This is a genomic window from Nocardia sp. Tas62D01 (assembly GCF_055232035.1).
In genome coordinates this window covers 3,763,362-3,876,308 of sequence record NZ_JBUYUZ010000001.1, presented here as the reverse complement: position 1 = coordinate 3,876,308, position 112,947 = coordinate 3,763,362, and the positions used below count along the sequence as shown (strand labels likewise).

Sequence of the window (112,947 nt, the reverse complement as noted above, 5' to 3'; positions counted from 1 at the left end):
CGGGCTTACCGAAGCCGGTGCGCGGGCCGTGGGGTGAAGTCGGCTGGGAAGAATTGACCGACGGCGCACTGGTGGCCAGCCAACCCAATGGCGCCGCGGCCTGGTTCCCCTGCGACGATCACCCGAGTTCCAAAGCGAGCTACCGGATTTCGATCACCACCGACACCCCGTACTACGCGCTGGCCAATGGAACCCTGGTGCGCAAGCAGACCAAGGCCAGCCAGACCACCTGGGTGTACGAGCAGCCCGAGCCGATGTCCAGCTACCTGGCCACCATCCAGATCGGCCCATACCAGAAGCACCGCATCGCCGCACCGCACGGTTCAGTGCCGATGCAGGCCGTCATTCCGGCCCGGCTGCGCGCCAACTTCGAACACGACTTCGCCCGCCAGCCGCGGATGATGGAGGTCTTCACTGAACGGTTCGGCCCTTATCCCTTCGAGGGCTACACCGTCGTGGTCACCGACGACGACCTCGAAATCCCTATCGAGGCACAGGGCATTTCCATCTTCGGCGCCAACCACTGCGACGGCCGCCGCGGCGCCGAACGTCTTGTCGCACACGAACTGGCACACCAGTGGTTCGGCAACAGCCTCACCATCCGTCAGTGGCGCGACATCTGGCTGCACGAGGGCTTCGCCTGCTACGCCGAATGGATCTGGTCGGAGGCCGCGGGCGGTCCGACCGCCGATCAACTGGCGCGCGCCGCCCGGCACAACCTGTCGCGGGAGCCACAGGACATCGCCGTCGGCGACCCCGGCCCGCGGCGCATGTTCGACGACCGGGTCTACAAACGCGGCGCGCTCACCCTGCACGCACTCCGCCTAGAACTCGGCGACCTGCCTTTCTTCGATCTACTCCGGGAATGGACCAGCCGCTACCGGCACGCCTCGGTCAGCACCCAGGAATTCACCGACCTGGCCGGTCATTACAGCAATGTCCCGCTGCGCCCACTGTGGGACGAGTGGCTGCGCGGCGAGCCACTGCCCCAACTACCGCCCTACGGCGGGCTCTCCACGGGCGCCTGACCATCGGCTCAGAACACGAGGTAACGCTCGGCGAGTTCTTCGACAAGGGGATGGTCCGCGGCGACGCTGTCGAGTGCTTCCAGGTCGGTCTCCACCGAGAGCTGCCGCGTATCTTCCTGCTCGGAATCCGGTGTGCCGTCTTCGCCGAGCTGGCGCAGTAGCTTCGCGCGGACGCGTTCCTTCAGTGAGTCGCTCATATTCGAAGCTTGCCCGGTCTGCGCCGGAGGAACCACACGTGCCACATCGAACCCGCCGCGAACAGCGGTGAATTCTCCTAGACGGGAGTCAGCCAGGTCCCCCACGGCGTATTGCGCACCACCGAATACACCGCGAACAGGGCGAGCACCACCCACATCGTGCTGCGTTCGATCCTGGGTAGGCGCATCCGCTGACCACGCCAGGCACGCACTGTCCAATCGCAGATCAGCAGCACGAAACCGAGGACCAGCGGCACCGCGAGCACATTGCTGTGCAGCGAATCGATGATCTGGCCATCGGTCAGATTGTGCATCGCCCGCAGTCCGCCACATCCGGGGCAGTAATACCCCGTCAGTCCGTAGACCGGGCAGATTCCGTAGGAGCCCTCGTCGTGCGGATCCCGGAAGTGCAGCAGCACCACGGCCCCGATCCCGACGCCCGCAACGAGCAGCGGTACTCCCAAAGCGCGCCACCCCGAGCGATGCGTACCTTCCGGTTCAGGGTGCGCTGCCGGACCGGATGCCGCGTGCGTGGTCTCCACAAGCAACAACGGTAACCGTGGGCCACCCGCCACCGCCACTCGCGGAATCGCGCTCCCGTCGCTGCGCGCTGTGGAGATCCGGCCGCTATCCCGCCGTCGTTGCGACGGCGACGGCCGCGCGAAACCGCACCGGATAACGGTGTCCCTCCGCACTCCGATATCCACGGTATGGCGGTCGTCGCCCGATGTTTCTTCCATCAGGACTGTTCGCCCGTCCGAATATCGGGTATCCACGTGAATAAGCCAGGTTTCCGGCACCGAGCGCTTGCACTAGCAAGCACCTTGCTTGCACGGTAGTGTGGCGGCGGACACAAAGGAGTGCTCTGATGCTGGTGAAGTCGATGAAGACGCTGGCGGAGGCGCGAAATGGCGCCCTCACCGCCGCCTACCGCGCTGGGCTGCGATCGCGCACCTATCGGACGGCATCGCTGAATACACCCACCGCCCCGCATGAGGTCATCCCCGTCACGACCGTCGACGGCGCGCGCGTGCGGGTGCATGCCTACGGCCCCGCCGACGGCGACGTGATCGTGCTGATCCACGGCTGGAGTTGCAGCATCGAGTACTGGAACCCGCAGATCAATGCTTTCGCCGACCGGTATCGCGTGGTCTGCTACGACCAGCGCGGCCACGGCGAAAGCCAGCTCGGCTCCGTCGGCCCGAGCGCGGAATCGCTCGCCGACGACCTCTCCACCGTCCTCGACGCCGCCCTGCGCCGCGACCAGTGCGCCGTATTCGTCGGACACAGCATGGGCGGAATGACGTTGCAGGCGTGGGCAGCTCGCTACCCCGAGCAGGTCCCCCGCCGCGCCGCCGCCGTAGTGCTGCTCAACACCACCTCGGGCAATGTCATGGACGACAGCGATGTGCTCCCCATGCTCAACAAGCCGCTGACGATCGCGAGCAGGCCCGTCACAGTGTTCGGCGCGGCCGTGCGCCTGCCCGCCTTCATCGCCGAAACGGTGCTGACCACACCGGTTCCGCTGCCCGGAGGCTGGCCGTCGAGCGCGATCTTCAAGGACCGCGTGATGTCCAAGGAAGCCACCGCCGACGAGGTGAACTTCGCCTTCGGCGTCGTCCGCTCCTGCCGCCCACTGACCCGCGGCCGCCACGCAGCGGCACTTGGCATGGTCCAACTCGGTGACGCCGCAAAGCATCTCACCGCGCCGACCACCGTCATCGCGGGCAGCAACGACCACCTGCTCCCCGAACGCATGTCGCGCCTGATCGTCGAAACCCTCTCCCGCACCGGCTATCTCGCCGACTACCAGGTCTGGCCCACCGGCCACCTGGGCAATATCGAAGCCGCCGACCGCTTCAATGCCGAACTGGAACAAATCATCCAGCGCACCAGCCACCGCACCACCGCCGCAGGCTGACAACTGTTCTCCTGAGCCGGTCTACGACACCCGGTCCAGGAGCAACACCCTGATGACCGCCGGTCAGGACTCGAGTTGGACCAGGTAATCCGGATCGGAAACGGGAAGTCGATCTCGACCCCGTCCGGATTTTCGTAGGGTCCATTCCCTTCGCAGACGACCAGCGCACACAGTCGGAAGCACGACCCGGCCGGCGCGGGAAGCGGGAACTCTCGCAACGGCGTGCGGTCCAAGACCGTGCTGACCGAGGTCGGTCCGGTCGAGATCGAGGTGCGCCGCGACCGCGGGACAGCTTCGAGCCGCAGATCGTCAAGAAGCGGCAGCGTCGGCTGAGCGGGGTGGACGAAATGGTGCTGCCGCTGGCTGAGTCGGCCGAGGTACTCTCGGCGGCGGCCGACGAGCTCAGCACCGCCGCGTCGGCGCACACCCGCGACGAGGTCGCCACCCCTCCGCAGGAGCCAAGGCGGCCCGTGTCCTCCAGAGATCGCAGATCCCGCCGGGGCTCTCGCGCTCACCAGGGTTCCTCGGCGAGAGCGTCGAGCTCGGAGCCGCCGCGAGTCGACCGTTACTGTGCAGGCCATCCGATCACGTTGAGGACTGCGACGGGGTCCAGGTAGTCCCGCCAGTGCGTGACTTTGCGGTCCTTGATGGTGATCACAGAGACGAAGTGGTTGTCGTAGGTCCGCCCGGTTTGGACTGCCTGCCCGTGCACCGCATACTCGAGCACGATCACCGACGCCTCATGATCCCGGTGAACGGCCAGTTCGTCTGCGCTCCGCAGGACCATGTTGCTGCCGTAGCCGCAGTAGAGCTCGGCCACGGCCCTGCGTCCCTCAACCCGTCGTGGGTATCCGGGAACGGAAATCACGTAGTCGAAGATTACGTCTTCGGCCAGGAGATCGAACAAGTGCCGTCCGTCAACGAAGCCTGCCAGTCCTTCCTCGATGATTCGCGGTCCGGCGCCGCGTAGTCGCCGAATTCGTCGATGGGCGTGGTCACTTGGCCGCCTGGAGGGGTCCATGCGTGTGCATTCCGCCGGGCGAAGTCGGGCAGCGCAGGAGTAGATCCCCGACCGCGTTGCAGCTATGTGCACACGAGGCTGTAACACAAATTGCGTTACACTGGGAGATATGGGAAGCCTGAACGTACGCACCGACGACGCGATGGAAAAAGCACTGGCCGAACTTACCGCGGCGCGTCACACCACCCGGTCCGAAGCTGTCCGCTACGCCCTGCTGCATACCTACAAGCAACTGCTGTTGCAGCAGGCCGACGCCGACGCGCAGCGACTCGCAGACGAACCCGACGACCAGGCCGAAATACTGGCGATCCAGCGGTTCATGGGCGTGGCGTGATCTTCCGGGGGGCAATCTACGAGATCAAGGCCCTCCCCGGCGCATGCGGGCACGAACAGCAGGGCCGCCGCTACGCCGTCATCATCCAATCCGACCGGTTCGCATCCAGCACCGTAATAGTCGCCATGACATCCACCAGCGCTGGACCCGCCGTCTATCGACCCGAAATCGAATTCGACGGCACCAAGACCCGCATCCTCGCCGACCAGATCTATACGGTGTCACCCGAGCGCCTCGGCGACTTCAAAGGCAGCCTCGACGGTAATGAACTAGCCGAACTAGACCGCGCCCTCATGCTGAAACTCGGTCTGCTGTAGCTCATCTGGGCTAACCGCCCCATCACTCTCGACCGAATCGGCCTCGGGTACTTGATGGCCAGGTTGATGGCCACGACACCGTCCATCGAGTTGCCCATCACCGAGGCCGAGGAGATGCCGAGGGCGTCCATGAACCGGATCACCGACGCGCTGGCGGTCAGCACCGGGTGCCCCTCGACCGGGTCACTGACGCCGAAGCCCGGGAACTCGAGCACGTAGCAGTGGAAATGTTCGGCGAAGAACCCCAGGTTGCCCCGGTAGTTGCGTCACCCGGTGACGCCCGGACCCGAGCCGTGCAGCAGGATCAGCGGCGGACCGTCCCGGCCTCGTGGTGGCGCAGCACGCCCTGGTCGGTGCTGATGTCCCTCTTGGTGCCTTCATATGTCACGTCCACCCCGTCAGGGTAGAACGTGTTTCATTCAGTTGTCATCTGCGGAGAAGGCGACACGAGTGAGGAGCACCACCGCCGTGATCGCGCCGATGAGCAAAGTGGCCGCCGCCCAGGCCCGGTCGGAGGCGCCGGGGATGGGTGAGGTGGCCTGTTGGTAGATGAAGGTGCCCAGCGATTCCTGCGGTCCACTGAACGGGTTGTGATTGATGCTGTCGGAGCTGCCTGCGGTCAGCAGCACCGGTGCGGTCTCCCCTGCGATGCGGGCGATACCCAGACCCGCGGCCGTGATGATGCCCGAGCGGGCGGTGGGGATGGTGATACGCAGCAGAATGGTCCCCGGGTTGAGCCCGAGTGCCATACCGGCTTCGGTGATTTCGGCAGAGACGCTCATCAGCGCGTTCTGCGTTCCGACCGCGATCGGAGGGACCGCGAGCAGGACCAGGGCGACGGCCGCCGCGCCACCGGACGGACCGGCTCCGGCGCCGACGACCCACAGGCTGTAGACGACGAGCCCGGCGACGATGCTGGGCACGCCGGCGAGCAGGCCGATGGCCGCGCCGACGAACCGTGTCGCCGACCGGACGGCCGGGACGCGGTGCGGATGGGTGAGGAAGACCGCCGCGCCCACGCCGATCGGTACAGCGAACAGCCCGGTGAGGAGCAGCTGTTCGGCGCTGCCCAAGATCGCGTGGGCGCCGCCCCCGACCGGTCGCAGCTGGCTGGTGCCGCGCATCGTATGCGTCAGGAACAGCCCGGTCACGTGGGGCAGCCCGAGGTAGAGCGTGTATCCCAGCAACAGCCCGAACGTGATCGTCACCACCCCGGTGCCCAGCCGGACGAGGGTACGCATGGTGCTGTCCACCGCCCGGTGGCGGTCGAGCGCGACCCAGGCCGCCACGTGCTCGGCGAGGACATGGGCGATGACCACCACCACAACGGTGGACATCACACCGCGGGTGAGGTCGACGGCATTGACCGTGACCGCGGCGCAGCAGGCCACGCCTGCCGCGATCAGGCTGCTCAGACTCGGCCTCGCGGGCCGTCCGGTTGATACGTTCACCCCTGCCTCCGAGCGGCCAGAGCCGACACCAGGCGCAGGCCGAGGTTGAGGGCGAGCAGGATCGCACCGCTTGCCAACAGGGCGTCGAGCCCGTTGGTATCGGCCTCTTGGAACTGATTCGCGATCGTATCGGCGAGGGTGCTGGCGCCGTCGCCGCGCACGATTTCGACATCGACGGTGAAACTGGCCGCGAGCACCAGGTTGACCGCGACGGTCTCGGCCAGCGCCCGAGACAGCCCCAGCAGCCGGGCCGCCCGCAATTCCGGCCGGGCGCCGGCGAGCAGGACCAGCCGTACCGCTTGCCAGGTGGTGGCGCCCAGGGTGAGCGCGCCGCCCCACAACTCGGTGTGCCGACCGAACGCCTCCCTGGCCAGGGACGCCATCAGCGGAGTGATGATGACGGCCAACACCACCGAGGCAGCGAGCACGCTGCGCCCGGTGCTGCCCGTGGGGTTGGCTAACAGCGGCACTGCGCCGAGATGACGGGACAGCCAGGTCTGCACGCCGACCGACCGCGGTACGAGGAACAGCAGGCCCCACAATCCGACAACGATGCTCGGCATGCTGGCCACCGCGTCGATCAGCCGGGCCAGCAGCCGGCCCCGCAGGCCCGGCGCGTAGACCACGCAGTACAGCGCGACGGCCAGCGACAGAGGGTAGGCGATGAGCAGCGCCAGGCCACTGGTCAGCACACTTCCCCAGACCAGGGCCACGATCCCGTACCGAGGTGGTTGTGAACTGGCGGAGAAGAACCGCGAGGTCCAGAACGGCGCCGTGTCGTGTTGCAGCGCCGGGACGAAGTGCGCGGCCAGGTACGCGCACACCACGGCGGCGGCCCCGCCGACGATGAGCGCGCTCAGCCAGGAGAACGGCATGGCCAGCCGGCTCATTTCAGCGTGGCCACAACGGCACTCGCCTGCTTGGTGATATCGGCCGGCAGTGCCGAGTACCCCAGCAGGGGAGCCTCGGCCTGCCCTGCTCCCAGCGCGTAGTTCAGGTAGGCCCGCAGCAGCGGCGCGTGCGCGTCACCGGCCGTGCAGGTGATCGCATAAGTCGCGGTGACCAACGGGTATCCACCCGACGGGGTCTTGGCCGCGGTGAGGTCCACCCGCACTCCGGTGCTGTCGTTGTTGACGGTGGCGGCCTGGACGGTCGTGTTCACCGCAGCGGCCTCCGGTGCGACGAAGGCACCGCTCGGGCCGGCCACCGATACCAGGGTGTCCTTCTTCGGGACGAAGGAGTTCTCGGTCCAGCCAATCGCCCCGGGGGTCTGGCCGACCACGGTGACGACCGTGTCGCTGCCATTGACTGCCTGCCCGGCCGGCCAGACCGGTGACTGGGTGGCCCCCATCGTCCAGTCCTGCCCAGCGAGGGAGGCGAAGTAGTCGGTGACCACCGGAGTCGTGCCGGCGCCCTCGGTGCGGTGGATCGACTGCACCGCGATGGATGGCAGGTTCGTCCCGGGGTTCTCGGCCACGATCGCCGGGTCGTTCCAACTGGTGATCTTGCCGAGGAAGATCTTGGCCAGGGTAGCGGCGCTGAGCCGCAGGTTGGTGACCCCGGGCAGGTTGTAGACAAAGACGACGGCCCCCGCGGTGACGGGAATCGAAACGGCGGTGGCGTCGGCCTTCAGCCCGGCGCAGTACTGGTCGGCTGTCTTCTGTTTGGTCCCGCTCAGTGCCACGTCCGATCCGGCGAAGTCCACCTGGCCGTTGGTGAGCGCCTGGACACCGGCGCCGGATCCGGTGCCGGTGTAGTTGACCGTCGCGCCGCCGCACGCGGCCTGAAAGTCCGAGATCCACTGCTTTTCGATGTTGAGCCCGAACGTGGACCCCTGGGCCTGCACGCTTCCGCTGGCTCCGGTGCAGGAGATCTGCGGTCCCGAACTGGCGCTTCCGCCGTTGCCATCGGTGCAACCGGCGAGCAGGACGGCGCTCGCTGCCGCCAGCACCCCGACGAACTTCATCATTACGACTCCTCATTGGCTCGACATGCGAGGTTGAGTCTGGTAGACATCTACACATCTACAAACCCTGAGGCGGTGAACAGTCCGTGAACGAACAAGGCCGTGAGGTCAGCCCGCCAGCCGGCGCTCCGCTGGCCAGGCGGGCCGGAGTCGCGCTCTATGAGGAGGTCAAAGCCGATCTCACGCGACGTCTCGTTGCCGGTGAGTTCCCACCCGGTGTCAAGCTGCCGTCCGAGACCAGTCTCGCGCAGGGGTACGGAATCAACCGGCTCACGGTCCGGCGTGCGCTGGCCGACCTGGCGCGCGCCGGCGTGGTGCGCACCGAGCACGGGGTGGGCACCTTCGTCCGGGAGCCGTCGATCCGCCATCGCATCGACGACGGCCGGGTCAGCCTGTCGGAAAGCATGGCCGAACGCGGTCTGACCGTTGTCCACCAGGTCATCGAAGTGACCGAGGAACCGTCGGCGCCGGGACTGCCCGAGTTCCCGCAGTGGCCCGGAGCCACCGTCCGGTTCCGCTACCGCCGAACCCTCGAAGACTCCCCCTGGTCATTGTCGGAGGCAGTGCTGCCCGCGGCGCTGGCCCCGCGGGACTGGGGCGGCCCCGAAAGTCCGTTCGCGCGATTGACCCGCGACACCGGCATCGTCGGCCGACGTGCACGCCGCTTATTCTCGGCCGACGCGGCCACCGCGGAGGACGCGCGGTGGCTCGAAGTCCAGACCGGCGCCCCGCTGCTGATCGTGGCCGGCGTCAACACCGATGCCGAGGGTAACGACCTCGCGCGCATCCAGCACCGCACTCGCGCCGATCGCGCCGAGTACGTCGTCAACCTGCTCTGAGAACTCACGTTAAGGAAATGATTGTGCTCGCTCACCAGCGTGTCATCGTGGCGATGATCGACGGTCTGGATCCCGCTTATCTCGACGGCGGCACCATGCCCGTGCTCAGCGGCCTCGGCGCCCAGGGTACCAGTCACATCGTGGACGCGATATCGCCCACCGTGACCAACGCCAACAATGCCGGCATCTCCTGCGCCGCCTGGCCCTCCGAACACGGGATCACCGGCAACAGCTACTTCAATCCCGCCACGGGCGAGGCTGACTACATGGAGGACTGGACCCACCTGACCCAGCCCACCCTGCTCGAGCGCGTCACCGCCGCCGGCGGCAAGGCGGCACTGCTCACCGCCAAGAAGAAGACCGTCCGACTGCTCGGCAACCGGACCACCCTCGCCGTCGCCGCCGAGGAGCCGGGCCCCGAGTTCGTCGACCGGTACGGAGCCGCGCCCGATATCTACTCCGCGGAGATCAACCACTGGCTGTGGGAGGTCGCGGTCGACCTGCTGGCCACCCAGCCCGACCTGGACTTCCTCTATGTCCACACCACCGACTACCCCATGCACGCCTGGCCCCCCGGAGACCCCCGCACCATCGCCCACCTCCGCCGGCTCGACGAGCTGATCGGCGAGGCCGTGGCCGCGGCGCCCGACGCCGCCTTCTTCGCGACCGCCGATCACGGTATGAACGGCAAGAAGCTCGTCTACGACCTGGCCCAGGCATTGGCCAACCGGCACGCACCGGTCCGCTTCACGCTCTCGGCGGAGAAGGACCGCTATGTCAAGCACCACCGCACCTTCGGCGGCACCGCGTGGATTTGGCTGAATCACCCGGCCGAGGAGTCGAACGTCGCCCAGACTCTGTCCTCGCTGCCCGGGGTCGAAACCGTGCTCCGCCGCGAGGAAGCCGCGAGCCGGTTCCACCTCAACCCCGACCGGATCGGCGACCTGGTCGCCCTCGGCGACCCCGACACCGTTTTCGGTGAACTGCCGACCGGCTCCGAGTCCGAGCAACTGCCCGCGGAATACCGCACCCACGGCAGCCTCTACGAACAGAAGGTCCCACTCTTCGCCTTCAATAACGGCGATTACCCCTATACCACTCAGCCTTCCCATAACAAGGACCTACTCGCGCCCCTGCTCGACACCTGGAGGATCGACTCCTAGTCCCAAGGCCGCGCAGTTAGGGCCTGCTAGTCCCAAGGCCGCGCAGTTAGGGCCTGCCGATCAATAACACGCAATCTAGCTGTGTTCGATTGTGCTGCTGGCGAATTCGTTGACTGCTCGGGCGTCAGCGAGGGTGATGCCGGTCGGGTGGGCGGGGTGTCCGGCCAGGTCGAGTAGGGGTCTGGTGTGTTTGATCGTTTTGTGGATGGTTTGCTGGGTGACGGCGAACAGCTCGGCGAGGGTGCGCTGGCGGGTGGCGAACCGCAGGTGCAGCAGGGTGATTGCGAGGCGGTCGTCGAGGGACAGGACGGCTTTGCGGCCGGTTCCGGGTGCTGCCTGGCGGGCGCCTCCGCGTCGCTGGTGAAGCTGGGCTTCGCGTTGGGCGTGACGGGTCACGGTCAATTTCTCGATGAGCGTGTCCCATTGCGGCGGTGTCAGCCCGGTCAATGCCGGGGCGCGGAGCCAGGTCAGGTCCGGACGCGCGGGGTGGGCTGCGGTGCCGGCGGTCGGGCTGTCGGCGACAGCGGTGTGTTCGGGTGCGGGATGGATGGTGTAGTTCCAGTCCCCGTGCCGGTCGTGGCGGGCCAGCGGCACGGCGGCGAGCTGGTCGTCGTCGATTTTGACGCCGGTCGGGTAGCGGCCGGAGTCGAGTTCGGCGTAGACGGCCAGCCCGGTGCGATCGTGTTGACCACGACTTCGTGGCTGGGCGACGCCGACACAGGAGCATCGTCTACACCACCACGCTCGCGATGCCTGAACAGCTCGCGCCACTGACCAAAAGCTGTCGTGAGCAGGCCGAATACGCTCGCAGCATCCTCCGGGTCCGCGCGGAACAGCGCAACGATCGCCGCAACCAACACCTCCGCCACCAGCATGGGAAGTTGCAGCCAGCCTCAGCACCATCGCAGCCTGGCACCCCGCGACCAGCCAATCTCACTGTCTCTACAGCGACCCACAACCCGAAGATCTGAAGCCAATGAGGAGGCGTTCTACGGGGAACTTCTCCCGAGCGTTGGCACACTGGGGGTGTCAAACAGTGGTTCCGAAACCATAAAAACCCTCTGACCTGGAGCCGCCTGGGGGAATCGAACCCCCGACCTTTCATTACGAGTGACCCCGGAGGCGAGCTGTGGCGTCCAGTTGGCATCTTCCCGTCCAGGTCAGAGGGCATTTCGCGTCCCGCTGATGTCGTCGTGTCCGGCCTGTACCTGACTGTCTTGGCACATTGGCGGCACAGTGAGAACCTATGCTGACCTGCGTTTAGCCACTACCTCGGACAGTCGGTACCGGGTCCTGCACCCAATATGGGCGGCATGAGCGATAGTTGTCACGCCAGGCCATGGCGACGAGGCAACGATGGCGTTGAGGTACCTGCAGGCCGCGGGATCGGCACAAGCTCCGTCCGTCGTTACCCCGCCGTATTCACCACCGAGCAGCCGTGACCGCGAGAACCGTAGGAGTTATCAGGCAACTACTCGCCGTCGCCTGCCTGGGAGGCGAGAAGCTTGTCGGTCAGTTCGACCGTCGAGAGATACCACCAGAAGACCCAGTCGAGGTAGGCCGAGTCATAGTCGGCGTGCTGGTCGGCGTTGCGGTGGCGGATCGCGAACTTGTTGGCGATCTGGAACAGGGCACCCTCGTCGGTGCTGAACAGCTCTTGCTTGAGCAGGGCACGCCGCTCCTCGAGCAGGCCCGCCAACACTACACAGGCACTTCGCTTGTCCTCCAATCCGGCGTTACGACTTCGAAACAAGGCCACCGCGTGAGCAGTGGCTGCTCGGCGTGCCTGATCGGGGGCGGACAGAGCAGCGTCGACCAAATCCGCACGTGCATCGTCGACCTCGTGGACCAAGCGGCCGACGTCTTCTCCACTCTTGGCCAAACGCAGGCTGATGCCGTTACGGGCCAGAAGTCGATTGACCGTCCATCGGTAGAGGATCTGTGCCGGTCGCGGGGTGAACCCGGCGTAGTGCCAACCGCAACCGTTGTATTGGTGGTGCCACCGTCGGCGCGGCCTGGATACCAGATCGTGGAAGACCTCGATGAGGTCGAAGAAGGTCGGCTCGTCCCAGGCGCTTGGGCGTGGAGACCACAGTTTCTTCCTACCGAGCCGGTCCCCGATGACTGTATCGAGGACCTCGTCCGGGTTCACGTCGAAGTCATCGTCCACGCACGGCATCGGAGCTGTCAGGTTCAGATATCCGCGTCGCTGGAGGTCGTCCACCACGGTCCACCAATCACGCTGGGCCGAGTCGAGATCTCGCTCGATGCCCCACGTGGCGGCACTGCTCGCAGCGGCAGTCCGTTGTGAGTAGTAGGGCTTCGGCGCATGCTGCTCGGCGAGCTCCGGGGCGGCAGCGACGAGGTCTTCGAGGAAATCGCGTTCCGGATTTGCTGGCGTCCGGGCTCGGAGTGTTGCGTCGAGGTCGCTCCGGGGGTCGGTCGATCCCGCCGGTGGCGACCATGCTCCGGCTTTGACGACACCTTCGAAATCGTGCTGCGGTGTCTCGGCAGCGAACGCCTCGCCAAGCAGAAGAATGACTTCATCGACCCAATCCGACCTGCTGCGGGTAGCCGTAGGGGCAGCGGCCAGGATCGACTTCGCTTCCAGAACGAATAGCTCACGCGGCCAACGCAACAGGTAGTCAGGGCCTCGGCTAGCGATGTCGAACACGGCACAGACAGTAGCGAAGTCGCAGCAGAGTTATTCGACCGTGCCGTCACGACGGACACTCGGACGAGGGGTTGGCAATCCAACAAACCTCCAGGTAGACGGAAATAGATACCGTCCACACCCAAAACTGCCTGTTCTCAATGCCATCGACCTGCTGCTATGACCGTGTGTGCCAGGCATCTAACCAAGGCAACTGTCCTGGTAGATGGGGATTGACTGATCCCCCCGCGACCGGAGATATCGGCGGGCTACTCGTTCGATCGGGCGACATCCCAACCCCGCCACCTCCACGTTGTGGGACAAGACCGTCCCCCACGCGGAGTACATCACCCGGTGACCGAGGGCGAGAAGGACGCCGACCGCGCCCATGGTGCGGGTCTGACCGCCACCTGTAATGCGATGGGCGCGGGCTCGTTTCGGCCCGAGCACGCCCACCAGCTGCGCGGCGCGGCGCGGGTGGTGATCGTGGCCGACAAGGACCAGCCCGGCTACCGGCACGCCGCCCGAGTGGCGCAGATGCTGACCGGTCGCGTGGGGGAGCTGCTGGTCGTGGAGGCCGCGACCGGCAAGGACCTGTCCGACCACATCGACGCCGGGCACGGCCTGGACCTCGGTGAGTTCGTGCGCGTCGACTCCTCGGTCTTGGCCGCTGCGCTCAATGCCCCACCCGCCGGCCATCCCCACCAGCCCCCGCCCCAGCGCTCCCACGACCCGCAGCAGCAGGCCGCTGCCCCGGCCCCGGAGCACGAGCACGAGCCGCCGCCGGACCCTGCCGACGACGACATCACCCCCTTGGAGGAGGAACCTGTGAGCGAGCACGCCGCAGACATCGACCACGCCGCCCGCGAGATGGCGGTACTCACCCGGATGCTGCTGAGCCTCATGACCCAGTGGGCGCAGGCGGCGGCCGCGCGGCGTCAGCGGAGCCTGGAGTACGCCGCCCGCCAGGCCGCCGCCTGCGCCGAGCTCGCGGAGAAGCGGCACGAGGCCGAACGCAAAGCGATGCACGCCAGCCTCGACGGTGCCGGGTCGGACAACTGGTGGAAGACCGCCAGCGCCGACGACGTCGTCGAAACCTGGTACGAAGCGAACTCGTGGAGCGTTCATGACACGAAAGCCGAACAGGTGCGCCAGAACCTGGCCGCCGGGCTGCGCGACCGCTGGAACATCGACGTCGACGAACTCTCCCGCGGCGCCGACCCCGACGCGATCGAGCGGGTGGTGCACAACGCTTACTCCGACGGCGCAAGCCTGGATCGAGCCCGGCTGGCGCAGAAGTACGCGATCAACGCCACCGCCGAAATCGGCAGCCTCAGCGACGACCAGCGCAAAGCCGTCTACGCCGCGATCGAGGAATACACGCACGCGGCGGCGAAATCCCTGGGGATGCAGCGCAGCTCGACACCACCATCGCCAGGTGTGGAAGCCACCCAGGAAGCGGCGCGGGCCCGGGTGCGGTTCCTGCTCGCCGAGGCCGACGAGCCCGCCCAGGACAAGGTGCTGTTCGCCCTGGACTACCTGACCACCGACCCGCGTGCGGCGATCAGGCAAGCCAACTGGGGTGCCGACGCCGACACCCGCGCGAAGATGGACCTCGCGCTGCTCGACTACCAGGCCCGCCTGGCGCGTGGCGCCGACACCAGCCAGATCGTCTCGCAGCTCACCCGTCTGGTCGCCGACCTGCCCGAAGCCGACCGCGACAACGCCCGCGCCCGCGGGAAGGCGATCAAAGCCGCGCCCGCCCAGGAGTTTCAGCCGTTGTGGCCGGGCGCGGTCGACAAGGACGCGCTGGGGCAGAAGATCACCGACTACGTGCGCGCGGCGCGCTCCCAGATCGAGACCGATCAGGCCAAGGCCGCGAAGCTGCGCGAGGAGATCGAGGCCGCCACCAAGGCGAAGGGCTCCGGCCTGGCCCCGATCGAACGCGACGCGATCAACCTCGCGCTGGCCGACGCCGACGCACCCGGCACCGGCCCGGAACCGAAAACCGTATGGGCAGACAAGGAATCGGCCTACCGCGCCCGCCGCAACGAGGCACACCAAGAGGCTGAGCGCCGCGCTGAGGCGACCCGCGCGGCAGTCGTGACCGTGCTCGCCGGCGGCGGGCACCAGGTGGAGGACGGCAACGCGCAGAAGTACGACCCGGTGTGGAACGCGGTCACCCGCCTGACCCGCGACACCACCGACGCGTTCGTCAACGGCGAAGTCCAGCCCGACGCCCTGGTCTCCCACCGCCGCGCCCTGTCGGATGCCCTGGACCAGGTCGGCGTCACCGATCGGGAAGCGCGCCAGCAGATCACCGCGGCCACGACCCGCCTGGAGACCGAGTCCGTCGCCGCGGCCGCGACCGTGCGGCGGCAGAAAGCCGAGCAGGCCAAAGCGCGGGCGGATGTCCCGGGGTGGGACAGCCCGTCACGCCGCGAGCAGCTCGTCGAGGAGCTGACCGCGCTCGGTGTCGACCGCGAACAGATCACCGCGCTGCTGCTCACCGACCTCGCCCAAGCCCGCCCCGGCGGCGCAGCCACCGCCCCCGGTGAGGCGCCGAAAGCCCGGCGCACCTCCCAGGGCGCGGGCGTGGAGCTGGGCCGCAAACGCGGGCGGGAAGGCCGAGCGTGATACGCCACCAGCTCATCCCGCCCGGTCTCGTCGCCGTTGCCGTCGCGCTGGTAGCCGCCGCTACCCCCGCGACGGCCAGGCAGCCGCCGATCGTGACCCACGACTTCCACCTCTACCCGGTGGGAACCCTCTGCGCGCTCGGCCCCGGCCCGCCAGGCCGGATCGCCGACGCCGACGGCGGCCACCACATCTGCGAACAGCGGATCCCCGGCACCAACAAGTACTACGCCTGACCTACCCGCACACGAGAAGGGCCCCGCCGATCGGCGGGGCCTTCTCGTGTTCAGCGCAAGTAGTGGATGCGCGGCCGCGGCCAGTGCGCCGGGCAGTAGTGCCGGTTCCCCAGGAACCAGCCCCGGCCCTTCGCGATCGTGTGCAAGGCGTGCTCGGTGGCGAGATCCCCGACTTCCTCGATCATCTCGCGGCACTCCGACTGGTCACACACCAGCCACAGCGAATTACCGATCATGCCCCGAGTATCAGGTGTCCCGACCGACACAAACCAGAGCCGCCCTGCGCCTACGGACACCCCGCCCCAGGGCGTCGCGGCAAGGGATCGGCACTTGACACGTCATGGCGGAGTGGCGGCTTCGGCCACGGGCTGGCCTCACGTCTTCGTGTTGGGACGTGAGGAGCAGTGGCGCGGAATCCGGCGGTAGCGCGAATCGACCTGGGCGTTTGCCGCCTGGCGAGCCTTCAAGGTCGTCGGTACCGCGCATAGTTTCCAGAGTCGACCCACCGTCGGCCGGTCAAAACACCAGGTCGCCATCCGAGTTATCGCCCATAGTGAGGAACTATGTGCGGTAACTGCTAAGCGCCGGATCGGGCGGGTTTGCTCCTCGACCAAAGGCCAGCTGCTCGACCGCCAGCTCGCCGCGCTCACCGCGGCCGGGTGCCAGCGGATCTTCACCGACAAGAAGTCCGGCAAGAACGCCGAGCGCGAAGAGTTGTGGGCTTGCCTGGATTACCTGCGCCCTGGCGACACCCTCGTGGTGCCGTCGCTGGATCGGCTCGGCCGCTCCCTGCAGGACCTGATCTCGATCGTCGCCGGACTTCGCAAGCGCGGCATCGGATTCCGGTCCCTGCACGAAGCCCTCGATACCACCACCCCGGGCGGCCGGTTGATGTTCCATGTCTTCGCCGCGCTGGCGGAATTCATTCGCGAACTGATCGTCGACGGCACCAACGAGGGCCTGGCCGCCGCCCGCGCCCGCGGGCAACGCCTCGGCCGGCCACCGGCCATGACCGCCGAGCAGATCCGCCAAGCCCGCGCCATCCTTACCCGCCCGGAGGAAACGGTGTCCTCGGTAGCGCGGCTGCTCGGGGTCTCGCGCGGCACCCTCTACAAGCGCATCCCCGAACTCGGCAGCGGCAGGCAGGTAGCCGTCGAAGCCTGACCACCGATAGCGGCAGAGATGTGGGTGTTAGGGGCGGTCAGGTCCGGGGATCGGCCGGGCCGGGGGCTCGGTAGGAACCCATCGTCGGACGTTCTCGTCCCATGCCAGGACTTTGCCGCGCAACGATTCGTGGGTGAGGTCTAGGTCCAGTAGGGCAAGGCGGGCGTCGTCGGTGAGGTCCGCGGTTACCAAGATGGCAGCGCTGTGGCCGTTCTCCGGTTCCAGGACGACCACGACGCGGCGTGTGCCGCGACGAAACCAGCGTTGACGGACTTTGCCCGGCCACGCCGTGATGCCGTCGGCGCTGCGTGTTGCCAGGGCCTCTACCAGGGTTTTGGCATAGATCGCGGCTAGTACTCCAGTTGTAGATCGTGACGTACCGTCAGGTCTGTTGTGATCGTCGCTGGTAGTGGCATGTTTTTGCGTGGTGTTGGTGTCGGCGTCGCCAGGTCGATCGGCGGATCCGGTAGGCGATGTCGTGGTGGGGGAAGTCGGTGGTGGTGGCGAATAAGTGTTGAAACTCGTTGCGGGTCAACGGTATTTGGTCGGCCGGGGCGGGCCGCTCGGCGTTCTCGCCGATGGCGGTGATGGTGAGGAACGCCAGAGCGAGCATGGCCAGGATCGTCCAGCGTCGCCACGAGGTCCACGAGGTGACCTGGTGTTCGTCGAGTCCGGCCAGGCCCTTTCCGGATTGGAAATCCTCCTCTACCGTCCATCGACCCCCAGCGATGGCGACCAGCTCGGCCAGGGTCACCGGCCGGGGCGAGTAGCAGCGGTAATAGGCCAGTTCCCCGCTGTCGGTGTTGCGGCGGATCAGCAGCCACCGATGCCCGTCGTCGTCGGGGCCGGCGGTGATCTCGATCCACGCCCAGTCGTAGAGGCGGGGCCCTTTCGCGCCGTCGCCAGCGGAGAGTCGCTGCCACGCCCGTGTGGGCACGGTGCGAGCAGCCTCGTCGGCGCGCACGGCTCGGGCGCCGAGATTCACGCGGCGATTGGCGCCGATCGCCAGGACGTATCCGAGACCGCGCGACTCGAGGTCGCCGCGCAGGATCGGGTCCGCGCCGTAGACCTCGTCACCGGCGACCCAGTCCAGACGCACACTCGCATCGAGGGTGCGGGTGATCATGCGTTGCGCCAGTGCGGGTTTGGTCGCGAATTCCGCGTCCTTGCCGGTGATCCCGGCCTCGGCGCACCGTTGCCGATCCCCGGTCCACGACTTCGGCAGATACAGCTCCCGGTCGATCAGGGTGTGCCCGCGCGGGGTCGAGTACGTCAGATACACTGCGACCTGCGCGTTTTCGATCCGCCCGGCCGTGCCGGTGTACTGGCGCTGGACCCCGGCGGTGGCGGTGCCCTTCTTCACGTCGCCGGTCTCGTCGATGACCGCCACGACGTCGTGGTCACCGAGGTGCTCGGCCACCTGCGCGCGCAGGTCGTCACGGACCGCGTCTTCATCCCACGAGGCCCGGGACAGCAAGTGCTGCATCGCATATGGAGATTCGTCGCCAGCATGCTCGGACAGTGTCCAGCAGTTCTTGTTCGGTATCTTCGACGCGAGCGCCACCACCATCCGCCGCGCCGTGGCGCGGGGCTCGACCCGCCGGAAACGCCCCGCGATCCGCCCCATCAACGTGTCCAGGCCCCGCGACCACCGCTGCGGGTCTATGCTGTAGTCAGCGGCCACCGCCGATTCTGTTGTATTGCACACACTTTCAACAGGAACACACGGTGGCCGCCCTCGTCTATCGCCACATTCGGCGCTCGGCCGCCCTCACACCGAACCCCACAACAGACCGATCGGCACGATCACGATCTACAACTGGAGTACTAGGTGGCTGGTGTTTTTCGTCTGGCGTTGACCGGCTGGGTGGGGCTCGAGTTGAATGACTGGGTGACGTTGGGACGGACGCCGGGGCAGGCTGATCTTTTTCGGTCGACTGTGCATTTCTGCGAGGGTCGGGTGGCGGCGGGCTCGATTTATGGTGTGTTGCATCGGGAGTGTGTCCGGTTGTTCCCGGATGAGATGTTCGCTGATCTGTTCACCGTGGTGGGGCGTCGGTCGGTGCCGCCGATGATCGTGGCGGTGGTGATGGTGTTGCAGCGGTTGGAGGGTTTGTCGGATCGGGAGGCGGCCGACCGGTTTGCGTTCGACGCGCGGTGGAAGTACGCGGCGGGGGGTTTGGATTTCGATTATCCGGGGTTCGTGCACACGGTGTTGGTGGATATGCGGGCCAGGTTGGCGTCCTCGGATCGGCCGAACCGGATCTTCGAAGCCGTGTTGGAGGTGGCGAAGGCGGCGGGGTTGGTGGGCCGCAAGCGGGTGTTGGACTCGACGCCGTTGTATGACGCGGTGGCCACGATGGACACGGTCACGTTGATTCGTTCGGCGATCCGGTCGTTGTTGCGGGTCGCGGACCTGGCGTTGGAGGCGGAGCTTCGGTCGGTGTTGCGTCGCGACGACGACTATGTGGCGGCGGGCAAACCGGTCTGTGATTACGACGACCCCGAGGCGCGGGAAGCGCTGGTCGACGCGTTGGCCACCGACGCGCGGGCGTTGTTGGCGGTGGTGGACGGGCGTGAGTTGTCGGCGGGGATCGACCAGGCCGCGAAGTTGTTGGCGACGGTGATCGGTCAGGATCTCGACGAGGACGTCGATGGGGTGTTCGGTATCGCGCGTCGGGTGGCGAAGGATCGGGTGATCTCGATCGTGGATCCGCAGGCACGGCATGGACACAAGACCGCCGCGCGGGGTTTCGACGGCTACAAGGGGCACGTCGCGGTCGATCCGGATTCGGAGATCGTCACCGCCACCACGCCTCACTCCGGGCAACACCGGTGATGTCGACGCGGCCACCGACCTGCTCGCCGAGGACCTGCCCCACCGCGCCGACACAGAGGTCGACGACGCCGACGAGATCGACGACGCCGACGAGATCGACGAGATCGACGAGATCGACGAGATCGACGAGATCGACGAGATGTGCGGTGACAGCGACGGTGGGGCACCCCGCGCCGACGGCGACGAGTGTCATACGGATGGCGTTGCCGTGCAACGGTTGTCGGTGTATGGCGACGCTGCTTATGGAGCGGGGAAGCTGCTCGAGGAGTTGGAGGACGCTGACGCGGAGATCATGACGAAGGTTCAGCCCCCCGCGTCGAGGGACGGTCGGTTCGCCAAGGATCGTTTCGTCGTCGACCTGGAACATGACACGGTCACCTGCCCCAACGGGATCACCGCGGCGATCCGCCCAGCCACCGCGGATTCCGGGAACAGGGTTGCCTCGTTCGGAAAGGCATGCGCCGGTTGCCCTTTGGCGACCCAGTGCACCAGCTCCAGCAAGGGGCGCAATGTGACCATCACCCCGTATGAGGCGCAACTCGTCCGTGCCCGCACCGCCCAGGCCGATCCCGCGTGGCGTGCCGAGTACCGGGCGACCCGCCCGAAAGTCGAACGCAAGATCGGGCATCTGATGCGACGCAAGCACGGTGGTCGCCGCGCCCGTGTCCTCGGCCGCGACAAAGTCGCAGCCGATTTCTCCCTGCTCGCCGCCGCGATCAACCTCGCCAGGCTCACGGTCCTCGGCATCGCCGGCGGCCCCGACCGAACCTGGACAACCGCGACCGCCTGACAGGCCCCGCCAAGAGCTATATCCGCAGCTGTCAAGGCCCATCAGCCGCCCGCCCCCATGAAACCACCAATCCGCCGAGCGACCAGATGATCCCGACACCGTCCCCACACATCCAGGGACCATTCCATGGCATCGCCCACGCCACGGATTTACCGGCTCTGATTCACAAGGCCTCGTTTAACACCAACCACCTAGGGGAACTACGGCGGTGAATGCCCAGTCGCCGACTTCAGGCAGACCAGTACGCGGGGGTGGCCCGGATTCATCTGTGTGCGGGCGGCGTTGCGACGTGGGTCGCCTCCGCCGACGCAGCGGGATGATCGGTCAACCATGGAGGCAGAGGTTCAGGCGTTGGAGATCCTGAGATTGCGTCATTGTCGTGCACATCCACGAAGCATCACCCACCCCGATTGTGTTTCCAAGGTCGTGACTTTACGCAACGCTTTGCACTTCCTGACAACTTGGGGAGCCATGCCGCAACCGCGTTGGGTGGCAGGCGTAGTTCGACCCAGTTGTTGTGGTCGCTGCCGTCGTCATCGTCCGGGATGACGTGGGCGCTGAGCCAGCCGGTGTCGCTGATCATTGTGATAGCCGAGACCGGGATCCCCTCGACCACATCGAGGGTGATACCGCGAAGCATTGGCGGCAGCGCTCCGAGGGCTTGCCGCGTGAGGTACAGGCGCCCAACCGATTCCGTCGTCATACCGCCCGACAGTAGGCGGCAGCTCCGACATCTCACCTTGCCGCTACATGGGAGCAGTCGTGACAATCGGCCCGATTTCGAGTCGAAAACACTCGAACGCATAGGCGATTTCTGACCGCCGATAAGTGAACCAAATCGGCGGCCGGTTGAGGAGGGAGGGCGACTAGCGGAGGTCGCGTTCCAGGTCGTCCGCGGCGCGCTTGATCTTCTTGGCCAACCTCTCGATCTCTGGATCTGTTGTCGCCGTGATGATTTCTGCGCCCACCGTCTGTATCAAAACTATGTCGCAAGTACGAGGAACTGCTGCCGTGAGTACCCCGGCCCTGGTCCCGGAATAACCCTAACTTGGCCCCGGCACGTCGATCGGGAGGTACTCGCCCCAGCGGCACTCATCAACCGACATCACCTTTGTGACGGATACGTCGAAATTGGCTGATATCAACACCTTCCGCGCCAGGGTGGTGTCAAATTCCACTGATCAACAGTGTGTGTAGATGATCGATGTAACCAGTCAGGAGTGCCCGCGTGCCACGTGAAATCGATTCGGCTGTCTTCCCGCATCTGGATGCGGACCTGGACCGCGTCCGTGAGGTTCTCGGCCCCGTGCAGTTGCGGGGCAGGCCCGAACTGACCGCACTCACAGACGAAGGACCGGACACCTCTCGTCGCCTGGTGCGTCCCACCTTGACGTTGCTGTCGTACTACCTGCTCACCGATCCCGCGACCCCGGCCGACGACCGGGTGGTGCGCGCCGCCGCCGCTGTCGAGTTGCTGCATCTGGGCTCGCTCTACCACGACGACGTCGTCGATCATGCCTACGAGCGTCGAGGCCGTCCCAGTGCCAACGTGGTGTGGGGTTCACATATGGCGGTGCTGGGTGGGGACTCGGTGACGTTCTCGGGCATGCGCATGCTGGCCGAGCTCGGCGGGCGTGAAGTTCTCGCGGCGACGATCGCGGGTGAGCAGATGTGCGCGGGCATGGTGATCGAGGCCGCCGACCAGTATGTGGCCTCCCGCAGCGAGCAGTCCTACCTGGACACGGTCGACGGCAAAACGGCGGCGCTGCTGTCGCTGGCATGCCGGGTAGGCGCGATGCAGGCCGGCCGCTCCGAGGACGAGGAAGAGGCGTTGGCGCTGTTCGGCCGACACTTCGGGGTGGCCTACCAGCTCTATGACGACATCCTCGATCTGACCTCGACCGCCGAAGAAATGGGCAAGCCCGTCAACGCGGACCTGCCCGAGGGCATCTACACACTTCCCGTGATCCGCGCTGCTGCCCGCGACCAAGGCCTTGCCCGCCTGCTGAGCCAACGAATGACGCGGGACCAAGCCGCCCGCGCCCGCGAGCTCGTCATCGCCTCCGGCGCCGTGGACGAAGCACAAGCGAGGGCCGATGAATTCATCGACCAGGCCGCCGGCCAGCTCGCCGCCCTGCCCGTTGACCCGAACGCCCGCCACGCAATGACCGCCTACGCCCATTCCATACTCGACCGGCGAACTCCTGGTCCCGCGGTCCCCCGGCAGTCGACGCAGGCCCCCGGGGCTCACAGTGATGGGCTCCCGCCGGGGGTCGCGCAATGGTTGAGGAGTTGGATGGTGGACACCGGCCTTGCCGTCACCCCTGCCGAGGCCGACTACCACCGGTGGATAGGAGCGCTCTGGAGCCCGGTACAAACCTTGGTCCCAGCAGCGGACGCGGCCCGTGAACAGACCGCCTACGCCATGGCCGTGCTGGTCCTTATGTGGGACGACCTCTTCGAGGATCCGCAGCTGAAGGACCCGGAAGCCGTGACCGCGCTGAGGCGTGGCATGGTGGCAATGCTGCGCCAGGACCCGGAGAAACCGTGGCGGCCCGGCGCGATCCCGACGGCGTGGGCGAGTTTGTGGCCGCGCCTGCGCGAGGGCCGCACCCCCCGCTGGCAGGAGCGGTTCCTCGACGGCATCGAGGAGTGGTTCGAAGCGGCCGAACGCGAAGCGCACCATCGCATCAATGGCTACATCCCGTCCACGGCCGACTACCTGCCGCTGCGGAAGTCGGTCAGTGGGATCGAAACCGCCCTCGCCACTGTGGAGGTATACCAGGACCGGGAACTGCCCCCGAAGCTGCGCAACCACCCCGTGACCCGCCGTCTCGAGGAACTCGGCTTCTGGGTGACCTTCGTGGAGAACGACCTGGTGGGGTTGGATCAGGACGAGGCCGACCACGTCCCCTACAACCTGGTGCGGGCAATCCGTCACGAGACCGGCTGCACCCGCGGTGAAGCCGTCGAGCAGGTGCAGCGCCAAGTGGCCGAGCAGCGCGCCCAGCTCGAGGCGCTGATCCGCTACGTCCCCGCGCTCTTCCGCGTGCTTCCCGGCCTGTCGGGCCGGGGGAAGGACTACGCGGAGATATACGTGAACATGGCGAACGTGGGGCTCTGGGGGCGTGAGAGCGGTCGGTACGAGCAACCCTCCGCCTCTGCAGCGCCGGACTTGGAACGCTTGCGCCGTGAGATCTACCTCCCGGCCGACGACCTGACTCCTACCGCGCCGTAAGCCCCCGCAGCCGGCGAAGCAGGGTGTCCCCCGCAATCGACCGTGGTGGTCGCGGGGGACGCTTTTGGGAAGGTCACGCCTCCAGCCGGGCTATTCGAGCAGCTCATGCCCCAACTTGACATCACGACGTCGGAATTCGTCGGCACAGCCACTCAGGTCAAAGTTGGGGTCGGGTGTTGTAGGGGTAGGGGCGCATCCGCCAGAAATCCGGCGGTAGCGCGCTATGGCAGATAGCCGCGCACTATCTGCCATAGGTCGCGGGTCGTTCTGGTCCGACGGAGCCGTCAGCCGAGGTGACTCGGGAAACTATCTGCCGTACAACGCAATCGGATCGCATCCGAAGCGGTACGAACTACCAGTTGGACGGCGCTCCATGCCGCTACCGCCGGATTTCCGGCAGATGCTCCCTATCCCTGGACCGCCCGTAACTTCTGCCTACGACATGAGCCGGTAGTCCGCGATCTCGACTCGGCGGGTGCGTCGGTCGTATTCACTGACCAGTCCGGGCCAGTTCGTCGAGATCCGGCCGGTTTCGCAGCGATACCAGCTCGCACAGGAAGCCCATACCGTCAAGGCGAGCCTGCGCTGCACCTCGGTATCGTAGTGTCGCTCGACGTCGGCGCGAACGTCGAGCGCGGTTCCCGGACGAGTGTCGAGATGCTCGATGAGTTGGCGGATGTAGCGCGCTTGGCGTTCGAGCATGTAGATGATCGACCCGGAGCCGAGATTGGTGTTCGGGCCATACATGATGAACAGATTCGGAAAACCGGGAACCGCGATGCCTAGGTAGGCCCGCGCGCCTGCGGCCCACACATCGTGCAGGTCGCGACCGTTGTGATCTCGGATCTTCATCGGCGCCAACAGTTCCTGCGCCAGGAAACCTGTCCCGTAGATAATGGCGTCGACGTCGTGCTCAACACCGTCGGCAGTCCGGATTCCTCGGGGGGTGATCTCGGTGATGGCCTCGGTCACCACGTGCACATTGGTTTCGGTGAGCGCGGCATAGAAGTTGTTGCCGAATATCACACACTTGCACCCGATCGGATAGTCCGGCGTCAGCGCCGCCCGCAGTTTCTCGTCCGGAATTTGTATGCGCAGATTCCATTTCGCGATCCAGCCGACAAAGCGTGTGATGCTTCGATTCCCCGCAAGGCCCAAGGCTGCAAGTTCCCCGCCCGACCAGCACAGCAGCCGCTCCGCGCTTTGCAGCAGTGGCCTCCGCCGAAAAGTCAACCGGTGCAGACGACCGTACGCGGTGTCCGGCTTCGGCAGGATGTAAGGAGCCGATCGCTGAAAGACCGTCAGATCGGCCACCACCGGCTGGATCCGCGGCACGAACTGGACGGCGCTCGCACCGGTTCCGATGACCGCCACCCGCTTACCGGCGAGTTCGTAGTCATGATTCCACTCCGCGGAATGGAAGCTGACACCCGCAAATGACTCCCGGCCCGAGATTGCCGGAATTGCCGGTCGGGACAGCTGGCCAGTGGCGGGCACGAACACGTCAGCATCCAAAGTCTCGCCAGTGTTCGTCTCGATTCGCCACCGTCGCGTGGCCGCATCGAAGTCCGCGCCGGCTACCTCTGTGTTGAACCGGATGTGCGGGCGCAGACCGTAGTCGTCCACCAGCCGGTTCAGGTAGTCCTTGATATCGCACTGCTCCGAATACCGTCTCGGCCAACTGGGATTCGGGGCGAATGAGAACGAGTAGTACGGCGACGGAACGTCGCATGCCGCACCCGGATAGGTGTTCTCCCGCCAGACGCCCCCTGCCTCGGATGCCTTCTCCAGGATGACGAAATCATGGTGACCGGAGCGCACGAGCTCCAACGCCATCGCCACCCCACCGAATCCTGCACCGACGATGACTACAGCCACATACTCAGCCTAGTGCCGCATCCTCTGATGCGCTGGAGCTGTGATAACCAGTCCACCAACGGGATTGGCCGACCGGTACCGAGGGGACTGGCGGCACTTCGCCCGCTGGTGCGCCGTGCATGAACCGATGTTCCCTACCGATACCACCACCGCGCACAACACCAAGTAGGAGATGAAGCACATCGTAATGATCCCGACGATCTCGACCACCGAACCTCCTGGGTTCTCCGGACACACTTCTCCCCTGAGAAGGCTAACCAACAGTCGACGAGTTCCTGAGCCGTCCTGTCTTCTCCCCCCTGCCGTTTCGTGCCTGGGCCTGGCGGTTTCCTCGTTCCCCTGCGCCATATCACTCGACTGAAGTAGCCTCGCTGCGGCCGATCAGATCACGGCTGTAGCGATAGTTCTTCACTGGGAGTGAAATCAAGGAGGCGTGGGTTGGCGCTCGCGGCGGTGCGGGATCTGCGGGAGCTGCGGGCTCCGGCGACCGAGGACGAACTCGCCGCGTTCGAGACCGACGTGCTATCTGGGTTTGTTCTGGCGCGGGCCTCCGCGGGGCTGGTGGACTCCACGATCCGTAACGACGTCAATCACCTTGAGCTGGTTCGGGATTGGTTCGGTCGGCCATTGTGGGAGATGGAGCCTTCCGACGCCGACACCTATTTTGGGAAGGTGCTGCGGGAGGCGAAGCCATCCACGCGGACCGGCCGCGCGGCCGCGCTGACGGTGTTCTTCCACTTCCTGGAGCTGCGACACAAGGTCGAGCTGCACAATCTCACCGGCCGGGTCGTGGAATGCCCACTCGACGAGATCAACCGGCCGCGGGCGTCGGTGGATCCGCAGCTACGCATCCCGCCGACGGCCGAGGAGATCGAGCAGTTGTTCGCCGGGTGGCGCGCAGAGCTGGCGACCTGCCGCAAGTTCGCCCCGATCGCCCGCAACTACGCCGTCGCCCGCCTGGCCGCCGATGTCGGCTTGCGGATCAACGAGGCCCGCATGCTCGATCTCGACGACGTGCGGTGGGAGCTGGGCCGGTTCGGAAAGCTGAATGTCCGCCATGGCAAGGGATCTCGCCGCAAGGGCCCGAAACCTCGACTGGTGCCGCTGATCAACGGCGCCGACCGGAGTCTGCGCTGGTTCATCGAGGACGTCCTCGGTCTGTTCGACATCGACCCCTCGCGCCACGGGACGCCGCTGTTTCCGTCCGAGCGTAAGAACACCGACGGCACCGCCATGCGCGCGACCGCCGACGTGTTCCGCCGTGCCCTCGCCGATGCCGCCGACCGGCATCTGCTGACCTGGTCCGGGAAACTGACACCGCATGTCCTGCGCCATTTTTGCGCTTCCCAGCTTTATCTCGCTGGGATGAACCTGTTCGCGATCCAGGAATTATGTGGTCACTCCTGGACGGCCACAACTGCCCGGTATATCCACGTCCACGCCACCCATGTCGAAGACGCGTGGGTGACCGGGCAGCGCCGGGTCGCCGACCGATGGAAAGGACTCACCCGATGAAATGGAACCTGCGCCTGGCCGCGGCCAACCGCGGCATCTGGAAGGCCAGCGAACTGCAACGCATGCTCGCCGACCGCGAGCTGGTTATCAGCGCCGGGAAGATGTCCGGGCTGTGGTCGGGCAACCCGAATGTCGTCAAACTCCGCGACCTGGACGTCATCTGCGCTGTCCTCGGCTGCGGCGTCGAGGAACTGCTCATCCCCGAACCCGAGACCGTCACCGCACCGGTTCCGGCGGCCGAGGACACGCCTGCGGCGGTCGGCGAGGTTCGGCCGGTCGTCCCACGCGCCCGGACCGGGAGGTCGCTGCCGCCTCGATGAACTGCCTGCACTGCGGCACTCCGCTGCCGGAGAAACGGCGGCGAGACAAAATCTATTGCAGCCGAACCTGTTCGGCACTTGCCTCCTACTACCGGCGAAGAAACGGTGAGCCGCTCCCGTCACGCTGGCAGCACCAAGCGCTGACCGTCAGCGATCCCGCCCTGCGGGCGGCGGCGCAGCACGCGCAGCAGCTCGCCGCGACGAGGGGCTGGAGCCCGTCGACCTTGCACTGCGTGCTCGATGGGTTGGTCACCGTGCTCGACGGGCGGACCGCCGGTGACAAGGTGCCGGTGAGCGAGATCCGTCAGCGACCTCACCGCCACGTGTCCAGGACACGGCTGATCGAGGTGCTTGCCGATCTGGATCTCCTTCACGACGATTCGACACCGCCGGTTCGTTCCTGGATCGACCGCGCGACAAGCGATCTCGCGCCCGGATTCGCCAGTCCGGTCCGATCCTGGCTGCTGGTTCTGCTCGACGGCGACGCCCGCGCCAGACCCCGCTCGCCCGCCACCTTATATGCCTATTTCGGCGACGTTCGGCCGATCCTGCGCCAATGGGCGACCCACTACGGTCACCTGCGGGAAGTCACCAAATCCGACATCTACGCCGCCCTCGAGCCGCTGCACGGCTACCAGCGCAACAACGCAGTTCAGGCGCTGCGCTCGTTGTTCCGAACCACCAAGAAACGTGGCCTCACCTTCGACAACCCGACCATCGGCGTCAAAGCACCACACATCGACCCCGCGATGGTGCCGATGACCGACGACGAGATCCGCATCATCGAGCAGTTGGCCGTCCGGCCATCCGACCGTCTCGCCCTTGCCTTGGCCGCCGAACACGCGGCCCGGACGAACACGATCAGAAACCTGATGCTCGACGACGTTGATCTGCCCAACCGCCGCATCACTCTGGCCGGCCACAACCAGAGGGTCGGCGACCTCACCTACCGGGCGATGCGAGCTTGGCTCAACCACCGCCGCACCACCTGGCCGCACAGCCCCAACTCACACCTGCTCGTCAGCCCCCGCACCGTCCACGGCACAGGACCGGTCAGCCACGAATTCGCGCGTTTCTCCCTGGGGCACAACGGATTCAGCATCGACCGAATCCGCGCCGACCGCATCCTGCACGAAGCCCTCACCGCCGGACCGGACCCACTGCACCTGTCCCTTGTCTTCAACATCCACCACGAGACCGCCCTGCGCTACTCGACCGTCGCCGAGCACCTACTCAGCGACGAAATCGAACAGCCACCTGGCCGATAGAACAGTCCGGAACGGCTAGAATCCGGCCACGAACCCACCGCATTCCAGATCTGCGAGCGCCGAAAAGCCGTGGGTTCCCGTTGAAATCGCTTCAGTCGCGATGAACCCACGGGAGAGCCCGGAATCCTGAAGCAGTCAGGAAGTGCAAAGTAGGACGCGCGGGTAACTGTTGATCCGCCTTACGGTTTCGTTTCGTGCAGTTGGAGTGGTCGCCCGAGGATCTGATCGGGTCGTGGACGCTGATCGGCAAGCACGACTGGCGGTTGGTGGGCAACAAATCGGGTGCTACCAGGCTCGGGTTCGCTGTATTGCTGAAGTTCTTCGAGATCGAGGCGAGGTTCCCTCGTGCGGCGGCGGAGGTGCCGGCTGTGGTGGTGAGCTACGTCGCCGAGCAGGTGAAGGTCGATCCGGAGCTGTTCGCCTCGTATCGGTGGTCGGGCCGGACGATCGAGTATCACCGTGCCCAGGTTCGTGCTGCTTTCGGGTTCCGGGAATTCGCTGTCAGCGACGAGGACCAGCTGATCGGCTGGTTGGCTGAGGAGATGTGCCCGGTCGAGTTGCGTGAGGACCGGCTGCGCGAGGCTGTGCTGGTGCGGTGTCGGGCCGAGAAGTTGGAGCCGCCGACACCCGGCCGGATCGATCGCCTGGTGGGTTCGGCGCGATCGACGTTCGATCAGCGATTCTGCGCTCGCACGATGTCGCGTCTGAGTGCGGCGTCGGTCCAGGCTCTGAACGAGCTGGTCGCCGAGACCGCCACTCCGTTGGCGAGTGGCCGGAATCTGTTGGCGGAGTTGAAGTCCGACCCCGGCAAGGTCAGCCTGGAGACGCTGCTGCGGGAGATCGAGAAGCTCACTGCGGTCCGTTCGCTGAAGCTTTCGGCGGAGCTGTTCGCCGATGCCAGCGAGAAACTTGTCGACGCCTGGCGGGCCCGTGCGGCGCGGATGTTCCCGTCAGACCTGCGCGACGCCCCGGAGCCGGTGCGGCTGACGCTGCTGGCGGTGCTGGCGGTGCTGGGGGTCGAGGAGTAAATCCGCCCGATCCGGCGCTTAAGGAGTTACCGCACATAGCAGCGCACTATCGACTCTGGAAACTATGCGCGGTACGGGCCACGCCGGGGGGCGGCCCGATAGCAAACGCCCAGTTCGATTCGCGCTACCGCCGGATTCCGCGCGGCTGCTCCTCGACCCCCTGGACCTCGTGGACGGGCAGTTCGGGCGGCGGGGTGCGTCGCCGGGCGCTGACCCGGACGGACCTTGAACGCATGCAGTCCGCCGGCCGGACCGTGCCGGGTCAACGGCCAGTACGTGACGCCGTGGTGGGTCTGCGCACCGCCCCGCACCCGCGGATCGGCGCGCGCAGGAGTTCGTCCGTGCTGACCGACAGGGCCGCCGCGAGCCGGGGGAGATGGTCGAGAGCGAGGCGGCGTTTGCCCGACTCAAGACGACTCAGCGTGGACAGGTCGATTCTGGCGCGGCCTTGCTTTCCTGACGAGCGACTCGGCGCTGAGGGATAATCGCTGCTGGTGGCGCTGCGTCGCCCACTGGTTGGGCTCCAGGCTGCGCCTCACCGGATCGTGGCTACGGCGGGGACTCACTAGGTAGCGGGCGGTACCGCCCGACGCGACTGCCGTCAGCGTGTGATGGTGATGTTGAACCGCATCGTCTGCAAGGCCGTGTAGGTCGCGAAGAACAACGGTGCGGCGTGTTCGGTGGCTGTCGCGCTGGCCACGCCCCCGAGGTCGAGGATGCTTTCCGGGGTCCACCCCAGGTCGGCCAGCAATTCCTTGACGGCCGCCTTGGCGTCCTGGTTGTCACCGCTGACGAACACCGTTGCCTGCGAGAGCGAGGCCAGCGGGTCGACCATGATCGAGACGTTCATGGTGTTCAGAGACTTGACGACCCGGGCCCGGGGGAAGCGCGCCTGCACCCGCCGGGCGACGCTGTCGTTGGGGTAGGCCAGCGCCATGTCCGGCGTGAAGGCGGCCGAGATGTCCAGCATGATCCGATCGGCGAGGACATCCTCCCCGATCTCCTCCAACGTAGAGAGCACAGCAGTGCCGGGGATGGCGATGATGACCAGCTCGGCGCCCTGGACGGCATCCGTCTGACTGACCGACCCGGTGTGGTCCTCGGGGGTACGTGAGCCGTAAGCCACCTCGTGGCCGGCGGACGCGAGCCGTGCTCCCAGGGCAGAGCCCACTTTCCCCTTGCCGATGATCGCGATGTGCACAACAGTCTCCTGACAGTTTGGGCTCAAATAACATGAGCGATAGATGTATTAATTCGATGCCGAACCGCACTGACCGACTGGGCACCACTACCGGACGATGCCCGGGGCGGCGTCCGCACGGGTGCTGCTCGCGTCAGCCACGTTCAACCAGCAGGTCGTCAACAGAAACCTGCGCGCCCGCGTGGGACTGACCCACCCGCATTCCGGGGGCCTCCGCCTACCTGGGCCAGGTCTTGGCAGGACTGTTCATGAGCATGCTCGCTGGAGGACTCGTGTTGAGCCGCGGCGTCTTTACCTGCCATGCCCAGCAGCTCAAGACGGCCCGCGCGATGACCATTTCGGGGAAGAGCACCGATTTCATGCTGCTGGTCCGACGGACGGATGGGTTTCGTGGGGCCTACTTGGATTCGACCCGGCCGAGTGAGTTGTCTGCGGCGGTCAGCGCGTCACACGCTGCACGCCAGGAGGAATCTGCGGGATAGAGCTCGGTGCGCAGGTAGGACCAGGTCAGCTGCTGGATTGCGGTCACCCGCTCGGGGTTCTCGTCCGTGGTCTCGGCGGCGTCATATCCGGAGATCCCGCCGAGCATGTGCCCTGCGTCGAACAGGGTGAGCAGGGACTTGGGGCCGGGAGCGAGATGGAACGGGTCGGCGTGCCATTCCCAGCCTTGAACCGTCAGGTGAGGCGAGACGTCCTGGTCGCCGGCGACCACGAGCGCAGGCGCGGCCATCCTGGAGAAGTCCATGGTCGAGAAGAACGGAAAGTTCTTGGCCGCGGCCTCGCTGAGGGCATCGCCGCCTCGGCCGGGCGCGGCGAGCAGCACCCCCGCCTTGATCCGGGGATCGGCCAGGTTCACTTCCGTTCCGTCCTGGGGATCGGTCAGCCGCGCGCCCAGCAGCATGCTCGCGGTCTGCCCGCCCAACGAGTGCCCGACTACCGCGGCCTTGCTGCGGTCCAGGCGCCCTTGCAGCTGCGGGACGGCGGCTTCGATCACGTCGAGCTGGTCGAGGATCCGCGTCATGTCTCGAGCCCGCGTGCGCCAGAACAGCGGCGCCTCGGGGTCGTCGGGATCCACGCTGCGGGCCAGCGTCTTGGAGCTCAGATGGGTGGGCTGGATCACGACGAAGCCGTGCGCTGCCCAGAAGTCGGCGAGCGGGGCGTAACCGCTCAGCGAGGAGAGGTGATTCGACCTGCCATGGCCGTGCGAGAGCAGGATGATCGGCAGCTCGGTTCCGGTCGCGGGCGCGGAAACCTTGACCTGCAGGTCCACGGCTCGGCTGGGAGCTGACAGCACCACCGGACTGAACGAAAGGACAGGAGTGGGCGCGCTGACGACGTCAGTGGGAGTCGACTCGGTCATGATGTTGATCCTCTTCGGGGGCATGCCGCCAGCTCACAAAGCCGACGGCGGGGATGCGGGCGGGAACGCCCGGTTTCGGCTTCACCGACCGGAGTGTTCCTCCGGAGCGGTGCGGAGCGTTGCCCCGGCGCCGAAGCGTTGGCTGGGACTGCCGCCACAGTCGATGAACCTGTTCGAGACGCGCGGGCGAACCCGCCTCATGCGGCGGGTGATGACCGCCGTGCACATCACCAGGGCACTACGCCAGCGTCCTCGAAGAACTTGCCGGTCGGGCCGTCGTCGGGCAGGGTCGCGAGCTTGATGGCGATCGCCGCGCCCTGTTCGGGGGTACGCACGCCACGGAAGCCGTTGAGATCGGTCGCGACAAAGCCGGGGCAGCCGGCGTTGATCAGGATGTTCGTGCCGCTCAACTCCCGGGCGTACTGAAGGGTGACGGCGTTCAGGAACGTCTTCGACGGCGCGTACGCCACGGCCACCGGACCCGTCGTCTGCTCACCAGCGGTTCCTGACTGCCGGGTGAGGGAGCCGACACTGCTGGACATGTTCACGATCCGCGGCGAGGCAGAGCGGCGCAGCAGCGGGATCATCGCGTTGGTGACGCGGATGACGCCGATCACGTTTGTCTCCACGACCGTCCGGATGATGGCGGGATCGACCCGGGTGGGCTCCTGCGGCATGCCACCGGTGACGGCGGCGTTGTTGACGAGCACGTCGAGGCGCCCGGCCTGCTCCTCGATCAGCCGTGCGGCGGTGGTCGCGCTCGCGTCGTCGGTCACGTCCAGCGGTACGCCGAACGCGTCGACGCCAGCCGCGCGCAGTTTCTCCACCGCGGCCTCCCGGCGCTGATCGTCGCGGGCGCCGACGCCGACGCTCCAGCCGAGGGCGCCCAGGCCCGCCGCGATCTCGTACCCGATTCCCTTGTTCGCGCCGGTAACCAGCGCAATCGTCCGTTCACTCATAGGGACAATGCTGACCCGGACCCTGGCGAGGGGTCCAACACCGATTAGGTGGGCAACGATACCGTCCAGGTATCGATCCCGGGATACCCTGGCTGCGTGGAGACCCGGGAACTGCGATACTTCGTCGCTGTCGCTGAAGAGCTGCACTTCGGGCGCGCCGCGCAGCGGCTCGGGATCGCACAGCCGCCTTTGTCACGGGCGATCCAGCAGCTCGAACGCCGGCTCGGGGTAGCGCTGCTGAACCGCACCAGCCGCACCGTCACCCTGACCGAGGCCGGCTTGGTGCTGCTGACCGAGGGCCGGGCGGCCCTCGACGCGGTCGACGCCGCCGACCGCCGGACCCGCCGCGCCGCGACCGGCCGTCCCGGTCCGGTCCTGGCCACGAAAGCGGGCGCGTCCAGCGAACTGCTGGCGAAACTGCTCGACGCCTACGCCGCCGAACCCGGCGCGGTCCCCGTCGACGTCATCCTGTGCGGCCCGGCCGAGCAGGAACGACTCCTGCGTGACGGGCGGGCCGACGTGGCACTGCTGCACCGGCCGTTCGACTCGACAGCCGGTTTCGACACCGAAGAGCTCAGCACGGAGAGCCAGGTCGTGGTCCTGCCGGCCGGGCATCCGCTCACCGTCCGGGCCCACGTGCACATGGCCGACATCACCGCACTGGCGGGCCTGCCCCTGCCACGCTGGCCTGACCCCGACGGCACCTACCCGCCCGGCCCCGGCCCGCAGGTCCGCGACCACACACAGTTGCTGCAGCTGATCGCGCTCGGCCGTGCTTGCACCATCTCACCGGAGTCGTGCCGAGCCCAACTGCACGGGGACCTCGCCGCCGTGCCCGTGCTGGACGCGCCGACAGTCACCACCGTGATCGCCTGGCCACCGCACAGCCGATCCAGAGCCGTCGCCGACCTCATCCGGACTGCGACACGTCTCTAGCCTCACCGCCCCGGGTGCGGGCGGTGATGACCAACACGCCATCGACGACCGCGACCGACTCGACAACCACGGGCCTGAGTCGAGCAAGCAACAGGACCAGCACCTCGTCGGACATGCCCCAGCACCCCGCCGCACGAGCGCGAAGTCACACCCCGTCAGCGCCGACGATCACCGGCTACGAAAATCTTGGATGAGCCGCGAGCTACACCCATCTCGGACCGGAGCGGGTGACTCGGCGGCTGGCAAGGTCTGTGACGCCGCTGCGCGTGGCCAGTTGCTGTTGCAGGGCGGAGTTCGTGGCCTTGAGCTGTTGGTTCTCCACTTCTAAAACGTGGACGATGCGGGCCAACTGCTGGGTAAGGGTTTGTAGGTCGTCGCATTCGGCGCGGACGCGGACCAAGTCCTTTCTCTATAAAATGGCGAAACTTCAGCTGGGGAATGCCAACCAGATCAAGATTGGATCCCGGTCTATCGCAGACGACCGTTGACGAGACGCGGGACGCGCGACGGAAGGCGCAGCGCTCGCAACATCTACAAAACCCAGATCGTGCACATCCTGCCCGGTTGACAACCAGGCAGGAACCCAAACTAAGCGGCCTTGCCCCTAGCCCGTCCGCACGATCTGACCCAGACTGGAACTGTGACATCCCAAGCCCGTATTGGAGAAGGGCGTAACGATGGTAAGGAATCACCACCCAAAGGAGAGGACACGATGACTTCCTTGGAGCTGGCCAGCGGTGGGACGGCAGAATTCGATGAGGGCGATCTTTACTTCATCGGTAACCAGGGCTCCGGCGTTGTCGGTCTGCAAGCCGGTGAGCTGCGGTAATTAGCTGTGCGACACGCCGTTTCGGATGCGAGGCGGACACGGGTGGCTCGAGGAGGATGAAGGTTCCTTAGGCCAGAATCTTCCCCGGAGTCGCCCGTGTCCGTCTGTTCAGTATCCCTTGTCGAGCCCGTTGTGGAGGTGTTGGATCGACGGCGCGTCGAACCGGAAACCCACACGGTCGCACCGTGTTTGCTGGAGGTGCTGAAGACGGTTCCCGACCCGCGTGATCCCCGTGGAATCCGGTACCCGTTGGTGGGGTTGCTGGCGATCATGATCCTGGCCACGGCGGCGGGGATGCAGTCGGTGGCCGGGTTCGCCACCTGGGTGCGTACCGCGCCACCGGAAGTGTTGGCAGAACTGGGCATCCGAGTGCGTCGCCCGAGCGAGAAGACGTTGCGAACCCTCATCGCCAGACTCGACGCCGCGGATCTGGATCGCCGGTTGGGTGACTATTTCGCCGCCGTGGCCGCTGCCGCGGACTCCGGCGGACTGATGGCGGTGGCCCTGGATGGCAAAACCGTGCGCGGGGCGCGCCTGGGCGGGGGCCGCGCACCGCACCTGGTGTCGATCTTCGCCCACCACGCGCGATTGGTCCTCGGCCAGCTGGCAGTCGCCGCGAAGTCCAACGAAATCCCCACGGTGCGAAAGCTTCTGAAGGCAATGAACCGGACCGGGCTCATCGCCACGATCAATGCGATGCACACGCAGGTCGCCACGGCGAAACTGATCTGCGGGCAGCTCAAGTCGCACTATTTGATGACGGTGAAGGCGAATCAGCCCAAGCTGTTGGCTCGCATTATCGCCCAGCCGTGGGCCGAGGTCCCCATCGCCCACCGTGACGCCGACGCCAAGCCATCGCACGGCAGGATCGAGACCCGCACCATGAAGGTGCTGAGCGTGCCGCGCGGGATCGGGTTTCCCTACGCCCGCCAGATCATGCAGATCACCCGCGAACGCGTCCAGGTCACCACCGGGAAACTGACGGTCGAGACCGTATACGCCATCTGCAGTGTCACCTTCGAGCAAGCCAAACCCCGACAGTTAGCCGAATGGTTGCGAAACCATTGGGGAATTGAGAATGCGATCCACTGGGTCCGTGATGTGACCTACGACGAAGACCGCAGCACCCTGCGGACCGGCACCGCTCCGCAAGTCGCCGCGACGCTCCGAAACACGGCGATAAGCCTTCACCGCATCGATGGTGCCGCCAACATCGCCGAGGCCTGCCGGACGACAGCCTTCTCACCGAACAGAGGCCTCCACCTGCTGACGAACACCCAAAACCCTTGGTCGCAGGCTAGTTAGGCGACAACGCCGGAGCCCTGCATCGGTAACGCCACCACATTGATCCGTTTCTGCGGACTGACGATCCTGACCCAATGCCACTTAGCTTGACGTGTTTTCGCAGGTCATCGGCATGATTGCGATGTAGTGCCAGCTGGTTGGTCTGTGAGACTGGTTGGTGTGGAGCGTTTTTGGGCGTGTCGGTGCCGGATCGTGTCGGTGCTGGGGTTAGCGTCGCCGACGTGGTGGATGTGGGTGCGGTGTCGTTGATCGATCAGGTGTCGTTGGGTGTGTTGACCGCTGTGGTGGACCGTGATGCGGTGGAGATGGCGATTTCCGAGCACGGCAAGGCGCCCAAGCGTCGTGGTGGGACGTTGCCGCCGCATTTGGTGATGTATTTCGTGGTCGCGTTGGCGTTGTTCGCAGGTGTGGACTACGAGGGGGTGATGCGGAAACTGGTTGGGCCGCTGCGGCTTTGGCGTTGTTGGGATCCGAAGTGGAGTTTGCCGACCTCGGGTGGGATCACCCAGGCCCGGCAGCGGCTGGGGTTCGAGCCGATGAAAACACTGTTCGAGCGGATCGCGGTGCCGGTGGCGTCGCGGCTGACCCTGGACGCGTTCTACGCGCGACGCAGGCTGGTCTCGATTGATGGCATGGTGTTCGACGTGGCCGACACCGAGGCCAACGCAACGGAATTCGGTAAACCGAGCAAGGGAGTGTTGCCACAGGCACGGGTGGTGACGTTGACCGAATGCGGCTCGCATGTGAGCCTGGGCGCGGTGATCGGGCCGGTCGTGGGCAAGGGCACCGGTGAACGCACCGCGCGGCCGAACTGATCTGGTTACTCGAACCCGGCATGATGTTGGTGTGTGACCAGGGGTTCTACAGTTTCAAACTGTGGTGCCAGGGCGCCGACACCGACGCCGACCTGTTGTGGCGTCTCGGTGACATTATGGACCTGCCGATCGTGGACCGCCTCGGTGACGGCTCCTATGTGACACTGCTTTTCGCGCCCAAAACCCCGGCGAAAATGCGGGCCGAGCTGCTGGAGGCGGCCATAGCCGGGGAGGAGTTGGACTGGGACCGGACTCGTTTCGCCCGCGTCATCGAATACGAGATCACCGACCGTGGCGAAGGCGGTGAGCTGATCTGCCTGCTCACCACCATCCTCGACCCGCACGAGGCACCCTCGCTGATCCTGGCCGAGGCCTATCACCAACGCTGGGAACACGAAGCCGCGAACAGGCAAATCAAGACGCAGCTCCGCGGCCCCGCCAAAACCCTGCGCTCGCAAACCCCGGACATGGTCCGCCAGGAAATATACGGATTCCTCATCGCCCACTACGCGATCTGCTCGCTGATCTGCCGGGCCGCGGTCGAGACCGGCATCGATCCCGACCGCGTGAAGTTCACCCAGACCGTCCGACTCGCCCGCGACACCATCGCAGGCCCGGACGGTTTTCCCCCCTGACCGCCAACTCGAGCTCCACACCGAACTCGCCGAACAGATCACCGCAAAACGCCACCTCAACCCCCGCCGCCACCGCTCCTACCCCCGCGTCGTCAAACGCGCCAGACACAACAGCTTCCGAGTAAAACGCAAGGCAGACAAGGGAACCCGTCACACCGGACCCGCTACCATCCGGCTGGCCAACCAAAGCTGCATCACGCCGACACAACGACGACCATCCGCAAAACCGCCGGTCACAGCTCTACAGGGGGCGAGCTAAGCGGCATTGGATCCTGACCGATCCCGCCTTCCTCCACAAAGGCGAGCACGTCGATCTGGGTCATGGCATATGGGCCCGGCGCGAGGTCGAGCCAGCTTGCCAGATCGCCGACCTGCCACCGATAGATCTGGTCATCTTGTCGCATTACCACGGTGACCATTTCGATAACGTCGCCGCGCAAGAGCTCGACAAGAAACTGCCCATCGTCTCAACGGCTGACGCGGTGGGCAAGCTCAGCTCTCTCGGCTTTGAGCAGGGCTATCCCCTCGACACCTGGGAATCCCTCGTAGTGCAGAAAGGCGACGCGACGCTGAAGATCACCGCCATGCCGGCCAAGCACGCCACAGACGACGCAGTCAACGCGCTGCTAATGCCTGTTAATGGGCACATGCTCGACTTCAGCCGGAACTCCGATCACCTGTACCGGCTCTACATAACCGGGGACACGATGCTCATCGATAGCCTCGAGGACATTCCGCGCCGCTACCCCGACATAGACCTCGGTCTGATTCACACAGGTGGCACGACCTTTCTCGTCACGGTAGTCACGATGACGGGCGAGCAGGCAGTGAAGGCCGTCGAGATCACCAAACCTCGCACCGCCATCCCGATCCACTACAACGACTTCTCGGTATTCCTGTCGGGACTCGACGACTTCAAGAAGGCCGCCCAAACCTTGACCACGAGTACAGAGTTCGTCTACCTCGCTCACGGCGAAACCTACACATTCAGGCCCAACGTGTGAACATCGCTCACCGACGCACCGCAGGCGGCAGCGGCCTGGGCCTGGCCATCGTCGCCGCTCTGGCCGACCGAAACCACGCCACCATCACTGCCGCCAACCACCCCGGCCGCTAGTAGACGAAACCCGCTGCCGCCGAAGCTACTTTGCACTTCCTGACTGCTTCAGGATTCCGGGCTCTCCCGTGGGTTCATCGCGACTGAAGCGATTTCAACGGGAACCCACGGCTTTTCGGCGCTCGCAGATCTGGAATGCGGTGGGTTCGTGGCCGGATTCTAGCCGTTCCGGACTGTTCTATCGGCCAGGTGGCTGTTCGATTTCGTCGCTGAGTAGGTGCTCGGCGACGGTCGAGTAGCGCAGGGCGGTCTCGTGGTGGATGTTGAAGACAAGGGACAGGTGCAGTGGGTCCGGTCCGGCGGTGAGGGCTTCGTGCAGGATGCGGTCGGCGCGGATTCGGTCGATGCTGAATCCGTTGTGCCCCAGGGAGAAACGCGCGAATTCGTGGCTGACCGGTCCTGTGCCGTGGACGGTGCGGGGGCTGACGAGCAGGTGTGAGTTGGGGCTGTGCGGCCAGGTGGTGCGGCGGTGGTTGAGCCAAGCTCGCATCGCCCGGTAGGTGAGGTCGCCGACCCTCTGGTTGTGGCCGGCCAGAGTGATGCGGCGGTTGGGCAGATCAACGTCGTCGAGCATCAGGTTTCTGATCGTGTTCGTCCGGGCCGCGTGTTCGGCGGCCAAGGCAAGGGCGAGACGGTCGGATGGCCGGACGGCCAACTGCTCGATGATGCGGATCTCGTCGTCGGTCATCGGCACCATCGCGGGGTCGATGTGTGGTGCTTTGACGCCGATGGTCGGGTTGTCGAAGGTGAGGCCACGTTTCTTGGTGGTTCGGAACAACGAGCGCAGCGCCTGAACTGCGTTGTTGCGCTGGTAGCCGTGCAGCGGCTCGAGGGCGGCGTAGATGTCGGATTTGGTGACTTCCCGCAGGTGACCGTAGTGGGTCGCCCATTGGCGCAGGATCGGCCGAACGTCGCCGAAATAGGCATATAAGGTGGCGGGCGAGCGGGGTCTGGCGCGGGCGTCGCCGTCGAGCAGAACCAGCAGCCAGGATCGGACCGGACTGGCGAATCCGGGCGCGAGATCGCTTGTCGCGCGGTCGATCCAGGAACGAACCGGCGGTGTCGAATCGTCGTGAAGGAGATCCAGATCGGCAAGCACCTCGATCAGCCGTGTCCTGGACACGTGGCGGTGAGGTCGCTGACGGATCTCGCTCACCGGCACCTTGTCACCGGCGGTCCGCCCGTCGAGCACGGTGACCAACCCATCGAGCACGCAGTGCAAGGTCGACGGGCTCCAGCCCCTCGTCGCGGCGAGCTGCTGCGCGTGCTGCGCCGCCGCCCGCAGGGCGGGATCGCTGACGGTCAGCGCTTGGTGCTGCCAGCGTGACGGGAGCGGCTCACCGTTTCTTCGCCGGTAGTAGGAGGCAAGTGCCGAACAGGTTCGGCTGCAATAGATTTTGTCTCGCCGCCGTTTCTCCGGCAGCGGAGTGCCGCAGTGCAGGCAGTTCATCGAGGCGGCAGCGACCTCCCGGTCCGGGCGCGTGGGACGACCGGCCGAACCTCGCCGACCGCCGCAGGCGTGTCCTCGGCCGCCGGAACCGGTGCGGTGACGGTCTCGGGTTCGGGGATGAGCAGTTCCTCGACGCCGCAGCCGAGGACAGCGCAGATGACGTCCAGGTCGCGGAGTTTGACGACATTCGGGTTGCCCGACCACAGCCCGGACATCTTCCCGGCGCTGATAACCAGCTCGCGGTCGGCGAGCATGCGTTGCAGTTCGCTGGCCTTCCAGATGCCGCGGTTGGCCGCGGCCAGGCGCAGGTTCCATTTCATCGGGTGAGTCCTTTCCATCGGTCGGCGACCCGGCGCTGCCCGGTCACCCACGCGTCTTCGACATGGGTGGCGTGGACGTGGATATACCGGGCAGTTGTGGCCGTCCAGGAGTGACCACATAATTCCTGGATCGCGAACAGGTTCATCCCAGCGAGATAAAGCTGGGAAGCGCAAAAATGGCGCAGGACATGCGGTGTCAGTTTCCCGGACCAGGTCAGCAGATGCCGGTCGGCGGCATCGGCGAGGGCACGGCGGAACACGTCGGCGGTCGCGCGCATGGCGGTGCCGTCGGTGTTCTTACGCTCGGACGGAAACAGCGGCGTCCCGTGGCGCGAGGGGTCGATGTCGAACAGACCGAGGACGTCCTCGATGAACCAGCGCAGACTCCGGTCGGCGCCGTTGATCAGCGGCACCAGTCGAGGTTTCGGGCCCTTGCGGCGAGATCCCTTGCCATGGCGGACATTCAGCTTTCCGAACCGGCCCAGCTCCCACCGCACGTCGTCGAGATCGAGCATGCGGGCCTCGTTGATCCGCAAGCCGACATCGGCGGCCAGGCGGGCGACGGCGTAGTTGCGGGCGATCGGGGCGAACTTGCGGCAGGTCGCCAGCTCTGCGCGCCACCCGGCGAACAACTGCTCGATCTCCTCGGCCGTCGGCGGGATGCGTAGCTGCGGATCCACCGACGCCCGCGGCCGGTTGATCTCGTCGAGTGGGCATTCCACGACCCGGCCGGTGAGATTGTGCAGCTCGACCTTGTGTCGCAGCTCCAGGAAGTGGAAGAACACCGTCAGCGCGGCCGCGCGGCCGGTCCGCGTGGATGGCTTCGCCTCCCGCAGCACCTTCCCAAAATAGGTGTCGGCGTCGGAAGGCTCCATCTCCCACAATGGCCGACCGAACCAATCCCGAACCAGCTCAAGGTGATTGACGTCGTTACGGATCGTGGAGTCCACCAGCCCCGCGGAGGCCCGCGCCAGAACAAACCCAGATAGCACGTCGGTCTCGAACGCGGCGAGTTCGTCCTCGGTCGCCGGAGCCCGCAGCTCCCGCAGATCCCGCACCGCCGCGAGCGCCAACCCACGCCTCCTTGATTTCACTCCCAGTGAAGAACTATCGCTACAGCCGTGATCTGATCGGCCGCAGCGAGGCTACTTCAGTCGAGTGATATGGCGCAGGGGAACGAGGAAACCGCCAGGCCCAGGCACGAAACGGCAGGGGGGAGAAGACAGGACGGCTCAGGAACTCGTCGACTGTTGGTTAGCCTTCTTGCGTCGCGACCATCCCTCATTTTCGTTGACGAAAAACCGGCCGTTTCTGACCTCCGATAAGTGAATGAACTCGGGCGTCAGGGCCGGGCCCCCGCCGCCGCGCGGGAGACAAGCGGAGGAACTGCTTGCACAATCGAGCAATGTTCGGGTGGGTGAGCGCCGTTGGCGCACAAGCACGTCCAGTCGTGAGGATGGTGCGCAGGCAACTGGCCGAGGACCGTCGGGCCGCGCTCGGGCGCCGCGCCGGTCGGGTCCGGCTGTTCCCCGCGATCGCTCTGGCTCTCGCGGCCGGGTTGATCGTGGCCTTCGTCGCGTATGCGGTGTTGCGGTGGATCACTCCGACCAGCGATGCCAAGGCCGCGCCGATCGATCTCACGAAGGTCGCGCTGACCGTTGTCGCCGGCGTCGGCGGTGTAGTCGCGCTGGTGATCGCCTACCGCCGCCAACGCGACCTCGAGCAGAGCCGGTTCGTCGAACGGTTCAGCGCTGCGGCCGCCCAACTCGGCGCCACCGATGTCGCAGTCCGCATCGCCGGGGCCTACGCGATGGCCGGTGTGGCAGACGAATCTGACGGGCTACGCCGCCAGCAGTGCATCGACGTTCTTTGCGGTTACCTTCGGCTGCCCTACACCCCGGAACTGGGAGCCAACCACCAGAGCAAACGCGTTCGAAAACGACGTGGAAGCGACGACTCGGACGAGAATGAAGATCACTTCGAGTACCGCCAAAACGACCGTGAAGTCCGTAACACCATCTTGCGCGTCGTCGCCGACCACTTGCGTCCCCGCGCCGAATACAGTTGGTCCGCATGTAATTTCGACTTCCGTGCCGCCTACCTCGAAAAAGTGAACTTCAACGGCGCGAGGTTCTCCGGCGCCGCCCTGTTCGAGGGCGCGACGTTTTCCGGCCCCGCCCGGTTCGACGACGCGACGTTCTCCGACAACGCCCGGTTCGAGGCCGTCGCCGGTCTGCTGTCCCACCAGCAGACCGCGGACCTGGCCTCAGCACGGCAGATGTGAACACGGAGCCACGCCGAAGCCTTCGATGCCTCACCGCCAACCGTGCACGAGCTCGTTAGCGGCGCCCCTTTCCGGAACGCCGCCGCCCCCTGACCCGGGCGGCTTTTTTTGTGGGTGCATTCCCGTCGTTGTAGCTCAGTCGGTCAGAGCGCGGAGCTGATAACTCCGAGGCCGGTGGTTCAAGTCCACCCGACGACACGCGCAGGGTAGAGGAGTTCGGTCGTCCTCACCGGTCTCATAAGCCGGAGATCGCGGGTTCGAATCCCGCCCCTGCTCCCATCCGATGTCGCCCAATTGGCAGGGCAGACGGCTGTTAACCGTCCAGGTCCCGGTTCGAGTCCGGGCATCGGAGCTCCGCCGGTCGTCCCGAGCGGCCTGGTCGTATGCCCGAGTGGTCAGGGAACCGCCTGCAAAGCGGTGCACACCAGTTCGAATCCGGTTGCGGCCTCAAGGAGTCCATCCGCTGTGGAGTCGTCCCGCCCGGACGCGGGTCACCGTACGGCCCGGCTGGGGGGGAACGTCACGCCGGTGAGCTCCTCGGAGACGGTCCACAGGCGCTGCTGGGCCGCTTGGTCGTGGGAGTCGGGGCTGGAGGTGACCAGCTTCGGATATCCCCGAATCTCCCCGCGGTTGCCGGGGCCGTAGTACTGCCCGCCGACGACGGCCGGGTCGGTGGCGGCGCGCAGGGTGGGCAAGGCGCCCATGTCGGCCTTCTGGGTGAGCAGTGGCGCGAGCCAGGTGACGGGCAGGCGGAGCGCGGTGGGCGTGTTGCGGACGAGTTCGGTGTTGGACACGCCGGGGTGGGCGGCGACCGCGACGGTGGTGCCGTGCGGTGCGAGCCGGCGCTGCAGTTCGTACGTGAACATCAGGTTGGCGAGTTTGGACTGGCCGTAGGCGGCCATGCGGCTGTACGAGCGCTCCCACTGCAGGTCGTCGAAGTGGATGGCGGCCCGGATGCGGTGGCCGGTGCTGCTGACCGTCACGACGCGGGAGCCGGGGACGGGCAGGAGCCGGTCCAGCAGCAGGCCGGTCAGGGCGAAGTGGCCGAGGTGGTTGGTGCCGAACTGCAGCTCGAAGCCGTCGGCGGTGGTCTGCCGCGGGGTGTACATCACGCCCGCGTTATTAATGAGGAGGTCGATGCGCGGGTGGGCGACGCGCAGGTCGGCCGCTGCGGACCGGATCGAGTCCAGGGAGGTCAGGTCGAGGGCCTGGACGGTGACGTCGCCGGTGATGCGGGCGGCTGCCTGCCTGCCCTTCTCGATGTTGCGGACGGCCAGGACCACCGCCGCCCCGCGTGCGGCGAGCATCCGGGCGGTCTCGAAACCCAGCCCGGTGTTGGCGCCGGTCACGATCGCCACCCGGCCGTGCTGGTCGGGGATGTGTTGCTCGGTCCAGTTGCCGCTCATGACGTACTCCTCATTAAGAACCATCGGTCTTTTATGAAGAAGCGTAAAAGACCGCCGGTCTTCTGTCAAGGGACCGGTGGTCTTTAAGCTAGGGTGAGGGTGTGACCTTTCAGCGGGCGCGAAGCGAGGAGCAGCGGAAGATCCGCCGCCGGGCGATCCTGGACACGGCGGCGGCGATGCTCGACGAGATGCCCATGGCCGAGGTGAGGCTCAACGAGCTCAGTCGGCGGGTGGGCCTGGCCAAGTCGAACGTCCTGCGATATTTCGAGTCGCGCGAGGCGGTGCTGCTCGAACTGCTGGACGACTTCCTGGGAAGCTGGCTCGCCGAGCTGGCGGACGAACTGGCCGCAGGCGTCGAGGCGCAGGCGGCACCGGAAGTGCGGGCGGGTCAGCTGGCCGAGATCCTCAGCCGGTCGCTGGCGGAGCGGGTGGTGCTCTGCGACCTCTTGGGCGGGCAGGGTGGCGTCCTGGAGCACAACGTCTCGGTCGAGGTGGTCAAGCGGCACAAGCGGTCCTCCCTCACCAGGCTCGCGGCCATGTCCGAGCTCGTGCGCCGCCATGTGCCCGAGCTCGGCGACGGCGCGCAACTGTTCTGCCTGATGAGCCTGGTCTCGGCGGGCGCCCTGTCGTCCTACGTCCCGCCACCGCCCAGCCTCCTCGCCGCCTATGCGGACGAGCCCGCCCTCGGCGTGTTCCACATGGAGCTGCGCGACGCCCTGCGGTACTCCTTCACCTCGGCGCTCATGGGTGTGCTGCCGCGCGCTTGAACCTTTCCGTTTGCTGTGAGGGGAAACGGCCCTGCGTATGAAGCAGCTGGTATGACGGGCCTGATCGCGCGGTCACCTACGCTGATTGTCATCTATATAGCCTGGTGGGTCGGAGGGTCCATGTTGGGTCCGAGGACGTATCGCCGTGCGGCCGGGATCGGTGTCCCCGCCGTGCTGGGGTTGTTCGCGCTCATGGTGACGCTCTTCCAGGTGCCCGCGAGCGCGGCTGACACGCTCACCGTGGCGCAGGCGATCAGCAGTCAGACCGGGAGCAGCGCGACGGTCAAGGGCTACATCGTCGGGGAGCCGACCGCGACCGACACCGACGACATGCTGTACGTGCAGATCACCAGCTCGTACCGGTCGGCGTGGGGGCTGCAGACCAACCCGGACCTCATCGGGGACGTGCTCGTGGTGACGGGGACGCTCACGGCGTACTTCGCGCATGCGGGGTTGAAGTCGCCCTCGGCCATGACCGCGGGGACGTCCACGACACCGACCGCGACGGCCCTGCACTCGGGTAGCTACGGCAAAGGGACAAGTAGCTCAGAGTGACCGGGCTTGGTGGTCAGCTGGTCGTGCTCGCGCAGCATTCGCATGACGGTGGCGGGTGAGGGGTGTTGTCCCTTCTTCGCGCCGGTGGTGATGACGAGGCGCTTGGCGATGTCGCGCAGGCTCATCTCCTGGTCGCGCAGGTGGAGGGCCATGGAGAGCATGGAGTCGTCGGTGACGCCGGCGCCGCCGATGGTCTTGCCGCGCTTGCGGGCGGACTCGTGTCCTTCGAGAGTGCGGTCGCGGATGTACTCGCGCTCCATGCCGGACATAGCGGCCAGCACGGTGAACACGATGCCGGAGGGATCGTGGGAGCCCTGCAGCTCTCCGGCGAGGAACTCCAGGCCGACGTCGCTCGCCTTCAGCTCCTCGGCGAGCACGGCCAGTTCGATGCCGCGGCCGAGCCGCTTGTGCTCGTGGACAACGAGGGTGACGGCGACGCCGGTGGAGCGGATCTCCCCGGCGAGCTTCACCACGGCCTCCAGCTCGGGCCGCCGGGTGGCGCGGGTGGAGATCTTCTCGGAGAAGACCCGGGTCACCCCGGCCTCGGCGAGGGAGTCGAGCTGGGCGTCGAGGGACTGCCGGGCGGTCGAGGCTCGGGCGTACCCGAGACGGACGTGCCCGCCCGGCGCGGCGCCGGCGCTCGCAGGCCGGGGCAGCTCGGTCCACAGCGAGCCGGGCTTGCGCACCGCCGGGGTCGGCACGCTCAAGACCTTGGCGAGCTGGGGCACGAGGCGGAAGCAGGCGGTGTGGTACTGGATGGCCACCTTGCCCTTGGCGGTCCGGCACGGGGAGCCCGCCGGTGCGGCGCAAGTGGACATCGGGCAGTCGTGCGATTCCACGCGCTTGAAGTCGTCGCTCACGGCCCCGACTGTTTCATGAGGGTGTTTCCGGAGTCCAGTCGTTTGCAACGACTCATGAAACATGGTCGCCGCAGGTGGGGCGCCGGTCGGGCGGGTGTTTCATGAGCGACCACCTATGAAACAACCTCAGTGTCCGCGTTGTCGTCTCTTCGAGTCGGCGGACGTCCTCGCCGCCGCCTACGACACCGGTTCGTGCCTGTGACGTACTGGCCGCTGGCGTGTGGCACATTTCGCTCGTATTCCGGTCCCACCCCTTCTTGGCCGATCCGTTGGATGCTCCAGCGGAGCTGGTCGTTTATGCGGATCGCTCGCCAGGTTCGCCGAACAGAGTCTGCCTCCGGCGTCGGGCTTCGGTGTCCGTGCTCACCAGCTTCCTGCGATCTGCTTGGTGGTCACCAGGATGCGGTTGAAGAAGTTCGTGGTGGCGATGTTCACCACCAAGGCGGCGAGTGCCTTTTCGTCGTAGTGGTGGGCGGCCTCCTGCCAGACGGCGTCGGGAACGGGGTCCGGGCGGTCGGACAGACGGGTCGCATGCTCGGCTAGGTCAAGGGCGGCTCGTTCGGCGTCGGTGAAGTACGGGGTCTCGCGCCACACGGCGACCGCAGCGAGCCGTTCGTCCGACTCTCCGTTCTCGCGTGCCGATCGTGCGCCGTTGTCGACGCAGAATCCGCACCCGTTGATCTGGCTGGCCCGCAGGTGGACCAGCTCCAAGGTGGGCTCCGGGATGCCGCCGCTGCGGGTGGCCACAGTCAGCGACGCAATGGCTTTCTGGACGTCGGGCAGGATCCGTGCGGGGTTCTTCATGCGGGCCATGAGAAGACTCCTTCATTCGTTGGGGCCGTGACGAGTCGTGGTGGTCACTACCGGAGAGGGGCGCGGCCCTGTCCAGGGGGGCTGGGGGTGGACAACGTGGCGGGGCCGGGTGCAGGCGGTGGACTGAGGAGCGTTCAGGGCCGTCGGGCCACCCAGACGGTTCGTGTCGTGCGCACGGTGAGATCGGCGCGGTGCAGCAGGCTGTGGGGTCCGTCGTCGGCGATGAGAGTGTCGAGTGCGGCCAGGTCCTCGGCGTCGATGTGACCGTCGATGTGGTCGCGCAGCCGGCTCAGGGACGCCTGCGCGTAGCGGCCGGTTGCTGGCGGGAGCGGTGGTTGCAGCTCGATGCGGAAAAGCCTCTCGGCCTCCGGTGTGAGGCCGGCCTCGAGGAGCCGGGGCGGGAGGGGGGCGGGCTGTTCACCGCCGAAAGTGGTGTGGATGCGCGCTTCGAGGCCGGGGCGGCCCAGGCCGATCTCGTCGGGCAGGAACCGCGGGTAGAAGTCCATCTCGGTGACGACCAGAAGTCCGGCGGGACGCAGTACGTCGAACGCCTGGGTCAGGATGTGCCCGGGGTCGGTCGTGTGGTGCAGGGCGGAGGCCATCCACACCAGGTCGACGGTGCCGAGATCCGGCCATGCGCCGTTCAGATCCGCCCGAATGGTCTCCACTCTGTCCTGCATGCCGCGGGCGTGGGCCTTGTTCTTCAGGTGGTGCAGCATCTGTGGTGAGACGTCCAAGGCGGTCGCACGCGCCTGCTCCAAGCGCTCCAGCAGTGCGAAGGTGCCCGTTCCGGTCCCGCTGCCGAGGTCAAGGATCCGGCGCACAGGCCGGTTACCCGCAAAATCGGCGAGCCAGGCAGTCACATCGGCGAGGTAGGTGTGCAGGATCTCCGCGTCGAGGTCCAACAGCTCAGCCATAGCGATGTCGCCGGAGCCAGCCCTCGCGTGCTGATGCTGTGTGGTCATGACTCGACCGTAATGCTGCTTTGCATCAATCGCATAGGATCTTGCATATGATGCAAGACAGTGTGGTGGACAACATCGTCCGTATGCGTATCCGGGGGCTGCGCCGTTCCCGGGGCTGGTCGCTGGATGACCTGGCGGGACGCTGCTTCCTGAGCCCCTCCACTCTCAGCCGCATCGAGACCGGCCATCAGCGCATCAGCCTCGACCAGCTGACGACGATCGCCCGCGTACTGGGGACAACGCTCGACCAGCTGGTGGAATCCGCCGACGACAACGACGTGGTGATCAGGCCGCACCAGGACAAGGCGCGCGGGATGGCCGTGTGGCTGCTCAGCCGCGAGGGCGGGCCCTCGGGGCGGACCGTGGCCAAGATGCGCATCACCCAGCAGGCGCACCCGCAGGGCGAGGACGAGCTGGGAGTGCACCCCGGCACGGACTGGCTCACCGTCCTGTCCGGCACCGTCATGCTGCTGCTAGGAGAGCGACGCATCCTTGTCGAGACCGGCCAGGCGGCGGAATTTTCCACCATGACCCCCCACGCCATCCGCTCCCATCACGGACCGGCTGAAGTCCTCGTCATCCTCGACCACGACGGGCAACGCTCGCACCTGCACCCCTCGCCATGAGTGTCCGCCCGCCAGCTCGACCAGGGCGCGCGGGTTATCCCCGCCACACCACGAACACCGCCGCCTTGGACTTCCGGCTGACCTGCGCCCGCAAAGGTGGTCGGACGGTCCGAGCGAGCGCGATGTTCGGACATACCTTGCGCATTCGATGGCGCGCTGCGAATGCCAGCGGTGGCCAAACGGCACCCCATCCAGCGTGCGGCTGGCGTCAGATCCGCGGCCACCTCGACCAACCGCGCGTTAGGCCTGCGTTAGGCCGCCCACTCCACACCCATCGGCCTGACGATAATGATTAGAACTGTTGTGTCTCAGCGGATGCCGACACGCCGCTCACCTTCAGCCGGCGAAACAGGCGCCCCGGGTACTGGCAGGCCGACGTCGTCGGCCAGCAGGCTCTGCACCACCGCTGCCCCGGCGAGCGAGCCTGCGGCCACCGCGGCGGCTACCTGCGGCATCTGGGCGCTCACGTCGCCGGCCGCGAACACCCCGGGCGCGGTGGTGCGGCACAGTGGATCGACGCTCAGCGCATCGACCGCGACGGGTCCCGCAGGTGCGGCCGTCGCCCCCAGCCGCTCGGCCAGCCGCGACCGTCGATGCAGTGTCGTCGCGACGAGCATTCCCCCGCGCGCCATGCGCTTCCCGTCGGCGAACACGACCGACGTCAGTTCGCCGTCAACGCTGACGAGCTCGGCCACCGGTCGCTCGTCGACCGACACCCCAGCGGCGGTCAGCCGGGCGCGGCCATCGGCCTCAAGGTCCGCCGGACCGTCGGTGAGCAGGACGACGTCATCGGTCCAGCCGCGCAACAACAGGGCCCCATGCACGCCGCGTTCGCTGCGTGCCAGAACTGCCAACGGCCGATCCCGCATCTCCCAGCCGTGACAGAACGGGCAATGGAACACCGAACCACCCAACAATCCGGCAAGACCGGGCAGCGCCGGCAACCGGTACTCCATCCCCGTCGCCAGCAGCACCCGCCGGGTCCGCTCGCGAGTGCCGTCGCCGCACTCCAAGGTGAACGTGTCACCGTCACGGCCGCCGTCGATCACCTCACCGCGGCGCACCTGCACCGTCGGATACACCGAAAGCTCCTGCCGTCCAGCCGCATACAGCTCCGCCGGTGGCCTGCCATCATGACCGAGCAGGCCGCCGATGCCATGGGCCGCCAGATTGCTCTGCTCGCCCGCGTCCACCACTAGCGTCCGCCGCCGGGCCCGGCCCAGCACCAGGGCAGCGCTCAATCCGGCGGCACCGCCGCCCACCACGATGCAATCCCATACTGTCTCCATGACCCGAGCTTTGCGGTCGTGCGGCGATCCTGCCAAGCTGACTTGCCATTCTGGCAAAGACCGACGACGATTCGGTCGACCTCCGGGTTCGCCTGGTGATGGTGGGGTGCAGCACGTCGTGGAGCTGGCGCTCGCGGGCGGCCCAGGCGACATCCAGGGCCATCCCGGCTCGTTCGTGCGCGGCGATGAGCAGGGCATGGGCCTGGTGGCTGAGCTTGGCCAGTTCGTAGTGTTCATCGCGGTTGGTGATGTCTCGCAGGTCCGCGTCGAGCGCCTCGACACGCTCGCGCAGCGGATCGAGCTCGGAAGTTCGAGGCTTGGCGTCGAGGCGCTTGAGTTCGGTGATCGTGTCGTTGAATTCCTCATGCAGGCTTGGCATTTGCGTGTTCCCCTTCGGCGGCAGGGCCTGATCGGCTCAGGGTACGACCGGGATCTGTCGGTGGCCACGGGCACAATCAGGGGAAAGCCGAAGGGGGCGAGTGACTGTGGTGCGCGATGACACCTCCGACGACGGTGATGTGGATCCGTACGCGAAGTACCTGTGGCCGCAGCCGCCGCATCCGATTCTGCGGAAGTTGAGTCCCCGCCGCATCCGACAGCGGTGGCAGACTCGCCGCGCGGTCCGTTTCGAGCACTACGGGCCGTCGATTACCGAGGGCCGGGCCACGGACATGCGCTCGATCACGTTCTGGCACCGAGATCAGCAGGGTTGGCCGATCGGGAAGGTCCGCTATCTGATCTGCCACGAGTGCCGCCGCGGCTTCATCGGCAACATCGACGTGCAGAAGAACCTGTGGGGCGATGGCATCGCCACCCGCGCGCTGGCCCACATCCGCGAGCAGGTACCCGGCTACACCTGGCGGACCAGCGCGCACTACCTCGGCGCGAAATCCTTCTGGCTGCTGGTCGCCGAGCGCACCGGCGAGGACTACGTCGACACAGACCGCACATGCACCCACATGGATCCGTTCTGGACCGGAGGGGCGACCTGGGCCGCGACCGCGCCCGTTAGCGACGAATCCGCAGGTGAACTCCGACATCGTGTGACGAGACCTACCGACACCGAGTGACGAATCCGCAGGTCAGCCACTGACCAGCCAGGCAGGCTGATCACGCGACTCGATGCACGCGCGCGGTGCGCCGGACCGAAAGGTTTACTCGCCTTTGTGGTTTCCTCTCGGGGCCTCGGGTAGAGCACTCGCCTTGTAAGCGAAAGGTCGTCAGTTCACCGGAGTGCACCATCGGGACTACGGATCAAGATCGCAGTCCGCCCTCGAGCTGTTCGAGTCGGCGCTGACCGCCGAGAACCGACCCGAAGTGAATGTTATCGACGGCCAGAGGCCCCGCCCGCGCTCTCGCCTTTACCCTTGCCTTTGCCTTTGCCTTTGCCTTTACCCTTGCCTTTGCCTTTGCCTTTGCCTTTGCCTTTGCCTTTGCCTCCACCCTTGCCCTCGTTCCCGGCACCGCCCGCGCTGCCGCCATCGTCGGAACTCCGCGGCGCAGAGGGCCCGAAGACCTGCACGGGTTCGACAGCACCGGCCTGATTCCCGAAGTCGGTGCCCGTGCCCGTGGCACTACTTCCGGGGGTCGGCTCCCCCGCCTGCCCTTCTCCCGGTCCCGGGTCCAGCGCCTGGGCGGTGGCGACGCCTGCGGACAGGAAGACCGACAGGATGCCGACCGCGGCGGCGGTCGCGATTTTGTGAGTCAACGTGTAGCCCCTTCTCGTGCCGGACGTGGTACGTGTGTGATCAACCGATCCAGCCTAAAAGCGGGCAGGGGCCTCGTTCCTGACCCTCAGTCCTGCGGCGATTCCCGAACCCGGCGGTCAGATCCCACTAGTCGGTGGATCCGACGGCGGAGAAAGACTCGCCGATTTCGATTGCTCGCACTGGGATCACGCGAGACTGTCCTGTGTATGCCCTGCCATAGGTTTGTGCAGTCACTACCCATTCAGCAGTCACGGCCGCCGCCGGATCGTGGTCCAGAAGAACCAAGACGAGGTCGTGCTCGCCGCTCCACTCCGGATTCGAGCTACCTTCGGGGTGCGGCCGCAGGTGCTCAAGATCGATGGTGATCTCGACTGCATCGGGGAGGTTTTTCCACTTGACCGGATAGCTGGGGCGGAGGGGGTCAGGATTCCGGAGGTCACCGAACGGATCCTTCGGGCCCGGGTAGAGCGGCGGGAACAGTTCATGGAACTCGAACTGTCCCGGATCTTTCCACTTCAAGCCACGTACACCACCGATTGTGATGACGATACGGACGTCATTGAGGAACACCTCGCCGGTGTTGTGAACTCTGAACTCCAGCCCTGGCCAAGCGGTCGCGGCGAGGTGGTCCTCGTGCTTCTCCCAGTCGTTTCGAACCTTGGTGGTCCAGCGTTCGATCCGGGCTTCAATCTGCTCCGCTGTCGGCGGTGGGGGCAGGCCTAGGGCGGCGGCATAGGCCGGCTGAGGCTTGGCTGCCTGCTGAATGTGGCCGTTGCGGGCTTCGGTGGCTTCGTGCTGGATGTACCACTCCCGCAATTCGTCGCCGCGTACGAAATAGCCCGCTTCGCCGACGATTTCAAGATCGATGGAGATCGGGATCGGACTGGGCTCGATATCCAGGAACTGCTTACGGACCTGGGCCATCCCGGGGAAGTCGAGGATCGCGCTGACCCGCTCGAGGTGATACAACTCGATCTCCACGGATCCGCCCAGCTCTTGCAGTTCCTTCCGCTCTGCTAGTCGGAACTCCTGGTTTGTGACGAATGCGAACCCGTGGGGGTCATGCTTGATCGCACCCTTGAGGTCGCCCGCGAACTTATTTTTGATCTCTGCAAAGCTGTCCTGGCCACGAGGGAAGTACACCCCGAAAACCCACGGCTGACCGTTCCTGGTGCACATACCGTCACGCCCGCCGTCTTTACCTCCAAGCGGGTGCGATGGATCAATGTCTTCAAATCCCTCGTGATGAAGGACCTGAGCGGCCAAGCGCTCCGACGGAGTTTGCCCGGAGGTCCACTCCCGCAGTCGATGCCACGTCTCATCGAACCTTGTCATGCTGTTGTTGTACTCGCTCTCCACGACATCACGGCCCGGCACCGGCACCGATTCGCAGCTTGATGCAGCAAGGCAGAAACCCTGTTGGAAATCGATCGGTTGTTGAACACCGGCCCGGTCGGAACGAATTGTCAATGTTCGAACTCCTCTGCACTGTTGTCCTGGGGTTCGGTTCTGTTTGCAGTGGACTTCGGACATCGGCGTGTCGCGAACTCGTCTGCACTACCGTGCTTTTCGTTCGAACTCGTGTGCACGAGAGAGCTGCGGTATGTCCGAGAATACGGCCACGGCTGTGGATCGCGGTGTGGTCACCGCGGATGAGTCGCGTTGGCAGTCTGCAGTGCGCCGGGCGGAGGTGATCGGTCGTCTCGCGCGCCACGATCGGGTGAGCGCAGCGGCTGCCGGTGAAGCCGGTGCGGAGCTGGGGTTGAAACGCCGGCAGGTGTATGCGCTGGTGAAGCGGTGGCGGGCGGGGGACGGTCTAGCCTCGGATCTGCTGCCCGGTAGGTCGAGTGGTGGTCGTGGTGGTGAGCGGCTGGGCGATGAGGTGGAAGCGATAGTGCGGAAGGTGCTGCGGGCGAGGTATCTGACGCGGCAGCGTCGTTCGGTGGCGGTTATCTGCCGCGAGATCACCCATGAATGCCGGGCCAAGGGCCTGCGGCCGCCGTCGCGGTCGGCGGTGGTGCGGCGGATCGGCCGGTTGGACCAGGTGAAGGCGATCACCGTGCGGGAGGGCTCCGACGCGGCCCGCTCACGCCGCGCGGCGGGTGGTTCCACGCCGCCGGTGGAGGGTCTGTTGGAGCGTGTGCAGATCGATCACACTCCGGCGGATGTGATCGTGGTCGATGAGCTGCACCGGTTGCCGATCGGCCGGCCGTATGTGACCGCGGCGATCGACGAGGCGTCGAAATGCGTTCCTGGGCTGGTGATCACCCTCGAAGCGCCGTCAGCGGCGTCGGTCGGGCTGTGCCTGGCGCATATGGCGATCGACAAACGGGCCTGGCTCGAACGCCTGGGGCTGGATGCGGTGTGGCCGATGAGCGGCAAACCGGCCAAGTTGTATGTCGACAACGCCAGCGAGTTCAAGAGCGAAGCCCTGCGCCGCGGCTGTGAGCAGCACGGCATCGACATCGACTACCGGCCGCCGGGCGCACCGCACTACGGCGGCATCATCGAACGCCTGGTCGGCACCATGATGCGGCTGACCCATGAGCTGCCGGGCACCACGTTCTCCAACCCAGGGGAGCGCGGCGGCTACGACAGTGACGCGAAAGCCGTGCTCACCCTGACCGAACTGCAGCGGTGGATGGCCCTGGCGGTGGCCTGCTATCACGGTGAACCGCACGACGGGCTGGGCGGTCGGCCCCCGGGCGGGGTGTGGACGGACAAGGCAGCTGAGCAGGGAACCCCGAAGACCGTGACCAACGCGACCGCGTTCTTGGTCGATTTCCTACCGGTGATCCGGAGATCTCTGACCCGCAGCGGATTTCGGCTCGACCACGTCCAATACTATTGCGACGCGCTGAAACCGCTGATCGCGCGCCGGGAACCACTGGGCAAGTTCGTCTTACGCCGCGATCCGCGCGACATCTCCCGCATCTGGGCCCTGCATCCCGACACCGGCGAATATCTGGAGGTGCCGTATCGGACGTGGTCACGGCCTGCGATCAGTGTGTGGGAGCAGACCGCGGCGGTGGCGCGGCTGCGGGAGCAGGGCCGCGGCGAGATCGACGAGAACGCGCTGTTCGCGATGGTCGAGCAGATGCGGCACATCACCGACGCCGCGACCTCGGCCAGCCGCAAGGCCCGCCGCGACGGGCAGCGCCGCCGCAACAACACCCCGCCGCGCCAGGGACCGTCTCTGGTTGCGCCGCAACCACCCGCCGACACAGCGCCCGGACCCGTGAAGCCGTTCGAGGTGATCGAGCAATGGTGAACGGTGAACCGGACCTGTCGCATCTGCACCCGTCGGCGCAGCCGATCGCTATGCTGCCGGGCGAGGAGCGGTTGCGGTATGTGCGTGGGGACCGGTGGATCGGCTACACCCGCGCCACCGAAGCCCTGACCAGGTTAGAAACGCTGCTGGACACGCCCAGTAAGCAGCGGATGCCGAATCTGCTGATCGTCGGCCTGACGAACAACGGCAAGTCGATGATCATCGAGAAGTTTTGCCGGACTCATCCGCCGGTGTCACATTCGGATCGTGAACAGATCCCGGTGCTGACGGTGCAGATGCCCTCCGAGCCGTCGGTGACCCGGTTCTACACCGCGCTACTGGCCGCCCTGGGCGCGCCGATGCGGGCCCGCGCGCCACGGTTGGCCGACCTCGAGCAGCTGGTGCTGAGCCTGCTGCGGGCTACCGGTGTCCGTGTGCTGGTGATCGATGAGCTGCACAACATCCTCGGCGGCCGCAACAGCGCGGTCCGGCGGGAGTTTCTGAACCTGTTGCGGTTCCTCGGCAACGAGCTGCGGATTCCGCTGGTCGGGGTCGGCACCAACGACGCCTATCTGGCGATCCGGTCGGACCCGCAACTGGAGAACCGGTTCGCCCCGTTCCTGCTTCCTCGGTGGCAGCCCGACGCTCAGGGGTGTGCGTTGCTGGCCAGCTTCGCCGCCGCGTTCCCGCTGCGCCGGCCCTCGGCGATCGGGACCGCGGAAATGGCCACCTATCTGCTGACTCGCAGCGAGGGCACCATCGGCGAGCTGACCGCGCTGCTGACCGATGCCGCGATCGCGGCCATCGAGTCCGGCCAGGAGGCGATCAACCAGAGCACGCTGGTGATGGCGTCCTATGCAGGGCCGACCGAACGCCGTCGGATGTTCGAACGCGAACTGGCGTGACCGCGCCATCCACGCGATGGCCGCTGCATCCGCAACCGGACCCCCTGGAGTCGCTGTCATCCTGGCTGGGGCGACTGGCCGGGATCTACCGAATGCCGGTCAAACGACTGCTCGCCGCCCTCGTGCCCGAACTATCCCCGCACCTCATCGAGGACGACCGGTGGGAGGTCCCCGAACCGTTGGCGAAAGCGCTGGTCGAGCGGACCGGAGTCGATCCCGGACACCTGAAGACAATGACGTTGGGCGGGTGGACGCCGTGGTTGCTCGACAAAGCCGGCGTGCGCGATTTCGAAGCGCAGGAAGTGTTCGACACCTACGTGCGGCAGAACTCGGTGCTGCTGCGCCCCGGCGAGGCCGGCCGCAACCATGTGACCGAGCGGCGCTGGCGCGGGCCCTGGATGCCGGGTCCCGCATACCGGCAGCGGCACTGCCCAGTCTGCGCCACCGACCCCGCGCGGCCCCAGGCGCTGGCGTGGAAACTGCCGCTGGTGACCGGGTGTGCCGAGCACGGATGCCGCCTCATCGACAACCGCGATAGGTGGAAGCTTCTTCTTCCCGAACACGAACGCCTACAACCGATCCCGGTTCCCGAACCGCTGGCAAGGCTGGACCGTCTCACCTACGAGGGCCTGGCCACCGGCCAGGTTCGCCTGCCCGGCCGCCCGATCCACGTGGCCGTGTGGCTGCGGTTGTTGCGGAGCTTGCTGGACGAGGTCAGCCTGCTCGGTCGCCGCCAGCGTACGAAGGCGCGCCTCGAACTGATCTGGCAGAGCACCGGCCGCGGGCCGCGCGGCGGGCTGAGCGCCTGGAAACCCTACGAACTGATGGACCCGCCGACGCAGGAAGCGATGCGCCACGCGGCGGCGGTCGCGCTCGACCTCGTCGCGGCGCGGCGGATCACCGCCGACGGCGAGTTCGCCTCGGCGCTGGTGACCCCGCCGCACACCCCGGTGTACGAGGGCGACAGACCGACACCGCTGGTGACCGCCTGGAGGACCGCGATCACCGAGGTGACCGCGGCGATCGACCGCGCCCGCGTAGATCCGGCGACCGCGCAGCAGTTGCTCGCGCTGGCGACCCTGTCGGTCCGGACACTGGAGCACTTCGAGCGCGAACGCGACTTTCTCGTCATCCTCGGCATCTCCACCGACTTCCTGCCCACGACGACCGAGTACGCCACACGGCTGTGCCCGATGTGCGACGACGACGTCTTCGCGGTGATCCGCAAGATGGGCATGCGCCTGGACGACCTCCCCCAGTGGATCGGCGACCGACATGGCCTGTCGGTCCAGGCTCGCGAGCGCGCACCCGACCGCCGAAACGGATCCGTTGATGTCGTCAAATGACCCTTTGAAGACATGTAGTCAGTGCGGCTTCCGCGCCGTCCGGATCATGCGGAAACGGCGCAATCGATCCAATGCGGTCCGTTCCCGATTGACGACAGGGTTTGACGACAGATAGAACGGTGAATGGAAGCTAATCGGGTCGAGGTGAAAGGGCGCTGCGATGGCCGAACTCGTCTACACACGGGTGTCCACCGACGAGCAAAGCACCGCACGCCAGACCCACCTGATCGGCGAGGCCGGTCTCGTCGACGGCGCAGACGGTGTGCAATTGTTCGCCGACCCGGCCACCTCATCGAAGATCCCCGCACTCGAACGCGACGGGTTCCGTCGGCTGGCCGGATATGCGCGCCCCGGTGACCAGCTCACCGTGTCCGAGCTGTACCGGCTGTGCCGCGACCTCGCCGACATCCTCACCGTGCGCGACTGGTGCCGGCTGCACGGGGTGAAGCTGCGGGTCCTGTCCGGGGCGCTATCGGGCATCACCGATCTTGCCGCGGCCGACGCGACCACCACCATGCTGGTCAACGTGCTGATCTCGGTCGGCCAATTCCAGCGCGACCTGCAAAACGAACTCACCCGCGAGGGCCTGGCCGCCGCCTGGGCACAAGGCGCCCGATCCGGACGCCGCCCACAGGTCGCCACGAACGGGGCGTTGGACCAGGTACGCCAGGAATTCCGCGAAGGGGCGACAATCGCTGCTCTGGCCCGCCGGCACCAGGTGAGCCGAGTTGCGATCCGCACCGCCCTCGCCGACCTTCTGCCCGGCCGCCCCGAACAACCCGCACCCGCCCGCATGGACGAACCGGGCCCGATCCGGATCGAGATCCCGGGCAAGATCGCCCGCCACCTGACCGGCCATACCGCCGACCTCGGCGAAACCGAGCGCCGCGCTCTGCAACAGAGCCGGGAGATACGACGCGGACAGGGCTACAGCCTGCACGTCACCGCGCCGCCGCACGTCCACCGGACGCTACTGGCTGCTGCCGAAACAGTCGGTGAGAGCGCGTCGGCCGCCGACCGCAAGGCATACCGGATCTACCGGGATCGACTGCACAACGCGACTACATGATGATCATGAGCGGGTGTTCGGATGTGCCCCAACATCACACGCCCGCCTGCGCCGGGACGGGCTCATGGATGCGCCTCGCCCCTGTCGGGGTGCCACAACCAACCACCACTGGGGAGGCGATCGACGCGATCGGTTGAATGTGACTCGTACGATATCTATCTCATATTTTCTAGCTTTTGTCCGCACCAGCGGGCACAGAACGAATGTGGAGTAGATGCGCACACTCACCCAGGCAGTCAGGCTGGCCTTCGCCGCGTCGGCGGTCGTCGCTGGCTCAATAGCTGTGGCCGGCCCGGCGAATGCGGTAGCGACCCCGGCCGAGGCATGCGGCAGCAACTACCACGAAATCGATCACCACGACATCCCCGGCGCACGTATCCACCTGCTCTACAACGGCACCACCGACTGCGTAGTCACGACGAAGAACAACCCCGGAACCAAAACCATGATGTTGGCTTCCATCGCGAAAGACGTAGACGGAATTTACAGCAACATCAATGACGAGGGCGAATACACTAACTACGCTGGCCCGGTGAAGGTGACCGCTCCGGGTGTCTGCATCATCTGGGGAGGCGCCTCTGATCCGGGGTGGAACGTCTGGTATTCGGAGCCTTCGCACTGCCGCTGATCGCCGCCAAGCACATTTACGGCAGGATGCCCGCAATCCCAGGGACTGGTCGCGGGCATCCCTGGCTTCCTGCAGCTACTGCAGTCTGCCCTCTTTGTAACGCATCTCTGAACTTCGCCTTGCATCCCCGAACAGGCAAGTCGGAACTGACATCCGGTGACGAATTCTACTGACATCTCACTCTGGACTGCCTGCACCAGATCCCGGCCACACCGAACCAGCCGGTTTTCACCGGTGGAACATGATGATCCGCTCTATCTCATCGACCGAGCAGGCGACGGTCGTCGCGATCTCGGCTGGGGTCTGCCTCTGCTGGTACAACGTCAGAACGCGCACGTGCAGGGCCCGGGTCGCAGCCACGGGCCGGGACTGGCAGAGCCTTCCACACCCGTGCGGATCGAACATCTGCCGGCCGCGCGCAGACCTCGCCGCGGTGTTGTGGACGGTGTGGAATCAGCCGGGCCACGCGATCCAGGCGACATCGGTTTTGTCCCGGGACGCCGCTCATATCGAACGCCATCACCGACGGCCGCCAGTCATACGTCGGATCATCGTCATCGGGTTCGGACAGATAGTCCGCAATCGGGTAGTCGTCGGCGACGTCGAGATCGACATCGAGCGCGGCGGCCAGCGCCCACCGGACGTCGCTGCACTCCATCGACAGGGCCATACCCGCAGCGTATCCACATCGACCGACATCACGAACGACCACAAACCAAGCCGAGAAAAACGTCCGGCGCTGCCGACTCGATGGCCCGCCGGGCTGCACGCACCGCAACTGCCCGAATTGACTAGTTTAACCCGCGTTTAACCCTTCTGATGGCGTGCCCGCGTTCTCGAATCACCTCGCCCACTCGGTTCTGCCGCCCACTGTCGCTGTTCGGCAGGCCCCTGAATGCGCAGTGCAGAGCACTCCGAACATCAGTGCAGACAACTTCGAACATCGACACGAATCGCCAGGACGACGGAACCGGTCCGGTGTTCAATAAACGTGTCGAAAACGGTTGGTGTTCAACAAGTCCTGTCGGACCTTTCTTCTACAGTCCCGGCTATGACCGCGACGACCGACCGACCTGAAGTGCTCACCCTCGACGGCGACGCCCTCGATCCGATCGGCGGCGGCGGTGCTCTCGTCGGCTACGGTCGAGTCTCGACCAAAGGCCAGCTGCTCGACCGTCAGATCACCGCGCTCACCGCGGCAGGATGCCAGCGGATCTTCACCGATAAGAAGTCGGGCAAGGACGCTGAATGCGAGGAGCTGTGGGCGTGCCTGGATTACCTGCGCCTCGGCGACACCCTCGTGGTGCCGTCGCTGGACCGGCTCGGCCGCTCCCTGCAAGACCTGATCACGATCGTGGCCAAACTCCGCAAGCGCGGCATCGGATTCCGCTCCCTACACGAAGCACTCGACACCACCACACCGGGCGGGCGACTGGTGTTCCATGTCTTCGCAGCCCTCGCCGAGTTCATCCGCGAGCTGATCGTCGATGGCACCAACGAGGGCCTGGCCGCCGCCCGAGCCCGCGGCCAACGTCTCGGCCGGCCACCGGCGATGACCGCCGAGCAGATCCGCCAAGCCCGCGCGATCCTCACCCGACCGGAAGAAACGGTGTCCTCCGTCGCTCGGCTACTCGGGGTCTCTCGCGGCACCCTCTACAAGCACATCCCCGAGCTCGGTCGTAGTCGCGTGGCTATCGAAAGCTGACCACCGATAGCGGCAGCTTCGCGACGTGATTTCGAGACAAGGTTTCGAGGCTTCGTGAGCTGGGAGTCCTTCGGAGACAAGGGTGTCGCCGGATCCTGTCTCGAAACCAAGGTTTCAGACATGGGTGTAGGCCAGGCTGTCGCGCGGGTCCGAGTCGAGCACGCACCTTCAGGAATGCACCAAATGTGCAACCTCGAGTACGCACCTCATGTGGGCTGCCCCTCCACATAAGGTCGGACACGCGGGAAACAAAGTCTGTCGTGACGGGTGTAGACATTCGTCAAGAGTCGGTATACAGTCGCTGTCGTTCGCATTGATGAGTCCAGTGGCCGGGCAGGTGAGCTGCCCGGAACATGAGGTTCCACCGTCCCCTCCGGCGGAGAAGAGAATCCGGTGTAGTCGGCCGGACCGCCGGGAGGGGGCGAAGAAGCAAGACCGAGAAGTAACGCAGGTAGGACCCGGCAATCCAGGAGGTGGTGCTCACTGAGGAGTCATTTAGCAGTTCCGCGTCCCAGGAAGCGTCGGGAGCGGTGTAGGACATCGGCCGACTCGGCCGGTGAGCAGAATTGATATCACCACCCTTTTCGTAGACCCCGGGCCCCGGCGCACATGCGCCGGGGCCTTCGGTGTTGAAACCCGAGAGGCGCTGTGCAGCAACCGAACCCGAACCCCACCGACGGCGCCAGCGCCGCCGACAAACTCGATGACGACACCTACCCCGCCTACAGCATGGGACGCGCCGCGGAGATCCTCGGCGTCACTCAAGCGTTTCTGCGCGGCCTCGACGCGGCCGAGCTCTTGACACCGCAGCGTTCGGCGGGTGGGCACCGCCGCTACTCCCGCTACCAGTTGCGTATAGCCGGGCGCGTGCGGGAGCTCGTCGATGCTGGTGACTCCCTGGATGCGGCTTGTCGCATCGTGATCCTCGAGGACCAGCTCGCCGAAGCCGAACGCATCAACAACGACCTGCGGCACGCCCTCGACGACCGGCCACCCGGAAGCCCTCCTGCGGGCTGAGCGATTCCGGCCGCCGGGGCTGGAATGACCGAGCTAGGCAAATCGCCTACAGGTGATATTGCCTGCGACGCAGCCAGACTCAGCGGTATGTGAACCTTACCGGCGGTCAGAGCCGTAGTGTCGTCCTGTTCTCCGAACCGAGCGTGTCCTGGCTCAGTCGGTCTGATGCTGCCTCAATAGATCTGATGCGGGTAATTGACCAATCTGATGCTGACTCAGTGAATCTGATGCTGAGGGTGTTGATCGAGCGTCCCGGGTTTGGTTTCTGGCCGGGATCGCCGCGGCGGTCGGGCTGGCGCTGTTCTACGGCAAATACCTCGCCGCATCGATGAGCGGCGGATGCCGGCGGGTGAGGCGACGATGCGGATCGGCCGGTAGTATCTGGTGCATGCCAACGGATCTCAGCGACAACGTGAGGTTGCTGATGCCGGTTAGGCGCCCCCTCAACGCTCAACTGAGCTAGAGTCAAACCCCAACGCCCGTGGGAATTCTCGTCGGCGGTCCTGCGGAGATCTAGTCAACCGCGAGCATAGGCAGCGGGCGTCATCTTCGCGTAGGGGGCGGTGAGTAGCACGGAATTCGTCGGCGCTGTCCTCGTCCTCGTCAGTGTGATCGCATTCCTGGTCGGCTTAATCGGTCTGATCGTTGGTCGGATTTCACCACTGCGAGTCCACGGTAGAAAGCGGGCCGCACTGATCATGGTGATCGCGTTCGCAGCTTTCATCACAGGTGGGGCGCTCCTGCCCAAACAACCGGCCCCTGATAGCGCGACGGCACCGTCCTCATCGTCTAGTACTCCAGTCGTAGTTCGTGACGTACCGTCAGGTCTGTTGTGATCGTCGCTGGTAGTGGCATTGTTTGGCTCGGTGTTGGTGTCGTCGACGCCAGATTGATCGGCGTATCCGGAAGGCGAGGTCGGCGACGGCGGTGAGCGGGTTCCTCGGCAAGAGAGCTTGGATTTCGTTGCGGGTCAACGCGATCAGGTCTGGCGCGGCAGGGTGGGTGGTGTTTTCGGTGATCGCGGTGATAGTCAGGAATGCCAGTGCGAGCATGGCCAGGATGGTCCAGCGCCGCCAGGAAGTCCACGAGGTGACCTGGTGCTCGTCCAGGCCGGCCAGCCCTTTTCCGGATTGGAAATCTTCCTCCACGGTCCACCTGCGACCGGCGACGGTGACGAGTTGGGGCAGAGTCACCGGTTGCGGGGCCCAGCACCGGTAGTACGCCATTTCCCCGGTCGCCCGGTTGTGTCGGACCAGCAGCCATCGGTGACCTGAGGCGTCGGGGTCGGCGTCGATGTCCATCCATGCCCAGTGGTACAGGCGGGCGCCTTTCGCGCCGTCACCGGCCGAGAGGCACTGCCAGGCGCTGCACGGTAGTGCCGCAGCGGCGGTGTCGGCGCGCAGGTCCCCGGCAGCGGTGTGCACGCGGCGGTTGGCACCGATCGCGAGAACGTAACCGACACCGCGGATTTCGAGTTCTGCCCGCAATTTCGGGTCGGCGCCGTAGACCTCGTCACCGGCGACCCAGCCCAGCGCTACGCCGGCGTCGAGGGTTCGGGTGATCATCCGCTGCGCCAGGGCGGGTTTGGTCACCAGCACCGCCTCGCCGGCGGGGATACCGGCCTCGGTGCACCGGTCCGGGGCGTCGGTCCAGGATTTCGGCAGATACAACTCGCGGTCGATGAGCGTGTGCCCTCGTGTGGTGGAGTAGGTCAAATACACTGCGACTTGGGCGTTTTCGATGCGTCCGGCAGTGCCGGTGTACTGCCGCTGCACACCGGCGGTCATGGCGCCCTTCTTCAGGTCACCGGTCTCGTCGATCACCGCGATCACCTGATCGGTACCGAGATGGTCCACAACATGATCACGCAGGTCGTCGCGGACCGCATCTTCATCCCACTTCGCCCGCGACAGCAAATGCTGCATGGCATAAGGGGTTTCGTGACCTGTGTGTTCGGACAAAGTCCAGCAGTTCTTGTTCGGAAGCTTCGCTGCCAGCCCCGCCACCATCGCTCGCGCGGTCTTGCGAGGTTCCACGCGGCGGAAACAGCCCGCGATCCGCGCCATCAACCCGTCCAAACCCTCGTCCCACCGCGCAGGGTCTACGCTGCAGGCAGCGGCCACCGCCGATTCGGTTGTATTGCACACACAGTCAACACGAACACGCGGTGGCCGCCCTCGTCCAACTCGGCCACGCGAATCCCCCTGCCCTGCAAATCATCACCCCGAAACAGACCACTCGGCACGGTAACGATCTACAACTGGAGTACTAGGCAAACACCAGCGACGAGCGAGGTACAGAAGACAGCGCAGAAAACTAGCGCGCTCCCGACGTCGACTTCCGTGCCGACGACATCAGCGTCGACCCTGATCGTGCCACCTCCCACCAGCCAGACAGAGCAGGCACCCCCGCCATCGCCTTCTCCGCCCGCCAAGGCTGCACCGCCAGCACCTGGAGTCCGGGACGACGGGATCGGCAACCTTGTGCCCGTTCACGATTCATCGGGAGCGACTGCGAACATTGTGCTGAATGGTGTCCGATACGCGCCGGTCCTCGGCGATTCCATGGGAGCTCAACTGATTGTCCTCGACGTCACGATAGAGGGAACCTCGGAGACGGCGTACCACTACACCGAGTCTGACTTCCAGTTCGCCTATCTCGGCAGCAACGAGACCGATCCGGCATATGCCCACACCAGTGACAAGCTCAGCTGGGGGCCCAGTCCGAGCGAGGACTACCGGCCATTCGGGCCGCCTGCTCCATTACGTGTCGGCTCGGTGTCCCTCGGCCAGCAGGTTCACGGATTGGTAATCCTTCGTGCCGGGAGCCGGGGACCATACGTCGCGTTCGTCGGTTCGTTGAAGCCCGCCGATCGCATGGCGCAGTGGCAGCTCGCCGACCCGCATAAGTAGCCGTTTGTCGTTCGCGGGCGGTCAGTGCGAGAAATGATCAGGACCTGTGGATGGCCGGGAAGCGTACCTTCCCGGATGATCTACGAAGCCATAGGTATTTGATCAAGTCCAGCGCGCCAACGCTGGCGGGAAGGTACGCCGGTGCTCAAGGTAGTTCACGATGCGGCGGAGTCCAACGATCCCGGTGTGTCCTGCGCCCGGTCGTTGCTCGATGAGATTGTTCGCGACGGTGCCCGCAAGATGCTCGCCGCAGCGTTGCAGGCCGAGGTCGCGGCCTATATCGAGCGGTTCGCCGACCAGGTCGACGACGAAGGCCGGCGGCTGGTGGTCCGCAACGGCTACCACGTCGAGCGGGAGGTCCTGACCGCCGCGGGTGCGGTGACGGTGAAGGCACCGCGTGTCAACGACAAGCGTGTCGACCCCGAATCCGGTGAGCGGCAGCGGTTTTCCTCGGCGATCCTGCCCGCGTGGGCACGAAAATCGCCGCAGATGACGGAGGTTCTGCCGTTGTTGTACCTGCATGGGCTGTCCAGCGGCGATTTCGGGCCGGCGTTGGAGCAGTTCCTCGGCACGGGCGCGGGCCTGTCGGCGGCCTCGATCACCCGGCTCACGACGCAGTGGCAGGACGAAGCCCGCACCTTCGCCGCCCGCGACCTCTCAGGCACCGACTACGTGTACCTGTGGGTCGACGGCATCCACCTCAAAATCCGGCTCGACCAGCAGAAACTATGCCTGCTGGTGATGATCGGGGTTCGCGCCGACGGCCGCAAGGAGCTCGTCGCATTGACCGACGGCTATCGCGAGTCGACCGAGTCGTGGGCCGATCTGCTGCGTGACTGCCGCCGCCGCGGCATGACCGCGCCGGTGCTCGCCGTCGGTGACGGCGCGCTCGGATTCTGGAAGGCGCTGCGTGAGGTATTCCCCCTGACCCGAGAGCAGCGTTGCTGGTTCCACAAATCCGCGAATGTCCTTGCAGCGCTGCCGAAGTCGGCGCATCCTGGCGCGTTGGCGGCGATGAAGGAAATCTACATGGCCGAGGACATTGACAAGGCACAAGTCGCGATCAAGGCCTTCGAGATCGACTACGGCGCGAAATACCCGAAAGCGGTCGCCAAGATCGTCGATGACGCCGACGTGCTGCTCGAGTTCTACAAATACCCGGCCGAACACTGGATCCACCTACGCACCACAAACCCGATCGAAAGTACTTTCGCCACAGTGCGTTTGAGGACGAAGGTCACCAAGGGGCCGGGTTCCCGCGCGGCCGGGCTCGCCATGGCCTTCAAGCTGATCGAGGCCGCTCAAACGCGCTGGCGGGCCGTCAACGCCCCACACCTAGTCGCACTCGTCCGGGCCGGGGCCGTATTCCACAAGGGCAAACTCCTGGAACGGCCCGCCGACATCACCCCGAACACACCGACCAGCCCGTCATCAGCCGAGGCGGAGGAGGTCGCCTGAAACTTGCTGATCCACAGGTCTTGACAATATCTCGCGGTCAGTGCGGATCTTACGTCCAGCTATACCGCCGAGCACACCGCTGCGGGTGGTCTCACTGATCCTCGCCGGAGTTCTGGTCGCTCGGCTCAGCCGCGGGGTATGGGGAACAGATCCGCGAAAAGTCACGCTAAGCGGTTTGGCTATCAATCCGAGCGTTGCGGCAGGCGTTATCGCAGATAAGTTCCGGAGTCGCCAATGCATAGCGCGTGCTGGCACCGCGCGAAGCGCTAGGTGGTGCAGCTCCGCGGAATCCGGCGCTAAGCCAGTACCGCAGATAATTGCGCCCTTATCTGCGGTGCCCGGCTTAGCGCTACTTTTCGCACCGATGTTCCCCATGCCCCTGATCTTGGACAACAGCCCCGGCGGCGCCTTTGCGGGGGTCGAGGAACATAGCCGCCGGAACTCCTTAGCGCCGGATCTCGGGCGACTGTCCCTCAACCCCTACCGACAGCGGTGTCGGATGAAAGTGTGGCGCAGGCGTTGCTCGAACTGCTGGCGGGGGAAGTGTTCCGGACTCTGCACGAGGACGTGTATCGCGCCGGTGAGCGTGGCCTGGAAGTAGAGGGTCTCTATCGCCGGATCCGGTGCGCCGAGCTGGACGAATATGCCGGTGAGACGTTCACGCAGCGTGGCGAGCATCACCTGCAGGGCGTCATCGGCCCGGTGCAGCACTGGCGCGATGTCGGGCTGTAGTTCCAGCGTAAGAAGCAGACGGTGGGTTGCGACGTGGGCGGCGGCATGATCGAGCAGGTTGCCGATGAATCGGCATAGCTGCTCGTCGGCCGGGGCCTGCGGTACCACATCCAGCAGCACGACCGCCTCGCGCAGCCGCCGCGTTATGACGGCCATCAGCAACTCTTCCTTCGTCGGGAAGTACGCGTAGAGCAGTCCCTTCGAGGTACCGGCGCGGGCCGCGATCGAGGCGACCGAGGCACCGTGGAAACCCTTCGCCGCAAATGCCTCAAGCGCGGCATCGAGCAGCGCATCAGTCGACCGCTGGCGCAGCCTGGCGTTGTGCGCCGCACCACGCGGACTCATCAGGGCAACCCCCACGGGTTATCATCGACCATATGGTCAATGATAACGAGCCCCAGCTGGTCTTCCTGCACGGTGTCGGCGTTTCCCGCACAAGCTGGGCGCCGCAGCTCGACGCGCTCGCCGACACCTTCCCGGTGGTTGCGGTCGACCTGCCCGGACACGGCGCCCGCAGCCACGAGCTCTTCAGCATGCAGCGGGCGGTTGAGGTGGTCACAGAAGAACTGTCGCAAACCCCACACCGCCCAGCGGTCCTGGTCGGGCTGAGTCTCGGTGGCTACGTCGCGATGGCGTGCGCTGCCCGCTACCCGCTGCTGGCGGCCGGACTGGTCCTGTCCGGCTGCGCGATCGACTACAGCCAGGGCCGCTATCCGCTGCTGGTCCGCGCCAACCGCCTGGCCCTCACCCTGTGGCCCACCCGGCTACTGACCGGAGTTCAAGCAAAGGCCCTGCGCCGCACCTACCCCGCATACGCCGAGACGATTATCGACGGAGGCCTTACATTCGCCGCGATGGGCGATGCCCTCACGGAACTGACCCGGACCGTTTGGCACGGCACCCTGGCCGCCTACCCCAACCCCGTCCTGGTGGTAACCGGGGAGCGGGACCGGCGCAACCGAGCCGAGCACCACCATCAGATTCGGGCGATCCCCGGCGCCACGGGGGTCGTGGTCCCAGGCGCCGGTCACCTGTGCAACCTCGACCAGCCTGAGCAGTTCACCACAATCGTTCACGAGTTCGCCAGGTGTCTAACGGCAGCACCTACCAATTCGGCAGTGCGGGAACATCGGCGCGAAAAGTAGCGCTAAGGAGTTACCGAGTGCACATAGCAGCGCACTATGCGCGGTAACTCGAATGGTCGACCTGGCACTTTGGCCTGGCCGGGACTGGTCGACTCTGGAAACTATGCGCGGTACCGGCCACGCCGGGGGCGGCCCGATAGCAAACGGCCAGTTCGATTCGCGCTACCGCCGGATTCCGCGCGGATGCTCCTCGCCTCCCGATCAGGTCGAGGTCGAGATCCATCGCCACGCCGTGGTTCCCGTCGTGGTGCAGATCATCGAGCACCGGTGCCGTCATGGCCATTGCCCCTTCCTTGCGTCCCTGCTCGGGTGCATCGGATCTACCCCGGTGCGATGACCTGAAACCGTCTACCCCGCGTGAAATAAACACCTTGCACTGGCAGAGGAAAATCTGTTGTGTCGGGGGTAGACATTCCGCGAGGGCCGGTATACAGTCGCTGTCGTTGCAGATGAGAAAGCCAGGTTGGCCGGGTAGGTGAGCTACCCGGAAGTACTAGTTCGACCGTCCCCTTCCGGCGGAGGCGCTAATCCGGTGTAGTAGGCCGGACCGCCGGGAGGGGGCGAAGAAGCAAGGAAGAAGAGCAAGACCGAGAAGTACGCAGACAGGACCCGGCAATCCAGGAGGTGGTGCTCACTGAGTAGTCATTTATCAGTTCCGCGTCCCGGGAAGTGTCGGGAGCGGTGTAGGACATCGGCGCAGGTGGCCGGTGAGCAGAATTGATATCACCACCCTTTTCGTAGACCCCAGGCCCCGGCGCAGCTGCGCCGGGGCCTGTCGGCGTTGAAACCCGAGAGGCGCTGTGCAGCGACCGAACCCGAACCCCACCGACGGTCCCAGCGCCGCCGACAAACTCGATGACGACACCTACCCCGCCTACAGCATGGGACGCGCCGCGGAAATCCTCGGCGTCACCCAAGCGTTCCTGCGCGGCCTCGACGCCGCCGAACTGTTGACCCCGCAACGGTCAGCTGGTGGGCACCGCCGCTACTCCCGCTACCAGTTGCGTATCGCCGGGCGTGTGCGTGAGCTCGTCGATGCCGGTAACGCCCTCGAGGCGGCGTGCCGCATCGTCATTCTCGAAGACCAGCTCGTCGAGGCCCAACGCCTCAACACCAACCTGCAACACGCCCTCGACCAGCGCACCGACCTCGACTGAAACCGAGAAATGACCGTGACCGGCACACGCACCGGCCAGATAGATGTTTTTGTTTCCAGGCGATGGACCTGACCGCACTCGATGCTGTGATCGGTCTCAACGTCGAGGCGGCCTTGGCCCGCACCGGGGAATGGCCCGGCGCCCTCGAACGTGGCGGCGGTCGCCAGCATTCACCCGGGGTCATGTGCTGGCCGGTGACCTACACCACCGGTGCGCCCCGACGACAGGACTGACACCTCTGCAACCTCGTGATGCCGGGCAGCAGGGTTTGGCGTCCGCAGCCACGCCACCGCGCCGCCGAAGATCACTTTCGGCCCGTCGCCGGTCATCCACGCCTGGTCCGCGATCCACGCCGCCAGCTCCGCCTCCACGTCCGCGAACGCGGCCAAGCCGTACTCCTGCGTGATCTCGGCCTGATGCTCGAACCGGGTCATTCGCCGGTCGGCGTAGTCCTTCAAACATGCCGGGTGCTCGGCCAGATACTCCACCTGACCGGTCCCCGATGACGGAACCACCCGGTTTTAGAGCCAGGTTGTTTTCGATCCGTATTCAGTTGATGCCGCAGGCCACCGGGTGGTGGCTGTGGCTGCAGCGGGCAGCGTACTCGGCCGGGGTCAGATAGCCCAGCGCCGAATGTCGATGTCGTCGGTTGTGGTCTACCTTGTAGTCGCCGATGACGACGCGGGCTTCGAGCAGGCTTGTCCAGTGGTTCCGGTCGAGGCATTCTTTGCGCAGCCGACGGTTGAACGATTCGACGAATCCGTTATTCCACGGCGTGCCCGGTGGGATGTAGATGATCCCGACCCGGTTTGCGCAAAACTGTTGCAGCGCATGGGAAATCATTTCCGGCCCGTTGTCCATCCGCAACACCGTCGGCGACCCACCATGAGTGGTGAAGACCTTCTCGAGCTCGGTGACGAGCCGCTCGGCGGTGATCGAGCGTTCAACCAGATGCAATAGTGATTCACGGGTGTGTTCATCGACCATCGACGCGATCTTCACCGCTCTGCCGTCGATGGTGGAATCGAACTGAAAATCCAACGCCCACACCACCTTCGGTGCATCCGCATCGACCGGCGGCATCGACGAAACGCCGGCCCGTTTACGCGGCTGGTGCTCACGCACCTGCAGCCCTTCCTCCCGCCAGAGCCGATGCACCTTCTTCTTGTTCACCGAGCTGCCCTCGTCGAACCGCAACCGCGCCCACGCCCGCCGGAACCCGTGACACGGGTTCTTCGTAGCATACGAGCGCAGCCAGGCCCGCAAACCGGCGTCCGGATCATCCGGGGTCTGCGCGAGGGGCAGCCGCCGATACGTCGAACGAGCAAGCCCAACGACCTTGCACGCGAACCGTTCCGACACGCCCTTCACTGCTGTGAGCATGTCGACGGCACGGCGCTTGGACGCTGGGCTCAGAATTTTCCCCGGCTGATCTCCCGCAGGGCGTCCTTTTCCAGCTCCGCCTCGGCCAGCAGCCGCTTGAGCCGGGAATTCTGCTCCCGCAGCTCCTTGAGCTCCTTCGCCGCATCGGTATCCATACCGCCGTAAGAGCGGCGCCAGTTGTACAACGTCGCCGCCGACACTTCCAGCTCTGCGGCGATCTCCTCGCCCGACTTACCGGCCGCGGCCAGCTCATCGGCACGGCGCAGCTTCCGCACGATCTCCTCCGCGGAATGCCGCTTCCGTCCTCCAGCCATGATCCCAATCGTCCCTTCTGGCCCCTACCAGGGCCAACAGGACTCTAATACCGAGCGGTCTCATTCATTGGGGACGGGCCAAGGTCGGTCAGGAACATGCCCAAATGGCGGACTGTGATCATCTGCACGGCATAGCCGAGCCGGTTGTAATCGCGGCGACGAGCCGCGATTAGCCGCCGGTCCTCGTCGTCCAGGTGGAAGAACCGCTCCATCTCCACACGCGAATACGAACCGAACCGGCCGTAGCCCTCATCCATCACCGCGCCATGAAATCACCTGCACCGCAACACCGCTCACCGTTGCGTCAATCCGACCGCCACGAGGTCGGCCTCAAGCTCAAACCTCCGCTAAGCGCTACTTTCGGTGCCGATGTTCCTGCACTGCCGGTCTGATCACAATCTCGTTCATGAAGGCAGAGTAGGAGGCTGCGGCGATCCGAGACAACGGCGGCGCAACGCAGTCCGGAAAAACCTGCAAGTGCCGGAGAAATCCGAAAAAACATGAGACCGCCGGAGACGGCAGGCCTCACACCGATCCGCCGGCATCACCGCCGATCCGGATCCGAAAAGACCTGATTGTGCCGGACAAACATAGCCCCAGGACGCGCACAGCCACCCGGCCACCGACGACCCGAATCCGGAACAACCTGGGTTCTCCTCAGTTGTCGCGATCGAGTACGAGTTGGGTGCGGAGTTCGCCGGTGCGGACCCAGCGGTGCATGGAGGGGCTTGAGACTGATCCGCGAAAAAGTCACGCTAAGCGGTTTGGCTATCAATCCAGGCGGCGCTGCGGGCACATTTCCGGAGTCGCCAGCGTGTAGCGCGGTCCGGTGGCGCGCGGAGTCCCAGGTGAACATCGGTGCGGCAACCGCCTTAGCGCTACTTTCGCACCGATGTTCACCTGCCCCTCAACCCCCGAGTACCTCAAGATCGTGGTGTTCAGCGACCACACCGACGACCCGGCGGGCCGACGTCACCGCCTACGCGGGCGTGCCAAGTTCCCCTGTGCACGCGACGTCCCCGATCGATTCCGGTGCAAAAGCTCGATGCCAGTCGGTCACCGCCTGATAGCCGATCCCGATCTCGAGCACTCCCGCCTCGTCGAAGGGCGCGCCCATGATCTGTAGACCAACGGGCATTCCCTCCGACGTGCCGCAGGGCACTGACAACGCCGGCATCGCGAGCGCGCTGGCCAAGCCCGTGTAGACGGCGCGGTCTCTGTGCATGGCGGTCCTCGCCAACGCTGCTCGGCGCGGATCCACTCCGATGGGCGCCGCGGTCGTCGCGCACGTGGGCGTCACGAAAGCGTCCAGCGTTTCGAAGAGCGCGAGAAACCGTCGCCGGAGATGGCGTCGAAAACGCTGCGCGAGGATGTAGTCCGCTGCCGGAATCAGCTGCCCGGCATGCAGCAGTCCGCGCACATCGATGCCGTACTCGTCGCGATGAGCTGCCAGCATACGACGATGGACCGACGCGGCTTCGGCGGTCTGAACGATCAGCCATGAGCTGTAGTAGTCTTCGATATCCGGCATGTCCACATCGACGATCACCGCCCCGGCGCCCTCGAGGGTCGCCAATGCCCGCTCGATCGCATCGCGGACACCATCGTCGATCTTCGTCAGGGAAAAATCACGGATGATTCCGACGCGTCGGCCCTGGATGCCGTTCTCCGCGGACGGCTGTCGAACGGGTCGTCTGCTCGTGTCCGGATCGGCGGGATCGTGCCCGGCGATGATCGAATGGATGAGCGCGACCTCAGAGGCGGTTCGCGCGATCGGGCCGACGGTGTCCATGCTCCACGCGACGGGGAAGACTCCCACGTTGCTGACTCTTCCCACCGTGGGACGCAGACCTGTCAACCCGGTTACGGCAGCCGGGTTGCGTATCGACCCTCCGGTATCGGTACCCAGCGCAGCGAGACACTGGCCGGAGGCGACCGCGGCGGCCGAGCCCCCGCTCGATCCGTGAGCATTGCGGCTTATATCCCAAGGGTTGTGAGTTGCACCGAAATGCTCGTTCTCCGTAGTCCCTCCCCACGCGAACTCGTGCAGGTTGGTCTTTCCGATGACGATCGCCCCGGCCTGCTTGAGACGCCGAACCACAGTGGCGTCGCGCTCGGCGATGCCATCGAGGAATGCCGAACCGACCGTCGTGCGAACTCCCTCAACGTCGATGTTGTCCTTCACCCCGATGGGTATGCCGTGCAATGGGCCAGGAGACTCTCCTTGCGCGATTGCCTCGTCGGCAGCATGTGCCGCGTCGAGGGCCTCGGCCCGGGTGACGGTGATGAACGCATTGATGTGGGAGTCGGTCTCATCGATTCGTTGCAGCGAGCCCAGGGTCAACTCCGTCGCGGACATCACCCCACCCAGGAGGAGCCCGCGGGCATCGTCGATGCTCGACGGTAGATGAGGAGCCGACATCACGAGTTCCTCGGTTCGGGGACGACGGTCAGCGGGGCAGAGGACGCGACAGACGGCATCACGGTCGCGAGATGGTCCGCGAGCATGGAGAGGTCAGCGCACAACTCTGCCACGAATACCGTGTCGTCGGGCCGCACTGCGGCGAGCTCGGCTGCCGCGTACAGCAGCGATTCTGTCATCTTCTTCCCTTTCTCTACCTCTCCGAACACCCTCGGGATCCCGGGTGCGCAGTCAGGCGTGCCCCGGCACGGGAGTGCCCGGGCGGTGCAGCTCATGCGCAAGTTCGTCGAGCTCGGCGCCTCCGGCCATGAGCTTTGTCATCTCATCGAGCGCAATCTCGCTCTTCTTGTAGTTGCCAAGGCTCGTCCCACGCTTCAAGAGCAGGTACTGGTCGCCCACGAGGTACGCGTGCTGAGGGTTGTGGGTAATGAACACGACACCGAGCCCACGATCGCGCGCTTGCGCGATGTACTTCAGCACGACGCCGGCCTGCTTCACGCCCAGGGCGGAAGTGGGCTCATCCAGAATCACGACCTTCGCCCCGAAATACACGGCACGCGCGATCGCGACCGACTGGCGCTCGCCACCGGAGAGGGTCCCAATGGGCTGATCGACATCTCTGAGATCGATACCCATCTTGGCGAGCTCGTTCTTTGTGGTGGCGCGCATGCCCTTCACGTCGAGCCTGCGCCTCTTCGTGACCTCCGAGCCGAGGAAGAAGTTGCGCCAGATGGGCATCAGCGGAACGACCGCGAGGTCCTGATAGACCGTGGCGATGCCTTGGTCGAGCGCCTCACGGGGGTTTGAGAACGTGCGCTCGACCCCATAGGTGCGAAGCGTCCCCTCGGTGTGCTGATGCGCACCCGCCAGGATCTTGATGAACGTCGACTTCCCGGCTCCGTTGTCGCCCAGTACGCAGAGGACCTCGCCGACGTCCACCGAAGCACTCACGCCGTGCAGGGCGATGATCGAACCATATGTCTTGCCGATGGCCTGTACTTCCAGGATCGGCGGAGCACCGGGTGTGGATCGATCGGTCATCATCGTGCTCCTGCTCGTTTACGTATGTAGATGTTCACCAGCACCGCGAGGAGCAGCATGGCTCCAAGGAAGGTCATCAACCAGTTGTTGTCCCACTGCGCGAAGACGATTCCCTGCAGTGTCATGCCGTAGATCAAGGCTCCTATGGCTGGGCCGATGGCCGAGCCGTACCCACCGGTCAGCAGGCAGCCACCGACCACGGCGCAGATGATGTAGATGAACTCCTGACCGACCCCGGTCGTGGCCTGCACCGTCGAGACATCGAAAAGCTGCAGCATCCCGACCAGCCAGCCCGCGCCCGCCGTCGTCATGAACAGCCCGATCTTGACCTTCGTGACAGGAACTCCGAGTTGCCTCGAGCTCGTAGCCTGCCCCCCGACGGCGAATATCCAGTTGCCGTACTTAGTGCGCAGCAGGATCCAGGTCGCTACGACTGTCACCACGATCCACCAGACGATCCCTATCTTCACGGTCATCCCCAGGAATGGGAACGACGAACCGAGGAAGACCTTCACCACGTCGAAGCCCGGAACATCCGCCATGCCCTCGACCTGAACCGTTCCCGTGATGAGCTTGGTCACCGCCAGGTTGACGCCCTGGAGAATGAAGAACGTGGCCAACGTCACGATGAAGCTGGGCAGTCCCGTCTTCATCACGACGAAGCCGTTGCCAGCGCCCAGGGCCAGGGCGACGACCAGCGACAGGATCATCGCGACCCAGATGTTCAAACCCCACTGTGTCGTGAGCACTCCCACGATGAGGCCCGTGGTGCCTGTCATGACGCCCGCAGAGAGGTCGAACTCCCCGCCGATCATCAGCATGGCGACGGCGACCGCCATGATCCCATACAGAGAGGACGAGTACAGCCAGGTCGAGATGCCCGGTGGAGTGAGGAACGCCTGCGTCGTGAACGAGAAGAAGACGAGGATTGCGAGCGCCGCCACTGCTGCGCCGACTTCCGGTCGGCGTAGCAGTACGACAACGAGACTCGTCTTCTTGAGTCGCTCATCCACTACTGTCATTGCAGCGTTAGCGCTCATTGTGTTAGCGCTCATCGAGTTCCGTTCTTCGCGAACTTCTCAACCTGCGCAGCATTTTGTGCCGTTACGAAGCTGGGGCCGGTACTGATCGGCTGCCCGCCACCGACGACGTCGCCGTTGCGGACCTCGTTCGTCAAGAACACGACGGGGAGGTATCCCTGCAGGTAGGGCTGCTGGTCAACTGCGAAGAGGACCTTGCCATCCTGGACGAGCTTCAGGACGCCGGTGGAGAGCTCGAACGCAGCAAGTTTCGCCTTGCTGTTCGCCTCGGTGATGGCCTGGTTCGCGGCCGGAGTGATGGGCGAGTCCAGGCTCACCACGCCGTCGATGGTGGGATCGGCCAGGAGTGCGGTCTTGATGACGTTCTGGGCGTCCGCAACGTTCGCTCCGTTGACCTGGATGTTCTTCGTCACCCCGCCGAGAGTCTCCGAGATGCCCTTGCAACGATCCTGGAGACCGGTGTTGCCGACCTCCTGGATGACGCAGATCACGTTCTTGAGCCCGGCAGCCTGGAGTCTCTTGCCGGTCTCCTGACCCGCGACTAGCTCGCTCTGCCCGACGTACGTCTGGGCGCCGAATTGCTGCCATTGCTTGTCACCCTTGTTGATAACTATGACAGGGATTCCGGCGTGGACGGCATTCTCGACGGATTGCTTGACACCATCCGGGTTGGCCATCGACACGATGAGCCCGTCGGGCTTCGTGGCCACGGCGGCATCGATGAGCTGGCTCTCCTTCACGGGGTCGCCGGCGCTCTGGTAGTTGACCGTAACCCCCAGGTCCGACCCGGCGCGCATGGCGCCGCTCTTGATGACGTCCCAGAATGTGTCGCCGGGGGGGCCGTGCGTCACGACCTGAATATTGATGTGTTTGCCGGCGCCACCGCCGGGAGTGGCCGATCTGTCAGTTCCGCTGCATCCCGCGAGGACGAGAGGAATGGCGGCAACGACGGGCAACCAATGCATTCTACGCATGCAAAATTCTCCTTTGAATTTTTGCAAATAAACGAGCCGCCCAGTCCGCGATCGCGGACTGGGCGGTCTTAGTATACTATACTGGCAACGGCTATACTAGTGTTGAGAGGACGGGTATGAACAACCACTCAGAACCGAGCCAGAGCTCCCCCGATTCGCGCGTCGCAGTCATCACCGGTGGCGCGAGCGGAATCGGACAGGCACTGGCCGTCGCATACGCCGAGGCCGGCGTGAAAAGCGTCGTGGGTTACTACCCCGGCGATCCCCACGATCCGGAGACGACCCGCAAGGCGGTCCGTGCAGTGGGAGGCGACTGTCTCATGGTCGAGGCCGACGTCCGTTCCACGGCGTCGTGCGATGCACTCGTGCAGGCAGCGATCGCCACGTATGGCAGGCTCGATTCCATCGTCGCCAACGCTGGCATCCTGCGACGCGCTCGCCTCGACGAGATGACGGACAGCGATTGGGACGAGATCATGAGCGTCGACTTCGCGGGCGTCATGAAGATCTTCCGCGCGGGTGTAAAGCACTTGACGAGCGGCGGAGCGCTCGTCGCCGTATCGTCGCAGACCGGTGGCGTATGGGGATGGAATGAGCACTCCCACTATGCGGCGGCTAAGTCCGGCATTCTAGGCTTCGTGCGAAGTCTTGCCGATGAGCTCGGCCCCCTCGGAATCCGGGCGAACACCGTGCTCCCCGGAGTCATCGAGACGCCGCAGTCGCTCGACCAGACGCATTCCCTCGGCCAGGAAGGTCTCACGGCCGCTGCGCCCCGAATTCCGCTGAGGCGCGTGGGAACGGCTGCTGAGGTCGCCAATGTGATCCGGTTCCTGACAGGTCCCGAATCCTCATACATCACGGGTGCAGAGATTCGGGTCGACGGCGGCATCACGGTCTCGCAGCCCATCTGAGAACAGCGCCGTCCAGCCGGCGGCACGAGGAGCGGCCCTGGACCAAGGACCGCCCTCGTGCCCCAACGGCTCCAGATCCACTATTTCGCTTGGAGGAAGCAGAATGTGCAGTCCCAGAATGGTCAACGACGCGACCAAGGCGAAGATCGCTTCCTATCATGCCAAGTTCAACACGGTCAGCAAGAGTCCCTTCGGGATCGACGATCAGATCGGCATGCTCAACCTGATCGATGCCGCCTCACGCAAGGCGATCATGAGCCGGACCGATCCGACCCGCGTGTTCGACCTTTCTGTCGACTACTTCGTCGGGATGCCCGGGTGGATCGCGGGCGGTGACCCGACATACCAGATATGGATGACGCACACTCCTCGAGGAACGCAAATCGACAACCTCACGAACGTCGACGATGCGCAGAACGAACTCGTGACGTACTCCGGCGACGCGATCTCGATGTACACCCATAGCGGAACGCATATCGATGCACTGAATCACTTCGGCTACCACGGACGGATATTCAACGAGTTCTCGGCCCACGATCATCTGGGCAGCAGGAACTGGACCGTCTCGGGCGCGGACAAGCATCCCCCCGTGATCGCGCGTGGAATCCTGCTTGACGTGCCGGCGATGCTCGGCATCGACGAGTTGCCGGCGAGCTACGGCATCGGCCCCGACGACCTGAAGAGCTGCATCAAGCGGCAGGGCGTCGAGCTGCGGCTCGGGGACGTCATCCTCGTACGGACCGGGCGCATGCGCGCGTGGCCGGACCAGAACGCGTACATCGTCGACAGTCCCGGGATCAACCTCGACGGGGCCAGGTTCTTGGCACGCTCCGGCGCCTCGCTACTCGGGACGGACACGGCCAGTTTCGAGCAGACGCCCTCGAACGCCCCGGACAACTGGAACGTCGTGCACTGCTACCTCCTCGCGGAGGCCGGAATCCCCATGCTGGAGATCGCGAACCTGGAGGAGCTGGCCGCCGAACGCATCTACGAGTTCGCGTTCGTCGGCGCTTGTCTGCGGCTCCGTGGCGCCACCGGGGCCCCCATCCGACCGATGGCCTTCCCTCTCATGGACTGAGGGCTCAACTTGAATAAAGGTCTCCGGTTGGCTCGGTGGTGATCTTCGCCGTGGTATCGGGGTGAATGGTGTAGTTCCAGTCTGGACGGAACGAATCCTGGTCTTCTCCAACTTCTTGATCTCCCGCTCGGAGATCTTGATGCCCTTGGGTAGGGCGCGGTGTCCAGCTCGGCGCTGACCGTCAGCCCGGACGTGGTGGTGGTCGCGCTGATGGTGTTGACGACAACCTCATGGCTGGTCAACGGCCTGCCCCGGCCAGTTCATCGAGATGAAGCTGAACAACTTGTGCTCGATTCGGTTCCACTTGGAGGTGCCCGGCCAATGCCGTTGCTTACTATCGCCGGGCACAAGGTGATGACCTTTGCTGGTGCTTTGCGGGTGGGCAAGCCCACTTGGCCCTTGGCGCGGAAGGAGTACTTCGAGTCCGGCCCCTTGATCAGGCGATCGGTTTCCCGTAGGCGCCGGGGTCCGCTGTCGAGCTTCCGTCGCGTGAGGAGCAGTGGCGCGGAATCCGGCGGTAGCGCGAGTCGACCTGGGCGTTTGCCGCCGGGCGAGCCTTACCGTGCATAGTTTCCAGAGTCGACCACGATGCACATATACTATAGTAAGCAAGGAGGGACTCTGGTGACCCGCATGCATCCCAATCGTCAGACGCAGGCGGACCGCGTGTACGAACTGATGTTCGGTGAGTTCATGAATGGCACATGGGCGGCCGGTGAATCACTCAACATCCCGACGCTGTCCCGTAGCTTCGACGTGAGTCAAACACCGATACGCGAGGCGCTCGCGCGCCTTGAGCACACTGGTCTCGTACAGCGGGAGGCGCTCAAGGGATACTCCGTCGCTCCGCTGTTCAGCGAGCAGGACCTCCAGAAGCTCATGGAGGCACGGCTGGTCCTCGAGCCTGCTCTCACGATCGAAGCGGCACGGCGGGTGACTCCAGAGTTCCTCGATCAACTTCTCCACACGATCGAGCGGGTGACGGCGTCGGGCTCGGAGGGTGCACAGTCCTTCCGGAACTACTGGGCGGCGGATGAGGACTTCCACACGCTGATCGCCAAACAGTCAGCGAATCCTTTCCTCGAAGGCGCGTACCGATCCCTCGGCGGGCAGGTCCAGCGGTATCGTCTGTTCGCCAAGCTCAGTTCGTGGGATCCGAGCTTCGCCGCGAAAGAACACCGGGCGATCTACGATGCGCTCGAGGCCCGCGACCCCGATGCCGCGGCGACTCGTATGCACGACCACATCCAGAACGCAAAGTCCCGATCATTGTCGGATCGGAAGTCGATCGCCGGGAACTGATCGGCGAGACAGGACGGCGCGGTGCCGGAGCCTGCCAATTCTCGCTCAGATCGTCGCCGTCGCCAGGCTCATGGGGATCCCAGCACGGGAGCAGATTGCCCCGATGTGCTCAAGTAGACCGTCGGGTAGGGGGATTCCGTTCTCGCTGCGCTCGGCGCGCGCCAAGCGTTCCGGTTCCCCCGGAATGAGCACGCCGGGCTCGTCCCGTTGGATGGCCTCGAGGAGCGCCTCGATGTACTCCGCCGTCTTCCCGCCGGGATTGAGCAGCTCTGGGTCGATCACGAGGAAGAAATGTCCGAGGTTGAGGTTGCCGTGTTCACCGGCTTGGGCGGGGAGGGCGGCATTCGACAATGCGGCGCTGAGCACGTGCACCATGAGACTAAGTCCGAAACCCTTGTGGCCGCCTGTCTCGGGGGTCGGGCCGCCGAGCGGATTGATGGTAGCGCCGAGGGACGTGAGCAGCGAATAGCCACGGGAGGCGTCGGTCACCGGCCGTCCCTCCCTGTCGTTCACCCAGCCGGCGGGGAGCTCGTAGCCCTTGAGGGCGTAGGCCTTGACCTTGTTCAGGGCGACGACACTCGTCGACATGTCAACGACGAGGGGCTCGCCGGAAACGCGTGGCGCCGTGAAGGCGATCGGATTCGTGCCGAGGATGGGAGTGGTCCCGCCTGTGGCCGAGGTTACCGGGGTGGGGGTCGTGGTGGTGATGATCGCGATGAGTCCCTGGCTGGAGGCCAGACGTGCGTAGTATCCGAGCGCTCCGAAATGGGCGGAGCCGCGGACGGCGACGATCCCGACGCCGGCCTGACGCGCTTTTTCGATCGCGATCCGCATCGAGGCGAGTGCCGCCGGATGCCCGAGTCCGTTCTGTCCGTCGACGATGGCGAAGGCCAGGCCGTCGAGCACGATCTGGGGCCGTGCCGTGATGTCGAGTCTTCCCTCTGTCAGGAACTTCTCGTACATCATCAGCATCGAGATTCCGTGCGAGTCGATCGCCGAGAGGTCGGTGTCCACCATGACATCGCTCGTGGCTCGCGCGGCGTCGTCAGCCATACCCCAAGCGGTGAGGATTGCGACGATCTGCGCATGAAGGTCCTCAGCGGTGAAGCGCTTCATCGTTGTGGCCTCCGTCACAGCTCTTCTCCTAACAGTTCGTCTGCGATTTTCTTGCCTATCTCGAGCGCGGCGGTAGCGGCCGGCGAAGGCGCGTTCAGGACGTGGACCTGCCGAGGCGCACGCTCGTAGTAGAAGTCGTCGACGAGACTGCCGTCGCGTCGTATTGCCTGCGCTCGAACGCCGGCGTGGGTCGGCGCGAGGCCGTGGTCGGAGAGGTCGGGGACGAGCTCGCGAAGGCTTGCGAGGAACCTCTTCTGCGACAGGGATCGCAGTACCTCGTCGATGCCGGTGCGCCAGAACTTCCGGCCCAGTTTCCAGAGGCCCGGCCATCGGGCGCTTTCGAGGAGGTCGCGGGGGTTGATCGTTAGCCAGGTATAGCCTTCGCGGGCGAGAGCGAAGACGGCGTTGGGTCCGGCGTGCACCGATCCATTGAACATGCGGGTGAAGTGCACGCCGAGGAAGGGAAGCTTCGGATCGGGCACGGGATATATGAGGCCCTTGACGAGATGTGATTCCTCCGGCGTGAGCTCGAAGTACTCGCCGCGGAACGGGACGATCCGCACCTGCGGCCTGATGCCTGCGAGACGCGCGATGCGATCGCTGTGCAGCCCGGCGCAGTTCACGAGGTAGTCGGCGTCGAATTCGTCCGTCGTGGTCGTCACCGTCACGCCGTCGGCGCGCGAGCCGATTCCGACGACCTCCTGATTCAGACGAACGAAACCTCCATTGGCCTCGATGAGCCGACGGAGCACCTCACACACGCCGCGGTAGTCGATGATGCCCGTCGACTCCACGCGAAGCGCGGAGACGCTTGAAACATGTGGCTCGTACTCCCGCGCCTCATCCGGCGTGACAATGCGGCACGTGACGCCGTTGGCCTTGCCTCGCCGGTGGAGTTCTTCTAGGGCGGCGATCTGCGAAGGCTTCGTTGCGACAACGAGTTTTCCGGATATATCGACGGCGATGCCGTGCTCCTCGGCGAACTCCTTCATCGAGATCGCGCCGGCGGTGCCGAGCGTCGCCTTGAGGCTGCCGGGCTCGTAGTACAGGCCGGAGTGGATGACGCCTGAATTGTTGCCGGTCTGGTGCACCGCCACGGCCGTCTCCTTGTCGAGGACAGTGACGCGATGTCCGCGGGAGCCCAGCTCGTAGGCGGTCGATAGCCCGACGATTCCTGCGCCCACAACAACGACATCTCTGCTCATGCTTCATCCCTTTTCTGGAGCTCCGGAGCTCAGTGGCCGTACTCCGACAGCAAACTATACTATAGTGCATATAGTGCTATAGTATAGCGACAGTGCCGCGAGCCCGCGGCCTAGATCCACCCCCACTGCCTGCGATTGCGCCTCGGAGATACTCACGATGATTCATTCCGGAACACAGTTGGCCCCTCTCATCGCAGTGATCAGTGGCACACCCGCCTCGATCGGCCCGGCCGCCGCTGGACTGAAGGAAGGTTTTCCCGGCGCCACCGTCTGGAACATCCTGGATGACCGGCTTCTCGTCGAAGCGGACGACGCAGGCGGTGTCGACGCCCGACTCCGCGACCGCATGATCCGCCTCATCGAACACGCGAAGGCGGAAGGCGCGACAGGCATCCTGCTGACCTGTTCGATGTACGGAAGTGCGGCCCGCGAATTCGACGGTGCGGGTGTTCCTGTGCTCGGCTCCGACGACGCCGTGTTCGCCGCGGTGATCGACGGAGGGTTTCGGAGTGTTCTCGTCGTCGCGTCGTTCGAGTCGGCTCTCGTCGACGCGGTCGAACGCTTCGGTGCGTTCGCAGCCGCCGCTTCACCGCACATCGAGTCGACGGTGCCGGACGGTGCATTCGCCGCGACAAACGCTGGCGATTCCACCGCGCTGATCGACGCGCTCATCGCGGGATGCCAGCCGTTCGTCGGCGCCGTGGATGCTGTCCTCCTCGCCCAGTACTCGCTCGCTCCCGCAACTGAACCGCTCTCGGCAGCACTCGGTATCCCTGTCCTGTCCGGCCCTCTCAGGGCGGCGACTCTCCTTCGCTCCCGAGTCGAGAGCGGGATGTGAGCGTGGTAATCGGCGCTATTGCAGACGACTACACCGGCGGCACCGATGTGTCGGTCGCATTCCGTCGTGCGGGACTTCGGACGCTCCTCTTCTTCGGCGTTCCTTCGGAGCACGAGGAGCTCCCTCCGCACGATGCCCTCGTCATCGCCTTGAAGAGCCGCATGATCCCGAGCGAGGAGGCCGTCGAGCAGTCGCTGGACGCCCACCGGTGGCTCGACAATCGCGGCGTCTCCACGTTCTACTTCAAGTACTGCTCGACTTTCGACTCCACGTCGCAAGGCAACATCGGGCCGGTGCTCGATGCCCTCGCCTCCGCTACCGGCGCGCGCAGCGTCGTTATGACGCCGAGTTCGCCGGAACATGGACGAACGCAGTATCAGGGCCACCTCTTCGTGGGTGCTCTCCTCCTCTCCGAATCCCACATGCGAAACCACCCGCTCACGCCGATGACCGATTCGAATATCGGACACCTGCTACGGGGGCAGACACCGGAGAGCATCGGCCTCGTGGAGCATGCTGTCGTCGCACAGGGCCACGTCGCAGTCCGGGCAGCCGTCCGGGCAGCCGAGGATCGTGGAGAGCGGTACATCCTGGCCGATGCCATCGACGACGACGATCTGCGCACTATCGGGCGCGCGATCGCTGGCGCGCCTCTCGTCGCGGGCGCGTCGGGGCTCGCGGCCGGGCTGGCATCCGTTCTCACCGAGGTTGGCCCCCAGCGGGCGGCCGACGCGCCAGAGCGGGATCTACTCCGTGGCTGCCACAGGTCGGTGGTGCTCGCCGGCAGTTGTTCCGCGCGGACGCTCGAGCAAATCGCCTTCTTCCAGGCCGGGGGCCGTCCCTCCTATCGGCTCGATGCCATCGCCGACCCGGAGCCCGCATCGCTCGCGGCGGCAGCGCTCGCCTGGTACGACGCCCTCGTGGAGTCCGACCCCGATGCGGCACCGCTCATCTACTCGTCCGTCGAACCCGCCACACTCCGTCGCATCCAGGCGGAGTTGGGCGTGGCAAAGTCGGCGGAGATCCTGGAGGACGCCATCGGACGTGTCGCCCGTGGCCTCGTCGATCGCGGGGTGACGCGAGTGATCTCCGCGGGCGGGGAGACGTCCGGTGCGATCGTAACGGCGTTGAACGTCACCGGCGGGTTCATCGGGGAGGAGGAGTCCCCCGGCGTCCCCTGGATCTTTACGACGACAGAGCCGCAGCTCGCGCTCCTTTTGAAATCCGGAAACTTCGGAGACCGTGAGTTGCTTGCGCGCACTTCAGACACGGTGTCCTCGCGCTCCGGCGATGCGGGGGCGGAATGACCACGGATGTCGGCGATGTCCTGATCGCCACTGCGCGGTCGCTCCATTCCCGATCGCTCACCCATGGGAGCACGGGCAACCTCTCCGTCCGCACCGCGGGCGGGATTCTCGTCACTCCGACCGGCAGCAGCCTCGGAACCCTCGAGAAGGACGAACTCTCGCTGATCGATCTCGATGGGAGGCACAGGGGCGGACAGAAGCCATCGAAAGAGGCCTTCCTGCACGCGGCGATCCTCCGAGCACGACCCGACGCGAACGCCGTGGTCCACACCCACTCGACGCATGCGGCAGCGGTGTCGTGCCTCGCCGATCTGGACGACGATGATGCCCTTCCACCGCTCACGGCGTACTTCGCGATGAGGGTCGGCCGTCTTCCGGTCCTCCCCTACTTCGCGCCGGGTGATCGCGGTCTCGGTCCGGTCGCGGAGGATCGGGCACGGCGGAGCCACGCGCTTCTCCTCCGTAACCATGGACCGATCGTCGCTGGGACCACGCTCGGATCGGCGATGGATGCGTTGGAGGAGCTGGAGGAGACGGCGAAGCTCTTCCTCCTCCTCCGGGGAATGCCGACGCGTCCGTTGTCCGAGCCCGAACGAGCGGCTCTCGCGCCTGTTGAAACGATCACCGCTGAAAAGGAGACACAATGACACCCGCTTCCTCTGCCATCCTCAAGCTCTGGAGCGCCTTGCCCGTCCGCGGCGCATTCGAGGGCATAGTCCTCCCCGCGTTCACGAAGAGCGGTGGGGTCGAGATCTCCGCGTCGTTCGATCCCACGACCGTTCTCATGCAACGCCTCGCCGAGGGCGAGCGTCCCGACGTCATCGTCTCGACCACGGACTCCCTCGAGGCCCTTCCTACGGGGATTCTCGTGCCGGGCTCGATCACTGACCTCGTCCGAACCGGCATCGGCATCGGCGTCGCCGATGGGACCGACAGGCCGGAGATAGCGACGATCGAGCAGCTCACGGCCAGCTTGCGTGCCGCCCGCTCCGTGGCCTACTCGCGTGCGGGCCAGAGCGGGATCTATTTCGCGTCGCTCATCCAGGAACTCGGCATCGCCGAGGAGGTCAATGCCAAGGCCACCGTCATACCGAAGGGCTTCACTGGTGAGGCGCTGATCGACGGCCGCGCCGACATCGCGATCCAGCAGATCAGCGAGCTGCGGTTCGTTCGTGGTGTCGACGTCGTTGGCCCGCTGCCCGAGGCCGTCCAAAGATACACCGACTTCTCCGTGGCGCTCGGGCTCGGATCCGACCATGCCGAGACGGCCCGTCGGCTGCACGCGCATCTCACTGCCGAAGCGGCACAGGAGGCGTATGCCGACGCGGGGCTCCTCGTCGGACGACGATGAGCACACCGTTGCGTCTGGACGCCAATCTCAAATGGCTCTTCACCGAACTGCCGTTCGAGCAGCGGTTCGACGCCGCAGCGGCAGCGGGATTCACTGCAGTCGAGTTCGCCTCGCCGTACGAGTACGACAAGGCTGAGTTGCGCGCGAGACTGGAGAACGCGGGACTGGAGCAGGTCCTCATCAACACGCCCGTGGGCGCGCCCGGCTCGCCCTCTCACTGGGGGAGCGCCTGTCTGCCGTCCGCGGTCAGCGAGTTCCGTCAGGGGCTGCTCGCCGCGCTCGACTACTCGGACGCGCTCGGCGCCTCCGTCGTTCATGTCGTGGGCGGCGTCGTTCCGGACGATGTGCGCTGGGATCGGGCGTTCGCCACGTATGTCACCAACCTCGCCTGGGCCGTGGAACAGGCCGTGTCGACGGATGTGACCCTTGTGCTCGAGGCGATCAACAGGCGCGATGTGCCCGGCTTCGTGCTCGACTCGATCGAGCAGGCCGCCTCCGTCGTCGAGACGATCGGCAGCCGCAGCCTCGCCCTCCTCTTCGACATCTACCATTGCCAGGTCGGGCAAGGCGATGTGCTCATGCGGTTGGAGAACCTGTTCCCCTTGATCGGTCACGTGCAGGTGGCCGACGCACCGCGCCGCACGGAGCCGGGTACGGGAGAGACTGGATGGCCCGCCGTCTTCAGTACCCTGAGCTCGCTCGGATACGAGGGCTGGATCGGCTGCGAGTACGCCCCCGCGACGTCGACGATCGACGGGCTATCGTGGCGCGATCGGCTCGTGCCATCCTGGCGTGAGGAACGCCGCTGAAGTGGACGCACGAAGTCCAGCCGGCCCGCGTCCTCATCGAAATCCGCCGATGCCACCCGCGCCACGGCGGGGCCACCCCCAACGCTTTCCCGAACGGCGAGGAACTGCAAAAAGCCTCTGGCTGAGGGGAGATACGCCGCCCGGGCGCGGGCCACAAGCGCGCCGAGGAGATCGACCCAGGGCTACCCGCTGCGCTGGATGAGCTGGTCGAGCCGGTGACCCGGGGGTAGAGGGCCTGAATCCGGCGCTAGCGGGATCTCGGCCGCCTGCCACCCGACCCCCGACCTGCACCTCGACGACCCCGACCGGCGGCCATGAGCCCCGCATCACCACTGCTGGCGCTCTTCGGCGGTCAGTAGACGCACGGCATCCCACGGCACCCACTGATGAACGGTTTTCTCCCGCTGTCGATTTCGTGTACGGAGGTCGAGCGATATCTCCGCGTACCAGCAGGCATCGGTGACGCGCAGAAGAATCCAGGCGTATTGGGTCGCGCGGAGCCAGCTGGTGGTCGGGCATGCGTCGAAACTGTGGGCGCGCATCCCGATCGTCTGCCCTCGCGGCTGCGCTCGTGGGGGAACCCAGATGCGGGTCGGGTCCACCAGCACGATTCGCGGAGGAGATAGCCGCCGATACGACGCACCGGCGGCATCATCACCTTGTCCGGTCATCCGGCGCGACCCCAGCGGTGCGCGGCAGTCGTGTACGCCGGCGAGGTATGCGAGTCCAGGCCGTGCGTCCGGCGATGTCGGCGGCACCGAGCAGCAGTTCGCCGCGTCGCGGGGCGGTATTGCGGCCGTAGACATCGATGACCACCCTGATCTGCTGTACCCGGCCGGATCCGCGGCCGACGCCGATGCACTCGGTGGGATGCGAGTCGATCACCAGATCCGGGCGGATCCCGCTGACCCGGTCGGTGCAGACCAGCACGCCCCGCTGGCTGCGTATCTTCTGTGACAAGTGATCGAGGTCCCCTGGGCGGGACCCAGGTCGGAATTGCCTTTGCTCGACGTCAGCGAGCCGTCGAGCTCGATATCGGCCTGCCCGCCTCCGTTGCAGGTGGCGGAACCTTCGAACGTATATATGCCGTCTGTCGAGTCCGGATTGCCCTCGACGTGGATCGAGTCGGCCAGCTGAGCGGACGCGGTTGCGGTGAGGGCTGCGCAGCAGCCGATCGCTGCGGTGAGAACGGCCAGACGTGCTCGGAGCCGGTTGTCGAACATGGTGGTACCCCTAATTTCGGTGGTTATCGCCGGTATTTCGGTGGTTATCGCCGGTCGGGCTGCGGTGCGCCGGCGCGGTCGAGGATCGCCTGCAATGCCTCGGCATGTGTTGCCAGGCAACGCAATCCGTGGTCGGTGGCGCGCACGGTGGTCTTGGGTATCCGGCCGGAATAGGTGCGCTGCTGCTCGATGTAACCGTCCTTGCGCAGCGTGGCCAACTGTTTGGACAGCGCCGAGTCCGACAGTGCGACCGCATCGCGCAGGAACGCGAAATCACACCACTGCGCCGCGGACAGCACCGACATGAGCGCCAGTCGTGTCGGGTCCGACAGCAGCCGGTCAAAACACCAGGTCGCCATCCGAGCTATCGCGCATAGCGAGTAACTATGTGCGGTAACTCGTTAGCGCTACTTTCGTCTGTGTTCCTGCACTGCCTTCACCGGGGAGGATTCGCCGATGGCGAACCTGCTGCTTTCGGTGATGGGTGCCTTCGCCGAGTTCGAGCGCGCCTTGATCCTCGAGCGTCAGCGTGAGGGCATCGCGGCGGCGAAGGCTCGCGGCGCCTACACCGACCGCAAGCCCGCGCTTACCGCCGAGCAAGCGAACCAGCTGCGCGCCCGCGCGGCTGGCGGGGAGTCCAAAGCGGCCCTGGCGAAAGAGTTCGGCGTCAGCCGCGAAACCGTCTACAGCTACTTGCGGGCCGAAGCCGCCGCGTCCTGACCTGCGGATTGTCCGGTTTTGAACACGAAGACGTGAGGCCAGCCCGTGGCCGAAGCCGCCACTCCGCCATGACGTGTCAAGTGCCGATCCCTTGCCGCGACGCCCTGGGGCGGGGTGTCCGTAGGCGCAGGGCGGCTCTGGTTTGTGTCGGTCGGGACACCTGATACTCGGGGCATGATCGGTAATTCGCTGTGGCTGGTGTGTGACCAGTCGGAGTGCCGCGAGATGATCGAGGAAGTCGGGGATCTCGCCACCGAGCACGCCTTGCACACGATCGCGAAGGGCCGGGGCTGGTTCCTGGGGAACCGGCACTACTGCCCGGCGCACTGGCCGCGGCCGCGCATCCACTACTTGCGCTGAACACGAGAAGGCCCCGCCGATCGGCGGGGCCCTTCTCGTGTGCGGGTAGGTCAGGCGTAGTACTTGTTGGTGCCGGGGATCCGCTGTTCGCAGATGTGGTGGCCGCCGTCGGCGTCGGCGATCCGGCCTGGCGGGCCGGGGCCGAGCGCGCAGAGGGTTCCCACCGGGTAGAGGTGGAAGTCGTGGGTCACGATCGGCGGCTGCCTGGCCGTCGCGGGGGTAGCGGCGGCTACCAGCGCGACGGCAACGGCGACGAGACCGGGCGGGATGAGCTGGTGGCGTATCACGCTCGGCCTTCCCGCCCGCGTTTGCGGCCCAGCTCCACGCCCGCGCCCTGGGAGGTGCGCCGGGCTTTCGGCGCCTCACCGGGGGCGGTGGCTGCGCCGCCGGGGCGGGCTTGGGCGAGGTCGGTGAGCAGCAGCGCGGTGATCTGTTCGCGGTCGACACCGAGCGCGGTCAGCTCCTCGACGAGCTGCTCGCGGCGTGACGGGCTGTCCCACCCCGGGACATCCGCCCGCGCTTTGGCCTGCTCGGCTTTCTGCCGCCGCACGGTCGCGGCCGCGGCGACGGACTCGGTCTCCAGGCGGGTCGTGGCCGCGGTGATCTGCTGGCGCGCTTCCCGATCGGTGACGCCGACCTGGTCCAGGGCATCCGACAGGGCGCGGCGGTGGGAGACCAGGGCGTCGGGCTGGACTTCGCCGTTGACGAACGCGTCGGTGGTGTCGCGGGTCAGGCGGGTGACCGCGTTCCACACCGGGTCGTACTTCTGCGCGTTGCCGTCCTCCACCTGGTGCCCGCCGCCGGCGAGCACGGTCACGACTGCCGCGCGGGTCGCCTCAGCGCGGCGCTCAGCCTCTTGGTGTGCCTCGTTGCGGCGGGCGCGGTAGGCCGATTCCTTGTCTGCCCATACGGTTTTCGGTTCCGGGCCGGTGCCGGGTGCGTCGGCGTCGGCCAGCGCGAGGTTGATCGCGTCGCGTTCGATCGGGGCCAGGCCGGAGCCCTTCGCCTTGGTGGCGGCCTCGATCTCCTCGCGCAGCTTCGCGGCCTTGGCCTGATCGGTCTCGATCTGGGAGCGCGCCGCGCGCACGTAGTCGGTGATCTTCTGCCCCAGCGCGTCCTTGTCGACCGCGCCCGGCCACAACGGCTGAAACTCCTGGGCGGGCGCGGCTTTGATCGCCTTCCCGCGGGCGCGGGCGTTGTCGCGGTCGGCTTCGGGCAGGTCGGCGACCAGACGGGTGAGCTGCGAGACGATCTGGCTGGTGTCGGCGCCACGCGCCAGGCGGGCCTGGTAGTCGAGCAGCGCGAGGTCCATCTTCGCGCGGGTGTCGGCGTCGGCACCCCAGTTGGCTTGCCTGATCGCCGCACGCGGGTCGGTGGTCAGGTAGTCCAGGGCGAACAGCACCTTGTCCTGGGCGGGCTCGTCGGCCTCGGCGAGCAGGAACCGCACCCGGGCCCGCGCCGCTTCCTGGGTGGCTTCCACACCTGGCGATGGTGGTGTCGAGCTGCGCTGCATCCCCAGGGATTTCGCCGCCGCGTGCGTGTATTCCTCGATCGCGGCGTAGACGGCTTTGCGCTGGTCGTCGCTGAGGCTGCCGATTTCGGCGGTGGCGTTGATCGCGTACTTCTGCGCCAGCCGGGCTCGATCCAGGCTTGCGCCGTCGGAGTAAGCGTTGTGCACCACCCGCTCGATCGCGTCGGGGTCGGCGCCGCGGGAGAGTTCGTCGACGTCGATGTTCCAGCGGTCGCGCAGCCCGGCGGCCAGGTTCTGGCGCACCTGTTCGGCTTTCGTGTCATGAACGCTCCACGAGTTCGCTTCGTACCAGGTTTCGACGACGTCGTCGGCGCTGGCGGTCTTCCACCAGTTGTCCGACCCGGCACCGTCGAGGCTGGCGTGCATCGCTTTGCGTTCGGCCTCGTGCCGCTTCTCCGCGAGCTCGGCGCAGGCGGCGGCCTGGCGGGCGGCGTACTCCAGGCTCCGCTGACGCCGCGCGGCCGCCGCCTGCGCCCACTGGGTCATGAGGCTCAGCAGCATCCGGGTGAGTACCGCCATCTCGCGGGCGGCGTGGTCGATGTCTGCGGCGTGCTCGCTCACAGGTTCCTCCTCCAAGGGGGTGATGTCGTCGTCGGCAGGGTCCGGCGGCGGCTCGTGCTCGTGCTCCGGGGCCGGGGCAGCGGCCTGCTGCTGCGGGTCGTGGGAGCGCTGGGGCGGGGGCTGGTGGGGATGGCCGGCGGGTGGGGCATTGAGCGCAGCGGCCAAGACCGAGGAGTCGACGCGCACGAACTCACCGAGGTCCAGGCCGTGCCCGGCGTCGATGTGGTCGGACAGGTCCTTGCCGGTCGCGGCCTCCACGACCAGCAGCTCCCCCACGCGACCGGTCAGCATCTGCGCCACTCGGGCGGCGTGCCGGTAGCCGGGCTGGTCCTTGTCGGCCACGATCACCACCCGCGCCGCGCCGCGCAGCTGGTGGGCGTGCTCGGGCCGAAACGAGCCCGCGCCCATCGCATTACAGGTGGCGGTCAGACCCGCACCATGGGCGCGGTCGGCGTCCTTCTCGCCCTCGACCAGCCAGATGGTTTCGCCGTCGGCGACGGCCTGGCTCACATACGGCAGCCGGTAGAGCACGGGTGCGAACCCGCCGCCGGACCAGCGGCCGCCCGCATCGCATTTGCGCTGCCGGAACTGCTTCTCGATGCCGTGCTCGTGCGGGATATGCACGCGCACAACCTCCCCGAGCGGGTTGCCCCGCTCATCGGTGTAGCTGTAGATCGCGGCCTCCCGGCGAGGACCGGTCACCTTTCCGAGCCGGTCACGACGTGACTCGAACGGGACAACGTTGCTGCGCTCCCGGCCCCCGCCCTGCTCGCGGCTCGTGCCTTGGCCGGGCTGACGGGCCTGCCCGGGCTGCGGTGTGCGGGGGCGGAAGCCGCGGCGCGGGGCGTCGAACAGATCCCGCACATCCAGCCCGATCGCGTGCAGGACTTCGGTGTCGGTGCACTCCCCGGTGAAGCAGCGCACCGTTGTGCGCTGCTTCTCCGCGTCGTAGATCAGGCCCAGGCTGGGGTTGTGGTCGTCATGGCTGGGGCACCGGTACTTGGTCCACTCCCCGTACGACGATGCAGGACCAGCCTTGTGGCGGTTCGCGACGGCGTGGGCGTCCAGGGCTGCGGTGATACGGTCGAACGACGGCCGCGCAGCCGCGGCCGTCGTCTGCTGCTCCGGCTTGCTCACCGGGAGGCCCCACGCTCAGATCGGGCGCTCAGACCCAAACTCTGCGAGATCGGGCGCCACCACGGCTGCGACGGCTCCACCGACTGCGTGTTCACCGGAACCGGGAACTCCGGCGACGCGGTGACCGAGTAGGCCACCGGCGCCATCGCGACCGGCACGGTCATGCGCGTGGGCGTGATGCCCAGGTCGGCGGCGAAATCCATTGCCGCGCTCTGCAACCGCTCGTTGTCGCCGCGCAGCCGTGTCAGCTCTCGCTGGTCGGCGATCGCCTGCTCGGCGGCCTTGTCGACCGTGGCCCGCAGCTCCGCGAGCTCACCCCGCAGGTGGGTGTAGTCCTTGCGCAGGCTCTGCCACTCTCGCAACTGTCCGTGCGCGGTCGCGACGATCGCGGTGGCCACCTCGGCGGTGGTCCGCGTGTCGTGCGACAGCAAATCCGCCGCCAGAGCCGGGTTCTCGATGATCTGCGCGGCCACGATCGCCTCGTCCGTCTGCCGCCCCTGCCTCGAATTCCAGTCGCCCAGGTTGTTAACCGGACCAGCCTTTTCAACCGCCTCACCGCGCAACTCGGCGACCTGGGCGGCCATCACGTCCCGATCAACGGGCAGCCCGTTGTCCTGCCCGGCAGCGGCGTGGATGGCCAAGTTGCGGGCGGTCATCCACGCCGAATACGCGTCGGGGTTGGTGACCAGCTGCCAGGCCCGGCCGTCGCGCACAATGTCGGCGGTCCACTCACCAGCGGCCAGCGCCGCGACCACCCGCTCAGCGCGCCCGGCCTCCGACGCGGACAGCACGGAAGTAGCGCGAGCGGTGACCAGGATGGACTCCGCGGCATCGACGAAACGCAGCTCGGCGCCGTCGAGCCGAGCGCGTGGCCGAGTAAGCAGGGTCTGCTCCATGAACGGGTCCGCAGCCACAGCCAACTCGGCGAAAGCCTGCTCAATCCCGGTGCGGTCGAGCAGCTGGTGATCGGCCGGGTGCAGGCTGTCGGGACGGAACGGGTGCAGCCCGATCGCGTCGACGAACTCGCCCCGGGAGTTGGTCCACTCACGCGGGTCGTCGGTCAGGTGGTTGACGATGCGCATCGCCCGCACCGTCAGCCACACCCCGTACGCGTCCAGATCACACGCCAGCTTCCAGGCGTCCTCTCCGCTCACACCACGGACCTCCTCGAAGGAGGCCATCGCCGCCACCAGCCGCTCCAGGCGGGCGGCCTCACCCGCGGTAACCACCTGGTGCTCACCGTCTCGGATCGTCGACACGATCGCGGTGGTCAACTCCTCGGTCTCGAACTCCCACGCTGTCGCGCCCTCGGGGTGCTGCATCGGGGGGTTCCGGTAGTAATCGCCGAAAAAACAACGGATATGCGTAATCCGTTGGTATCAGCCCAGTTTCGTGCTCGGGATGCGTGTTTCGGCTGGTAGTGCTTGGCTGGGGTGCGGTTGAGGCTGGTCGGCGTGGTGGAGGTCGGGGTTCGTGGCGACGCGGGTATTCGCGGACGAGGAGTTGGCGCGGCTACGCGAGTTCCCGGAGATCAGTCGCGAGGAGCTGTACCGGTTCTTCAAGCTGACCCCATCGGATTTGGCGTTCATCGCGCCAGGCCGCGGCCGTGGCCCGGCAGACCGGTTGGGAATAGCTGTTGCGCTGTGCACGCTGCCCTGGCTCGGGTTCGTGCCGGACAAGGTGTCGACGGCGCCGCCGGTGGCGGTGGCCCGGCTGGCTGCCGAGCTGAATGTCGAGGCGAGCGCGATCAATTCGTACGGCCGCCGCGCGCAGACACGCACCGATCACCTGCGGTTGGTGGCGCAATATCTGGGCTGGCGGGGGCCGGGGACGATGGAGCTGAAGGAGCTGGACGAGTTCCTGCTGGCACGGGCGATGGAGCACGATTCGCCGACGCTGCTGTTCCGGTTGGCGTGTGAATACCTGATCTCGGCGAAGGTGATCCGGCCGGGCCCGGTGGTCCTGGTGGAGCACGTGGCTCACGCCCGCGAGCAGGCGCAACGGGAAACCTATGACCGGCTGGCCCACGAACTCACCCCGCAGCGGTGTGCGCAGCTGGACGGGCTGCTGGTCACCGATGTCTCGCTGAAGATGTCGCGATTGCGGTGGCTGTCGACCGGACCGGTGGAAGCATCCGCGGCGGCGGTGAAGGCCGAGGTCGACAAGCTAGGGTTCCTACGCGACCTGGGTGCTGATCGCTTGGACATGTCGGTGCTGCCCGCCGAGCGCCGCCGGTTTCTGGCCACGATGGGCCGCCGGTTGACGCCGCAGGCCCTGGAGCGGCGGGAACCGCAGCGGCGTCATCCGATCCTGCTCACGGTGCTGGCGCAGTCGGCCGCCGATGTGCTCGATGAGGTGGTCGCGTTGTTCGACCAGGCGATCTCGGCGAAATTCAGTACCGCCGAAAAACGGATGAAAGACGAACTGGCCGAACGTGGAAAATCCGGTGAGGACCGGCAAGCCCTTCTCGATGAGCTGCTGGCGATCATCAACGATCCCGCAATCCCCGACGAGCAGGTCGGGGGCTTGGTGCGCGGAGAACGGATCGGCTTGGAGCGCCTGCGGGCCGCGGCCGCGCAGGCCAAGCCACGGTTGCCGCGTGATCACGGGCATCTGGCGGCCCTGAACGCCTCCTACAGCTATCTGCGGCAGTTCACCCCGCACGTGCTGTCGAGCGTCGGGTTCGCCGGCGGCACCGCGGCGACCGAACTGCTGATCGCGGTGGCCATGCTGCGCGAGCTGAACGCCACCAGCCGCCGCAAGGTGTTCGACGAGGCTCCCGCCGGATTCGTGCCGACCAAGTGGCGCGGCTACCTCGAAGAGGCCCGCAAATCCGGCAATCCCACCGCCTACCGGCACTATTGGGAGCTGTGCGTGCTGCTGGGCTTGCGCGACGGGCTCCGCAGCGGGGACGTGTACGTGCCTGGCTCACGCCGGTACGCCGATCCGGCGGCGTATCTGCTCACGCCCGAGCAGTGGGAGCCCCAGCGCGCCGAATTCTGCCGTCTGGTCGGCAAATCCGCTGATCCGGCTCGCGCCCTGGCAGACGCGGTCGATGAACTGCACGAGTCGGTTGGTGAGCTGGAGAAGGTCCTCGCCGATGGTGATGGCCCGGTCCGCCTCGATGATGACGGTGACCTGGTGATCTCGCCGTTGACTGCGGAGGATGTGCCGGCCGAGGCGGCCGAACTCAAAGCGGAGCTGACCGATATGTTGCCGTTCGCGCCGATCGTGTCGCTGCTGATCGAGCTGGACAAACGCACCGGCTACCTGGACTGCTTCACCCACGCCACCGGCAAGCATGCCCGCAGCTCGGATCTGAAACGCAACCTGATCGCGGTCCTTTTGGCCAACGCGACCAACCTGGGGTTGCGCAGCATGGCCGATGCGTGCGGGATCTCCTACGACATTCTGCGGTGGACCGAGGAATGGTACGTGCGGGAGGAAACGCTGCGGGCGGCGAACTTGGCGATCATCGGCTACCACCAAAGGCTGCCGCTGACCGCGACTTTCGGTGGTGGCACACTGTCTTCCAGTGACGGGCAGCGGTTCCCGACGCGCGGCAAGTCGACCACCGCCCGCACGGTCCCGCATTTCTTCGCCGAGCAGGGCCTGTCGACCTATACCCATGTCACCGATCAGCACACCACCTACGGGACCAAGGTGATCGTCACGACGCGGCGTGAGGCGCACTACGTTCTGGACGAGATCCTGGGTAACGCCGAGGATCTGCCGATCACCGAGCACGCGACCGATACGCACGGCGTGACCCTGGTCAACTTTGCCCTGTTCGACCTGCTCGGTATGCAGCTCTCGCCCCGCATCCGGGACCTGGGCAAGATCACCCTGTACCGGCCGGGATCGCGTGCGGACATCGAGTCACGGTTCCCGTGTGCCGGACCGCTGCTGACCCGCAAACTGAATCTCGACCTTATCGGCGAGCACTACGACGATCTGCTTCGTTTGACCGGGTCGCTGAAGTTCGGGCACGCGACCGCGTCGCTACTGGTCGGGAAGCTGTCGACGTCGAACCGGCAGAACGCGCTGGCGGCAGCGTTGAAAGAGTATGGGGCGCTTCGTCGTACGATCTACGCCGCCCGTTATTTGTCGGATCCGGATTATCGGCGCAAGATCGCTCGCCAGCTGAACCGGGGCGAGTCGGTCCACGCGCTCAAACGTGACCTGCTCTATGCCCACGAGGGCATGATCCGGTCCCGGCATCTCGAGGACCAATCCGAACAAATGTGGTGCCTTACCCTAGCGACGAACGCTGTAATCGCCTGGACAACAGAGTATTTCGGGCTAGCAGTGGAACAGATGCGGCGTGAGGGCCGCCGGGTGGACGACGAGGTGCTCGCGCACGGTGTCCCCGGCTCACTCGGAGAATATCAACTTCTTCGGCGCCATCGAGGTCGACATCGACGCCGAGTTGGCGCAGCTCGGGCCGACCGGCTATCGGCCGCTCCGAATGCGCGACACGCTGTTTTGATATCCAGACGGGTCACGGCGCCCGCTCGACATCCAGCTGTGGCCGTTTCGAACCGCGCGCTATGCGGCAGTTCAGTGCGTGGGGTGCATGACCCACCGAAGTTATTCGCTGGCGGTGAAGTCGGTCGATGCGTCGTTGGCGCGATCGATCTCGGGCATGTGCTCCTCCGCCCAGGTCCGCAATGCCGCCAACGGGACCTCCAGTGACAAGCCCAGCTCGGTGAGCCGATAGTGCACACGTGGTGGCACCGTCGGCTCCACTCGACGGGCGACCAGACCGTCGCGGGTCATGCTGTGCAAGGTCACTGACAGCATCTTCTGCGACACACCGGGCATTCGCCGCTGCAACTCGGCGAACCGCACCTCACCCGGGGCGGCCTGTGCGAGGACCTTGACCACCATCGACGTCCATTTGGTGCCGATACGGTCCAGCAACTGACGTGTCGGGCATTCGCGATCGAACAGATCTCCGCGACCCGGTGCCTTCGCGTGCGCTGATCGGGTAGTCACCTGGACCTCACCATCTGTAGCCGAAGTGCCGTCTTGGCAGCACAACCTAAGGTTACCTACCGTTTCCTGGTAACCAATAGTGACTGCAAGGAGGCTTCATGTCCCGCACGCCGCCACCGTCCGTGGCCCCGATCGAGCTGCGCCGGATCGAGACCAACAGCATCTACGCCAATGTCGCCATCGCCGGCACTGGCCCCGCAGTTGTTCTGCTGCACGGCTTTCCTCACACCTGGCGACTCTGGAGCGAGATCATCGGCCCGTTGTCCGCGCACTACCGGGTCATCGCCCCGGACCTACGCGGATTCGGGGCCACCAGCCGTGCGGTGGACGGCTACGACGCCGGCACGCTGGCCACCGATGTGGCAGGGATCCTCGATGCCCTCGGCGAACCCACCGCAGCCGTGGTCGCGATCGATGCCGGCACCCCGGTCGCGGTCCTGCTGGCCCTGCGACGACCCGACCGAGTACGACAACTAGTGGCCATGGAAGCACTGCTGGGCACACTCCCCGGCGCCGAGGACTTCCTTGCCGCGGGGCCGCCGTGGTGGTTCGGGTTCCATGCCGTTCCCGGTCTCGCCGAAACCGTCCTGGTCGGCCACGAAGCGCGATATATCGAGTGGTTTCTCAGCACCGGCACCCGTGGCCGGGGCGTGCGGGCCGGGGGGCTATGAGCCGAGCCGCCTGGTCGCGGCGAGGCTGACGCGTAGTCCTTCGGCTTTGGAAGACGACGAGATACGAGCCACCATGCAGCTGCGTGCGGATGTGTTAAGCGACCAGCTCCGGGGTAAGGGATGGCCCGTAAACGATGACTAGACAACAGCTTCCGCCACAGATCAAGAAGATCACGCTCGATGACGGCAGCATCCGTTACCAGGTGACCACCGAGGCCGGGACAGACCCGACCACCGGGAAGCGTCGGCAGACACGCAAGCGGTACAGGACCGAGAAGGAAGCTCGGGCCGCGTTGGCTGAGGTCGGCTCTACCGTTGCGCGGGGAGCCTACGTCGCCTCGTCGGCGCTCACGGTCGAGAAGGCATGTGGAGATTGGTTGGCGGGCAAGCGGGTTCGGCGTACCACCCACTCGAACTACACCCAGGCATTGATGCCGCTGCGAGAGAGGCACGGCGCCCTGCCCGTGCAGAGGCTGACCAAGCGGATGATTGATGATCTGGTTACCGATCTCGCGGCGGGCGCGGTCCCGCGGGCCAAGGGCCGCACACGCAAGCCCTGGAGCGGTGGAACTCTTAACTACATGGTCGACCGCATCGAGGCGGTGCTGGACTCGCTGATCGATCAGGGCCTGCTCGTGCGCAACCCGGCTACGTTGGTCGACCGGCTACCGGTGGCCAAGAAGAAGATGGAGACCTACACGCCGGACGAGGTCCGGAAGCTGCTCGCCGCTGCCGACGAGGACCGCAATGGGCACGCATGGCATCTGGCACTGTCCGGGTTGCGCCGCGGCGAGATCGGTGGTCTGCGGTGGGCTGACGTCTCGTTCGAGGCAGGAACGATCACCATCGAGAACAACCGCGTGAGCGCGAACGGGAAAGCCGTCGAGGACAAACCCAAGTCCGAGGAATCCGAGCGCACGCTACCGCTGCCGCAGACCCTGAAGGCGGTGCTGTCGAATGCCCGCAAGGCGCAGGTGGCCGAACGACTGGCGTTGGGAGAGGCATACGGGCCGGGAACCCATGTGGTGTGCAACGAGGCCGGTTACTCCTACCACCCGGACACCTTGTCGGATTACTGGGACAAGGTCACGCGGAAGGCCGGGGTGCGCCGAATCCGGTTGCACGACGCGCGACACACGTGCGGGACGACCATGCACATGCAGGGCGTGCCCATTGTGGTCATCGCGGCGTGGCTAGGGCATGCGGATCCGTCGTTCACGCTGCGGACCTACATCCATGCTCAGAACGATGCCTTGAACCTCGCGGCGTCGAGTTTGGAGTCAGTTGTGACAAACCGTGACAACGGGGGCTCCGGCGGCAAGCAGAAGGAGCGGCGGCGAAGACGCAAAAGCGCAGGCTGACACCTGTTTTCGATGGAGCCGCCTAGGAGAATCGAACTCCTGACCCCTTCATTACGAGTGAAGCGCTCTACCGACTGAGCTAAGGCGGCGTGCCTTTCGGCGTGGCGAGTCTATCGCCTCGGTGGCCGGATCGCGAAAACGGGTGGTCATCGCTGCGTGAGCGTCGGGCCCGGATGCGGCGGCTTGCGTCACCACGGAGGGGTCCGTGAATGCCGCTAATCGAACCCGGTCACGCGGACTGGGCGGACATCAAGGTGGCGACCATGGCGGCGAGCGCAAAGCGGGGCTTGACGTTGAGGTCGAGGGCCTCTCGGCAGGCGAGGACGGCCTCGATCGAGCGGAGTAGGCCCTCAGGGCGCACTCGATCGGCGATGTCGTGGATCTGGTCGGCAATGTCCGGGTGGGTGAGCACGACTCCGGAACCGCGACCGGCGGCACCGAAGCGGACCGCGAGCGCATCGCGGTACACACCGGCGACGTCGATGAGTGCGCGGTCGAGGGCGTCACGGCCGGTGCGCGTGGCGCGGGACTTCTGCCTGCGCTCCAGGTCCTTCAATACTCCGGCCGAGCCACGGGTCGCGCCTGCTGCGCCCTTGCCGGTACCACCGGCTCCGAGCGCGGTCGCCAGCTCGTCCCGTTCACGTTCGTCGCGGGCCGCGCTCATCTGCTTGGCCTCGTCGTCGGCCGACTTCACCAACCCGTCGGCCGCCGCATAGGCGGCGCCGGGCCGCGCCACCGCCGACACCAATGCCAGCGCCCGCTGGCGGCGTGCCCGCGCCTCCTCGTCAGTGGCAAGGCGCCGGGCCCGGCCGACGTGTCCGCCGCTGATCGAGGCCGCCCAGGTGGCCGTCTTCTCGTCGAGCTTGTCGCGGTCCTGCAGCACCTGCGCGATGGCGGGCACCGACGGCGTGACCAGATGTACATGCCTGCATCGAGAGCGCAGCGTCACCGAGATGTCCTCGGGATCCACCGACGGCGCGCAGAGCAGAAAGACCGTGCGATCCGGCGGCTCCTCGACCACTTTCAGCAGCGCATTGCCCGCCGCCTCCGTCAAGCGGTCGGCGTCCTCGATGAGCACCACCTGCCACCGCCCGGTGCTCGGCCGCCGCGACGCGATCTGCACGATCTGGCGCATCTCCTTGGTGCTGATGCTCAGCCCCTCCGGGATCACCCGCCGCACATCACCGTGTGTCCCCGCCATCGTCGTCGTGCACGCATGGCAACGCCCACAACCCGGCGTCCCCTCGTCCGTGCACTGCAACGCCGCCGCAAAGCACAGCGCCGCAACAGATCTCCCCGATCCCGGGGGCCCGGTGAACAACCACGAATGCGTCATGGCGCCGGAAACAACGCCCGCACGCGCAGCGATCGCGGCAGCCGTCAGCTCGGACTCGACCACGTCTTGGCCGACCAGCCGATCGAAGACACCCACCACGCCGTACACCCTAGCGGCCCCCACCGACACGGTGATCGGAGAGCGTGCTCAGGCAGTGTCAGGTCGAGACGACACGATGCAGCGCTACCGAATGTTGTGCTCAGCGGCGGCATGCCACCAAGCGGGCGGGGACGGTCCGATCACCCGGTGTCGAATCAGGCTAGTTGATACGTGGAGTTCGCTCCGTCGAGCGCTTCGCGGATGATGTCGGCGTGCCCGACGTGGTGGGCGATCTCGCGCAGGATGTGCAGCACCGTGAAGCGCACCGACCACCAGGCTCGCTCCGGCGTCCATGGGGCGGTTGGTGTGGGGATGGTGGTGTCCAGGCACTTTTCCGTGCGGATCAGGTTCGCGGTTGCCGCAGCTACCTCGTCCCACTCGGCGAGCAGACCGACCACCGTCTCATCGGCGCCCATGGCGTACTCGCCCTCGAATTTCGAGACGTCCAGTTCCGCCGTCTCGTCCCGTTCCTGGATGACGGTCGTCCAGTGCCGTTCGCAGCTGATCAGGTGGTGCAGCAGTCCGCCGAGGGTCAGCTCACTGGCCGTGGTGCGCTGACGCGCCTGCTCATCGTCGATGCCACGCAGCGTGATCCGGAACAGCTCGCGCTGACTGGCAAGCACGGCGACGAGATCTTCGCGTTCGGTGTTCGGTGGCCATCGGCGTCCTTTCGCGGTCGTAAAAAGATCGGACTGAGGCTACGGCATCTTCGAGCCGCCTGGCGCCCGATCGATCGGGCGCCAGGGAGTGCTCAAGACTTCTTCGCGGCGATCTTTTTCGCGGCCGTTTTCTTCGCCGCGGTCTTGGTCGCCGTCGCCGTGGCCGTGGCCTTCTTCGCCGCCGTCTTCTTGGCGGGCGTCTTCTTGGCCGCGGCCTTCTTCTTCACCGGTCCGCGCGCACGCCGATCGGCGAGCAGCTCGGAGGCCCGCTCGTCGGTGATCGACTCGACCTCGTCGCCCTTGCGCAAGCTGGCATTGGTTTCGCCGTCGGTGACGTACGGCCCGAAACGCCCGTCCTTGATCACCATCGGCTTGCCGGTGGCCGCGTCATTACCGAGCTCTCGCAGCGACGCCGTGCTGGCGGCCTGCCTGCCGCGCCGCTTGGGCTCGGCGTAGATCTTCAACGCCTCCTCCAACGACACGATGAAGAGCTGATCCTCATCCGCCAGCGAACGAGAGTCGGTGCCCTTCTTCAGATATGGACCGTAGCGCCCGTTCTGCGCGGTGATTTCCTCGCCATTGGCCGGGTCGACGCCGACCACGCGCGGCAGCGACAACAGCTTCAGCGCATCGTCGAGGGTGATCGTCGCGAGATCCATTGACTTGAACAATGATCCGGTCCGCGGCTTCGGCGCAGCAGCCTTTTTCGCCGTCTTCTTAGCGGGCGCCGGTGCCTCCTCGGCGGGCGGCTCGGGCAGCACCTCGGTGACGTACGGACCGAAACGCCCTTCCTTGGCGACGATTTCATACCCGCTCACCGGATCGGCGCCCAGCGATCGCCCCTCCTGCGGGGTGGAGAACAGCTTCTCGGCAACCTCGGGGGTCAGCTCGTCCGGCGGCAGATCGTCTGGCAGATTGGCCCGCTGCGAGATCGAATTGCCTTCGGGGTCATCGGGATTGGTGACCGTTCGCTCCAGGTACGGCCCGAAGCGGCCGACCCGAACGACGACATCGCGGCCGTCCTCGTCGGCAAAGAGCTTGATCGAGTTGATCTCGCGGGCGTCGATGTCATCGAGCCGTTCGCCGACCATCTTCTTCAGTCCGCCCGACCGCGCGACCGAACCCTCGGCGCCGTGATCGCCGCCGAAATAGAAGCTGGACAACCAGTTTCCGCGCTGCTCGCGCCCACCGGCGATGGCGTCGAGGTCGTCTTCCATCGCGGCGGTGAAGTCGAAGTCGACCAGTCTGCCGAAATACGCCTCCAACAAACCGACCACCGCGAACGCCACCCACGATGGCACCAGCGCGCTGCCGCGCTTGTACACATAGCCGCGGTCCAGAATCGTCTTGATGATCGACGAGTAGGTAGACGGGCGTCCGATGCCGAGCTCTTCGAGCGTCTTGATCAGCGATGCTTCGGTGTATCGGGCGGGCGGATTGGTGCTGTGCCCATCGGGATTCAGCTCCACCGCGGTGACGGCCTGGCCCTCGTCGAGGGCGGGCAACCGGGATTCGGCGTCGTCGGACTGGCCGCCCGCCTCCTCGTCCACGCTCTCGACGTAGGCCTTGAGGAAGCCGGGGAAGGTGATCGTGCGACCCGAGGCCGAGAACACGCACTCCTCGCCGGTGGCCGCGACGCCGGTGATCCGCAAGGTCAGCGTGGTGCCCCTGGCATCGGCCATCTGCGAGGCGACGGTGCGCTGCCAGATCAGCTCGTAGAGGCGGAACTCGTCGTTGTCCAGACGCGAGTGCAGCTGACCCGGCGTCGCGAAGGTATCGCCGGACGGGCGGATCGCCTCGTGGGCCTCCTGCGCGTTCTTCACCTTGCGGGTGTACTGACGCGGCGTGGGATGGACGTATTCGGCGCCATACAGCTGGGTCGCCTGTGACCTGGCCGCGGCGATCGCCGACTCCGACAGCGTGGTCGAGTCGGTGCGCATGTAGGTGATGTAACCGTTTTCGTACAACCGCTGCGCGACCCGCATGGTCCGCTCGGAGGTGAACCGCAGCTTGCGGCCCGCCTCCTGTTGCAGCGTCGAGGTCATGAACGGCGGATACGGCTTACGAGTGTACGGCTTGGCCTCGGCGGAGGAAACCACCAGGTCGGCGCCGTCGAGCGCGGTGGCGAGCCGACGGGCGTACGCCTCGTCCAGCACTACGACCCCGGTGCTCTTCAGCCGGCCGTCCGGACCGAAATCCCGACCGGTGGCCACTCTCGCGCCCGCGACGTTCACCAGTCGCGCGCCGAATGTCCGTGGATTGGTGGCGTCGCCGTTTTCCCCGCCGGCGTCGAGCTTCGCCGCGATATCCCAGTACTCGGCAGAGCGGAATGCCATCCGCTCGCGTTCGCGCTGCACGATCACCCGGGTGGCGACCGACTGCACACGGCCCGCCGACAACCGCGGCATGACCTTCTTCCACAACACCGGGCTGACCTCGTAGCCGTACAGCCGGTCGAGAATGCGCCGGGTCTCCTGCGCGTCGACAAGATCGCTGTCGAGTTCCCTGGTGTCGGCCGCGGCGGCAAGAATGGCGGGCTCGGTGATCTCGTGGAACACCATTCGCCGCACCGGAACCTTCGGCTTCAGCGTCTCCAGCAGGTGCCAGGCGATGGCCTCGCCCTCACGGTCGGGGTCGGTGGCGAGGTAGAGCTCGTCAGCGTCCTGCAACAGACTCTTGAGCTCGGAAACCTTGGCCTTCTTGTCCGGGCTCACCACATAGATCGGTTCGAAGTCGTTGTCGACATCGACACCGAGGCGCGCCCAGGACTGCCCCTTGTATTTGGCCGGGACGTCCGCAGCACCGCGCGGCAGGTCCCGGATATGACCGACCGAGGCCTCGACCGTGTAGTTGCGACCCAGATAGGGCGCGATTTTACGGGCCTTGGTCGGGGACTCGACGATCACGAGACGACGCAGGGGACGGCCCTGGTCGGCTGCACCGCGGTCTCGTGTTGCCACCGGCGAATACACCTTTCCTGTCGACCCGCGCGACGCTGTTCATGCACTGCGCGGCTGGGGCAAGCGTCGGCGACGGCCTTCTAGCGCCACCAGACACGTTTATACCTTGACGCTGTGTGTGGTCGAGTGGTTGCGACCCGAACCACAGAGCGTACGCGCGTCATTGCCGATCAGTATGCCCTGTTCAATTGCCGCGCCCGCGGCACGGCGTGCTCGCGACCCGACCCTCCGGTGGTCGCGGATGCGGCGCCGGCGGGGACCAATAACGGAGGCATACTGAATGACGTTGGCGTGCTTGGGTTTGTCTGTGCCCTACCCCAGATATAGCTCGTCCCCCACCTCCGTTACCGGCGGTGAGGGACGAGCGGTGGATCGTTCGCGCGCTCAGCTGACCGCGCGAACTCCGGTGGCCTGCGGGCCCTTTGTGCCCTGGCCAACCTCGAACTCGACCTTCTGGTTCTCCTCGAGGGTACGGAAGCCGGACCCCTGGATCTCGGAGTAGTGGACGAAGACGTCAGCGGAGCCGTCCTCGGGCGCGATGAAGCCGAACCCCTTCTCCGCGTTGAACCACTTCACAGTTCCCTGTGCCATTCTGTTCCTTCTCTTTCTTACCGGAACGGCGGACAAGTAGGTTCGCCCACCGGGTCCGTTCCGACCGTTGTACTGTTGGTTCCCCCTGCAGGAAAGCACCAAGCACACCGTTCGCAACATCGATCCTGCTGACGGTTTGGACTTTAGATCCGTCCCTCGAACACAGAAGCTTGCGACCAGGAACTAGTGAACCATGTCTTCGAGCAATTCAACAGTCGAGTTACCGACAATTTGCAAAAAAGTTGATCTTGCGAATGCGCAGGTGAGGGACACAATGCCGGAATCTAGACTTGAGGTTCGTTTGCCTTCAGATAACCGAGCGAGTGTCTGGCAAACCGCCTGTGACCCAGATCGCTATTTGGTATCGAAATGGCAGGTAGCGCTTCCCAAGCGCACACGTTTCACACTTTCTGCGTGTGTCGGGACGCACGAGTCATGAATCCGACCGAACCGGCGACCCGGCCGCGCGCCAGCAACCTCCAAAGTTATGGGGGATCGTTGCTGAATCGTGTCCTAACCGGAGTTCCCGACGATGATCCGCGGCTGACCCATGTCGTCGAGCTGCCTGCCCGGGTGGCGGCCACCACTACCTGGCCCGATTGGGCGGCATCGGACGTTGTCGAGGCGTTGCGAGCCACCGGCGTCACCGCTCCGTGGATCCATCAGACCAGGACCGCCGACCTCGCGGCGGGCGGCAGACACGTCGTCGTCAGCACCGGCACAGCATCCGGTAAGTCGCTGGGATATCAACTACCGGTACTGACCGCGCTGCGCGAGGACCCACGCGCTACCGCCCTTTATCTAGCGCCGACCAAGGCATTAGGCGCCGATCAGTTGCGTGCGGTGAGCGAACTGACCCATGAAGGAGCGCTCCGGGATATTCATCCGGCCACCTATGACGGCGACACCCCGGCCGAAATCCGGCAATGGGTGCGGGCGAACGGCCGATGGATCTTCACCAATCCCGACATGCTGCACCTGGGCATCCTGCGCTCCCACCAGCGCTGGGCCAGGGTGCTGCGCAGGCTGCGCTACGTGGTGGTGGACGAATGCCACGCCTATCGCGGCGTTTTCGGCTCCCACGTCGCGTTGGTCCTGCGCAGGCTGCAGCGGATCGCCGCGCACTACGGCGCCGCCCCTACATTCGTGCTGTGCTCGGCGACCACGGCCGAACCCGCGGCCGCGGCATCCCGGCTGATCGGCGCACCCTGTGTCGCGGTCACCGAGGACGGATCACCGCAGGGGCCGCGTACCGTCGCGCTGTGGGAGCCACCCCTTTTGACCGCCGTGACCGGCGAAAACGGTGCGCCGGTGCGGCGTTCGGCCACCGCCGAGGCGGCCAGGATCATGGCGGACCTGGTGGTCGAGGGAGCGCGGACGCTGACCTTCGTCCGGTCTCGCCGGGCCGCCGAGCTGACCGCGATGGAGACCCGCAGGCTGCTCAACGAGACCGATCCGGCGCTCGGTGAGCGGGTTGCCGCATACCGGGCCGGGTATCTAGCCGAGGACCGGCGTGACCTGGAAGCGGCGCTTTCGACGGGGTCGCTGCTCGGTGCGGCGACCACCAATGCACTCGAGCTGGGCGTCGATATCGCGGGTCTCGATGCCGTGGTGATCTCCGGATTCCCCGGCACAGTCGCATCGTTCTGGCAGCAGGCCGGGCGCGCTGGGCGGCGAACCCAGGGATCACTGGTACTGCTGGTGGCCAGGGACGATCCGCTGGACACCTTCCTTGTCCATCATCCGGAGGCGCTGCTGGACAAGCCGGTCGAAGCCACCATCACCGATCCGCACAACCCTTATGTACTCGGTCCCCAACTGCTGTGCGCGGCATTGGAGTTGCCGCTCACCGATGCCGAGGTCGATACGTTCGGGGCACGTGAGATGCTCACCGATCTCGCAGGCCAGGGGCTGATTCGGCGCCGGGTCGTCGGCGCCGCGAACGGCGGGGCACGCTGGTATGTCACCGCGGAAACGCAGCCGCACGACGCCGTCGACGTGCGCGGCGGCATCGGGACGCCGGTGGCGATCGTCGATGGGGAAACCGGCAGACTGCTGGGCACGGCCGACGCCGGGCGCGCCCCGGCCACGCTGCATCAGGGCGCGGTTCACCTGCATCAAGGCGAGACCTACATGGTCGACGAACTGGATCTCGACGAAGGTGTTGCCTTCGTGCACGGGGCCGATCCCGGCTGGACCACCAGCGCCCGCCAGGTCACCTCCATCGCCGTTGACGCGGTGACCGAACAACGCCGTCACGGCCGGGTGACCACCGCATTGGCGCAGGTTCGGGTGACCAGCCAGGTCATCGGTTATCTGCGCACCCTGCTCACCGGCGAGGTGCTCGACCTGGTCGAGCTGGACCTGCCCGCGCAGACTCTGCCGACCCGCGCGGTGCTGTACACCGTGACGCCCGAGCTACTTGCCTCGGTGGGCATCGATCCGGAACATACGCCCGGCGCGCTGCATGCCGCCGAGCATGCGGCTATCGGCCTATTGCCGCTGGTAGCGACCTGTGATCGCTGGGATATCGGAGGCGTCTCCACCGCGGAGCATCCGGACACCGGCCTGCCGACGGTGTTCGTCTACGACGGGCAACCCGGCGGCGCGGGCTTCGCCGAGCGCGGTTTCACGCAACTGCGGCGCTGGTTGTCGGCGACGCTCGCGGTCATCGAATCCTGTGCCTGTGCGGCAGGCTGCCCGTCCTGCGTGCAATCGCCGAAGTGCGGCAACGGCAACCATCCGCTGGACAAGGCGGGCGCGGGGCGTCTGCTTGCCGCCCTACTGGCAGAGCTGAACGCACAGCCGTGACTATTCGCCCAGGTGAAGCTGCCGATCTCGATCCGTGACGACGCCGACCCCCGAGTGTGACCGGTCATCGACCTGGCCGGGTGGTCACCAGGACATACCGACCGGCCCGGCCGGTCCAACCCAGGCGTGTCGGGCGTCCGAATAAAGAGGAATAGATTCATGTTAACTGAAGTATTGCCGCAGCCTTTACCCTGCCACATGCGCATTCATTCATTGTGTTGTCCGGTTACTCGAGGGGAATCAGTTTGATACCCATATTTATTCGGTCATTGGAATTTCCGAATTACACTGCGTTGGGCTACCACTGACCAGTGTGTGTACGCACAGATCACACTCCATCTTCGACAGGACCGGCGCGAGCGACAGCTCGAACCGTCCGGTTACCGAACAGACCTATTGGTACATTCCCTTCGACAGTGACGGTCGCATCCCACTGCGCTACTTCACACTCGCGAATCCGCACTCGCATACGTCGCGCAAGCTCAATCGCCTGCGCGCAACCGGCCTCCGCTCCTTGTTCGAGTGCACCCGCCGCAGCCAATGCTCCTAAATCCGCCGCGGCCTGCACCCGATGCCGAGCCACAACAACCACGCCGACCTGAGAAACCAGCAACGTCGCCCCGATCAGCCCCGCCAATGCGAGGCAGGCGAGCACCGTCGCTCCCCCATCGTCTGCGCGGCCCCTATTCACGACTTCACCTCGCCAACGGTCGCCCTCGCGCACCACCGGTCCAGCATCGACGTGCCGCACGCCGCCCCTTGACGGCGAGACCGTGCCCGAGCGCCGAATGCCACCTCGACTCCAACCACCCCGCGCTATCGCCCGTCCGCACATGCTGCTCAAACCGTGTGTCTCCGGCTCCCGAACCTCGCCGCTCGAGATCGCGCGACACCGAGGTGCGGCCCGACGGTGCTCGCAGTCGGCTCGGTCTAGGACTTGCCCTGCGCCGCCGCTCACTGAGCTACTCCTGGCTCTCGCACGGCGACGGCATCGGCACGCAGGACCAGCAGGGGCAGCAACGCCGAGCGGGCGGAAACTACAGCGACCACGTGATCGCCCTCCGCACGCACCGTGATGTCGGCGGCGGACGGCGCTACCCGCCTGGCCGCCGCCACCGCATTCGATTGGTCACCGCGTGCGGCGAGCCTGGCCGCCTCGCGGGCGGCGTCGACACAGCGCACCTGTGTCGACGCCGCGAGCAGAGCACCGAGGCACAGGACCACACCGAGCACAATGGCAGCGAGGGCGATCGCCGCCTCTACCGTCACCGAACCCCGCTCACTACCGAGACCTGTTGCACCACAATCGTTTACCCCACGGAGATCCCTACCTAAACGGTGGTGTTGAGCGCCCGATCGATGATCTTGGTCAAGGCGTTCACGATGCTGTCGCCGGTCACCACCCCGTAGAGCACGGCCCCGAACGCGGCCGCGGCGATCGTGCCGATCGCATATTCCGCTGTGCTCATGCCCTCGTCGCCGACTGCCGCGTGCAACAGCCGCGATCGCAGCTCCATATAGATGCCGTCCAAACGGTGCAGCGCCCAATCCGCCGCCTTCTCGATTCGCACCGGTTTCCCCTTTCTCTCCAGCCCGCGCGGACGGTCCACGCAGGCAAGTTCTCCCCAACCGGGCAACGCACTCATCCACGGCCTCGCCGCGCCGGTGTCCGGTTTCGTCAGGCTCAGGGGACGCGGTAGCCGCGGCTCGCGCACTGCACCGCCTCACAGCAGCCCACTACCCAGCACCCGTCCCGCAAGACCGATCACAACGGGCACGATGCCGAGACAGATGAATGCGGGCAGGAAACACAGTCCCAGCGGACCGCTGATCAGGACACCGGCCCGCTCGGCACGTGCAGCGGCCGCATCCTCCACGGCACCGCGGTGCTGTTCGGCCAATTCACCGATGGCCGCCGCCAACGAGGCGCCCGAACGTGCCGAGCGCCGCGCCATCCGCGCCAACGACTCGACCTCCTTCGCACCCGCCTTGCCCACCGCGTCCTGTGCCGCCCGCTCCCACGCCGTCGCCGCATCCGCCCCCAGCGCAAGCAAGTCGGCGGCCCTGCGCAGGGCATCGCCGAGCACCACCGGCGCCCCCGCCGCCACCGCCCGCGCCGCACCGGCCATCGGTAGCCCCGCGCGCAGACAAGCCGCGAGCAGATCGAACACCGACGCAACAGCCAACGGATCACCACCTCCACCCCGCCCGACCTCCCCCACCAACGGCTCCGAACCAACCCCACGCAACATCAGCAGCCGCCGACTCACCGCCACCCGCCCAGGCAGCACGACAAGCGCCCCCGCCAACAGCAAAACCGCTCCACCAGTTATCCCCACCATCCCTACCCCCTTTCATACGACCGCTTCCCGCCAGCGATCACGTCGGTCGGTCCCAGACCCGATATAGGCCAAACCGTTTTCGTACGAACCCCTTTCGTATGATCACATCAATCCTGCAGCGAGCCCGCGCCTGCCGGCATCAGTCGAGTACCAGCCACCCGACGGCACCAGCCCGCGCACGGCAACCCGTCGCAGACGAAGGCATCCGTCTGATCGCGGCAGCCCACGACAGACCGGCGCATGCCAAGCCCGCACACACCAATCCGCTTCGTACAAAAGCGCTCCACCCGACCGCATCCATCCACAGCAGATCCGCGCACGCCGCCACGGTTCGTGCGATGACCGTCGCATGTGCGCATCGGCCCACAGAACGCCTGCATACGCCAATCCAGTTCATATGAGGACCTTTCGTGTGATCGCATCCGTCCACAGCAAGCCTGCGCAGGCCAGGCCAGCGCCTATGGGTAGTAAGACTGAGCCTGTGGAGGAGTCGAACAGCACGGTTAGTGGTGCGGCGCCCATTAGTTGGCCTAGGGCTATGCCGAGGAGAGGGAGGGCTGCCAGTACTGCGGCGGTGGCGCGGGCGCCGGCCAAGGCGGCGGCGGTGCGGCCGCGAAAGCGGATGCGACCCACCAGATCTGTGCGGGCGGCTGACAGCAGTTCGGCGAGGGCGAGGCCGTGGTGCTCGGCGACGCGCCAGGCGTCGGCGATTCCGGTCAGTTCGACGGCGATGACGGAATCCGGGTGCTGTAAACCGTCGGCGCCGGAGCCGCCGAGTCTGCTGCGGGCGGCGCTCACCGCGAACGCCAGTGCCGCCTCGCCTTGGGTCTCTCGCGCCGCAACGGCCGCGGCGGCACTCGGATGCGCACCCACCCGCAGTTCACCGATGACCGCCTCGACCGCGTCCAGCAGGTAAGCGCACTCGGCGCTGCGCCGACGGTCGCGTCCCGCACGACGAACCCGGATGCCGACAGTCCCCGCCACCAGGATCGCGGCAACGAGCGGACCGATTCCGACGATTGCGGCTGCCGCGATAACGACGCCGATCGCGACCCGAAACAGCGTGCCACGCTGCGGCTTCCGAGCCTCGACCGACGCCATGAACAGTCCGGTGAAACGGCGACGGGTTACCGGCGCCGGTGCGCTCAGTAGCGCGAGCGCCAGGCAGATCATCGCCGCGATCATCGGTCGAGCCGTTCGTTCAGCAGGCGGGTCAGCGCGGCAGCGGCGGCTGTCGGGCCGTGATCGGCGCGCCAGGCCGCCACGATGTGCACACGGGCGTTCTCATCACGTTGCACGAGGCCGATTTCGCGCAACCCACGCGAACCATCGGCCCGTCGATGCACATGCAAGACCACCTGCACGGCGGCGGCGAGCTGACTGTGCAACGCGGCCCGATCCATGCCCCCAAGTGCCGCAAGGGCCTCCAGTCGTGCAGGCACCTCTTGCGGCGAATTCGCGTGCACCGTCCCCGCGCCGCCATCGTGCCCGGTATTCAGCGCGGTGAGCAGATCGACCACCTCCGCGCCACGCACCTCGCCGATGACGATCCGATCCGGTCGCATCCGTAGTGCCTGGCGCACCAGGTCACGCACTGTCACCTCGCCGACGCCCTCGACATTCGCCGTACGCGCAACCAGCCGTACGACATGGGGATGCGGCGGTGCGAGCTCCGCCGCATCCTCGACACAGACGATCCGCTCCTCCGAACAGACCTTCGCGAGCAATCCGGACAGCAGCGTGGTCTTGCCCGCGCCGGTGCCGCCCACCACCAAGAAGGCCAGCCTGGCCCGAATGATCCGCTCCAGCAGCAGTTTCGCGTCGGCAGGCACCGAACCGGCGGCGGCCAGCGCGTCCAAACCCTGGGTGGCTGGACGCAGCACACGCAGCGACACACAGGTGCCCCCGTGCGCCACGGGCGCAAGTACCGCATGCAGTCGGACCCCGACGGAATCCCCCAGCGCCCCTTCCCTTCCGGACAACCTCCCGTCTACCCATGGCTGCGCATCATCGAGCCGCCGCCCCGCCGAAAGCGCCAGCCGCTGCGCGAGCCTGCGCACCGCTGCCTCATCCGGAAAGACCACCGACGTCTTCTGCAGCCCATGACCCCGATCGATCCACACCGCGTTCGGCCCGGTCACCAATACATCGGCGACCTGTGGATCCTGCAGCAGTGGCTCCAACACCCCGGCACCTGTCATCTCCGTCTGCAACAACCGCAGTGCCCGCAGCAAGTCGGTATCACCGAGCACTCCGCCTGCCTCGGCCCGAATAGCCGCGGCCACCTGCGCAGGATCCGGATCACCCGACCCACCCGCCAGCCGCTCCCGCACCCGATCGAGCAGTTCGGACGTCACCAACGCGCTCATCGCACCTGCCTCATCAGCGCGCCCGATACAGCAAGCACGCCATCGGCGGGGACCTGGTCGAGCGGTTTGGACGCCACTGTGGCAATACCCGCCGACCATGCACCACCTGCAGCACGGCATCGGTCGCGTCGCCGGCCCGCCTCGACAAGTCCGATCTCACAAACACCGCGCCGGCGCCGATCCGGATCGACCCAGCAGTTCCACGCCACCGCGGTATCCATCGCCGCCGCTGCCTGATCGGCACGCACCACATCGGTCACATCGCGGATCCACTCCGGTGACTCAGATCTCACCAACACGCCGCACCGCCCCTGCCTCGTCGACACGTCCGGGATGTGACGCATCGCGTCGGCCGCGTTCTGGGCTGACCGAGCAGTTCGACACCGTCGCGATATCCATCGCCACTCCGGCCCGACCAGCACGTATGGCAGCCGCCACAGCGCGAATCCGTTCCCGCAGTGCGGATCTCACCAACCCTCATCGCGGCCCCCGTCCAGACGGCGCACTGAGCACGGCGAGTACCGCGTCGGCCGCATCGCGCAGGGGGCCTCGGCGGCGGACGGTGAGGCCGCCGCGTTCGAGTCGGGCGGCTAGACCGGTCTGTGCCCGAACAGAGGCGAGCAGTGGGAGATCGAGGACCTCCGCGACTTCAGTGCCGCGGAGTCCGCCTGGCGCTGGTCCGCGTACTACCAAGCCCTGGTTGGGGTTTCGCTGCCCGATGTAGGCGGCAACGGATTCGGCCGCGGCCACCGCACGCAGCCGGGCCGGCACAACCAACACC

Annotated in this window: 107 protein-coding genes, 5 tRNA genes and 7 pseudogenes (2 of these 119 running past the window's edge); 57 read left to right on the top strand and 62 right to left on the bottom strand. The window is 66.0% G+C overall.

Going from position 1 to position 112,947, the window contains the following annotated elements; translation table 11 throughout:
* Positions 1 to 1,028 carry the 3' portion of a M1 family metallopeptidase gene (locus tag ACV7NQ_RS18830; protein WP_463365730.1) on the top strand. It extends 322 nt beyond the left edge of the window, so the window shows 1,028 of its 1,350 coding nt (coding positions 323-1,350); its start codon lies off the left edge, out of view; it ends in the stop codon at positions 1,026 to 1,028.
* Between the two features lie 8 nt (positions 1,029 to 1,036).
* Here the strand turns inward: ACV7NQ_RS18830 and ACV7NQ_RS18825 are convergent, their stop codons facing one another.
* Together ACV7NQ_RS18825 and ACV7NQ_RS18820 are read right to left on the bottom strand one after the other, a co-directional pair.
* A complete protein-coding gene (locus tag ACV7NQ_RS18825) occupies positions 1,037 to 1,225 on the bottom strand; it encodes a hypothetical protein (protein ID WP_463360853.1) in 189 nt (62 codons plus the stop codon).
* Between the two features lie 77 nt (positions 1,226 to 1,302).
* Positions 1,303 to 1,689 (bottom strand): DUF2752 domain-containing protein, encoded by a 387-nt coding sequence (locus ACV7NQ_RS18820; RefSeq protein ID WP_463360852.1) that lies wholly within the window; start codon positions 1,687 to 1,689, stop codon positions 1,303 to 1,305.
* Between the two features lie 404 nt (positions 1,690 to 2,093).
* On the opposite strand from ACV7NQ_RS18820, the gene ACV7NQ_RS18815 reads away from it, so the two are divergent.
* Both ACV7NQ_RS18815 and ACV7NQ_RS18810 read left to right on the top strand, forming a co-directional pair.
* Complete coding sequence (locus ACV7NQ_RS18815; protein ID WP_463360851.1) at positions 2,094 to 3,146, top strand: alpha/beta fold hydrolase; 1,053 nt, start codon at positions 2,094 to 2,096, stop codon at positions 3,144 to 3,146.
* 177 nt (positions 3,147 to 3,323) lie between these two features.
* Positions 3,324 to 3,508, top strand: a pseudogene (locus ACV7NQ_RS18810) (transposase); the annotation flags it as partial.
* Between the two features lie 203 nt (positions 3,509 to 3,711).
* On the opposite strand, the gene ACV7NQ_RS18805 reads toward ACV7NQ_RS18810, so the two are convergent.
* Complete coding sequence (locus tag ACV7NQ_RS18805) at positions 3,712 to 4,053, bottom strand: nuclear transport factor 2 family protein (RefSeq protein ID WP_463360850.1); 342 nt, start codon at positions 4,051 to 4,053, stop codon at positions 3,712 to 3,714.
* 223 nt (positions 4,054 to 4,276) lie between these two features.
* On the opposite strand from ACV7NQ_RS18805, the gene ACV7NQ_RS18800 reads away from it, so the two are divergent.
* A complete protein-coding gene (locus tag ACV7NQ_RS18800) occupies positions 4,277 to 4,501 on the top strand; it encodes a ribbon-helix-helix protein, CopG family (protein WP_463360849.1) in 225 nt (74 codons plus the stop codon).
* Positions 4,498 to 4,818: a type II toxin-antitoxin system PemK/MazF family toxin gene (locus ACV7NQ_RS18795; protein WP_463360848.1), complete on the top strand. Its 321-nt coding sequence runs from the start codon at positions 4,498 to 4,500 to the stop codon at positions 4,816 to 4,818. Before ACV7NQ_RS18800 ends, ACV7NQ_RS18795 begins: the two co-directional genes overlap by 4 nt.
* A 23-nt stretch (positions 4,819 to 4,841) precedes the next feature.
* On the opposite strand, the pseudogene ACV7NQ_RS18790 reads toward ACV7NQ_RS18795, so the two are convergent.
* The 4 genes and pseudogenes from ACV7NQ_RS18790 to pstS all read right to left on the bottom strand — a co-directional run.
* A pseudogene (locus ACV7NQ_RS18790) lies at positions 4,842 to 5,212 on the bottom strand (alpha/beta fold hydrolase); the annotation flags it as partial.
* A gap of 25 nt (positions 5,213 to 5,237) precedes the next feature.
* Positions 5,238 to 6,269, bottom strand: coding sequence for a PstA family ABC transporter permease (locus tag ACV7NQ_RS18785; protein ID WP_463360847.1), 1,032 nt, complete (start codon positions 6,267 to 6,269; stop codon positions 5,238 to 5,240).
* Entirely contained in the window at positions 6,266 to 7,159 is an 894-nt protein-coding gene (locus ACV7NQ_RS18780) for a PstC family ABC transporter permease (RefSeq protein ID WP_463360846.1), read from the bottom strand. The genes ACV7NQ_RS18785 and ACV7NQ_RS18780 overlap by 4 nt, the downstream gene beginning before the upstream one ends.
* Positions 7,156 to 8,238, bottom strand: coding sequence for a phosphate ABC transporter substrate-binding protein PstS (pstS, locus tag ACV7NQ_RS18775; RefSeq protein WP_463360845.1), 1,083 nt, complete (start codon positions 8,236 to 8,238; stop codon positions 7,156 to 7,158). Before pstS ends, ACV7NQ_RS18780 begins: the two co-directional genes overlap by 4 nt.
* 83 nt (positions 8,239 to 8,321) lie before the next feature.
* Here pstS and ACV7NQ_RS18770 point away from each other — a divergent pair, with 83 nt between their 5' ends.
* Both ACV7NQ_RS18770 and ACV7NQ_RS18765 read left to right on the top strand, forming a co-directional pair.
* Positions 8,322 to 9,074, top strand: a complete 753-nt coding sequence (locus tag ACV7NQ_RS18770) for a GntR family transcriptional regulator (protein ID WP_463360844.1) — start codon at positions 8,322 to 8,324, stop codon at positions 9,072 to 9,074.
* A 23-nt stretch (positions 9,075 to 9,097) separates the two neighbouring features.
* Positions 9,098 to 10,237 carry an alkaline phosphatase family protein gene (locus ACV7NQ_RS18765; RefSeq protein ID WP_463360843.1) on the top strand — a complete coding sequence of 380 codons (1,140 nt, stop codon included), beginning with the start codon at positions 9,098 to 9,100 and terminating at the stop codon, positions 10,235 to 10,237.
* Positions 10,238 to 10,312: 75 nt separating this feature from the next.
* Here the strand turns inward: ACV7NQ_RS18765 and ACV7NQ_RS18760 are convergent, their stop codons facing one another.
* The gene (locus tag ACV7NQ_RS18760; RefSeq protein WP_463360842.1) at positions 10,313 to 11,008 is read right to left on the bottom strand and encodes an ISAzo13-like element transposase-related protein; all 696 of its coding nucleotides are present in this window, start codon (positions 11,006 to 11,008) and stop codon (positions 10,313 to 10,315) included.
* Positions 11,009 to 11,708: 700 nt separating this feature from the next.
* A complete protein-coding gene (locus ACV7NQ_RS18755) occupies positions 11,709 to 12,911 on the bottom strand; it encodes a hypothetical protein (protein WP_463360841.1) in 1,203 nt (400 codons plus the stop codon).
* 333 nt (positions 12,912 to 13,244) lie between these two features.
* Here ACV7NQ_RS18755 and ACV7NQ_RS18750 point away from each other — a divergent pair, with 333 nt between their 5' ends.
* Both ACV7NQ_RS18750 and ACV7NQ_RS18745 read left to right on the top strand, forming a co-directional pair.
* Positions 13,245 to 15,527, top strand: coding sequence for a toprim domain-containing protein (locus tag ACV7NQ_RS18750; protein ID WP_463360840.1), 2,283 nt, complete (start codon positions 13,245 to 13,247; stop codon positions 15,525 to 15,527).
* Complete coding sequence (locus ACV7NQ_RS18745) at positions 15,524 to 15,760, top strand: hypothetical protein (protein WP_463360790.1); 237 nt, start codon at positions 15,524 to 15,526, stop codon at positions 15,758 to 15,760. Before ACV7NQ_RS18750 ends, ACV7NQ_RS18745 begins: the two co-directional genes overlap by 4 nt.
* A 50-nt stretch (positions 15,761 to 15,810) precedes the next feature.
* Here ACV7NQ_RS18745 and ACV7NQ_RS18740 read toward each other — a convergent pair whose 3' ends face one another.
* Positions 15,811 to 15,996 (bottom strand): hypothetical protein, encoded by a 186-nt coding sequence (locus ACV7NQ_RS18740; protein WP_463360791.1) that lies wholly within the window; start codon positions 15,994 to 15,996, stop codon positions 15,811 to 15,813.
* Between the two features lie 298 nt (positions 15,997 to 16,294).
* On the opposite strand from ACV7NQ_RS18740, the gene ACV7NQ_RS18735 reads away from it, so the two are divergent.
* Positions 16,295 to 16,924, top strand: coding sequence for a recombinase family protein (locus ACV7NQ_RS18735; protein WP_463365729.1), 630 nt, complete (start codon positions 16,295 to 16,297; stop codon positions 16,922 to 16,924).
* A gap of 27 nt (positions 16,925 to 16,951) precedes the next feature.
* On the opposite strand, the gene ACV7NQ_RS18730 is transcribed toward ACV7NQ_RS18735, so the two are convergent.
* Positions 16,952 to 17,158, bottom strand: coding sequence for a hypothetical protein (locus tag ACV7NQ_RS18730; protein WP_463360839.1), 207 nt, complete (start codon positions 17,156 to 17,158; stop codon positions 16,952 to 16,954).
* Between the two features lie 148 nt (positions 17,159 to 17,306).
* Positions 17,307 to 18,551, bottom strand: a complete 1,245-nt coding sequence (locus ACV7NQ_RS18725; RefSeq protein WP_463365728.1) for an IS701 family transposase — start codon at positions 18,549 to 18,551, stop codon at positions 17,307 to 17,309.
* Positions 18,552 to 18,932: 381 nt separating this feature from the next.
* Here ACV7NQ_RS18725 and ACV7NQ_RS18720 point away from each other — a divergent pair, with 381 nt between their 5' ends.
* Entirely contained in the window at positions 18,933 to 19,763 is an 831-nt protein-coding gene (locus ACV7NQ_RS18720) for a transposase (RefSeq protein ID WP_463357814.1), read from the top strand.
* Here ACV7NQ_RS18720 and ACV7NQ_RS18715 read toward each other — a convergent pair.
* A complete protein-coding gene (locus ACV7NQ_RS18715; protein ID WP_463357813.1) occupies positions 19,726 to 19,956 on the bottom strand; it encodes a hypothetical protein in 231 nt (76 codons plus the stop codon). The genes ACV7NQ_RS18720 and ACV7NQ_RS18715 overlap by 38 nt on opposite strands.
* A gap of 15 nt (positions 19,957 to 19,971) precedes the next feature.
* Here ACV7NQ_RS18715 and ACV7NQ_RS18710 point away from each other — a divergent pair, with 15 nt between their 5' ends.
* Together ACV7NQ_RS18710 and ACV7NQ_RS18705 are read left to right on the top strand one after the other, a co-directional pair.
* Complete coding sequence (locus tag ACV7NQ_RS18710) at positions 19,972 to 20,553, top strand: transposase (RefSeq protein ID WP_463357812.1); 582 nt, start codon at positions 19,972 to 19,974, stop codon at positions 20,551 to 20,553.
* Positions 20,554 to 21,781: 1,228 nt separating this feature from the next.
* Entirely contained in the window at positions 21,782 to 23,791 is a 2,010-nt protein-coding gene (locus ACV7NQ_RS18705) for a polyprenyl synthetase family protein (RefSeq protein WP_463360838.1), read from the top strand.
* A gap of 435 nt (positions 23,792 to 24,226) precedes the next feature.
* Here ACV7NQ_RS18705 and ACV7NQ_RS18700 read toward each other — a convergent pair whose 3' ends face one another.
* Positions 24,227 to 25,669: a flavin-containing monooxygenase gene (locus ACV7NQ_RS18700; protein ID WP_463360837.1), complete on the bottom strand. Its 1,443-nt coding sequence runs from the start codon at positions 25,667 to 25,669 to the stop codon at positions 24,227 to 24,229.
* Between the two features lie 438 nt (positions 25,670 to 26,107).
* On the opposite strand from ACV7NQ_RS18700, the gene ACV7NQ_RS18695 reads away from it, so the two are divergent.
* The 4 genes from ACV7NQ_RS18695 to ACV7NQ_RS18680 all read left to right on the top strand — a co-directional run bounded on the left by ACV7NQ_RS18695 (position 26,108) and on the right by ACV7NQ_RS18680 (position 29,800).
* The gene (locus tag ACV7NQ_RS18695) at positions 26,108 to 27,184 is read left to right on the top strand and encodes a tyrosine-type recombinase/integrase (protein ID WP_463357733.1); all 1,077 of its coding nucleotides are present in this window, start codon (positions 26,108 to 26,110) and stop codon (positions 27,182 to 27,184) included.
* Positions 27,181 to 27,504: a helix-turn-helix domain-containing protein gene (locus ACV7NQ_RS18690; RefSeq protein ID WP_463357732.1), complete on the top strand. Its 324-nt coding sequence runs from the start codon at positions 27,181 to 27,183 to the stop codon at positions 27,502 to 27,504. The genes ACV7NQ_RS18695 and ACV7NQ_RS18690 overlap by 4 nt, the downstream gene beginning before the upstream one ends.
* Positions 27,501 to 28,772, top strand: a complete 1,272-nt coding sequence (locus tag ACV7NQ_RS18685) for an integrase (RefSeq protein ID WP_463357731.1) — start codon at positions 27,501 to 27,503, stop codon at positions 28,770 to 28,772. Before ACV7NQ_RS18690 ends, ACV7NQ_RS18685 begins: the two co-directional genes overlap by 4 nt.
* A gap of 194 nt (positions 28,773 to 28,966) precedes the next feature.
* A complete protein-coding gene (locus tag ACV7NQ_RS18680) occupies positions 28,967 to 29,800 on the top strand; it encodes a DUF4158 domain-containing protein (RefSeq protein WP_463360836.1) in 834 nt (277 codons plus the stop codon).
* A gap of 160 nt (positions 29,801 to 29,960) precedes the next feature.
* On the opposite strand, the pseudogene ACV7NQ_RS18675 reads toward ACV7NQ_RS18680, so the two are convergent.
* The 4 genes and pseudogenes from ACV7NQ_RS18675 to ACV7NQ_RS18660 form a co-directional block, all read right to left on the bottom strand.
* A pseudogene (locus ACV7NQ_RS18675) lies at positions 29,961 to 30,245 on the bottom strand (helix-turn-helix domain-containing protein); the annotation flags it as partial.
* A gap of 156 nt (positions 30,246 to 30,401) precedes the next feature.
* A complete protein-coding gene (locus tag ACV7NQ_RS18670; RefSeq protein ID WP_463360835.1) occupies positions 30,402 to 31,001 on the bottom strand; it encodes an NADPH-dependent F420 reductase in 600 nt (199 codons plus the stop codon).
* A gap of 397 nt (positions 31,002 to 31,398) precedes the next feature.
* Positions 31,399 to 32,361: an alpha/beta hydrolase family protein gene (locus tag ACV7NQ_RS18665; RefSeq protein ID WP_463360834.1), complete on the bottom strand. Its 963-nt coding sequence runs from the start codon at positions 32,359 to 32,361 to the stop codon at positions 31,399 to 31,401.
* Between the two features lie 227 nt (positions 32,362 to 32,588).
* The gene (locus tag ACV7NQ_RS18660; RefSeq protein WP_463360833.1) at positions 32,589 to 33,320 is read right to left on the bottom strand and encodes an SDR family oxidoreductase; all 732 of its coding nucleotides are present in this window, start codon (positions 33,318 to 33,320) and stop codon (positions 32,589 to 32,591) included.
* 96 nt (positions 33,321 to 33,416) lie between these two features.
* Here ACV7NQ_RS18660 and ACV7NQ_RS18655 point away from each other — a divergent pair, with 96 nt between their 5' ends.
* Complete coding sequence (locus tag ACV7NQ_RS18655; protein WP_463360832.1) at positions 33,417 to 34,256, top strand: LysR family transcriptional regulator; 840 nt, start codon at positions 33,417 to 33,419, stop codon at positions 34,254 to 34,256.
* Here ACV7NQ_RS18655 and ACV7NQ_RS18650 read toward each other — a convergent pair.
* Positions 34,231 to 34,371 carry a hypothetical protein gene (locus ACV7NQ_RS18650; RefSeq protein ID WP_463360831.1) on the bottom strand — a complete coding sequence of 47 codons (141 nt, stop codon included), beginning with the start codon at positions 34,369 to 34,371 and terminating at the stop codon, positions 34,231 to 34,233. The genes ACV7NQ_RS18655 and ACV7NQ_RS18650 overlap by 26 nt on opposite strands.
* An 87-nt stretch (positions 34,372 to 34,458) precedes the next feature.
* The gene (locus ACV7NQ_RS18645) at positions 34,459 to 34,656 is read right to left on the bottom strand and encodes a hypothetical protein (protein ID WP_463360830.1); all 198 of its coding nucleotides are present in this window, start codon (positions 34,654 to 34,656) and stop codon (positions 34,459 to 34,461) included.
* Between the two features lie 525 nt (positions 34,657 to 35,181).
* Between ACV7NQ_RS18645 and ACV7NQ_RS18640 the strand changes: the two genes are divergently transcribed.
* The 4 genes from ACV7NQ_RS18640 to ACV7NQ_RS18625 all read left to right on the top strand — a co-directional run bounded on the left by ACV7NQ_RS18640 (position 35,182) and on the right by ACV7NQ_RS18625 (position 38,844).
* Positions 35,182 to 36,390, top strand: a complete 1,209-nt coding sequence (locus ACV7NQ_RS18640; protein WP_463360829.1) for an ISAs1 family transposase — start codon at positions 35,182 to 35,184, stop codon at positions 36,388 to 36,390.
* A gap of 176 nt (positions 36,391 to 36,566) precedes the next feature.
* On the top strand, positions 36,567 to 37,205 hold the full coding sequence (locus ACV7NQ_RS18635) for a transposase domain-containing protein (RefSeq protein ID WP_463365625.1): 639 nt from the start codon (positions 36,567 to 36,569) through the stop codon (positions 37,203 to 37,205).
* A 20-nt stretch (positions 37,206 to 37,225) separates the two neighbouring features.
* Positions 37,226 to 37,840 (top strand): transposase, encoded by a 615-nt coding sequence (locus tag ACV7NQ_RS18630; protein WP_463360828.1) that lies wholly within the window; start codon positions 37,226 to 37,228, stop codon positions 37,838 to 37,840.
* 269 nt (positions 37,841 to 38,109) lie between these two features.
* Entirely contained in the window at positions 38,110 to 38,844 is a 735-nt protein-coding gene (locus tag ACV7NQ_RS18625; RefSeq protein ID WP_463365727.1) for an MBL fold metallo-hydrolase, read from the top strand.
* Between the two features lie 291 nt (positions 38,845 to 39,135).
* Here the strand turns inward: ACV7NQ_RS18625 and ACV7NQ_RS18620 are convergent, their stop codons facing one another.
* Genes ACV7NQ_RS18620 through ACV7NQ_RS18610 form a run of 3 tightly spaced genes read right to left on the bottom strand, consistent with a single transcriptional unit; the run spans position 39,136 to position 41,800 of the window.
* Positions 39,136 to 40,407, bottom strand: a complete 1,272-nt coding sequence (locus ACV7NQ_RS18620; protein ID WP_463357731.1) for an integrase — start codon at positions 40,405 to 40,407, stop codon at positions 39,136 to 39,138.
* On the bottom strand, positions 40,404 to 40,727 hold the full coding sequence (locus ACV7NQ_RS18615; protein WP_463357732.1) for a helix-turn-helix domain-containing protein: 324 nt from the start codon (positions 40,725 to 40,727) through the stop codon (positions 40,404 to 40,406). Before ACV7NQ_RS18615 ends, ACV7NQ_RS18620 begins: the two co-directional genes overlap by 4 nt.
* Positions 40,724 to 41,800, bottom strand: coding sequence for a tyrosine-type recombinase/integrase (locus ACV7NQ_RS18610; protein ID WP_463357733.1), 1,077 nt, complete (start codon positions 41,798 to 41,800; stop codon positions 40,724 to 40,726). The genes ACV7NQ_RS18615 and ACV7NQ_RS18610 overlap by 4 nt, the downstream gene beginning before the upstream one ends.
* Before the next feature lie 383 nt (positions 41,801 to 42,183).
* On the opposite strand from ACV7NQ_RS18610, the gene ACV7NQ_RS18605 reads away from it, so the two are divergent.
* From ACV7NQ_RS18605 to ACV7NQ_RS18585, 5 genes are all read left to right on the top strand, one after another.
* The gene (locus ACV7NQ_RS18605) at positions 42,184 to 43,011 is read left to right on the top strand and encodes a pentapeptide repeat-containing protein (RefSeq protein ID WP_463365726.1); all 828 of its coding nucleotides are present in this window, start codon (positions 42,184 to 42,186) and stop codon (positions 43,009 to 43,011) included.
* A 124-nt stretch (positions 43,012 to 43,135) separates the two neighbouring features.
* Positions 43,136 to 43,209: transfer RNA gene (locus ACV7NQ_RS18600), tRNA-Ile, on the top strand.
* Positions 43,210 to 43,211: 2 nt separating this feature from the next.
* A tRNA-Met gene (locus tag ACV7NQ_RS18595) sits at positions 43,212 to 43,290 on the top strand.
* A tRNA-Asn gene (locus ACV7NQ_RS18590) sits at positions 43,291 to 43,363 on the top strand.
* A gap of 25 nt (positions 43,364 to 43,388) precedes the next feature.
* A tRNA-Cys gene (locus ACV7NQ_RS18585) sits at positions 43,389 to 43,459 on the top strand.
* Positions 43,460 to 43,502: 43 nt separating this feature from the next.
* On the opposite strand, the gene ACV7NQ_RS18580 is transcribed toward ACV7NQ_RS18585, so the two are convergent.
* Entirely contained in the window at positions 43,503 to 44,417 is a 915-nt protein-coding gene (locus ACV7NQ_RS18580) for an SDR family NAD(P)-dependent oxidoreductase (RefSeq protein WP_463360827.1), read from the bottom strand.
* A 101-nt stretch (positions 44,418 to 44,518) separates the two neighbouring features.
* On the opposite strand from ACV7NQ_RS18580, the gene ACV7NQ_RS18575 reads away from it, so the two are divergent.
* On the top strand, positions 44,519 to 45,184 hold the full coding sequence (locus ACV7NQ_RS18575; protein ID WP_463360826.1) for a TetR family transcriptional regulator: 666 nt from the start codon (positions 44,519 to 44,521) through the stop codon (positions 45,182 to 45,184).
* 51 nt (positions 45,185 to 45,235) lie between these two features.
* Positions 45,236 to 45,739, top strand: a complete 504-nt coding sequence (locus ACV7NQ_RS18570) for a DUF6359 domain-containing protein (RefSeq protein ID WP_463360825.1) — start codon at positions 45,236 to 45,238, stop codon at positions 45,737 to 45,739.
* Here the strand turns inward: ACV7NQ_RS18570 and ACV7NQ_RS18565 are convergent.
* From ACV7NQ_RS18565 to ACV7NQ_RS18555, 3 genes are all read right to left on the bottom strand, one after another.
* Positions 45,709 to 46,599 (bottom strand): recombinase family protein, encoded by an 891-nt coding sequence (locus ACV7NQ_RS18565; protein WP_463360824.1) that lies wholly within the window; start codon positions 46,597 to 46,599, stop codon positions 45,709 to 45,711. The two genes, ACV7NQ_RS18570 and ACV7NQ_RS18565, sit on opposite strands and share 31 nt — an antisense overlap.
* A gap of 363 nt (positions 46,600 to 46,962) precedes the next feature.
* Entirely contained in the window at positions 46,963 to 47,403 is a 441-nt protein-coding gene (locus ACV7NQ_RS18560) for a carboxymuconolactone decarboxylase family protein (protein WP_463365725.1), read from the bottom strand.
* 143 nt (positions 47,404 to 47,546) lie between these two features.
* Positions 47,547 to 48,377: a class I SAM-dependent methyltransferase gene (locus ACV7NQ_RS18555; RefSeq protein WP_463360823.1), complete on the bottom strand. Its 831-nt coding sequence runs from the start codon at positions 48,375 to 48,377 to the stop codon at positions 47,547 to 47,549.
* Between the two features lie 47 nt (positions 48,378 to 48,424).
* On the opposite strand from ACV7NQ_RS18555, the gene ACV7NQ_RS18550 reads away from it, so the two are divergent.
* Positions 48,425 to 49,003, top strand: coding sequence for a helix-turn-helix domain-containing protein (locus tag ACV7NQ_RS18550; RefSeq protein ID WP_463360822.1), 579 nt, complete (start codon positions 48,425 to 48,427; stop codon positions 49,001 to 49,003).
* Positions 49,004 to 49,311: 308 nt separating this feature from the next.
* On the opposite strand, the gene ACV7NQ_RS18545 is transcribed toward ACV7NQ_RS18550, so the two are convergent.
* Positions 49,312 to 50,292, bottom strand: coding sequence for an NAD(P)/FAD-dependent oxidoreductase (locus ACV7NQ_RS18545; RefSeq protein WP_463360821.1), 981 nt, complete (start codon positions 50,290 to 50,292; stop codon positions 49,312 to 49,314).
* Positions 50,293 to 50,398: 106 nt separating this feature from the next.
* Here ACV7NQ_RS18545 and ACV7NQ_RS18540 point away from each other — a divergent pair, with 106 nt between their 5' ends.
* Positions 50,399 to 50,791 (top strand): hypothetical protein, encoded by a 393-nt coding sequence (locus ACV7NQ_RS18540; RefSeq protein ID WP_463360820.1) that lies wholly within the window; start codon positions 50,399 to 50,401, stop codon positions 50,789 to 50,791.
* Positions 50,772 to 51,362: a hypothetical protein gene (locus tag ACV7NQ_RS18535; RefSeq protein WP_463360819.1), complete on the top strand. Its 591-nt coding sequence runs from the start codon at positions 50,772 to 50,774 to the stop codon at positions 51,360 to 51,362. The genes ACV7NQ_RS18540 and ACV7NQ_RS18535 overlap by 20 nt, the downstream gene beginning before the upstream one ends.
* A 254-nt stretch (positions 51,363 to 51,616) precedes the next feature.
* Here ACV7NQ_RS18535 and ACV7NQ_RS18530 read toward each other — a convergent pair whose 3' ends face one another.
* Together ACV7NQ_RS18530 and ACV7NQ_RS18525 are read right to left on the bottom strand one after the other, a co-directional pair.
* Positions 51,617 to 52,000, bottom strand: coding sequence for a hypothetical protein (locus tag ACV7NQ_RS18530; protein ID WP_463360818.1), 384 nt, complete (start codon positions 51,998 to 52,000; stop codon positions 51,617 to 51,619).
* 127 nt (positions 52,001 to 52,127) lie between these two features.
* Positions 52,128 to 53,471 (bottom strand): hypothetical protein, encoded by a 1,344-nt coding sequence (locus tag ACV7NQ_RS18525; protein ID WP_463360817.1) that lies wholly within the window; start codon positions 53,469 to 53,471, stop codon positions 52,128 to 52,130.
* Positions 53,472 to 53,604: 133 nt separating this feature from the next.
* Between ACV7NQ_RS18525 and ACV7NQ_RS18520 the strand changes: the two genes are divergently transcribed.
* The 7 genes from ACV7NQ_RS18520 to ACV7NQ_RS18490 all read left to right on the top strand — a co-directional run bounded on the left by ACV7NQ_RS18520 (position 53,605) and on the right by ACV7NQ_RS18490 (position 61,942).
* Entirely contained in the window at positions 53,605 to 55,272 is a 1,668-nt protein-coding gene (locus ACV7NQ_RS18520) for a transposase (RefSeq protein ID WP_463357683.1), read from the top strand.
* Positions 55,266 to 56,177: a TniB family NTP-binding protein gene (locus ACV7NQ_RS18515; RefSeq protein ID WP_463357684.1), complete on the top strand. Its 912-nt coding sequence runs from the start codon at positions 55,266 to 55,268 to the stop codon at positions 56,175 to 56,177. Before ACV7NQ_RS18520 ends, ACV7NQ_RS18515 begins: the two co-directional genes overlap by 7 nt.
* Positions 56,174 to 57,523, top strand: a complete 1,350-nt coding sequence (locus ACV7NQ_RS18510) for a TniQ family protein (RefSeq protein WP_463357685.1) — start codon at positions 56,174 to 56,176, stop codon at positions 57,521 to 57,523. Before ACV7NQ_RS18515 ends, ACV7NQ_RS18510 begins: the two co-directional genes overlap by 4 nt.
* 160 nt (positions 57,524 to 57,683) lie before the next feature.
* Entirely contained in the window at positions 57,684 to 58,592 is a 909-nt protein-coding gene (locus ACV7NQ_RS18505) for a recombinase family protein (protein ID WP_463357686.1), read from the top strand.
* Between the two features lie 214 nt (positions 58,593 to 58,806).
* Positions 58,807 to 59,220 carry a hypothetical protein gene (locus ACV7NQ_RS18500; protein ID WP_463357687.1) on the top strand — a complete coding sequence of 138 codons (414 nt, stop codon included), beginning with the start codon at positions 58,807 to 58,809 and terminating at the stop codon, positions 59,218 to 59,220.
* A 1,051-nt stretch (positions 59,221 to 60,271) separates the two neighbouring features.
* Complete coding sequence (locus ACV7NQ_RS18495; RefSeq protein ID WP_463360816.1) at positions 60,272 to 60,925, top strand: recombinase family protein; 654 nt, start codon at positions 60,272 to 60,274, stop codon at positions 60,923 to 60,925.
* Between the two features lie 648 nt (positions 60,926 to 61,573).
* Positions 61,574 to 61,942 carry a helix-turn-helix domain-containing protein gene (locus ACV7NQ_RS18490; protein ID WP_463360815.1) on the top strand — a complete coding sequence of 123 codons (369 nt, stop codon included), beginning with the start codon at positions 61,574 to 61,576 and terminating at the stop codon, positions 61,940 to 61,942.
* An 821-nt stretch (positions 61,943 to 62,763) separates the two neighbouring features.
* Here ACV7NQ_RS18490 and ACV7NQ_RS18485 read toward each other — a convergent pair.
* Positions 62,764 to 64,008, bottom strand: a complete 1,245-nt coding sequence (locus ACV7NQ_RS18485) for an IS701 family transposase (RefSeq protein WP_463365724.1) — start codon at positions 64,006 to 64,008, stop codon at positions 62,764 to 62,766.
* A 498-nt stretch (positions 64,009 to 64,506) separates the two neighbouring features.
* Here ACV7NQ_RS18485 and ACV7NQ_RS18480 point away from each other — a divergent pair, with 498 nt between their 5' ends.
* Both ACV7NQ_RS18480 and ACV7NQ_RS18475 read left to right on the top strand, forming a co-directional pair.
* Positions 64,507 to 64,854: a hypothetical protein gene (locus ACV7NQ_RS18480; protein ID WP_463360814.1), complete on the top strand. Its 348-nt coding sequence runs from the start codon at positions 64,507 to 64,509 to the stop codon at positions 64,852 to 64,854.
* A gap of 141 nt (positions 64,855 to 64,995) precedes the next feature.
* Positions 64,996 to 66,312, top strand: a complete 1,317-nt coding sequence (locus ACV7NQ_RS18475; protein ID WP_463358454.1) for an IS256 family transposase — start codon at positions 64,996 to 64,998, stop codon at positions 66,310 to 66,312.
* Positions 66,313 to 66,792: 480 nt separating this feature from the next.
* On the opposite strand, the gene ACV7NQ_RS18470 is transcribed toward ACV7NQ_RS18475, so the two are convergent.
* A complete protein-coding gene (locus ACV7NQ_RS18470) occupies positions 66,793 to 67,389 on the bottom strand; it encodes a TetR/AcrR family transcriptional regulator (RefSeq protein WP_463360813.1) in 597 nt (198 codons plus the stop codon).
* 32 nt (positions 67,390 to 67,421) lie between these two features.
* Here ACV7NQ_RS18470 and ACV7NQ_RS18465 point away from each other — a divergent pair, with 32 nt between their 5' ends.
* Complete coding sequence (locus tag ACV7NQ_RS18465; protein WP_463360812.1) at positions 67,422 to 68,189, top strand: alpha/beta fold hydrolase; 768 nt, start codon at positions 67,422 to 67,424, stop codon at positions 68,187 to 68,189.
* 800 nt (positions 68,190 to 68,989) lie between these two features.
* Positions 68,990 to 69,346, top strand: a complete 357-nt coding sequence (locus ACV7NQ_RS18460; RefSeq protein ID WP_463360811.1) for a helix-turn-helix domain-containing protein — start codon at positions 68,990 to 68,992, stop codon at positions 69,344 to 69,346.
* 170 nt (positions 69,347 to 69,516) lie between these two features.
* On the opposite strand, the gene ACV7NQ_RS18455 is transcribed toward ACV7NQ_RS18460, so the two are convergent.
* From ACV7NQ_RS18455 to ACV7NQ_RS18420, 8 genes and pseudogenes are all read right to left on the bottom strand, one after another.
* Positions 69,517 to 69,834: a DUF4158 domain-containing protein gene (locus tag ACV7NQ_RS18455; RefSeq protein ID WP_463360810.1), complete on the bottom strand. Its 318-nt coding sequence runs from the start codon at positions 69,832 to 69,834 to the stop codon at positions 69,517 to 69,519.
* A gap of 61 nt (positions 69,835 to 69,895) precedes the next feature.
* Positions 69,896 to 71,043, bottom strand: a protein-coding gene (locus tag ACV7NQ_RS18450; RefSeq protein WP_463358517.1) for an IS3 family transposase whose coding sequence is annotated in 2 segments (ribosomal slippage) — positions 69,896 to 70,773 and positions 70,773 to 71,043 — 1,149 coding nt in all. Because the reading frame shifts where the segments join, the coding sequence is not laid out codon by codon here.
* Positions 71,044 to 71,126: 83 nt separating this feature from the next.
* Positions 71,127 to 71,300 (bottom strand): annotated as a pseudogene (locus ACV7NQ_RS18445) (DUF4158 domain-containing protein); the annotation flags it as partial.
* Between the two features lie 722 nt (positions 71,301 to 72,022).
* Positions 72,023 to 73,402 carry an amidase gene (locus ACV7NQ_RS18440; protein WP_463360809.1) on the bottom strand — a complete coding sequence of 460 codons (1,380 nt, stop codon included), beginning with the start codon at positions 73,400 to 73,402 and terminating at the stop codon, positions 72,023 to 72,025.
* Between the two features lie 62 nt (positions 73,403 to 73,464).
* Positions 73,465 to 73,644 (bottom strand): hypothetical protein, encoded by a 180-nt coding sequence (locus tag ACV7NQ_RS18435; RefSeq protein ID WP_463360808.1) that lies wholly within the window; start codon positions 73,642 to 73,644, stop codon positions 73,465 to 73,467.
* Between the two features lie 52 nt (positions 73,645 to 73,696).
* Positions 73,697 to 74,509, bottom strand: a complete 813-nt coding sequence (locus tag ACV7NQ_RS18430; protein ID WP_463360807.1) for an ATP-binding cassette domain-containing protein — start codon at positions 74,507 to 74,509, stop codon at positions 73,697 to 73,699.
* Entirely contained in the window at positions 74,506 to 75,528 is a 1,023-nt protein-coding gene (locus ACV7NQ_RS18425) for an ABC transporter permease (RefSeq protein WP_463360806.1), read from the bottom strand. Before ACV7NQ_RS18425 ends, ACV7NQ_RS18430 begins: the two co-directional genes overlap by 4 nt.
* Before the next feature lie 29 nt (positions 75,529 to 75,557).
* The gene (locus tag ACV7NQ_RS18420; protein WP_463360805.1) at positions 75,558 to 76,502 is read right to left on the bottom strand and encodes a sugar ABC transporter substrate-binding protein; all 945 of its coding nucleotides are present in this window, start codon (positions 76,500 to 76,502) and stop codon (positions 75,558 to 75,560) included.
* 134 nt (positions 76,503 to 76,636) lie between these two features.
* Between ACV7NQ_RS18420 and ACV7NQ_RS18415 the strand changes: the two genes are divergently transcribed.
* Positions 76,637 to 77,431, top strand: coding sequence for an SDR family NAD(P)-dependent oxidoreductase (locus tag ACV7NQ_RS18415; RefSeq protein ID WP_463360804.1), 795 nt, complete (start codon positions 76,637 to 76,639; stop codon positions 77,429 to 77,431).
* 103 nt (positions 77,432 to 77,534) lie between these two features.
* Positions 77,535 to 78,509: a cyclase family protein gene (locus ACV7NQ_RS18410; protein ID WP_463360803.1), complete on the top strand. Its 975-nt coding sequence runs from the start codon at positions 77,535 to 77,537 to the stop codon at positions 78,507 to 78,509.
* Between the two features lie 4 nt (positions 78,510 to 78,513).
* Here the strand turns inward: ACV7NQ_RS18410 and ACV7NQ_RS18405 are convergent.
* Positions 78,514 to 78,827: pseudogene (locus ACV7NQ_RS18405) on the bottom strand (ISAzo13-like element transposase-related protein); the annotation flags it as partial.
* 315 nt (positions 78,828 to 79,142) lie between these two features.
* Here ACV7NQ_RS18405 and ACV7NQ_RS18400 point away from each other — a divergent pair.
* Positions 79,143 to 79,811, top strand: coding sequence for a GntR family transcriptional regulator (locus ACV7NQ_RS18400; RefSeq protein ID WP_463360802.1), 669 nt, complete (start codon positions 79,143 to 79,145; stop codon positions 79,809 to 79,811).
* Positions 79,812 to 79,856: 45 nt separating this feature from the next.
* Here ACV7NQ_RS18400 and ACV7NQ_RS18395 read toward each other — a convergent pair whose 3' ends face one another.
* Entirely contained in the window at positions 79,857 to 80,945 is a 1,089-nt protein-coding gene (locus ACV7NQ_RS18395; protein WP_463360801.1) for an Ldh family oxidoreductase, read from the bottom strand.
* A complete protein-coding gene (gene lhgO, locus ACV7NQ_RS18390; RefSeq protein WP_463360800.1) occupies positions 80,942 to 82,132 on the bottom strand; it encodes an L-2-hydroxyglutarate oxidase in 1,191 nt (396 codons plus the stop codon). Before lhgO ends, ACV7NQ_RS18395 begins: the two co-directional genes overlap by 4 nt.
* A gap of 157 nt (positions 82,133 to 82,289) precedes the next feature.
* Here lhgO and ACV7NQ_RS18385 point away from each other — a divergent pair, with 157 nt between their 5' ends.
* The 5 genes from ACV7NQ_RS18385 to ACV7NQ_RS18365 are packed head-to-tail and all read left to right on the top strand — an operon-like array spanning position 82,290 to position 86,437.
* A complete protein-coding gene (locus tag ACV7NQ_RS18385) occupies positions 82,290 to 82,970 on the top strand; it encodes a hypothetical protein (protein WP_463360799.1) in 681 nt (226 codons plus the stop codon).
* Positions 82,967 to 84,277, top strand: a complete 1,311-nt coding sequence (gene otnK, locus ACV7NQ_RS18380) for a 3-oxo-tetronate kinase (RefSeq protein ID WP_463360798.1) — start codon at positions 82,967 to 82,969, stop codon at positions 84,275 to 84,277. The genes ACV7NQ_RS18385 and otnK overlap by 4 nt, the downstream gene beginning before the upstream one ends.
* Positions 84,274 to 84,924, top strand: a complete 651-nt coding sequence (gene otnC, locus ACV7NQ_RS18375; protein WP_463360797.1) for a 3-oxo-tetronate 4-phosphate decarboxylase — start codon at positions 84,274 to 84,276, stop codon at positions 84,922 to 84,924. Before otnK ends, otnC begins: the two co-directional genes overlap by 4 nt.
* Complete coding sequence (locus ACV7NQ_RS18370; RefSeq protein WP_463360796.1) at positions 84,921 to 85,628, top strand: molybdate ABC transporter substrate-binding protein; 708 nt, start codon at positions 84,921 to 84,923, stop codon at positions 85,626 to 85,628. Before otnC ends, ACV7NQ_RS18370 begins: the two co-directional genes overlap by 4 nt.
* Complete coding sequence (locus ACV7NQ_RS18365) at positions 85,625 to 86,437, top strand: hydroxypyruvate isomerase family protein (protein ID WP_463360795.1); 813 nt, start codon at positions 85,625 to 85,627, stop codon at positions 86,435 to 86,437. Before ACV7NQ_RS18370 ends, ACV7NQ_RS18365 begins: the two co-directional genes overlap by 4 nt.
* 326 nt (positions 86,438 to 86,763) lie before the next feature.
* Here the strand turns inward: ACV7NQ_RS18365 and ACV7NQ_RS18360 are convergent, their stop codons facing one another.
* The 3 genes from ACV7NQ_RS18360 to ACV7NQ_RS18350 all read right to left on the bottom strand — a co-directional run bounded on the left by ACV7NQ_RS18360 (position 86,764) and on the right by ACV7NQ_RS18350 (position 88,019).
* Entirely contained in the window at positions 86,764 to 87,108 is a 345-nt protein-coding gene (locus ACV7NQ_RS18360; RefSeq protein WP_463360794.1) for a hypothetical protein, read from the bottom strand.
* On the bottom strand, positions 87,092 to 87,397 hold the full coding sequence (locus ACV7NQ_RS18355; RefSeq protein ID WP_463360793.1) for a hypothetical protein: 306 nt from the start codon (positions 87,395 to 87,397) through the stop codon (positions 87,092 to 87,094). The genes ACV7NQ_RS18360 and ACV7NQ_RS18355 overlap by 17 nt, the downstream gene beginning before the upstream one ends.
* 307 nt (positions 87,398 to 87,704) lie before the next feature.
* On the bottom strand, positions 87,705 to 88,019 hold the full coding sequence (locus ACV7NQ_RS18350; RefSeq protein WP_463360792.1) for a transcriptional regulator: 315 nt from the start codon (positions 88,017 to 88,019) through the stop codon (positions 87,705 to 87,707).
* A gap of 76 nt (positions 88,020 to 88,095) precedes the next feature.
* Here ACV7NQ_RS18350 and ACV7NQ_RS18345 point away from each other — a divergent pair.
* Both ACV7NQ_RS18345 and ACV7NQ_RS18340 read left to right on the top strand, forming a co-directional pair.
* A pseudogene (locus tag ACV7NQ_RS18345) lies at positions 88,096 to 88,380 on the top strand (helix-turn-helix domain-containing protein); the annotation flags it as partial.
* 174 nt (positions 88,381 to 88,554) lie between these two features.
* Positions 88,555 to 88,740: a hypothetical protein gene (locus tag ACV7NQ_RS18340; RefSeq protein ID WP_463360791.1), complete on the top strand. Its 186-nt coding sequence runs from the start codon at positions 88,555 to 88,557 to the stop codon at positions 88,738 to 88,740.
* A 50-nt stretch (positions 88,741 to 88,790) separates the two neighbouring features.
* On the opposite strand, the gene ACV7NQ_RS18335 is transcribed toward ACV7NQ_RS18340, so the two are convergent.
* The 3 genes from ACV7NQ_RS18335 to ACV7NQ_RS18325 are packed head-to-tail and all read right to left on the bottom strand — an operon-like array spanning position 88,791 to position 93,291.
* Positions 88,791 to 89,027 carry a hypothetical protein gene (locus ACV7NQ_RS18335; protein ID WP_463360790.1) on the bottom strand — a complete coding sequence of 79 codons (237 nt, stop codon included), beginning with the start codon at positions 89,025 to 89,027 and terminating at the stop codon, positions 88,791 to 88,793.
* Positions 89,024 to 91,969 carry a hypothetical protein gene (locus ACV7NQ_RS18330; RefSeq protein ID WP_463360789.1) on the bottom strand — a complete coding sequence of 982 codons (2,946 nt, stop codon included), beginning with the start codon at positions 91,967 to 91,969 and terminating at the stop codon, positions 89,024 to 89,026. Before ACV7NQ_RS18330 ends, ACV7NQ_RS18335 begins: the two co-directional genes overlap by 4 nt.
* Positions 91,966 to 93,291, bottom strand: coding sequence for a hypothetical protein (locus ACV7NQ_RS18325; protein WP_463360788.1), 1,326 nt, complete (start codon positions 93,289 to 93,291; stop codon positions 91,966 to 91,968). Before ACV7NQ_RS18325 ends, ACV7NQ_RS18330 begins: the two co-directional genes overlap by 4 nt.
* A gap of 151 nt (positions 93,292 to 93,442) precedes the next feature.
* Here ACV7NQ_RS18325 and ACV7NQ_RS18320 point away from each other — a divergent pair.
* Positions 93,443 to 96,458 (top strand): annotated as a pseudogene (locus ACV7NQ_RS18320) (Tn3 family transposase).
* A gap of 101 nt (positions 96,459 to 96,559) precedes the next feature.
* On the opposite strand, the gene ACV7NQ_RS18315 reads toward ACV7NQ_RS18320, so the two are convergent.
* Positions 96,560 to 96,967 (bottom strand): winged helix-turn-helix transcriptional regulator, encoded by a 408-nt coding sequence (locus tag ACV7NQ_RS18315; RefSeq protein ID WP_463360787.1) that lies wholly within the window; start codon positions 96,965 to 96,967, stop codon positions 96,560 to 96,562.
* 98 nt (positions 96,968 to 97,065) lie between these two features.
* Here ACV7NQ_RS18315 and ACV7NQ_RS18310 point away from each other — a divergent pair, with 98 nt between their 5' ends.
* Positions 97,066 to 97,638, top strand: coding sequence for an alpha/beta fold hydrolase (locus ACV7NQ_RS18310; protein WP_463360786.1), 573 nt, complete (start codon positions 97,066 to 97,068; stop codon positions 97,636 to 97,638).
* 134 nt (positions 97,639 to 97,772) lie between these two features.
* A complete protein-coding gene (locus ACV7NQ_RS18305) occupies positions 97,773 to 98,999 on the top strand; it encodes a site-specific integrase (RefSeq protein WP_463360785.1) in 1,227 nt (408 codons plus the stop codon).
* A gap of 13 nt (positions 99,000 to 99,012) precedes the next feature.
* Here ACV7NQ_RS18305 and ACV7NQ_RS18300 read toward each other — a convergent pair.
* From ACV7NQ_RS18300 to ACV7NQ_RS18280, 5 genes are all read right to left on the bottom strand, one after another.
* Positions 99,013 to 99,088: transfer RNA gene (locus ACV7NQ_RS18300), tRNA-Thr, on the bottom strand.
* A 140-nt stretch (positions 99,089 to 99,228) separates the two neighbouring features.
* Complete coding sequence (locus ACV7NQ_RS18295; protein WP_463365723.1) at positions 99,229 to 100,431, bottom strand: DNA polymerase III subunit delta'; 1,203 nt, start codon at positions 100,429 to 100,431, stop codon at positions 99,229 to 99,231.
* Between the two features lie 158 nt (positions 100,432 to 100,589).
* The gene (locus ACV7NQ_RS18290) at positions 100,590 to 101,057 is read right to left on the bottom strand and encodes a mycothiol transferase (RefSeq protein ID WP_463360784.1); all 468 of its coding nucleotides are present in this window, start codon (positions 101,055 to 101,057) and stop codon (positions 100,590 to 100,592) included.
* 128 nt (positions 101,058 to 101,185) lie between these two features.
* On the bottom strand, positions 101,186 to 103,999 hold the full coding sequence (topA, locus tag ACV7NQ_RS18285; RefSeq protein WP_463365722.1) for a type I DNA topoisomerase: 2,814 nt from the start codon (positions 103,997 to 103,999) through the stop codon (positions 101,186 to 101,188).
* Positions 104,000 to 104,437: 438 nt separating this feature from the next.
* Positions 104,438 to 104,644 carry a cold-shock protein gene (locus ACV7NQ_RS18280; RefSeq protein ID WP_463360783.1) on the bottom strand — a complete coding sequence of 69 codons (207 nt, stop codon included), beginning with the start codon at positions 104,642 to 104,644 and terminating at the stop codon, positions 104,438 to 104,440.
* Positions 104,645 to 105,079: 435 nt separating this feature from the next.
* Here ACV7NQ_RS18280 and ACV7NQ_RS18275 point away from each other — a divergent pair, with 435 nt between their 5' ends.
* Entirely contained in the window at positions 105,080 to 107,455 is a 2,376-nt protein-coding gene (locus tag ACV7NQ_RS18275) for a DEAD/DEAH box helicase (RefSeq protein ID WP_463360782.1), read from the top strand.
* Between the two features lie 328 nt (positions 107,456 to 107,783).
* Here ACV7NQ_RS18275 and ACV7NQ_RS18270 read toward each other — a convergent pair whose 3' ends face one another.
* The 7 genes from ACV7NQ_RS18270 to ssd form a co-directional block, all read right to left on the bottom strand.
* Positions 107,784 to 108,290, bottom strand: a complete 507-nt coding sequence (locus ACV7NQ_RS18270; protein WP_463360781.1) for an Rv3654c family TadE-like protein — start codon at positions 108,288 to 108,290, stop codon at positions 107,784 to 107,786.
* Between the two features lie 119 nt (positions 108,291 to 108,409).
* Positions 108,410 to 108,724: a TadE family type IV pilus minor pilin gene (locus tag ACV7NQ_RS18265; protein ID WP_463360780.1), complete on the bottom strand. Its 315-nt coding sequence runs from the start codon at positions 108,722 to 108,724 to the stop codon at positions 108,410 to 108,412.
* A gap of 62 nt (positions 108,725 to 108,786) precedes the next feature.
* Positions 108,787 to 108,972: a DUF4244 domain-containing protein gene (locus tag ACV7NQ_RS18260; RefSeq protein ID WP_463365721.1), complete on the bottom strand. Its 186-nt coding sequence runs from the start codon at positions 108,970 to 108,972 to the stop codon at positions 108,787 to 108,789.
* Positions 108,973 to 109,179: 207 nt separating this feature from the next.
* Positions 109,180 to 109,797: a type II secretion system F family protein gene (locus tag ACV7NQ_RS18255; protein WP_463360779.1), complete on the bottom strand. Its 618-nt coding sequence runs from the start codon at positions 109,795 to 109,797 to the stop codon at positions 109,180 to 109,182.
* Positions 109,798 to 110,190: 393 nt separating this feature from the next.
* Complete coding sequence (locus ACV7NQ_RS18250) at positions 110,191 to 110,982, bottom strand: hypothetical protein (protein WP_463360778.1); 792 nt, start codon at positions 110,980 to 110,982, stop codon at positions 110,191 to 110,193.
* Complete coding sequence (locus ACV7NQ_RS18245) at positions 110,979 to 112,166, bottom strand: TadA family conjugal transfer-associated ATPase (protein ID WP_463360777.1); 1,188 nt, start codon at positions 112,164 to 112,166, stop codon at positions 110,979 to 110,981. The genes ACV7NQ_RS18250 and ACV7NQ_RS18245 overlap by 4 nt, the downstream gene beginning before the upstream one ends.
* A 477-nt stretch (positions 112,167 to 112,643) precedes the next feature.
* Positions 112,644 to 112,947, bottom strand: the end of a protein-coding gene (gene ssd, locus ACV7NQ_RS18240) for a septum site-determining protein Ssd (protein WP_463360776.1). It continues 809 nt past the right edge of the window; 304 of the gene's 1,113 nt are visible here — the last part of the coding sequence; its start codon lies off the right edge, out of view; the stop codon is at positions 112,644 to 112,646.

Excerpts from the sequence above, each read along its gene's own strand:
- ACV7NQ_RS18440 (WP_463360809.1), bottom strand. The coding sequence starts at position 73,402 with ATGTCCGCGACGGAGTTGACCCTGGGCTCGCTGCAACGAATCGATGAG.
- ACV7NQ_RS18385 (WP_463360799.1), top strand. The coding sequence starts at position 82,290 with ATGATTCATTCCGGAACACAGTTGGCCCCTCTCATCGCAGTGATCAGT.
- ACV7NQ_RS18325 (WP_463360788.1), bottom strand. The coding sequence starts at position 93,291 with ATGCAGCACCCCGAGGGCGCGACAGCGTGGGAGTTCGAGACCGAGGAG.
- ACV7NQ_RS18660 (WP_463360833.1), bottom strand. The coding sequence starts at position 33,320 with ATGAGTGAACGGACGATTGCGCTGGTTACCGGCGCGAACAAGGGAATC.
- ACV7NQ_RS18360 (WP_463360794.1), bottom strand. The coding sequence starts at position 87,108 with ATGACCGGACAAGGTGATGATGCCGCCGGTGCGTCGTATCGGCGGCTA.
- ACV7NQ_RS18435 (WP_463360808.1), bottom strand. The coding sequence starts at position 73,644 with ATGACAGAATCGCTGCTGTACGCGGCAGCCGAGCTCGCCGCAGTGCGG.
- ACV7NQ_RS18255 (WP_463360779.1), bottom strand. The coding sequence starts at position 109,797 with ATGGTGGGGATAACTGGTGGAGCGGTTTTGCTGTTGGCGGGGGCGCTT.
- ACV7NQ_RS18370 (WP_463360796.1), top strand. The coding sequence starts at position 84,921 with ATGACACCCGCTTCCTCTGCCATCCTCAAGCTCTGGAGCGCCTTGCCC.
- ACV7NQ_RS18605 (WP_463365726.1), top strand. The coding sequence starts at position 42,184 with ATGGTGCGCAGGCAACTGGCCGAGGACCGTCGGGCCGCGCTCGGGCGC.
- ACV7NQ_RS18815 (WP_463360851.1), top strand. The coding sequence starts at position 2,094 with ATGCTGGTGAAGTCGATGAAGACGCTGGCGGAGGCGCGAAATGGCGCC.
- ACV7NQ_RS18485 (WP_463365724.1), bottom strand. The coding sequence starts at position 64,008 with ATGGCGCGGATCGCGGGCTGTTTCCGCCGCGTGGAACCTCGCAAGACC.
- ACV7NQ_RS18415 (WP_463360804.1), top strand. The coding sequence starts at position 76,637 with ATGAACAACCACTCAGAACCGAGCCAGAGCTCCCCCGATTCGCGCGTC.
- ACV7NQ_RS18550 (WP_463360822.1), top strand. The coding sequence starts at position 48,425 with ATGATGCAAGACAGTGTGGTGGACAACATCGTCCGTATGCGTATCCGG.
- ACV7NQ_RS18245 (WP_463360777.1), bottom strand. The coding sequence starts at position 112,166 with ATGAGCGCGTTGGTGACGTCCGAACTGCTCGATCGGGTGCGGGAGCGG.
- ACV7NQ_RS18580 (WP_463360827.1), bottom strand. The coding sequence starts at position 44,417 with ATGAGCGGCAACTGGACCGAGCAACACATCCCCGACCAGCACGGCCGG.
- ACV7NQ_RS18275 (WP_463360782.1), top strand. The coding sequence starts at position 105,080 with ATGAATCCGACCGAACCGGCGACCCGGCCGCGCGCCAGCAACCTCCAA.
- ACV7NQ_RS18615 (WP_463357732.1), bottom strand. The coding sequence starts at position 40,727 with ATGAAATGGAACCTGCGCCTGGCCGCGGCCAACCGCGGCATCTGGAAG.
- ACV7NQ_RS18630 (WP_463360828.1), top strand. The coding sequence starts at position 37,226 with ATGATGTTGGTGTGTGACCAGGGGTTCTACAGTTTCAAACTGTGGTGC.
- ACV7NQ_RS18800 (WP_463360849.1), top strand. The coding sequence starts at position 4,277 with ATGGGAAGCCTGAACGTACGCACCGACGACGCGATGGAAAAAGCACTG.
- ACV7NQ_RS18620 (WP_463357731.1), bottom strand. The coding sequence starts at position 40,407 with ATGAACTGCCTGCACTGCGGCACTCCGCTGCCGGAGAAACGGCGGCGA.
- ACV7NQ_RS18305 (WP_463360785.1), top strand. The coding sequence starts at position 97,773 with ATGACTAGACAACAGCTTCCGCCACAGATCAAGAAGATCACGCTCGAT.
- ACV7NQ_RS18555 (WP_463360823.1), bottom strand. The coding sequence starts at position 48,377 with ATGACCACACAGCATCAGCACGCGAGGGCTGGCTCCGGCGACATCGCT.
- ACV7NQ_RS18665 (WP_463360834.1), bottom strand. The coding sequence starts at position 32,361 with ATGACCGAGTCGACTCCCACTGACGTCGTCAGCGCGCCCACTCCTGTC.
- ACV7NQ_RS18340 (WP_463360791.1), top strand. The coding sequence starts at position 88,555 with ATGATCGGTAATTCGCTGTGGCTGGTGTGTGACCAGTCGGAGTGCCGC.
- ACV7NQ_RS18425 (WP_463360806.1), bottom strand. The coding sequence starts at position 75,528 with ATGACAGTAGTGGATGAGCGACTCAAGAAGACGAGTCTCGTTGTCGTA.
- ACV7NQ_RS18270 (WP_463360781.1), bottom strand. The coding sequence starts at position 108,290 with ATGTGCGGACGGGCGATAGCGCGGGGTGGTTGGAGTCGAGGTGGCATT.
- ACV7NQ_RS18560 (WP_463365725.1), bottom strand. The coding sequence starts at position 47,403 with ATGAAGAACCCCGCACGGATCCTGCCCGACGTCCAGAAAGCCATTGCG.
- ACV7NQ_RS18825 (WP_463360853.1), bottom strand. The coding sequence starts at position 1,225 with ATGAGCGACTCACTGAAGGAACGCGTCCGCGCGAAGCTACTGCGCCAG.
- ACV7NQ_RS18570 (WP_463360825.1), top strand. The coding sequence starts at position 45,236 with ATGACGGGCCTGATCGCGCGGTCACCTACGCTGATTGTCATCTATATA.
- ACV7NQ_RS18350 (WP_463360792.1), bottom strand. The coding sequence starts at position 88,019 with ATGGCGACCTGGTGTTTTGACCGGCTGCTGTCGGACCCGACACGACTG.
- ACV7NQ_RS18740 (WP_463360791.1), bottom strand. The coding sequence starts at position 15,996 with ATGATCGGTAATTCGCTGTGGCTGGTGTGTGACCAGTCGGAGTGCCGC.
- ACV7NQ_RS18310 (WP_463360786.1), top strand. The coding sequence starts at position 97,066 with ATGTCCCGCACGCCGCCACCGTCCGTGGCCCCGATCGAGCTGCGCCGG.
- ACV7NQ_RS18365 (WP_463360795.1), top strand. The coding sequence starts at position 85,625 with ATGAGCACACCGTTGCGTCTGGACGCCAATCTCAAATGGCTCTTCACC.
- lhgO (WP_463360800.1), bottom strand. The coding sequence starts at position 82,132 with ATGAGCAGAGATGTCGTTGTTGTGGGCGCAGGAATCGTCGGGCTATCG.
- ACV7NQ_RS18430 (WP_463360807.1), bottom strand. The coding sequence starts at position 74,509 with ATGATGACCGATCGATCCACACCCGGTGCTCCGCCGATCCTGGAAGTA.
- ACV7NQ_RS18650 (WP_463360831.1), bottom strand. The coding sequence starts at position 34,371 with ATGTCCGACGAGGTGCTGGTCCTGTTGCTTGCTCGACTCAGGCCCGTG.
- ACV7NQ_RS18715 (WP_463357813.1), bottom strand. The coding sequence starts at position 19,956 with ATGACACTCGTCGCCGTCGGCGCGGGGTGCCCCACCGTCGCTGTCACC.
- ACV7NQ_RS18685 (WP_463357731.1), top strand. The coding sequence starts at position 27,501 with ATGAACTGCCTGCACTGCGGCACTCCGCTGCCGGAGAAACGGCGGCGA.
- ACV7NQ_RS18690 (WP_463357732.1), top strand. The coding sequence starts at position 27,181 with ATGAAATGGAACCTGCGCCTGGCCGCGGCCAACCGCGGCATCTGGAAG.
- ACV7NQ_RS18410 (WP_463360803.1), top strand. The coding sequence starts at position 77,535 with ATGTGCAGTCCCAGAATGGTCAACGACGCGACCAAGGCGAAGATCGCT.
- pstS (WP_463360845.1), bottom strand. The coding sequence starts at position 8,238 with ATGATGAAGTTCGTCGGGGTGCTGGCGGCAGCGAGCGCCGTCCTGCTC.
- ACV7NQ_RS18505 (WP_463357686.1), top strand. The coding sequence starts at position 57,684 with ATGGCCGAACTCGTCTACACACGGGTGTCCACCGACGAGCAAAGCACC.
- ACV7NQ_RS18480 (WP_463360814.1), top strand. The coding sequence starts at position 64,507 with ATGGGAGCTCAACTGATTGTCCTCGACGTCACGATAGAGGGAACCTCG.
- ACV7NQ_RS18260 (WP_463365721.1), bottom strand. The coding sequence starts at position 108,972 with ATGGAGCTGCGATCGCGGCTGTTGCACGCGGCAGTCGGCGACGAGGGC.
- ACV7NQ_RS18280 (WP_463360783.1), bottom strand. The coding sequence starts at position 104,644 with ATGGCACAGGGAACTGTGAAGTGGTTCAACGCGGAGAAGGGGTTCGGC.
- ACV7NQ_RS18725 (WP_463365728.1), bottom strand. The coding sequence starts at position 18,551 with ATGGGGCGGATCGCGGGGCGTTTCCGGCGGGTCGAGCCCCGCGCCACG.
- ACV7NQ_RS18470 (WP_463360813.1), bottom strand. The coding sequence starts at position 67,389 with ATGAGTCCGCGTGGTGCGGCGCACAACGCCAGGCTGCGCCAGCGGTCG.
- ACV7NQ_RS18250 (WP_463360778.1), bottom strand. The coding sequence starts at position 110,982 with ATGATCGCGGCGATGATCTGCCTGGCGCTCGCGCTACTGAGCGCACCG.
- otnC (WP_463360797.1), top strand. The coding sequence starts at position 84,274 with ATGACCACGGATGTCGGCGATGTCCTGATCGCCACTGCGCGGTCGCTC.
- ACV7NQ_RS18520 (WP_463357683.1), top strand. The coding sequence starts at position 53,605 with ATGTCCGAGAATACGGCCACGGCTGTGGATCGCGGTGTGGTCACCGCG.
- ACV7NQ_RS18780 (WP_463360846.1), bottom strand. The coding sequence starts at position 7,159 with ATGAGCCGGCTGGCCATGCCGTTCTCCTGGCTGAGCGCGCTCATCGTC.
- ACV7NQ_RS18515 (WP_463357684.1), top strand. The coding sequence starts at position 55,266 with ATGGTGAACGGTGAACCGGACCTGTCGCATCTGCACCCGTCGGCGCAG.
- ACV7NQ_RS18400 (WP_463360802.1), top strand. The coding sequence starts at position 79,143 with ATGCATCCCAATCGTCAGACGCAGGCGGACCGCGTGTACGAACTGATG.
- ACV7NQ_RS18495 (WP_463360816.1), top strand. The coding sequence starts at position 60,272 with ATGACCGCGACGACCGACCGACCTGAAGTGCTCACCCTCGACGGCGAC.
- ACV7NQ_RS18500 (WP_463357687.1), top strand. The coding sequence starts at position 58,807 with ATGCGCACACTCACCCAGGCAGTCAGGCTGGCCTTCGCCGCGTCGGCG.
- ACV7NQ_RS18465 (WP_463360812.1), top strand. The coding sequence starts at position 67,422 with ATGGTCAATGATAACGAGCCCCAGCTGGTCTTCCTGCACGGTGTCGGC.
- ACV7NQ_RS18545 (WP_463360821.1), bottom strand. The coding sequence starts at position 50,292 with ATGGAGACAGTATGGGATTGCATCGTGGTGGGCGGCGGTGCCGCCGGA.